93 protein-coding genes and 3 pseudogenes (2 of these 96 only partly in view) are annotated in these 115,343 nt (G+C 40.6%); 55 read left to right on the top strand and 41 right to left on the bottom strand.

What is annotated here, in order from left to right; all coding sequences use genetic code 11:
* A protein-coding gene (locus NSTC731_RS18160) for a zinc-dependent alcohol dehydrogenase (RefSeq protein ID WP_445632118.1) crosses the window boundary here: on the top strand, positions 1–268 show its final stretch. It extends 755 nt beyond the left edge of the window; only the last 268 of its 1,023 coding nucleotides appear in the window; its start codon lies beyond the left edge, outside the window; it ends in the stop codon at positions 266–268.
* A 70-nt stretch (positions 269–338) separates the two neighbouring features.
* Complete coding sequence (locus NSTC731_RS18155) at positions 339–1,103, top strand: ABC transporter ATP-binding protein (protein ID WP_445626169.1); 765 nt, start codon at positions 339–341, stop codon at positions 1,101–1,103.
* A 65-nt stretch (positions 1,104–1,168) separates the two neighbouring features.
* Here NSTC731_RS18155 and NSTC731_RS18150 read toward each other — a convergent pair whose 3' ends face one another.
* Complete coding sequence (locus NSTC731_RS18150; protein WP_445626168.1) at positions 1,169–1,699, bottom strand: orange carotenoid protein N-terminal domain-containing protein; 531 nt, start codon at positions 1,697–1,699, stop codon at positions 1,169–1,171.
* Positions 1,700–1,919: 220 nt separating this feature from the next.
* Here NSTC731_RS18150 and NSTC731_RS18145 point away from each other — a divergent pair, with 220 nt between their 5' ends.
* The gene (locus tag NSTC731_RS18145) at positions 1,920–2,297 is read left to right on the top strand and encodes a hypothetical protein (protein WP_445626167.1); all 378 of its coding nucleotides are present in this window, start codon (positions 1,920–1,922) and stop codon (positions 2,295–2,297) included.
* A gap of 141 nt (positions 2,298–2,438) precedes the next feature.
* On the opposite strand, the gene NSTC731_RS18140 is transcribed toward NSTC731_RS18145, so the two are convergent.
* Entirely contained in the window at positions 2,439–3,074 is a 636-nt protein-coding gene (locus NSTC731_RS18140; RefSeq protein ID WP_445626166.1) for an HAD-IA family hydrolase, read from the bottom strand.
* A complete protein-coding gene (gene queG / locus NSTC731_RS18135) occupies positions 3,049–4,023 on the bottom strand; it encodes a tRNA epoxyqueuosine(34) reductase QueG (RefSeq protein WP_445626165.1) in 975 nt (324 codons plus the stop codon). Before queG ends, NSTC731_RS18140 begins: the two co-directional genes overlap by 26 nt.
* A gap of 239 nt (positions 4,024–4,262) precedes the next feature.
* Here queG and NSTC731_RS18130 point away from each other — a divergent pair, with 239 nt between their 5' ends.
* A complete protein-coding gene (locus NSTC731_RS18130; protein WP_445626164.1) occupies positions 4,263–4,694 on the top strand; it encodes a ketosteroid isomerase family protein in 432 nt (143 codons plus the stop codon).
* Between the two features lie 342 nt (positions 4,695–5,036).
* Here NSTC731_RS18130 and NSTC731_RS18125 read toward each other — a convergent pair whose 3' ends face one another.
* The 3 genes from NSTC731_RS18125 to NSTC731_RS18115 all read right to left on the bottom strand — a co-directional run bounded on the left by NSTC731_RS18125 (position 5,037) and on the right by NSTC731_RS18115 (position 8,022).
* Complete coding sequence (locus NSTC731_RS18125; RefSeq protein ID WP_334912929.1) at positions 5,037–5,462, bottom strand: ATP-binding protein; 426 nt, start codon at positions 5,460–5,462, stop codon at positions 5,037–5,039.
* A gap of 3 nt (positions 5,463–5,465) precedes the next feature.
* Positions 5,466–7,139, bottom strand: a complete 1,674-nt coding sequence (locus NSTC731_RS18120) for a SpoIIE family protein phosphatase (protein ID WP_445626163.1) — start codon at positions 7,137–7,139, stop codon at positions 5,466–5,468.
* 163 nt (positions 7,140–7,302) lie between these two features.
* Positions 7,303–8,022, bottom strand: a complete 720-nt coding sequence (locus NSTC731_RS18115; RefSeq protein WP_445632008.1) for a response regulator — start codon at positions 8,020–8,022, stop codon at positions 7,303–7,305.
* A gap of 417 nt (positions 8,023–8,439) precedes the next feature.
* On the opposite strand from NSTC731_RS18115, the gene NSTC731_RS18110 reads away from it, so the two are divergent.
* The gene (locus NSTC731_RS18110) at positions 8,440–9,195 is read left to right on the top strand and encodes a WecB/TagA/CpsF family glycosyltransferase (protein WP_445632007.1); all 756 of its coding nucleotides are present in this window, start codon (positions 8,440–8,442) and stop codon (positions 9,193–9,195) included.
* Positions 9,196–9,421: 226 nt separating this feature from the next.
* Positions 9,422–10,165 carry a cell division ATP-binding protein FtsE gene (gene ftsE, locus NSTC731_RS18105; protein WP_445632006.1) on the top strand — a complete coding sequence of 248 codons (744 nt, stop codon included), beginning with the start codon at positions 9,422–9,424 and terminating at the stop codon, positions 10,163–10,165.
* 122 nt (positions 10,166–10,287) lie between these two features.
* Here ftsE and NSTC731_RS18100 read toward each other — a convergent pair whose 3' ends face one another.
* Positions 10,288–11,058 carry an armadillo-type fold-containing protein gene (locus tag NSTC731_RS18100; protein ID WP_445632005.1) on the bottom strand — a complete coding sequence of 257 codons (771 nt, stop codon included), beginning with the start codon at positions 11,056–11,058 and terminating at the stop codon, positions 10,288–10,290.
* Between the two features lie 186 nt (positions 11,059–11,244).
* On the bottom strand, positions 11,245–11,829 hold the full coding sequence (locus NSTC731_RS18095) for a hypothetical protein (RefSeq protein WP_445632004.1): 585 nt from the start codon (positions 11,827–11,829) through the stop codon (positions 11,245–11,247).
* Positions 11,830–12,440: 611 nt separating this feature from the next.
* Here NSTC731_RS18095 and NSTC731_RS18090 point away from each other — a divergent pair.
* The gene (locus tag NSTC731_RS18090) at positions 12,441–13,337 is read left to right on the top strand and encodes an alpha/beta fold hydrolase (RefSeq protein WP_445632003.1); all 897 of its coding nucleotides are present in this window, start codon (positions 12,441–12,443) and stop codon (positions 13,335–13,337) included.
* A 167-nt stretch (positions 13,338–13,504) separates the two neighbouring features.
* On the opposite strand, the gene NSTC731_RS18085 is transcribed toward NSTC731_RS18090, so the two are convergent.
* The gene (locus NSTC731_RS18085) at positions 13,505–14,038 is read right to left on the bottom strand and encodes a DUF4330 domain-containing protein (RefSeq protein WP_445632002.1); all 534 of its coding nucleotides are present in this window, start codon (positions 14,036–14,038) and stop codon (positions 13,505–13,507) included.
* Between the two features lie 486 nt (positions 14,039–14,524).
* Between NSTC731_RS18085 and NSTC731_RS18080 the strand changes: the two genes are divergently transcribed.
* On the top strand, positions 14,525–15,388 hold the full coding sequence (locus NSTC731_RS18080; RefSeq protein ID WP_445632001.1) for a M48 family metallopeptidase: 864 nt from the start codon (positions 14,525–14,527) through the stop codon (positions 15,386–15,388).
* 183 nt (positions 15,389–15,571) lie between these two features.
* On the opposite strand, the gene NSTC731_RS18075 is transcribed toward NSTC731_RS18080, so the two are convergent.
* Complete coding sequence (locus NSTC731_RS18075; protein ID WP_445632000.1) at positions 15,572–16,327, bottom strand: metallophosphoesterase family protein; 756 nt, start codon at positions 16,325–16,327, stop codon at positions 15,572–15,574.
* A gap of 270 nt (positions 16,328–16,597) precedes the next feature.
* Between NSTC731_RS18075 and NSTC731_RS18070 the strand changes: the two genes are divergently transcribed.
* The gene (locus NSTC731_RS18070; RefSeq protein WP_445631999.1) at positions 16,598–16,882 is read left to right on the top strand and encodes a DUF2470 domain-containing protein; all 285 of its coding nucleotides are present in this window, start codon (positions 16,598–16,600) and stop codon (positions 16,880–16,882) included.
* Between the two features lie 419 nt (positions 16,883–17,301).
* Here NSTC731_RS18070 and NSTC731_RS18065 read toward each other — a convergent pair whose 3' ends face one another.
* Positions 17,302–19,743, bottom strand: a complete 2,442-nt coding sequence (locus NSTC731_RS18065; RefSeq protein ID WP_445631998.1) for a hypothetical protein — start codon at positions 19,741–19,743, stop codon at positions 17,302–17,304.
* Positions 19,744–19,914: 171 nt separating this feature from the next.
* Here NSTC731_RS18065 and NSTC731_RS18060 point away from each other — a divergent pair, with 171 nt between their 5' ends.
* The 4 genes from NSTC731_RS18060 (at position 19,915) to NSTC731_RS18045 (ending at position 25,754) form a co-directional block, all read left to right on the top strand.
* Entirely contained in the window at positions 19,915–21,264 is a 1,350-nt protein-coding gene (locus NSTC731_RS18060; RefSeq protein WP_445631997.1) for a glutamine synthetase family protein, read from the top strand.
* Positions 21,201–22,430 carry an amidohydrolase family protein gene (locus tag NSTC731_RS18055; RefSeq protein WP_445631996.1) on the top strand — a complete coding sequence of 410 codons (1,230 nt, stop codon included), beginning with the start codon at positions 21,201–21,203 and terminating at the stop codon, positions 22,428–22,430. Before NSTC731_RS18060 ends, NSTC731_RS18055 begins: the two co-directional genes overlap by 64 nt.
* Positions 22,431–23,381: 951 nt before the next feature.
* Positions 23,382–24,551: a glycosyltransferase family 4 protein gene (locus tag NSTC731_RS18050; RefSeq protein WP_445631995.1), complete on the top strand. Its 1,170-nt coding sequence runs from the start codon at positions 23,382–23,384 to the stop codon at positions 24,549–24,551.
* A gap of 63 nt (positions 24,552–24,614) precedes the next feature.
* A complete protein-coding gene (locus tag NSTC731_RS18045) occupies positions 24,615–25,754 on the top strand; it encodes a glycosyltransferase (RefSeq protein WP_445631994.1) in 1,140 nt (379 codons plus the stop codon).
* A gap of 74 nt (positions 25,755–25,828) precedes the next feature.
* Here NSTC731_RS18045 and NSTC731_RS18040 read toward each other — a convergent pair whose 3' ends face one another.
* A complete protein-coding gene (locus NSTC731_RS18040; RefSeq protein ID WP_104909380.1) occupies positions 25,829–26,200 on the bottom strand; it encodes a hypothetical protein in 372 nt (123 codons plus the stop codon).
* Between the two features lie 520 nt (positions 26,201–26,720).
* Here NSTC731_RS18040 and NSTC731_RS18035 point away from each other — a divergent pair.
* Positions 26,721–27,791: pseudogene (locus NSTC731_RS18035) on the top strand (transposase); the annotation flags it as partial.
* 294 nt (positions 27,792–28,085) lie between these two features.
* Here NSTC731_RS18035 and NSTC731_RS18030 read toward each other — a convergent pair.
* A complete protein-coding gene (locus NSTC731_RS18030; RefSeq protein WP_069069307.1) occupies positions 28,086–28,355 on the bottom strand; it encodes a hypothetical protein in 270 nt (89 codons plus the stop codon).
* Positions 28,356–28,799: 444 nt separating this feature from the next.
* Positions 28,800–29,883 (bottom strand): annotated as a pseudogene (locus NSTC731_RS18025) (IS630 family transposase).
* A gap of 297 nt (positions 29,884–30,180) precedes the next feature.
* Here NSTC731_RS18025 and NSTC731_RS18020 point away from each other — a divergent pair.
* The gene (locus NSTC731_RS18020; protein ID WP_445631993.1) at positions 30,181–31,479 is read left to right on the top strand and encodes a cation:proton antiporter; all 1,299 of its coding nucleotides are present in this window, start codon (positions 30,181–30,183) and stop codon (positions 31,477–31,479) included.
* A gap of 47 nt (positions 31,480–31,526) precedes the next feature.
* Here NSTC731_RS18020 and NSTC731_RS18015 read toward each other — a convergent pair whose 3' ends face one another.
* The 4 genes from NSTC731_RS18015 to NSTC731_RS18000 all read right to left on the bottom strand — a co-directional run bounded on the left by NSTC731_RS18015 (position 31,527) and on the right by NSTC731_RS18000 (position 37,551).
* The gene (locus NSTC731_RS18015; protein ID WP_445631992.1) at positions 31,527–31,916 is read right to left on the bottom strand and encodes a hypothetical protein; all 390 of its coding nucleotides are present in this window, start codon (positions 31,914–31,916) and stop codon (positions 31,527–31,529) included.
* Positions 31,917–32,298: 382 nt separating this feature from the next.
* Positions 32,299–33,405, bottom strand: coding sequence for a saccharopine dehydrogenase family protein (locus tag NSTC731_RS18010; protein WP_445631991.1), 1,107 nt, complete (start codon positions 33,403–33,405; stop codon positions 32,299–32,301).
* A 123-nt stretch (positions 33,406–33,528) separates the two neighbouring features.
* Positions 33,529–35,034, bottom strand: a complete 1,506-nt coding sequence (crtD, locus tag NSTC731_RS18005; protein ID WP_445631990.1) for a C-3',4' desaturase CrtD — start codon at positions 35,032–35,034, stop codon at positions 33,529–33,531.
* Positions 35,035–35,451: 417 nt separating this feature from the next.
* The gene (locus NSTC731_RS18000; protein WP_445631989.1) at positions 35,452–37,551 is read right to left on the bottom strand and encodes a pentapeptide repeat-containing protein; all 2,100 of its coding nucleotides are present in this window, start codon (positions 37,549–37,551) and stop codon (positions 35,452–35,454) included.
* A 595-nt stretch (positions 37,552–38,146) separates the two neighbouring features.
* Here NSTC731_RS18000 and NSTC731_RS17995 point away from each other — a divergent pair.
* A pseudogene (locus tag NSTC731_RS17995) lies at positions 38,147–38,655 on the top strand (sensor histidine kinase); the annotation flags it as partial.
* A 201-nt stretch (positions 38,656–38,856) separates the two neighbouring features.
* Positions 38,857–40,899 carry a M12 family metallo-peptidase gene (locus tag NSTC731_RS17990; protein ID WP_445631988.1) on the top strand — a complete coding sequence of 681 codons (2,043 nt, stop codon included), beginning with the start codon at positions 38,857–38,859 and terminating at the stop codon, positions 40,897–40,899.
* Between the two features lie 381 nt (positions 40,900–41,280).
* Here the strand turns inward: NSTC731_RS17990 and pirA are convergent, their stop codons facing one another.
* Positions 41,281–41,436, bottom strand: coding sequence for an arginine synthesis PII-interacting regulator PirA (gene pirA, locus NSTC731_RS17985; protein WP_292738868.1), 156 nt, complete (start codon positions 41,434–41,436; stop codon positions 41,281–41,283).
* A 109-nt stretch (positions 41,437–41,545) separates the two neighbouring features.
* Here pirA and NSTC731_RS17980 point away from each other — a divergent pair, with 109 nt between their 5' ends.
* From NSTC731_RS17980 to NSTC731_RS17970, 3 genes are all read left to right on the top strand, one after another.
* A complete protein-coding gene (locus NSTC731_RS17980; RefSeq protein ID WP_445631987.1) occupies positions 41,546–42,349 on the top strand; it encodes an SAM hydrolase/SAM-dependent halogenase family protein in 804 nt (267 codons plus the stop codon).
* Between the two features lie 331 nt (positions 42,350–42,680).
* Positions 42,681–43,337, top strand: coding sequence for a DUF2301 domain-containing membrane protein (locus tag NSTC731_RS17975; protein ID WP_445631986.1), 657 nt, complete (start codon positions 42,681–42,683; stop codon positions 43,335–43,337).
* The gene (locus tag NSTC731_RS17970) at positions 43,337–44,026 is read left to right on the top strand and encodes a YdcF family protein (protein WP_445631985.1); all 690 of its coding nucleotides are present in this window, start codon (positions 43,337–43,339) and stop codon (positions 44,024–44,026) included. The genes NSTC731_RS17975 and NSTC731_RS17970 overlap by 1 nt, the downstream gene beginning before the upstream one ends.
* 99 nt (positions 44,027–44,125) lie before the next feature.
* On the opposite strand, the gene NSTC731_RS17965 is transcribed toward NSTC731_RS17970, so the two are convergent.
* Complete coding sequence (locus NSTC731_RS17965; protein WP_445631984.1) at positions 44,126–45,205, bottom strand: alpha/beta hydrolase; 1,080 nt, start codon at positions 45,203–45,205, stop codon at positions 44,126–44,128.
* Between the two features lie 258 nt (positions 45,206–45,463).
* On the opposite strand from NSTC731_RS17965, the gene dprA reads away from it, so the two are divergent.
* Complete coding sequence (dprA, locus tag NSTC731_RS17960; protein ID WP_445631983.1) at positions 45,464–46,603, top strand: DNA-processing protein DprA; 1,140 nt, start codon at positions 45,464–45,466, stop codon at positions 46,601–46,603.
* A 386-nt stretch (positions 46,604–46,989) separates the two neighbouring features.
* On the opposite strand, the gene NSTC731_RS17955 is transcribed toward dprA, so the two are convergent.
* The 5 genes from NSTC731_RS17955 to NSTC731_RS17935 all read right to left on the bottom strand — a co-directional run bounded on the left by NSTC731_RS17955 (position 46,990) and on the right by NSTC731_RS17935 (position 54,507).
* Positions 46,990–48,003: a DnaJ C-terminal domain-containing protein gene (locus NSTC731_RS17955; protein ID WP_445631982.1), complete on the bottom strand. Its 1,014-nt coding sequence runs from the start codon at positions 48,001–48,003 to the stop codon at positions 46,990–46,992.
* Positions 48,004–48,124: 121 nt separating this feature from the next.
* Positions 48,125–48,634: an AAA family ATPase gene (locus NSTC731_RS17950; RefSeq protein ID WP_445631981.1), complete on the bottom strand. Its 510-nt coding sequence runs from the start codon at positions 48,632–48,634 to the stop codon at positions 48,125–48,127.
* 132 nt (positions 48,635–48,766) lie between these two features.
* Positions 48,767–50,056, bottom strand: coding sequence for a glucose-1-phosphate adenylyltransferase (locus NSTC731_RS17945; RefSeq protein WP_445631980.1), 1,290 nt, complete (start codon positions 50,054–50,056; stop codon positions 48,767–48,769).
* Between the two features lie 455 nt (positions 50,057–50,511).
* Positions 50,512–50,883 carry a hypothetical protein gene (locus tag NSTC731_RS17940; RefSeq protein ID WP_445631979.1) on the bottom strand — a complete coding sequence of 124 codons (372 nt, stop codon included), beginning with the start codon at positions 50,881–50,883 and terminating at the stop codon, positions 50,512–50,514.
* A gap of 102 nt (positions 50,884–50,985) precedes the next feature.
* Positions 50,986–54,507 carry an nSTAND1 domain-containing NTPase gene (locus NSTC731_RS17935; protein WP_445631978.1) on the bottom strand — a complete coding sequence of 1,174 codons (3,522 nt, stop codon included), beginning with the start codon at positions 54,505–54,507 and terminating at the stop codon, positions 50,986–50,988.
* A 146-nt stretch (positions 54,508–54,653) separates the two neighbouring features.
* On the opposite strand from NSTC731_RS17935, the gene NSTC731_RS17930 reads away from it, so the two are divergent.
* Positions 54,654–55,025, top strand: a complete 372-nt coding sequence (locus NSTC731_RS17930) for a CU044_2847 family protein (RefSeq protein WP_445631977.1) — start codon at positions 54,654–54,656, stop codon at positions 55,023–55,025.
* Between the two features lie 39 nt (positions 55,026–55,064).
* Here the strand turns inward: NSTC731_RS17930 and NSTC731_RS17925 are convergent, their stop codons facing one another.
* Both NSTC731_RS17925 and NSTC731_RS17920 read right to left on the bottom strand, forming a co-directional pair.
* Positions 55,065–55,364, bottom strand: a complete 300-nt coding sequence (locus NSTC731_RS17925; RefSeq protein ID WP_445631976.1) for a hypothetical protein — start codon at positions 55,362–55,364, stop codon at positions 55,065–55,067.
* 114 nt (positions 55,365–55,478) lie between these two features.
* Positions 55,479–57,206 (bottom strand): S8 family peptidase, encoded by a 1,728-nt coding sequence (locus NSTC731_RS17920; RefSeq protein ID WP_445631975.1) that lies wholly within the window; start codon positions 57,204–57,206, stop codon positions 55,479–55,481.
* Between the two features lie 919 nt (positions 57,207–58,125).
* Here NSTC731_RS17920 and NSTC731_RS17915 point away from each other — a divergent pair.
* Entirely contained in the window at positions 58,126–59,595 is a 1,470-nt protein-coding gene (locus NSTC731_RS17915) for a glycoside hydrolase family 13 protein (protein ID WP_445631974.1), read from the top strand.
* A gap of 138 nt (positions 59,596–59,733) precedes the next feature.
* Here the strand turns inward: NSTC731_RS17915 and NSTC731_RS17910 are convergent, their stop codons facing one another.
* Complete coding sequence (locus NSTC731_RS17910; RefSeq protein ID WP_445631973.1) at positions 59,734–60,153, bottom strand: fasciclin domain-containing protein; 420 nt, start codon at positions 60,151–60,153, stop codon at positions 59,734–59,736.
* Positions 60,154–60,304: 151 nt separating this feature from the next.
* On the opposite strand from NSTC731_RS17910, the gene NSTC731_RS17905 reads away from it, so the two are divergent.
* Together NSTC731_RS17905 and NSTC731_RS17900 are read left to right on the top strand one after the other, a co-directional pair.
* Positions 60,305–60,541: a DNA-directed RNA polymerase subunit omega gene (locus NSTC731_RS17905; RefSeq protein WP_094351515.1), complete on the top strand. Its 237-nt coding sequence runs from the start codon at positions 60,305–60,307 to the stop codon at positions 60,539–60,541.
* Positions 60,542–60,623: 82 nt separating this feature from the next.
* The gene (locus tag NSTC731_RS17900; RefSeq protein ID WP_445631972.1) at positions 60,624–61,271 is read left to right on the top strand and encodes a hypothetical protein; all 648 of its coding nucleotides are present in this window, start codon (positions 60,624–60,626) and stop codon (positions 61,269–61,271) included.
* Positions 61,272–61,848: 577 nt separating this feature from the next.
* On the opposite strand, the gene NSTC731_RS17895 is transcribed toward NSTC731_RS17900, so the two are convergent.
* A complete protein-coding gene (locus tag NSTC731_RS17895) occupies positions 61,849–62,169 on the bottom strand; it encodes a TMEM14 family protein (RefSeq protein WP_445631971.1) in 321 nt (106 codons plus the stop codon).
* A gap of 87 nt (positions 62,170–62,256) precedes the next feature.
* Between NSTC731_RS17895 and NSTC731_RS17890 the strand changes: the two genes are divergently transcribed.
* The 3 genes from NSTC731_RS17890 (at position 62,257) to NSTC731_RS17880 (ending at position 66,581) form a co-directional block, all read left to right on the top strand.
* Positions 62,257–63,606 (top strand): ATP-binding protein, encoded by a 1,350-nt coding sequence (locus NSTC731_RS17890; RefSeq protein ID WP_445631970.1) that lies wholly within the window; start codon positions 62,257–62,259, stop codon positions 63,604–63,606.
* A gap of 215 nt (positions 63,607–63,821) precedes the next feature.
* Entirely contained in the window at positions 63,822–65,159 is a 1,338-nt protein-coding gene (locus NSTC731_RS17885; RefSeq protein WP_445631969.1) for a tellurite resistance TerB C-terminal domain-containing protein, read from the top strand.
* 93 nt (positions 65,160–65,252) lie between these two features.
* Positions 65,253–66,581 carry an ATP-binding protein gene (locus tag NSTC731_RS17880; protein WP_445631968.1) on the top strand — a complete coding sequence of 443 codons (1,329 nt, stop codon included), beginning with the start codon at positions 65,253–65,255 and terminating at the stop codon, positions 66,579–66,581.
* Positions 66,582–66,632: 51 nt separating this feature from the next.
* Here NSTC731_RS17880 and NSTC731_RS17875 read toward each other — a convergent pair whose 3' ends face one another.
* The 3 genes from NSTC731_RS17875 to NSTC731_RS17865 form a co-directional block, all read right to left on the bottom strand.
* A complete protein-coding gene (locus NSTC731_RS17875; RefSeq protein WP_445631967.1) occupies positions 66,633–68,021 on the bottom strand; it encodes a serine/threonine protein kinase in 1,389 nt (462 codons plus the stop codon).
* Positions 68,022–68,520: 499 nt separating this feature from the next.
* A complete protein-coding gene (locus NSTC731_RS17870) occupies positions 68,521–69,108 on the bottom strand; it encodes a Uma2 family endonuclease (RefSeq protein WP_445632117.1) in 588 nt (195 codons plus the stop codon).
* Positions 69,109–69,209: 101 nt separating this feature from the next.
* The gene (locus NSTC731_RS17865) at positions 69,210–70,391 is read right to left on the bottom strand and encodes an AGE family epimerase/isomerase (protein WP_445631966.1); all 1,182 of its coding nucleotides are present in this window, start codon (positions 70,389–70,391) and stop codon (positions 69,210–69,212) included.
* Between the two features lie 293 nt (positions 70,392–70,684).
* On the opposite strand from NSTC731_RS17865, the gene NSTC731_RS17860 reads away from it, so the two are divergent.
* The gene (locus NSTC731_RS17860) at positions 70,685–71,584 is read left to right on the top strand and encodes an aspartoacylase (RefSeq protein ID WP_445631965.1); all 900 of its coding nucleotides are present in this window, start codon (positions 70,685–70,687) and stop codon (positions 71,582–71,584) included.
* Positions 71,585–71,825: 241 nt separating this feature from the next.
* Here NSTC731_RS17860 and NSTC731_RS17855 read toward each other — a convergent pair whose 3' ends face one another.
* The 7 genes from NSTC731_RS17855 to NSTC731_RS17825 all read right to left on the bottom strand — a co-directional run bounded on the left by NSTC731_RS17855 (position 71,826) and on the right by NSTC731_RS17825 (position 77,962).
* Positions 71,826–72,134 (bottom strand): transposase, encoded by a 309-nt coding sequence (locus NSTC731_RS17855; RefSeq protein WP_445627957.1) that lies wholly within the window; start codon positions 72,132–72,134, stop codon positions 71,826–71,828.
* Between the two features lie 5 nt (positions 72,135–72,139).
* Positions 72,140–72,379: a hypothetical protein gene (locus NSTC731_RS17850; RefSeq protein WP_445627956.1), complete on the bottom strand. Its 240-nt coding sequence runs from the start codon at positions 72,377–72,379 to the stop codon at positions 72,140–72,142.
* An 11-nt stretch (positions 72,380–72,390) separates the two neighbouring features.
* A complete protein-coding gene (locus NSTC731_RS17845; protein ID WP_445629973.1) occupies positions 72,391–72,885 on the bottom strand; it encodes a helix-turn-helix domain-containing protein in 495 nt (164 codons plus the stop codon).
* Between the two features lie 90 nt (positions 72,886–72,975).
* Entirely contained in the window at positions 72,976–73,770 is a 795-nt protein-coding gene (locus NSTC731_RS17840) for a Tab2/Atab2 family RNA-binding protein (RefSeq protein WP_445631964.1), read from the bottom strand.
* Between the two features lie 422 nt (positions 73,771–74,192).
* Positions 74,193–74,462 carry a YciI family protein gene (locus tag NSTC731_RS17835; protein WP_289799149.1) on the bottom strand — a complete coding sequence of 90 codons (270 nt, stop codon included), beginning with the start codon at positions 74,460–74,462 and terminating at the stop codon, positions 74,193–74,195.
* Between the two features lie 288 nt (positions 74,463–74,750).
* Positions 74,751–77,201 (bottom strand): phenylalanine--tRNA ligase subunit beta, encoded by a 2,451-nt coding sequence (gene pheT / locus NSTC731_RS17830; RefSeq protein ID WP_445631963.1) that lies wholly within the window; start codon positions 77,199–77,201, stop codon positions 74,751–74,753.
* A gap of 263 nt (positions 77,202–77,464) precedes the next feature.
* Positions 77,465–77,962 carry a hypothetical protein gene (locus NSTC731_RS17825; protein WP_445631962.1) on the bottom strand — a complete coding sequence of 166 codons (498 nt, stop codon included), beginning with the start codon at positions 77,960–77,962 and terminating at the stop codon, positions 77,465–77,467.
* Positions 77,963–78,513: 551 nt separating this feature from the next.
* On the opposite strand from NSTC731_RS17825, the gene NSTC731_RS17820 reads away from it, so the two are divergent.
* Together NSTC731_RS17820 and NSTC731_RS17815 are read left to right on the top strand one after the other, a co-directional pair.
* Positions 78,514–78,666, top strand: coding sequence for a hypothetical protein (locus tag NSTC731_RS17820; RefSeq protein ID WP_445631961.1), 153 nt, complete (start codon positions 78,514–78,516; stop codon positions 78,664–78,666).
* A gap of 540 nt (positions 78,667–79,206) precedes the next feature.
* On the top strand, positions 79,207–80,328 hold the full coding sequence (locus NSTC731_RS17815) for a hypothetical protein (RefSeq protein ID WP_445631960.1): 1,122 nt from the start codon (positions 79,207–79,209) through the stop codon (positions 80,326–80,328).
* A gap of 336 nt (positions 80,329–80,664) precedes the next feature.
* Here the strand turns inward: NSTC731_RS17815 and NSTC731_RS17810 are convergent, their stop codons facing one another.
* Complete coding sequence (locus NSTC731_RS17810) at positions 80,665–82,050, bottom strand: response regulator (RefSeq protein WP_445631959.1); 1,386 nt, start codon at positions 82,048–82,050, stop codon at positions 80,665–80,667.
* 747 nt (positions 82,051–82,797) lie between these two features.
* Here NSTC731_RS17810 and NSTC731_RS17805 point away from each other — a divergent pair.
* The 24 genes from NSTC731_RS17805 to NSTC731_RS17690 all read left to right on the top strand — a co-directional run bounded on the left by NSTC731_RS17805 (position 82,798) and on the right by NSTC731_RS17690 (position 114,265).
* Positions 82,798–83,472 (top strand): vWA domain-containing protein, encoded by a 675-nt coding sequence (locus NSTC731_RS17805; protein ID WP_445631958.1) that lies wholly within the window; start codon positions 82,798–82,800, stop codon positions 83,470–83,472.
* 50 nt (positions 83,473–83,522) lie between these two features.
* The gene (locus NSTC731_RS17800; protein ID WP_445631957.1) at positions 83,523–84,305 is read left to right on the top strand and encodes a PP2C family serine/threonine-protein phosphatase; all 783 of its coding nucleotides are present in this window, start codon (positions 83,523–83,525) and stop codon (positions 84,303–84,305) included.
* A gap of 58 nt (positions 84,306–84,363) precedes the next feature.
* Complete coding sequence (locus NSTC731_RS17795) at positions 84,364–86,532, top strand: tetratricopeptide repeat protein (protein ID WP_445631956.1); 2,169 nt, start codon at positions 84,364–84,366, stop codon at positions 86,530–86,532.
* A gap of 327 nt (positions 86,533–86,859) precedes the next feature.
* The gene (gene rfbF, locus NSTC731_RS17790) at positions 86,860–87,633 is read left to right on the top strand and encodes a glucose-1-phosphate cytidylyltransferase (RefSeq protein ID WP_445631955.1); all 774 of its coding nucleotides are present in this window, start codon (positions 86,860–86,862) and stop codon (positions 87,631–87,633) included.
* A 161-nt stretch (positions 87,634–87,794) separates the two neighbouring features.
* Positions 87,795–89,009 (top strand): L-2-hydroxyglutarate oxidase, encoded by a 1,215-nt coding sequence (lhgO, locus tag NSTC731_RS17785; protein WP_445631954.1) that lies wholly within the window; start codon positions 87,795–87,797, stop codon positions 89,007–89,009.
* 444 nt (positions 89,010–89,453) lie between these two features.
* On the top strand, positions 89,454–90,485 hold the full coding sequence (locus NSTC731_RS17780) for an NAD-dependent epimerase/dehydratase family protein (protein ID WP_445631953.1): 1,032 nt from the start codon (positions 89,454–89,456) through the stop codon (positions 90,483–90,485).
* Positions 90,486–90,702: 217 nt separating this feature from the next.
* Positions 90,703–91,656 carry a glycosyltransferase family 2 protein gene (locus NSTC731_RS17775; protein WP_445631952.1) on the top strand — a complete coding sequence of 318 codons (954 nt, stop codon included), beginning with the start codon at positions 90,703–90,705 and terminating at the stop codon, positions 91,654–91,656.
* A gap of 38 nt (positions 91,657–91,694) precedes the next feature.
* Positions 91,695–92,702 carry a glycosyltransferase family 2 protein gene (locus NSTC731_RS17770; RefSeq protein WP_445631951.1) on the top strand — a complete coding sequence of 336 codons (1,008 nt, stop codon included), beginning with the start codon at positions 91,695–91,697 and terminating at the stop codon, positions 92,700–92,702.
* A 50-nt stretch (positions 92,703–92,752) separates the two neighbouring features.
* Positions 92,753–93,616, top strand: coding sequence for a phytanoyl-CoA dioxygenase (locus NSTC731_RS17765; protein WP_445631950.1), 864 nt, complete (start codon positions 92,753–92,755; stop codon positions 93,614–93,616).
* Positions 93,617–93,637: 21 nt separating this feature from the next.
* The gene (locus NSTC731_RS17760) at positions 93,638–94,483 is read left to right on the top strand and encodes a phytanoyl-CoA dioxygenase family protein (RefSeq protein WP_445631949.1); all 846 of its coding nucleotides are present in this window, start codon (positions 93,638–93,640) and stop codon (positions 94,481–94,483) included.
* 91 nt (positions 94,484–94,574) lie between these two features.
* Positions 94,575–95,132: a dTDP-4-dehydrorhamnose 3,5-epimerase gene (gene rfbC / locus NSTC731_RS17755; protein ID WP_322697143.1), complete on the top strand. Its 558-nt coding sequence runs from the start codon at positions 94,575–94,577 to the stop codon at positions 95,130–95,132.
* Positions 95,133–95,360: 228 nt separating this feature from the next.
* On the top strand, positions 95,361–96,674 hold the full coding sequence (locus NSTC731_RS17750; RefSeq protein WP_445631948.1) for an NAD(P)H-dependent oxidoreductase: 1,314 nt from the start codon (positions 95,361–95,363) through the stop codon (positions 96,672–96,674).
* Positions 96,675–97,058: 384 nt separating this feature from the next.
* Positions 97,059–98,159: a glycosyltransferase gene (locus tag NSTC731_RS17745; RefSeq protein WP_445631947.1), complete on the top strand. Its 1,101-nt coding sequence runs from the start codon at positions 97,059–97,061 to the stop codon at positions 98,157–98,159.
* Positions 98,160–98,281: 122 nt separating this feature from the next.
* Positions 98,282–100,510, top strand: a complete 2,229-nt coding sequence (locus NSTC731_RS17740) for a GumC family protein (RefSeq protein WP_445631946.1) — start codon at positions 98,282–98,284, stop codon at positions 100,508–100,510.
* A gap of 624 nt (positions 100,511–101,134) precedes the next feature.
* Complete coding sequence (hepC, locus tag NSTC731_RS17735; protein ID WP_445631945.1) at positions 101,135–101,854, top strand: heterocyst development glycosyltransferase HepC; 720 nt, start codon at positions 101,135–101,137, stop codon at positions 101,852–101,854.
* 194 nt (positions 101,855–102,048) lie between these two features.
* A complete protein-coding gene (hepA, locus tag NSTC731_RS17730) occupies positions 102,049–103,899 on the top strand; it encodes a heterocyst formation ABC transporter subunit HepA (RefSeq protein ID WP_445631944.1) in 1,851 nt (616 codons plus the stop codon).
* A gap of 182 nt (positions 103,900–104,081) precedes the next feature.
* On the top strand, positions 104,082–105,242 hold the full coding sequence (locus NSTC731_RS17725; protein ID WP_445631943.1) for a glycosyltransferase family 4 protein: 1,161 nt from the start codon (positions 104,082–104,084) through the stop codon (positions 105,240–105,242).
* Positions 105,243–105,307: 65 nt separating this feature from the next.
* On the top strand, positions 105,308–106,300 hold the full coding sequence (locus NSTC731_RS17720; protein ID WP_445631942.1) for a glycosyltransferase family 2 protein: 993 nt from the start codon (positions 105,308–105,310) through the stop codon (positions 106,298–106,300).
* A gap of 182 nt (positions 106,301–106,482) precedes the next feature.
* Positions 106,483–107,685, top strand: a complete 1,203-nt coding sequence (locus tag NSTC731_RS17715; protein WP_445631941.1) for a glycosyltransferase family 4 protein — start codon at positions 106,483–106,485, stop codon at positions 107,683–107,685.
* On the top strand, positions 107,603–108,559 hold the full coding sequence (locus NSTC731_RS17710; RefSeq protein WP_445631940.1) for a glycosyltransferase family 2 protein: 957 nt from the start codon (positions 107,603–107,605) through the stop codon (positions 108,557–108,559). Before NSTC731_RS17715 ends, NSTC731_RS17710 begins: the two co-directional genes overlap by 83 nt.
* Positions 108,560–108,622: 63 nt before the next feature.
* Positions 108,623–110,092: an O-antigen ligase domain-containing protein gene (locus tag NSTC731_RS17705; RefSeq protein WP_445631939.1), complete on the top strand. Its 1,470-nt coding sequence runs from the start codon at positions 108,623–108,625 to the stop codon at positions 110,090–110,092.
* 32 nt (positions 110,093–110,124) lie between these two features.
* A complete protein-coding gene (locus NSTC731_RS17700) occupies positions 110,125–111,258 on the top strand; it encodes a glycosyltransferase family 4 protein (RefSeq protein WP_445631938.1) in 1,134 nt (377 codons plus the stop codon).
* 134 nt (positions 111,259–111,392) lie between these two features.
* Positions 111,393–113,042 (top strand): GMC oxidoreductase, encoded by a 1,650-nt coding sequence (locus NSTC731_RS17695; RefSeq protein WP_445631937.1) that lies wholly within the window; start codon positions 111,393–111,395, stop codon positions 113,040–113,042.
* Positions 113,043–113,275: 233 nt separating this feature from the next.
* Positions 113,276–114,265 carry an adenosine kinase gene (locus NSTC731_RS17690; protein WP_445631936.1) on the top strand — a complete coding sequence of 330 codons (990 nt, stop codon included), beginning with the start codon at positions 113,276–113,278 and terminating at the stop codon, positions 114,263–114,265.
* A 619-nt stretch (positions 114,266–114,884) separates the two neighbouring features.
* Here NSTC731_RS17690 and NSTC731_RS17685 read toward each other — a convergent pair.
* A protein-coding gene (locus NSTC731_RS17685; protein ID WP_445631935.1) for an MFS transporter crosses the window boundary here: on the bottom strand, positions 114,885–115,343 show its 3' end. The gene runs 735 nt beyond the window's last position; 459 of the gene's 1,194 nt are visible here — the last part of the coding sequence; its start codon lies beyond the right edge, outside the window; it ends in the stop codon at positions 114,885–114,887.

The following is a 115,343-nucleotide window of genomic DNA, read 5'->3' as shown; positions in this document are numbered from 1 at the left end:
TCCTGGTGCAACAGTCAACTTATTCGGTGGATGTCCACGAAATACCAGCATTACTGTGAATACAGAACAGCTACACTATAGCGAACTTACTATCAAAGGCGTGTTTCATAATACACCAGAGTATGTGCGATCGGCCCTTGCACTCATAGCTAGTCGCAAAATTCCCTTTGAGTTACTTATTAGCGAACAACGACCATTAAAAGATTTAGAACAGGTGTTTTGTGAAATGAAAGCGCGTAAAGTAATTAAGGTAGCAATGATTCCTTAGTTAACCCGTCTTATGGATTAATCAAATTTTTATAATAATTGCATCTCTACCACCTAATAACTAAATCCTTATGGCAAACACTATTTCAATTACCGATTCTTTAGTTCCTAATCCCGTTCCTAAATCAACAATTATTCGTTTAGAGAATATCTTTAAAATATATGGCAGTGGCGAAACTGAAGTTAAAGCACTTAGCGATGTGAATTTAACTATCCACGAGGGCGAATATTGTTCAATTATGGGACCATCTGGTTCAGGTAAATCTACAGCCATGAATATTATCGGCTGTCTAGATCGACCCACAGGCGGACATTATTATTTAGATAATATTGATGTGGCGCAAATGGATGATAAATCCTTGGCACACATCCGTAATAAAAAGCTGGGTTTTGTCTTTCAACAATTCCATTTATTACCTCAACTCACAGCATTAGAAAATGTGATGCTACCAATGGTTTATGCTAGTGTGAATCCGAAAGAAAGAAGCGATCGCGCTACAGTTGCCTTGACGCGAGTAGGTTTAGCAAATCGCCTCAACAACAAACCCACTCAACTATCTGGCGGACAACAACAAAGAGTAGCGATCGCCCGTGCGATCGTCAATCGTCCCCTGGTACTCCTCGCCGATGAACCTACAGGGGCACTTGATTCGCGCACAACCCAAGAAGTCCTAGATATTTTTGGCGAACTCAATGCCAGTGGAATCACAGTTGTCATGGTGACACATGAACCAGAAGTCGCCCGTCAAACCCAGCGCATCGTTTGGTTCCGTGATGGTCAAGTAGTACACTCCAACCTCACCCCAGCCGACTTGAGTCAGTTGGCTATCTCGTAAGTTCTTAAAGTCCGCAGAGGCGGACTTTAGTTTGTGTTGCAGCGGCTCTAGTCGCCAAGTGAAGATTATAAACTTGATGTTTTCCCAGTTTCTGCTTGCGTTGCGATCGGCTTAACATCGGTGTAACCTACTTCACCAGCTATTGTCCGAAACACTGACATTTGCTCTTCAAAATCTAGTCCTTCAATTTGGGAAAGCAGATCGTTAACTGCCTTACTTGGCTGGTAGCTAGCTGGTATTCCAACCACTGTATCTCCCATAGCTACCGCCCAAGCATACCAAACTAGCAACTGGTTATTTTCTTTTATCGCCCCATAAGCACGAGAATATTCTGTGTCTTTGCGGTTAACAATATCCCGCATAATTTCTAGTTGCTCATCGTCGGATAATTTAAAATAATCTCCTAGTAGAAGTGGTGCTAACTCTGGTTCGGCCGCAGCAGGGGCAGCTGGTGTGATAGAATCACCCATTTTTTTATAAACAAAATAGAACCAGGCTAATTTGGCATCGGTATCTAAGGCGTTAAACGCATCCACCAATTTTTGAGTTTCATTGCTCTGAGCTTGAGAAATAGTTTTATCGTAACTTGCAGTCATTATTGTTTGTCTCCAAAATAATTTAATAGGCCAAACTAAGTGGTATCAAAGTTTGATCGTCAGATTCTACTACCGATAGAAATAGTTAAATTAATTGGAAATTCTAGCTTTAATCTACCTTTTAATAGAGGTAAAAGTCTCCCCCAGGAAGCAAGAAAGCAGCACATTACTTGGCTATAATCGCTCTGAAGCAATAAAAAATTTACCTAAGGTTTTAATTATGCCTGATGAAGAAGTGAAGCCCAATTTAAATGAAGCTTCCACCCAGGATGCACAATTAGCTGCCGATAACATAGCTAGTGGTGAAGAAGAAGCGCCAACGGTGGATTTTGATGCTGATTATACAGCTGCACAAAAATTCAGCGTAAGTGAAGTCGATCGCACAGGTAAAGGTGCAGCAGCAGCCGAAGCAGCTACTGCACCTGAACAGAAAATCTCTCAGCCACAAAAGACAACAACTCAAACTCAGTCAACTGGCAATCCTGATGATTTCAAAGAGTCAGCAAAAGAAGTTGGAAATTCTCAGACTGAGGTTGTAACCGATGTTAGTGATGATTTAGTAGAAGAAGCTTTGGAAAAGGGCGAACGGAAAAATTAATTTTCTCTGATATTTTGCCATTTTGTCAGATGGGCAATGTCACCAATATGAAAATTGAAGTTCCCAGTATTGTTAGACATTGCCCACTCTAGTGTTTGGATCGATTGTTCATCCGCTTTTGACTATTTAACTATTTATTAATTAACGACTGTTCATCACTTCTAGTAGTTCGCTAGGTTGTTGAATTAAATAATCTGGATTTTGCTTGGCTAGTACTTCCGGTGAGTTAAAGCCCCAAGTGACTGCAATCACTTGGATATTTGCTTTTTTTGATGCTTCTATATCTCTGGTTTCATCTCCGACATAAATAACTTCTTGAGGTTTGAGTTGCTTTTGCCTCAAGACATTATTTATAATAGTTGTCTTGCCAAAAATTGTAATTCCTGAGTAAATAAAATCAAATAGGTGATTCAAATCATTGATTGTGAGGAATTGCGTAACATTTTCTTTAGAATTAGAAGTGATAATACCCAGTTTATATCCTTGATTTTGGAGTTCTGTTAATGCTTCTTTAATTCCAGGAATTGCCTTTAATTCTGGTATTTTGTTTTTTAATTCCCCTTTAACTTGTTTAACTAGAAAAGGGATTTTAAATAGAGAAACTCCTGAGTACTTAATGATTTCCCTAGATGTTAAGTTTTTGAGAAAGGCTAATTGTTCTGGGCTTATTTGTTTATAACCAAAGTCTATAGCTAAACGATTAGCAATACTTACAAGGGCATCTACTGTATCAGCAATTGTGCCATCAAAATCAAAAATAATTACTTTCTGGGTCATTCTTCTGCTTGGATGCGTCAAGATTAGCTAGGGCGTTGCGTCGTAACATTTCTGGCTTAATCCGCCGCAAGGCAGATGCTGGAAATCGTTTATCCCACTCCCGATCTGAGATTTGGGCTAATTCTAGCAGGTGGGGAGCAATATTCACTGGATTTGGCTGAAACTCTTCAATATCAGTTGTTTGGGCAAAACGTTGATTCCAAGGACAAACATCTTGGCAAATATCGCAACCAGCAACCCAGCCTTGCAAATGAGGTGCGATCGCCTCTGGCAATTCCTTGTCACGATTTTCAATGGTATGATAAGCAATGCAGCGATTAGCATCGACAACAAAAGGCTGAGTAATTGCACCAGTAGGACAAGCCTGAAGACAACGAGTACAGCTACCGCAGTGTTCTGTGTGTGGGCGATCGCTCTCTAATTCTAAATTGGTCAACACTTCTCCCAAAAATACCCAAGAGCCATATTCTGGTGTAATCACATTACCATTCTTGGCAATCCAACCAATTCCGGCAAGTTGTGCCAACACTTTATCTTGCACGGGGCCAGTATCTGCATAATAAAGAGCTAATACGCCTGGATCGAGTGATTTTAGCCATATAGATAGCTGCTTGAGTTTTCTATGCATCACCTTGTGATAATCCCTTCCCCAACCATAACGGGAAATTTTGGCGTATTCCTCACTTTCAGGACGTTGATGTGGTGTGTAGTAATTCAGCGCTACACACACTAGCGATCGCACCTCTGGCATCACTAAACGGATATCCTGACGCTTTGGATTAGCCATCCATTTCATATCAGCGTGATAACCTAGTTCAATCCATGCTTGCAACCTCTGCGCTTCTGTGGCATTTACCCGATCTACAGCAGTAATTCCAACTTTGTGAAAGCCCAACTCGCTGGCTTTTTCTTTCACTAGACTGCTGCTCGTTACAGAATACTGATTCATTTTTTTTATCTGGATTTTGCCTAAATAAAGGCGTTTTAATTATATATGATGTAGCCAATACCTTTAATTAAGATTTTTTAACTGCCCGATATATAGCCTGTCTTAAACTGCACAGTAGTTCAAAACTTCTATCGTTAGGAAGATTTATTAAGATGTAGCAATCTATTTCAATAGCAGCTTTTTTTTTACTTATTTTTGTATTGAAATTAATATTCAGATAGGATAATACAGGTAATTTTATGACCTCTGCTGAATTTATATCGCCAGCGCAGTTTCAAGCAGAATTCCAGATTGAGGGAATTACAGAATCAAGCGTACTGCGTTATTTTGAAACCTTAAATGCAGGAGAATTTGAGGCAACTGCTGCCTTATTTGCGATAGATGGTGTGATGCGTCCGCCATTTGAATCCGATCTTGTCGGGACAGATGCGATCGCAGCCTACTTAAAACAAGAAGGTCAAAACATCAAAGCTTACCCGAACACAGGAATAGCCGAGACTTTAGAAAATGGAGATATCCAAGTCCAGGTAACAGGCAAAGCACAAACTTCGTGGTGTAGTGTCAATGTCTTGTGGTTATTTATTCTCAACCAACAACGGCAAATTTCTTATATTAGAATCAAACTTTTAGCTTCCCCCCAAGAGTTACTTAATTTACGTCGTGAAAAGTAAATAGCAAATAACTACAAAGGGCAAAGTTTTAAACCAATATTTATCACCCAGTTACATAGGATTCATGGCTTTATTCTGATTCCTGAGTTCTGAATTCTTCCTCATAAATGCATAACTTGAAAAATAGTAATACCAATTTGAAAAAAGAATGCGACAGATACATACGGACATACCTTTGTTCTGTCTGGCTTTCTTAATGCATGAATTTTGTTAGAATCGGCGGCAAGCGAGTCCGCGTACCCCTACGGGCAAGCAAGCTACGCTTTTAGCGTCTGTCTGCGACAGGCTCTTCGCGTTCGTAGAGAGCGTCATTTTGAATGCGTGAATTGGTATAACTTTTGTCTATTGGACTAATTCAGGTAAAGTAGCTTCTAACTTCAGACAGTTAGCACCATTAACCTGCAACTTGTAATCTACTTTATCCATGAGACGATTCATAATCAGCCAACCATAACCACCTTCTTGCTTTTCCATCGGGTTTGGAGCGTAGTAGTTAGACATATCAAAGCCTTCGCCGTAGTCCCAAATTTCTAAGGCAAAATCCCGGTCTTTCACTTCTAAACGCAGCAATATGGGTAAATTTGGTTGCTCCTTGTGGGCATGACGGACTGCATTAGAGTAGGCTTCCACTAAAGCCAGTCTCAAACGACTTGATTGTCGCGACCAATCCACAGATTCCCCTAGCTGAATTTTCAAACATCCCAACAACCAGTTTTCAACAATATTTAGAAAATTCAAGTCGCTTGGTACATGAAGCTCACTTTTCATGACTTACAAAATCTCCAGTGAAAGTATAGTTTGATCGTCTTCTTGAACGTTATTATCTGCCTGGATGCGAGCTAGTAAATGGTTAAGAGAAAGTGGTTGTTGCTCTTGTTGTAAGAGTTGCCAAAGACCATCTTGATTCAGCATCGAACGGTTTACTGACTCAACCCCAACCTCAGTTTTTACTGTTGAATCAGGATTATTTGATACCATTGCTTCTGTAATTCCATCGCTGGCTAGTAACAATGTGTCTCCAGCAGCGAGAACCAAGCGACCAGACTGTGCCTGCCACTTAGGCAAAATCCCCAAAGGAACGCTGCGAACTTTCAGGTAATTGGGATTTTCGACTAAAGCACCTTGGCGTGACCATAATATTGGGTAAATATGACCAGCATTAGTGTAGACCAGTTCTTTTGTGCTAGGGGTATAACAAGCTAACACAAGAGTGACAAAATAATTGTTGCTAATTAAATCTTCACTGAGAGCGTGGTTGAGGTTCTGCATGACCACATTCGGCTCTGCTGGTGTCTCTTGAGATAATTCTCGGCGCAAAACTGAAATAATACTAGCCATAAATAAAGCTGCTGGGACGCCCTTGCCAGAAACGTCACCCACCGCCAACCACAAATCGCCTTTGGGATGGACAAAAACTTCAAAAAAATCGCCTCCTACTTCTCGCGCTGGATAACAACAAGCTTGTACCTTCACACCTTTAATGTCAGGCAAACTTTGGCGTAGCAGATTGTATTGAATTTGGCGAGCCACCTCTAACTCAGTGTGAATCTGCTGTTGCTTTTCTTGGAGGCGTTGGTAGAATTTTGCTTGGGAGAGAGCTAAGGCTGCTTGTTCGGCAACACCTGCAATTAGTTGGATGTCTTCGTCTTCCCAAGGGCGATCGCGTCCCCATTGGTGGAGGGTTAGCACAGCCAACAGATGCTGATGGTAGCTAAGTGGCACAACTAGGTGATGACCAGGATTACCGTCATATATATCTTGAGCAAGTTGATAATGACGGGTTTCCAGCACCTTTTCTGTTAAAACACTGGAGTCGAAGGAGGAATCTAATAGATCGGATTTCGGATCGCGGTAGAAAAACTCGTCTTGTGTGAGGCGATCGCCCTCTACTGGTTTGAGCAAGCAACTGGTAGCTTCAAATGTTTCTCCAATAGTTGCGACAATTTTTTGCAGCATACTATCGTAGTCTAAAGATTCCCGAATCGCTGTTGTTACTGCATTAAACAAAGATTCTCGCCGTAGGGCCCGACGCAACTCTTGGGTGCGCTTCTTAACTAGGCGATATGTATCACTAGCTTGCTCAACTAAGCTTCTGAGCCGTTCTGGATTCCAGGGTTTGGTAATGTACTTGAATACCTGACCGGAGTTAATCGCATCTACCAAATCTTCAACATCAGTAAAACCAGTTAACAAAATCCGAATCGTGTCTGGAAACCGCTCTACGGTGCGACTAAAAAATTCAGTTCCATTCATTTCTGGCATTCTTTGGTCAGAAATAATTACCGCCATTTCGCCAAATTGATTCAAGATTTCCAAAGCACCAAAGGCATGATTGGCTTTATATACTTGAAAATCTCGCCTAAAAGTGCGGTAGAGTAAATCTAGGTTATCTGGCTCATCATCTACCACCATGAGCTTAGGTTTGTCCGTAACAATCTCAGCCATATTTGACTTTTGTTTTCATATATTTGAATGGCGAGATAGTATGATGTTTATCTCACCTAATAAATAAGAGAAAATCAGAGAAGTCATTTACTTTGAAAATATAACTTTTCAAAGCTGTGAGTTTCCCTTGATTATCCTCAATCGATCCACACCAAAATTAAATTTATCCAACTAACCCAGAACGCAAGGCGCGGACTGCTGCCTGGGTACGGTCATCGGCACATAGCTTATTCAAAATATTGCGAACGTGAGTTTTAACAGTGCCAACTGTGATGTAAAGTCTTTCCGCAATTACTGCATTACTACAACCTTCGACAATCAACTGTAACACTTCCAATTCCCTTTCTGTCAGGGTGTAAGGTTGAATTTCTTCCAAATTCTCAAAAGAATCTGGGTTAGGAACAATAATCTTGGAATCGACCAAAGCCGATTCCAACTTTTGAGGATTTTGTTGCGCTTGTTGTAATACAATCCGAGCGATCGCTGGATCGATCCAGGCGTTGCCATTGTAAGTTACTCGTACTGCTTCCAGCAAATTATCAAATTTGATATCTTTCATACAGTAAGAGTCTGCACCAGCGGCAAAAGCTGCCAACACCGCTTCTTTGTTATCCCGCAGCGTCAAAATTAACACTTTTGTAAATAGCTGCTGGCCATTAGTAGTAGATTTTACCTCCCGTGTTAACTCAATGCCATCTTTATCTGGTAACCCAATATCGACAATGGCAATATCTGGTTGTAGCATTTTTAACATTTTTAGACCATCAGCAGCATTAGCAGCTTCACCTACAACTTCAATTTCATCCTTTTGCTGTAGTGCTGTACGAATACCCACACGAGTTAGGTCATGATCTTCAATCAGAGCGATACGAATTTTACTCATAGCCAACTTCAGCCCGTTACACTATAACCATAAAGTCGAGTTTCGTGACATACTCCCACACTAGCTGCAAGCAGTATAGTGGGGGTTTCTATTCCCGGAACCAGAGTTGCGAGTTGAGCGTTTTATACTGAGTGAATATTACACTTTAACAATAAAAGCTGGACTGGTTCAGCCCAAGTACAAGCGCCCAAGATTAATAGACAGAAGAGTGAAATTAATTATGTGTTATCTAAAACCCTTATATATACGTAGCAGGACTGCGTATATATATTCTTCTTCACTCTTATGTCTTTTAATTATGCTTATTCTCGTTGCAGGGCAAAGGGGAATCTCTTTTGCCTAAGTTCTAATATAAAAAAATTTGATAAACTTAACATTCATGCAAAATCTGGTGTGAGTATTACTTAAGAATAGGCTATGTCTAACGGCAATCAAGCATTTTCAGTGTTGGGAATACCAGTTCATGTGATGGCTGACTATCCAGGCTGGTTGTTAGAATGCCTGCACACAGGCAGAGGAACTCATGTCGTAACGCTCAATGCAGAAATGACTATGCAGGCAGAGCGAAATCAATTATTAGCTCAGGTGATTAAAAATGCTGAACTCGTGATTCCAGATGGAGCCGGGGTTGTTCTGTATTTACGGTGGCTGTTATGGCAAAAAGTGCAGCGGTTTCCAGGGATTGAATTAGCAGAAAAACTTTTGCAAGCCCTTGGACAACAAAAGACAGGGACAAAGATATTTTTCTATGGAGGAGCGCCCGGAGTGGCGGCAAATGCGGCAGATTTTTGGCAGCAGCAAATTCCAGATTTGAATATAGTCGGCACTCACTCAGGCTACCATTCTCTAGAAGAAGAAGCACTATTGCGACAAACTCTGGCTCAATTGCAGCCACAAGTGATTTTTGTTGGTTTGGGAGTGCCGCGTCAAGAGTTATGGATTGCCGAAAACCGCCATTTGTGTCCCCAAGCAATTTGGATTGGCGTTGGTGGTAGTTTTGATATTTGGTCGGGAACTAAAACTCGCGCTCCCGCCTGGTTAGGAAATAATAATTTGGAATGGTTGTATCGCCTTTATCAAGAACCTTGGCGCTGGCGGCGGATGTTGGCTTTGCCAGCGTTTGCTGTGAAAGCGTTTGTTTATCGTTTGACAGCAAGAGGTGCAATTAGTTAAGAGTGCTGAGTTATAAGTTCTGAGTTCTGTTAGCGGAAAGCTAAGGTTTAGCCCGTGCTGAGTTCTGGGTGTTCTTACTTAGTTAGTATTAAAGTCTTGAAAAACTTTTAAATTTTCTTTGTTGAAATTTAAATTCCCAGGCGAAACCTGGGAATCCTTATTTTGGGGAGAATGTTACATCTAAGCAGGCAAACTGTTTAGTTGTGGGTATGAGGAAAGTTTAACAATGCCAGTATTAACAACTCAAGTTAAGAAAGACTTTTCCGTTCACGGAGAAGACAGTGAAACTCAACAGCACGGTAGCAATACTACAAAGGTACAATTGCAATCTGTAACCAAGACTTATGCTAATGGCACTCACGCCTTATTGAATGCAAACCTTGAGGTAAAAAAGGGAGAATTTCTGTTTATCACGGGGCCAAGTGGTTCTGGTAAATCAACGCTCTTGAAACTACTATATGGCCAGGAGTTTCCTACACAGGGAGAAGTAATTGTTGATGAATGTAATGTAGCGGATTTGCGGGGCGATCGCTTGTCATTATTGCGGCGACGAATTGGTATTGTGTTTCAAGACTACAAACTCATTACCCAACGAACAGTAGCAGAAAATGTCACTTTTGTGCTGCAAGCTCAAGGGTATACCCGTAAAGAAATTCAACGACGTTTAGAACCAACCTTAAAGTTGGTAGGTTTGCTGAGTAAAGCTGACTACTTTCCAGATCAACTGTCTGGAGGAGAGCAACAGCGGGTGAGTATTGCCCGTGCGATCGTTAGTACACCACCCCTACTGTTGGCCGATGAACCTACTGGAAATCTCGATCCAGATAATTCTTGGCAAGTAATCCAGATTCTCCAGAAGTTAAATTCCTTTGGGGCTACGGTAATTGTTACCACCCACGATGAACAATTGGTACGCAGGTGCAATCATCCGGTAGTGCAAGTTCGTAATGGAACATTGTCTCGAAAATAGTTATTTGTCATTGGTCATTGGTCATTGGTCACTTGTACTGAGCGTAGTCGTTGGCGCAGCCTCTCGTAGAGAAGTATTGGTCATTGGTCATTTGCAAAGGACAAAGGACAAAGGACAAAGGACTAATAAACGTGGTGTTTGACTTTTGATGATACGGGTACGAAAGGTACTGCTGTTTTGGGGGGTGGGACTTGTAGGCGATCGCAGGCTTGTAAACTCTTAAAAGCTGCCTCTCGCACTACAACTTCTTCCTCTCGACTGAGTAGGAGTTGCAAGCATTGCACAATATCTTGCTGCACTGAAGAGTCAACTCGCTTACGGCTGATGAATTTACTTAGTTGACCTAGAGCAATCAACCGCTTCAATGGATCTTTTTCTGTTAAATTCATCAACAAGCGATCGAGGTGGTCTTCTCGATTTTCAGAGAAGTTGACAATTTGCCATACCAATAAAATTAAAGTTAACAAGGTTCCCACACCTTGAGCGATCGCACCAGCAGCAATCCAGTGACTGTGAGAGTCGGCCCATATTGCCGCTGCCATGTAAGTGCTGACAGTAGCAATACCACCACTGATGACTGCTAAAACTAACCGACGATTTGAACTATTTAAGAACTTACGTATTTTAGACCAGCGCAATTGCCAGTCCCACTCCTGCATTGAGTAAACCAATACCATTACTCCAATGCCGATCAAAAGAGCCAGTAGCAGTTTCCAGTTCCACAACAACATGGCAATGATAATTGTCAGGAACCCAAGAAAGCCCCCAGGGCCAGAGAAACGTTTAAATGTTTGCTGCTTTATGGCTCCCTTTGTCTTGAATTTTGGAAGCGACCAGTTCCAGTTGGGGATTTGGTTGATCAATTGCTGCCAAGAAGACGAAGCCTGTGCCACAGTGTTTACCTACTTGATTATGAAATTACCTATTGTATAAGTTTTACTATGGATGAAGAAAGAATGAAGGCTGAAATCACAAAATGCCCGATTTAATAGACGGATAGTAGACTAATACAGCACAGCGCCAATTAACATACCATTTTCAATCGCTCAGAGCAAGGGCATCTTGTACGTAAGTCTTAATTAAAGACAAAAACGAAAGTTATCAAGGGTGAATTGCCCATCAAAAGTACAAAAGGTAACGCTGTAAATGTTATTCACATTTATAGATAATAAGGTATTGGGGGAAATTGGCGAGTCGGAATTGGCAAGATTAGAGCCTGGTAGTGCAGTTTGAGCGAGTAGTTGCCGATCGCGATCGTAGGCGGAAAGCACTAGCCGTTGCGAACTAGTGACAAAGGCGCTAACCGAGTTCACTGGACGCAAGAAGGTAGCTTCTAAAAATCCACTTTTGGGCGCTCCCATCAAGACTATTAGCCCTGAATAGGTTGGAAATGCTGGATTTGATGGCTGTATTGCTAGACAATTGTGAAAAATAACTCCCCAACGTTCATATTGGCGCTCTACTGCTTCAAAACACTTCAAGTCTTCTAAGTCTAGACAAATACAAGTAGGTACAGTAAGTCTGGTAGCATCAATAGCTGGTTCAACCTCACCCCGCCTAGCTGAAGCTTTAATTCCGTTTTGTATATTCAAGTTGTCAAGCGCAAATTTAGGGTCTTCAATCGTTGGTAGTTTATTTGATTGAAGAGTAGCCTGCTTTACCATGACATCCCGCCTTACTATTACTTAGATAAAATCAGATTATTTATACATTAAAAACTGTAGTTTCTACATATATAAGTAGAATTAACAGGTTATTAAAATAAGCGTTTTAACTATTTTTGACGTGTTGACGCTCAAAATTATTTATCGGTTTTTTGATAGACTACCATAAAAACTTATGCTGGATTCACGCTGGAGCGATCCTCGTTACCATGAAAAACCCTTATAAAACAGTAATTTCAACGTTCCGTTACTTTATTTTTATGAAAAAAAGCACCAAATCTTTACAAGTAATCCAGTAATTTTATATCTACTTAATCTGACGCTAGCGAGAAGTCTGAGAGTGATTGGTTCGCTGATAATAACAATGAGTGGGGAGTTTGAACTAGACACATGAAGAATGCTGAGTTAGAAGACTGCCTACAAAGGACGTTGCTCTTACTAAGTACACAAATATTAAGTGCTTTTTAATTTACTCAGCACTGAGGGCGGTCAACATCTAGGGTGACTAAAGGGGAGGCGGAGAAATTATCGAATCTTCTCTTCGTGCGCCTGCGCCTCAGGTATCGTGTCTTACTTGTGCCAACGAATCACTACAGTCAACAAAAAAACTTATGTTTCAACCACTAGGATTTGAACAACGCTCTATAAATACCTCACTAGGTAGAATGGTATATTATACTGCTGCTGGAGCGCCTTGGGAGGATGATGTGACTGCCAAAGACGATCGGGAAACTTTGGTATTCCTGCACGGCTTTGGTGGTGGGTCTTCTGCTTATGAGTGGTCGAAAGTTTATCCAGCTTTTGCGGCTGAATATCGGGTCATTGCGCCAGATTTGCTCGGTTGGGGTAGGTCTGAACATCCAGCACGGAGTTACAAGATTGAGGATTATTTGACCACGATTCGGGAGTTTTTCGAGCAGACTTGTACTGGGCCAGTAACAGCGATCGCTTCTTCTTTGACCGCAGCATTTACAATTCGGGTAGCAGCAAATCATCCTGATTTATTTAAGTCTTTAATTCTTACTACCCCCGCCGGACTTTCTGACTTTGGCGAAGACTACTCTAGGAGTTTTTTTGCTCAGTTAGTTAGCGTTCCCATTGTCGATCGTTTACTTTACAGCACTGGAATTGCTACTAGTGGTGGTATTCGCAGCTTTTTAGAACAACGGCAATTTGCTCAATCCAATCGAGTTTACGAAGAAATTGTAGATGCTTATCTAGAATCTGCCCAACAGCCTAATGCTGAGTATGCAGCACTGTCCTTTGTACGTGGCGATTTGTGCTTTGATTTATCCCTTTACATTCAACAATTAGTCACTCCCACTGCGATTATTTGGGGACAAAAGTCGCAATTTACAGGCCCCTCAATTGGTCGCCGCCTTGCTGAAATCAATCCCTTAGCAATCCGATTTTTTCAACAGTTGGAAGATGTCGGATTGACACCACAGTTAGAATTGCCCGCAGTGACAATTGGGTTAATTCGCAAATTTTTGCCTTTGCTTAATTAATTTAAGAACTCAGAATTCAGGAGCCAGAATTCATAAGTAAGCTTGGATTATAAAACCAAAATTGCTATCAGTTATTGATTTTTTCAGCTGATTCAGCTTGGTATCAAATCATTCTGAATTATGAATTCTGACCGGAGGCGGAGTGTCTCCGGCTCCGCTCCTGAATTCTATTTATCTTGCAATCTGATATCAATGACAGTTGCATTGAAGTTGTAGTTAAAGCCTTCTAACTCAAATGGCATCCCAATTTTCACTTTACTGTTACCCAAAACTGGCCCACTTTCAGTAACTTGGGCTTTGCCATCTAAAGTCAAAAGAAAATCTGCACTATAATTGTTTTTCTTTGGATCTGGCAATTCTTTAACAGTGCCATCAGGTTGGGAAACATTGACTGTTCTAGGTAGCTGTTGAATGGATTTAATTTCAATCTGTCCGTAAGGCTGATTGCGGATAATCACATTGGTTTTACCACCTTTTTTTAAACCATTGTCGATTAATTTTTCTGGGTCGCGTACATTCAAACCACGAACTACTAAGTCTACTTCTATGGGTACTGTTTTCGCGCCAACTTGGGCAACAGAACCAGAAGTGCCAGGAAAAATAAAGATGCCAAAGATAACTAGCAAAATTACCAGTAAAGCACCTAAATCTAGGAGATTGATTTTGCCAAATAAGCGACCTTTTGAATCTAAAATAGCCATAAAAAGTTTTCCGAGGTAATAGCGAAGTAAAGGATTGTAGCTAGAAAGTTTTCGATGGGAACAGTAATTTTCCCTATTTGGTAATCACTCAAAGTATTCAAGGGTTGAAGTTATGCGACAGTCGATCGCGAGTTTGTAATTTCCAAGGAGGCAGTAGCTAACCCTAAAAATTTTAACTGTTATAGCAGATTTCAAGGAACGTGAGGTACACAAGCTCGCGTCTGTTACCCATATATCAAGCGTGTTTGACTCTTGAATTGTGAATTCTGCTGTAATCCTCACGCGCCTAGAAAGTAAAATCTAGTGTTTAGGGCTATCTCTAGAGAGAATCTCTAGCCTCCCGCAGTTCGGTAGATTTGAGTCAAGATGATCTGTATAACAACTCCTTTGATATTGAGTTAAGAATGCAACTTAGAATACTTTAAATCCGTCTCATAATTTGTCCCCTCATTTTATGTTCTTCCGAAATAATCTTCAAAGCGTATTATGTTCAACTGGAAAGGTTTTGCTGCAAATTACCGTGTATGGCGGCGTCGCTGGTTTTATCCCCTAATTTCAGTGGTAGTCGCCCTGAGTCTGTGCCTGAGTACACCCTTGCCTGGAAGAACTTTAGATTTCTTACCTCTTTTACTCCAAGGAGTTCAGGCATTTCAGCTTTCTAATATATCCCCTAATCAAGAAGTTGATCTTGGTAAGCAGATTAATCAGGAATTGGTCGGCAGTCAAGTCCGACTTTACCGCAATTCCGAAGTGAATCGTTATGTAGAACAAGTTGGTCGGCGTTTAGCAGCGAATAGCGATCGCCCCGATCTCCCCTATACTTTTCAGATAGTTGAAGATGAGTCTATTAACGCCTTTGCGACCTTGGGCGGCTATGTATATGTCCACACGGGTTTGCTGAAAACCGCAGACAATGAAGCGGAACTAGCAAGTGTACTCGCCCATGAAATTGGTCACATTGGCGGGAAACACGTAGTCAAGCAGATGCAGCAAAAAGCCCTCGAAAGCGGTCTATTAACGGCGGCTGGCTTAGATCGAAATGCCGCAGTGCAAATTGGTGTACAGGTAGCACGGGACTTACCACGCAGTCGTAAAAACGAATTTGAAGCCGATCAAAGAGGACTACGAACTTTGACACGTACTGGTTATGCCCAATCAGCAATGGTCTCTTTTATGCAAAAGCTGCTGAAAAAGGGCGGTTCCACTCCGACATTTTTGAGTACACACCCCGGAACTAGCGATCGCATTGAAGCCCTCAGACGTGCAATTAATGCTCAACCTAGTAATGGAAAATCTGGCTTGGATAATGCTAGTTATAAAGCAAATATTCGACCATTAGTAAGGTCTTGAGGAAATTGGGCATTGGGCATTGGGCATTGGGCATTGGGCATTGGGCATTGGGCATTGGGCATTGGGCATTGGGCATTGGGCATTGGGCATTGGGCATTGGGCATGGTTATTCTCCTTGTCCCCTTGTCCCCTTGTCCCCCTCATCTCCCTCATTTCCTCACTCCCCCTCATTTCAAATATTCCTCAATTCCGATTGCGGCGATCGACTTTAATTTTGGCTGGATCGACTGTACTTACAACCTCTTCTAAAGGCAGGGTACGGATATAGTTTTTAAAGATATTAACTTGATAAACCAACTGATTTGTGACATCTAGTCCAGTCAACCAGCCACTCCGGGGATGATAAGCGCCAGTATCTATGTCTAGCCATCCCTTTCCTTGGGCCAGTTTACCAGGAGAAACACCCGGCAGGGTAAAAGTAATGGTGTGACCGATGATAATTTGTTTATCTGGAAAGTAGGGTTTTTCAATGCTGTGAAAATCCTCTCGTATCCAGCACAATTCATCGGCAGTTTGTTCTGTGACTGACTTGGAAGGGTCAACACCAGCGTGAGTTAACCAAATATCCCCCAAGTCAAGGTATGTAGGCAAAGCTTTTAACCAATCCAGATGGTCATCAGGAATGGGAGCCTCGTGGTAACTGGCCACGGTAGCTTGCCCTCCACCAAACAGCCATGCCTGCATCGTCGAGGAGGAAGTCCTTTCATTGGTCAGAATGTTTAATAACATCTGCTCATGATTTCCCAACAAACATGGGTAGTTATTTTGTTTGACAAAATTAACTACTTGTGCACTATGAGGGCCGCGATCGATTAAGTCTCCCAGAAAATAGACTCGATCTTCTGACGTGGGGGCGATCGCCTCCAACAGTGTCATTAAACCTTCATAGTGTCCATGCACATCCCCAATTACAATTCGTCTGGGGCTAGTTTCGCTCATTGTCTCTTAGCTGCAATAGTTTTGGCTAATACTTCTGCTACAGTTTACGCTGTCTGCTTTCCGCAATGAAAGGTAAAAATACTGGATAATGCTTATTTTAATTTAATTTTTGTACGAGTAATAAACTTAACTTATCAAATATATACAACAGCAATTGTTTTTCAGATATAACTTATAATAACGATGGCGTAAGACTAGCTTTTTCTGCTAATTTAAACTACTTAGCCGAGAATTTAAGCTCTTGCCATATTCATCACTTTTAAGTTCACAATGTCTAATGGTTTTTCTGCTGAAATTAGTTCGCGCATCTGCAAGCACATGAATGACGATCATGCTGATGCTGTAGTTATTTATGCTAAAGCTTTTGGTGGTGTCACAGATGCGAACGCAGCCAAAATGCTGTCAATTGATGCACAGGGTATGGATTTAACAGCGCAAGTAAATGGGGAAGCTGTCCCAGTTCGCATTCAATTCGATCGTGTTTTAATAGATGCGGAAGACGCTCATCAAACTTTGATTGCAATGGTGAAGCAGGCGCGGGTTCAGGCTAAATAAGAAATGACAAAATAATTGACACTAAATATGCGATTAAATGTATCGCATATTTTTGTACATATAGCAATACTAGACTGGGGAAAGGTTAAAGGTTAAAGGGGAAAGGAAAATTTCATAGCTTTACCCCTTCTCCTTTTCCCTTTTTCCCAAACCAAATTCCAGTTTAAAATTCTCATCCGAGCAGTATTGAAAGCTGTGTTGTGTCGTAATTACTGTAAATACTTATACCAAGCGTGAAAAATGATTGCGACAGATGGAAAACTGAAACATTTATCCAATGGATGTTTCACAATCCAAAATCGTTCGACTGAGCTTGTCCTGAGTTTCGACTGCGCTCAACTACCGCGTAGCCGTTCGCGTAGCGTCTCCGACAGGAGAAGGGCGCAGCCGAAGTCTAAAATCTAAAATCCAAAATGGTATTACCCTGCCAGCCGATACATAATCACTTTTCCTTTCCAATTTTCTTCTACAAATACTAGATGCTCACCATTGGAACGCCGAAAAGCGCGAATACCGTAGGGTATATCAATCCAGCCACTTTCGCCGCCAACTTCTGGGCCTGGTTTTAAGTGTTGTACTTGCGCTCCCGTCTTGGCATTGTAGACATATACCTCTGCGGTTTTGACTGTCACGGCAAATACATAGTCTCCCGCCACACTGATGGCTGCTGTAGACACTTCACGCTTACCGATGCTGTCGTGGGGAATTACAATCCGCCATTTGGGAGTACGATTTCCTTTACTCCAATTGTCAAAACGGGCAATCTCAGATCCAGCAACTCCAGCATCGTCACTAAATGCAGGGCGATCTACCGTAAAGCCTGACAAATACATACTATCTGTTTCAGGGAAATATTCGATCCGGCGCAAGTCGTTAAATATTTTGGGAGTAGTTTGCTTTTCCATCGAACTATAGCTGTAGATGGGGTTGCCTTTGGGATCTATTCCCTGTAAAGAATAGTGTCGAATACCATCTTCTGTTCGCAAAGCTTTCCAAACATCTCCTTTGCTGTCTACCCACCAGCCGCCGAGATAAGGATAATCTTTGCTGCGATCGTATTCGTTCTTTTCAAATTTGCCATTACCGTTGCGATCGCGCCAGATCCATTCCCCTTTTTCTGGTTGATGTGGCGGCCAATTTCCGGTAATAAATGGTTTATCTGCGCTGTTAGTACCAACAAACATACCGGCGGGGATGGCGACTTTACCATCTGTGGCGGGATTAAAACGATAGATTTGCAGAAAGCTGTTATACATATCTGTGAGGAACAAAAACGGCTTCCCTTGAATGCGGCGAACAAAGGTTCCATCTGGCGATGTATGCAGACGTGGATCTTGAGGATATTTGAAAGGATTTAAGGTGTAGGCTTTGTAATTCCATTGCTTACCAGCAGGCTTACTATAATCCATCAGATAGTGTTCTTGTTTGGTGAATAAATCTACACCATCAGTTTTCGGATCGGCATCTGCATTATCGACGAATATCAATCCCAGCGATCGCCACATTAGTTTTCCCGATGGCGAAAATTTCCGCAAATCTGTTCCTGATTTGTTGAAACCATTACTATTTATATAGATATTGCCGGAAGCATCTGTACCGACTCCGGTAAGTCCGTAAAGTTTTAAATCTCGAACTTCACCAGCAACTCCTGCATAGATACCGCCTTTAGTGCCAAAACTACTCACCTGCACTGGCCGATCTTTGATCTCATAAGTCAACATTTGCTGACGCGGGCCATTTTCTGCTATTAACAGCTTACCTTGATGATTAATAGCGATCGCAGTTGGTTCGACGATATCTGCAATCTGTTGCGGCAATTGCTTTCCACTTTGGGAATAATGTAAAATTTTTGCAGGCTTACTACCATTTTTACTTTGAATAATCCACAGATTTTTTTGTGGATCGATAGTTATTGCTCCTGGATTAGCAACGGTAAAGCTGCGGAGTTCCTTCATCGTCTCAGTATCATAAACACGAATGCGGTTAGCAGCAAAATCACTCACATACAACTCACTTCCCACAGTTGCTAATCCAGTAACTTCACTTTTAGTACTGGTAATCACCATACTTTTATCCCAACCACGTCCATTCGGAAACGGCGCAGGTTTTCCTGATAAGTCATAGCGTCTAACGCTATACCAAGTTGTTCCTTCTGGTGGGTAATCTTCTTTTGTATCGCCCCTCGAACCTTGAGTCATCGCAATGTAAACATATTTACTATTTGCGGTTACAGCTTTGCCACCGCCACGACTCCAGCCGTGAGTATCCCCAAGGGCAGCAATAACCTTACCATCTTTATATATTCCTGCCTCCATTGCCGCCTCATCCCAATGGCTGTTAGTATAAACTGTGCCATCAGGAGCAACATACATGGCCTCAATATTGTTTTGTACCCGCAGATTTCCACTGCCAATAGTATTACCTATCCATGATGTTTTGTAGTTAAGCGCGGGTGTTTCAGTGTTGTTTTGTACCCGCAGCTTTTCGCTGGCAATAGTATTACTTTTTTGTGATATTTTGTGTATAACCGTGGGTATTTCAGTATTGTTTTTCACCCACAGATGTTCGCTGGCAATAGTATTATTTATTGATGATATTTTACCTTTAAGTGTGGGTATCTCAGTATTATTTTGTACCCGCAGATTTTCGCTGCCAATAGTATTATGTGTAAGCATGCGCGTTCCAGTTGTCGCCCAGTCTGTTGTAATTCCAAGGGTAGTAACAATAACTCCAATAGTCAGACTGAGTAAAAATTTGAACGTTTTATTTCTTTGTAAATATCTAGTATTAGATAATTTTTTGGTGTGCTGATTGAGCTTATAACGTAGTTTTTTTAACTGCGTCAGTAATTTATTTATCATATAATTTTCAGGTTTTAATTATTTATATACAATCATTGTTGATGAAATCCGTAAAAAAATATAACTATTTTGAAGTGGCTAAGATACAGTCTATGTATGGACACGGCATCTGATATCACTCTGCTAGAACTTTCATGAGAAAATAATCGAGTAAAGATAAAATAACTAGCAATGGCTGAAAAAAATAACTTAAAAAAAATACGAAAATATCTTGAAGAAGCTGATGTTAAATTTGTACGAGTTCTTTGGTGCGATAATGCTAATATTATCCGTGGCAAAGCTGTGCATCTGGGAATGTTAGCTCACTACTTTGAACATGGAGTAGGCATTTCTGTAGGGCAGCAGGGAATTCCGATAATGTATGATGCAGTTGTGCCAGAAACAAATTTAGGGCCAGTAGGTGAAATTCGCTTAGTCCCAGATTGGTCTAGCCTCAAGTTTTTACCTTATAGTCCTGGTCATGCTCGTGTCATGGGCAATATGATATTAGATGGTGCTGCTTGGGGGTTATGCCCGCGAAACTTCTTGAAGCGGATGATTGCGGCAGCTAAATCAACTGGTTGGGAAGTACGAGCAGCCTTTGAAAATGAGTTTTATTTATTACGGCAAACACCTGATGGCATCATTCCGGCTGACTCCACAGTTTTTGCTTCAACTCAGGCAATGGATCTCCACCGTGAAGTAATTGATGAAATCGCTGATGCACTTATTGCCCAAGGTATACCTGTCGAACAGTATTATCCTGAATCAGGCCCAGGTCAGCAGGAAATTTCCATGCGCTATACCGATGCTTTACAAGCAGCTGATTGGCAAATTGCTTTTCGAGAAACTGTCAGAGCGATCGCCCACCGCCACAACCTCATCGCTTCATTTTTACCCAAAATTTTCCCCGATGCAGCTGGTAGTGGTTGTCATATCCATCTGAGCCTTTGGCATCGGGAGAAAAATCTATTACCCGATCCTCAGAGTATCTATGGTCTTTCTGAGGTGGCATTACAATTCATCGCTGGTATCCTACACCATCTGCCGGCACTGATGGCACTAACTACCCCAAGTACTAATTCTTACCGCCGCATTCTTCCTCATAGTTGGAGTGGTGCTTTTTGTTGTTGGGGATTAGATAATCGGGAGGCAGCCGTTAGAGTCCCTAGTAACCCTGCTTTGGGCTGTCCCAGCCACTTTGAATTGAAAACTGTAGATGCCTCAGCTAATCCTTACTTAGCAATGGGAGCAGCGATCGCAGCCGGACTTGATGGCGTGCAGCGCAGTCTCACACCACCAAACCCAGTAAATCAAGACCCTGGATATTTATCAATTGAAGAACGCAGTGCTAAGAAAATAGACTTATTACCAAATAATTTGGGGCAAGCGATCGCTCACCTCCAGCAAGACGATATCCTATTAACAGCTTTAAATCCCCAGTTAGCCAAAGCGTTCTTAGCAGTGCGTCAAGCAGAGTGGCAAGCAATGAAAGATTGGGAATTAACGGCAGAAGTGAAAATATTATTAGAAAAATACTAGCACCCCACTCCTACTCCCTACTACAGATGAATCTGGCTGATATTCCTTTAATTGACCAACACGCCCACAACATATTAAAACCAGAAGTAGCTGGCCAGTCTCCTTATGCGGCTGCCTTTACTGAAGGCTACGAACCTGAAATCATCAACTACCATGCCCGTCATACCTTCTTTTATCGGCGTAGCTTGCGCGAGATTGCTGCTTTATTGAACTGCGAAGCTGAAGAAACAGCAATATTGGCACGGCGAGAAAGTCTAGGATTAGAAGAACTAACGCAGATTTATTTTCGGGCTGCTAACCTAGAGGCAATTTACTTAGATGATGGTTTGCAGCCAGAAACTATCCTACCTCTGTCGTGGCATGAAAGGTTTATTCCTGTGCGAAGGATTCTGAGATTAGAACTATTAGCAGAACAGCTAATTCTGCAATCTCCTGATTTTGCTACTTTCCTAGCCAGATTCAACAGTGAACTCGATCCCCCACCGCTGGGAGTAGTAGCTTTTAAAAGTATTGCCTGTTATCGGAGTGGTTTGGATATTCAATCGGTAACTGACGAGGTGGCGGCGGCTCGCTTTGACAACCTCAAGCAACAACTGCACAATCAACCTCTGCGACTGACAGATAAACCGCTGATTGATTTTCTGTTACAACAGGCATTATTAGTAGCAGCAAAATACCGCTTACCAGTCCAATTTCATACTGGCTACGGCGATCCCAGCTTGGATTTACGATTGGCTAATCCTCTAAATCTGCGATATTTACTAGAGTTACCCCAGTACAGTCATGTACCAATAGTATTGCTACACGCTTCATATCCTTATATGCAGCAGGCTGGTTATCTAGCTTCTGTATATCCCCAAGTTTATCTAGATTTCGGTTTAGCAATACCCTTTTTAAGCGTATCTGGGATGCGGGAAGCAATCAGGCAGATGTTAGAATTAACTCCCACTACTAAATTAATGTATTCTTCTGATGCCCATTCAATTCCAGAATTGTATTACTTAGGTGCAAAATGGGGTCGCCAGGTTTTAGGGGAAGTGCTAGAGCAAGCAATTACAGATTCTGATATTACTGTAGCTGAAGCTGAGGCTATTTCTGTAGCAATTTTACGTGAAAACGCCTTAGTTCTCTATCAATCAGTGCACGAAACAAGTACTAAGCTTTAGCATTATTTATTACCCCAATTACTTTTGCTTTCAAATTTGGCTGAGATTTTTCGTTGAACAGAGTGATTGCAGAGCGATATATAAAGCTCATCTATGTTGAAACCTAGAGTTTTTTAAAAATTATTAAAAGATATATTTATGTAGGTTGGGTGGAGTTAAACGCAATCCAACATTACCACCTGATTTATGTTGGGTTACGCTATCGCTGCACCCAACCTACAAAACTACGGTTCTCAAGGTAGACGAGGTTTAACTAGCAAATTATTTTTTATTTTATATAAGCCAGGACTTACGCATGAGTCACGAAAAGACGAACTAAAGAGACACAGAGTAATGAGGGTTTGAGAGTTTTTTACGTAAGTCCCATAAGCTTTATGTAGCTACCCTTATTCTTGAAATTTTCAGTTAATATCTTTAAAACATTATTTAAGCTCGACTTTATCCAAAATTAAGAAGTTGGTTTTCTTTATCCGGTAAAAATTCTAAATTTTTGGTAAATACTTTTTCCACATCACAGATATCGATGAAGCTAAAAAAAGCAAACCTCCTTTCCCACAAAGGTTTCAGCTTAGGCGATCGCGTCACGACGAAAATGGATATAGTCGAGTTAAGGTATTAATATTTACTTATTTTTAAATCAAAATGGTCAGCATTAATACAAAAATATTCTAAATTTATTACTTTACAGCAGCTTTTATCTCTCTATATATAGCATTCACATTTTTGAATTGATAGGTATCATATATAGCTATCTCGGTACACTCTAGTTAATAAGAACACCGATTTTATTCCTTATTGACGTTGATATATAAATAGTTTATAAATTGGTCTTATATACAAAAATTATTATTGGTAATGTGTATTCATAAATTCTATTGATTCAGGTTTGTATACAGATGTAAAAGCGCACAGATGTGCGCCTATTTTAGTATATTTATAGGAGATACATTAGTGGAAAATAAACTAAAAAATTTTACTTCATCATCTGCATCTATTCTCACTCTGGGATTAGGTTGGTTTCCCAAAAGTCCTGGAGGACTAGAAAGGTATATTTACGAACTAACTCATAAATTAGCAGCAAATCAAGACCAGATTGAATTATGCGGAGTTGGTCTACCAGAGGCTGAAATAAATTCGCCGATTAAGCTGACTAACTTGGCGAGTCCCGATAGTGCTATTTGGAAAAGATTATGGTCAATTCGCACGAACTTCCAGAAAACAAGAAGCAGCAAACCAGATGCTATTAATTTGCACTTTGCATTATACAGCTTTCCGATTTTAGATATTTTGCCAAAGGGAGTACCAGTTACTTTTAACTTTCATGGCCCTTGGGCTTCGGAAAGCCAGCAAGAGGTAGTTAATAAAAACCTTAGTCTTTTAATCAAGCATTGGCTAATCGAACAAAACACTTATAATCGTTGCGATCGCTTCATTGTTTTGAGTAAAGCATTTGGTCAAATTTTGCACGATAAATATCAAGTGCCGTGGAGCAAAATTCATGTTATTCCCGGTGGAGTTGATATTAATTGGTTTCAACCAAATTTATCACCCCAAGAGGCTTGTGCAAAGCTAGGCTGGCCTACTAATCGCCGGGTTATATTTACATCACGCCGCTTAGTGCATCGAACAGGAGTTGACAAATTATTGCAAGCTCTGGCTATAATTAAGCCCAAAATACCAGATGTTTGGCTAGCGATCGCAGGTCGCGGTCACATTCAAGCTGCACTACAACAACAGGCTACAGAATTAGGACTAGAAGACAACGTTAAATTTTTAGGTTTTCTTCCTGATGAACAATTACCTATAGCTTACCAAGCTGCTGAATTAACCATTATGCCTAGTCAATCTTTTGAAGGATTTGGATTAGTAATAGTTGAGTCTCTAGCCTGTGGTACTCCTGTTTTATGTACTCCAGTTGGGGGAATGCCAGAAATTTTATCAGATTTTTCACCTGATTTAATTACGACTTCAACAGAAGCATTAGACATTGCTGAAAAGTTAGAGCAAGTGCTTTTGGGAAATATCCCCATACCTTCACGATTGACCTGTCGCCACTATGCCACCACACATTACGACTGGAATCAAATTGCCCAGCAAGTACGGAATGTTTTATTAGCTTAGACAAGTAAGTTTAATAAATTCTAGCGGCACTACATGAGTCAAATTAAATAAAATAGAGGTTTAATGAGAATTCTTTTTTTAGATCAAAGCGGTAAACCAGGCGGTGCCGAATTATGTTTAATAGATATTGCTAAACCTTATGGCGATCGCGCTTTAGTAGGTTTATTTGCAGAGGGATCGTTTAAAGATTTACTACAACAAAATCATATTCCAGTAGAAGTCTTTGGAACTCAAGCGATCCAAGTTCGCAAAGAAAGCAGTTGGTTACAAGGATTCAAGAGTTTGGGACAACTTGCACCTTTGATTACTAAGATAGTTAAAAAAGCGCGTAAATACGATTTAATCTATGCCAACACCCAAAAAGCATTAGTTGTCGGAGCGTTAGCAAGTTTTTTCAGTCGTCGCCCTCTGGTTTATCATTTACATGATATTCTTTCCAAAGAACATTTTAGCCAAACTAATCTTCGCATTGCTGTTAACTTAGCTAATCGTTTTGCATCATTAGTAATTGCTAATTCTCAAGCAAGTAAAACAGCCTTTGTACAAGCAGGAGGACGCCCAGATATCATCGAAGTTGTTTATAATGGCTTTAATCCCAAAATTTATCAAACTGATGAGTCTGATATTAAACAATTACAGCAACAGTTAGGATTAGAAGGAAAATTTGTCGTTGGACACTTTAGCCGTCTTGCACCTTGGAAAGGGCAGCATATTTTAATTGATGCCCTTACTAAATGTCCGCATAATGTGATAGCAATTTTAGTGGGCGATGCACTATTTGGCGAACAAAATTATGTCCAAAAGTTACACCAACAAGTTAGCGGACTGGGATTAGAAAACCGCGTCAAATTCTTAGGGTTTCGTTCTGATATTCCCCAGTTAATGGCAGCTTGTGACTTGGTGGCACATACCTCTACTTCGCCAGAACCCTTTGGTAGAGTGATTGTAGAGGCAATGCTATCTGGAAAACCTGTAGTTGCAGCCAAAGCTGGGGGTGCAATAGAGTTAGTAGAACATGGACTTAATGGTTTTTTAGTGACACCAGGAGAACTCCAGGAACTTGCACAAGTAATTAGCACTTGTTTACAAGAGACGGAAATAACTGCAACTATAGCCAATAATGCCAGGGCTACTGCTAGTAAGCGTTTTGATATTTCAACTATTAATCAGCAAATTTTCCAACTGCTGTCCCACAGATTATAATTACTTCCCTAATCTGACAATCACCGATTTTGTTTGGATAACCCCAGATTCACATCTGGGGTTTATGGTTGTAATTACAAACCAACTAATTCACGAGACTCAAAATCAGAGAGTTGTTGAGCGATCGCCAATCTTGCTTCCAACTTAGCTACACTAAACTGGTTACGCAGATATTCCAAATGGGCGATGGCATTTGCTTTATCAACAGTTAATCGAATCTGGGTATCTATTGCTTTTTGATATTCCTGATTCACAAGCAACACCTCAAAGCGACGAGCCTTGCGTTGAGCATCATTTTTCAAATCCATCTCAAAGGCGGCGGTGCGGTCTGCATTGCCTTCAAATCGGTTAACTTGGTGCTGCACTGCCATCAACTGAGAATCTATTTCATTAGCCCGTTGGGCAGCTTGTGCGATCGCAGCTGGATAATGACTCAGTTGCATCATTTAATAATTTTCCTCTCAGGTCAATAATGTAGTGTTTAAGTATAAGACCAACCCTTGAATCCATTTACCAAAAGGCTATCACAGAGCAGTTTTACACTTAACTCAGCTTGGTGGAAGCTATATATATATTATAGCCAAAATGTATTGAATTAGGGGAGAAAAAGCGATGTCTGAAGTGCAGGTATGCCAATCATTTTCCTAAATTTTCGCTAAAATAAAGTTAAAATAAACTCTCAAAAATTTTTAAAGTTAAACTTCATTCATCTTTCTCCTCACATCTTGCATCAACCGTAGTCACCCGTACAGTTCAAATAACCTAGTGCAAAACTATACAACAAGTAAATATCATCAATCAGGGAGATTAAGTGCTAAATATAACTTAAATAGTGCAATTAATACAGAGAGAAATAGATGCTGGAATGCAGAGACTTTTTGACCTGAGATAGAGAGATGATTGCATCTGAATCTCGAAATATGAGAGAAAAGGCGTGAAATATCGAAATGTTTTAAAGCAAGAAAAATGCTTGCCCACGCCCAAGAATTAGTTTACAACCTCAAAAAGTTGATGCCGACGCAGTACCAAAAAGATAACCTAGAAGCTATGCTGGGGTTATTCTTAGAGGCACAAGGACACCCATTACCTGAACATAGTCAGGCAAAATCCCCCAGCGCAATCAGCCGATTTTTAAATATCAATCCTTGGTCAACAAGGGAAATGATTCGCATAGTTCGCCACCAAGTATTACAAACAGTGGTCAAGTCATTATCGTCATCTGGCAGAGGGCGCAGACCATTTTTACAAGTAATCATTGACCTGACGACTTTAGAAAAACGTGGCAAATTTAAAGATTTTAGTGAGTTAATCAAAGTCTATAACGGTAAGCGTGGTCTCCATTTGGTAGTAGTTTATTTGGTAATCGGAAAATGGCGTATTCCCTGGAATTTCCGTGTTTGGAGAGGTAAGGGTACTCCATCACCAGCTAAACTTGGACTATCTCTAGTGAAACGTTTACCTCAATCTTTAACTCAACACTTTGAAACAATTATTTTAGCGGATACAGCTTTTGGTAGTGTCGAATTCTTGCAGGGTATACGTCAGCTTAAATATCATGCTGTTACAGGTGTAGCGATTAGCCGTAAATTGACCGATGGTAGAGTTTTACGACATTTGCACAAACAGGGTCAACAGGTTCGTTTAGTAGGTTTAAAGTTTCCTGTTACAGTATCTTGGTATTACTTAAAGCGGGATAATGGCAAGTTAGAAAAGCGTTTTGTTCTGTCTACCCGCCCAATTAAAGCTTCTACTCTACGGTGGTGGGGTAAGCGTCGTTGGCAGATTGAAGGTTGGTTTAAAACTGCCAAACATCGCTTTGGTTTACATCGTTTTGGTCAAGGTACTCTTAAGGGTATGTATCGCTGGCTGATTCTTTCTCTGACTGCTTATCTCATCGCTCATTGGAGTTATCTGCATACTCAGCCAGCTTCTTCACCTGATTGGGGACAAGCTGCACAAACTGCTTTAGAATCTATTTTTCCTCAAATAGTTGTGTATTTTCTTTTACTTAATATTAAACGGCTAACTCCTCTTACACGTAGTTGTGGTTTTGACATTCATATTTCTCGGTGCAAGATGTGAGTCTCTGTACTCTGTCTGAGCTAAATTTTTAAGTTTTTGAAATTAGCTTTAGACAAAGGAGTAAAAATGAATGTCGATCGTCATTCATTTCTGAAGATGTCTTTTGAATAACACTATTTATTTTGCCTTTTAAGATTAAGTCCGCCCATACACCTATGACTTATTTAGCCGTCAGACTGAAGTCTGCGGCTAATAAAGTAAGCCTGCATAAGCAGGCTAATTATTTTCTGCTAAATTCTACACTTTAGCTCAAGCTGCTTCCCGCAGTTGTGGTTGTGACGGCACACTCACCTCTGGAAATGAAAGCGAGAGTTGTTCGGCTTGAGGTACTGCCGCTTGCTGCAAAACTTGAACTTCAATATTCACGCTGACCAAATAACTACCTGTATCAGCACCAACTGCTTCGGCAATGAGTTTAGCAATGTCTGGGCGTTTGGCAGTCAGCGGGTCACGTAAAATACACCGATCCCATTCATGCTTGGCAGTCGGATTGAGGTTGAGAATATAATGCTTCATCATCGAACTAACCCTTGAATCCATCTTCCAGAAGGTTTTCACAGAGCCATTATGCATTTGGCTAGGCTTTGTGGACGCTATACTATTATAGTATATTTGTACTAAATTGGCCGATGTCCAAGTCAGAAAGTAGGAAATAGATCATTTCCGTCTAATTAGCTATGCAGAAAGCTCAAAAGTCCCTCCCCTTTCCGGTCTTAATCATAAGTCTTTAACCGGACACAATTAAGCCGTTCCACATTTAAAGAACTTGCAAAAAATAAATTATCCCTAATTGTTTCTATATCTGTAGTAGGGGCGCAAGACCTTGCGGCCCTATGTACCCCGCGGGACGCTTACGCAAACGCAAAGCGTCCCGCAGGGATGGGATATTTTTTGAACTGGAAGTCTTTAACTTGCATAATTAGCGTAGGCTTTTCGGCTTATGCCACAAGAGTTATAGGACTCCTATTTGAGTTTTGAAAAAACTCCGTACATCTGGAGAGTAGCGAAATCAAAGGTAGTGTGTCGGATAAACCACTCAAACATCCACTTTAAATGAGAGAACGAAGGAATCAAAGCACAAAAACGTCGAACCCATGTTTTAGCCTGCAACCAAATATCCTCAATAGGATTTTGTACTGGGCAATTGGGAGCAAAGCGAACACAATGTATTTTCCATTGTTCAGATGACAACCCAAAATTTACCTCGTCCAAAAAACCTCGGACTTCTTTAGAACGGTGGTAACTAGCTCCATCCCAAAAAATTAGTAATTGCTGGTCGGGAGAGTTAGCTAGCAGGTATTGTAGGTAATCAATAGTGTTTTTTGAATTTCCTGCTTTATAAGCTTTGAGAACTAATTTTCCTTGCAGATAGTCAATTGCCTCATAGTATGTCTGCTTGTCTCGTTCGTTTACAACTGGGACTGCTATTTCTTGGTCACTTTTTCCCCATACGTAACCATCTTATTTCTCCCCACATTAAATGGCACTCATCAATTAGCAGTACTTTAAGCTTTCCTGTTTCGATTGACTCCCGGTGCTTTGCCAGCAATGTCTCAATCTCTTTTTTTTTGCTGCAACAGCATTCTCATCAGCTTTAGGATTCAACTTTGTGGTTTTCTTCCAATTAATGTCAGCAGCATCAAACAAGTCGTAGTAACTTTGTTTTGAATAATAAACTACATCATACTCAAAAGCTAGTTTATACTCCAGTTCACCCAGTTCCCAGCAGTTCTTGGTAGAGAGCCAACTCAACACTTCTTCTCGCTGTTCAACACGAAGGCGCGCTCTTTCTTCCTTTGTAGTTCAAGCACAGTCCATTTATTCCATACTGCTCATAGGCTTGTTTCCAACCTGTTATCGAGCCTAAAGACACATCTAAAATAGCTTGGATTTCTTCGTACAAGTAATCTTGGTAAACCAATTTGACTGCTAAAGCTTTTCTTGCTTCGCGGGCATCACGACAACCTGCGATAAAATCTTGTAATTCAGCGATCGCACTTGCCACTCCTCCAGGTAGTGTTACCGTTTGTAGATGCTGATTGACCATTGTCTGCTCTTACACTTGTACACTCATCAGTATTATCTCGTAATCTTTTTCAAAAATCAAATAGGATTCCTATATATAAATTTTAAATTAGATATGGTTTAGCTTATAAACCATTCGTAAAAGCGCAATGTCTACGATGGGCAAAGCCAACGCCAAATTTATCTATTCTTTTCTTCTCCAATTTGGTGATGTCTCTAAATTCTTAATCCCACAAAATCTGCCTATAGATAAATTCTAATACAAAGGTATTGCAACTAAGCTTACAAAGCAGCACCTTATATTTATGTAAATCGCTATATGTTAGATATCTATATTATTGACCTATTTGTAATTGGTCTACTTTTACTGATGGTAACTTTAGGGTCGGGTTGGATTACTCGCTTACCCCTTTCTTTTGCTATCATCTACCTAGTGGTTGGTATTTTTTTAGGCCCTTATGGCTTAGGGCTGATTCAATTACGTCGAGATGACGTTTTTAACACCGAACTGCTGGAGAGAATAACAGAACTTGTCGTAATTATTTCTGTGTTTAGCTGCGGCTTAAGAATTGTTCGGCCTCTAAAGTTGGGGGTTTGGGATATTACAGTGCGATTGATTGTATTTCTGATGCCAATTTCAATTTTTGCTCTGGCTGTTGTGGGTAAATTGTTTTTAGGAATGAATTGGGGAGAAGCAATTTTATTAGGAGCAATTCTCGCACCTACAGATCCAGTATTAGCATCAGAAGTACAATTGACCAGTATAAATGACCAAGATGAGTTGAGATTTGGTTTAACCTCTGAAGGTGGGTTAAATGATGCTTTAGCTTTTCCCTTCGTTTATTTTGGCATTCATGCCTTAGAAGATGACAACTGGGGTAACTGGTTTCAACAGTGGATTACAGTTGATTTAATATGGGCGATCGCATCTGGCATTATTATGGGGATTATTGTTGCCAAATCTATAGTTTGGATTGAAAAAAAAGTTCAAAAACGCCGTGCTACCGATGAGTTAATGGAAGATTTTATTGCTATCAGCACAATTCTATTAACTTATTCATTAACAGAAATGGTTAATGGTTATGGATTTCTAGCAGTATTTATTGCTGGGTTAGTTGTCCAACGCAGTTACAGAAATCCTGAAAAACCGATAGAACAATTAGAATTTGTTGAGCAAATCGAAAAACTACTGGAAGTTGGGACAATTTTACTATTGGGTTCAATATTATTATTGAAACCAATACTTAATTATGCTATGCAATCTGTGTTAGTAATAGTTTTGTTATTCTTGATCGTCAGACCTTTAGGAGTTTGGATTAGCACAATAGGCAAACGTCCTTTAGATTCACGCCGCCGAACCTTCCACCCAGGAACTCGGTTGTTATTTGGATGGTTTGGGATTCGCGGAGTTGGTTCTTTATATTATCTAGCCTATGCCTTTAGTCATGGTTTGAAAGGTGAGGCAGCCGAACAAATTGCTTGGATAACTTACACTACTATTGTAGCCTCGGTCGTTGTGCATGGAATTAGTGCAACTCCATTAATGAAGTGGTATGAGCGCCATTTTGCTAACAAGAGAAAGACTACTCCTCCCACCACAATAGATGAATTTGAGTAAAAAGATTTCTTGGATGTAGCGACTTTCAAGACAGTCGCTACAGTTCCCTATTTACCTGTCACTTTTTCAATAACTTCTTTCGCTTTTTCCCCAAAACTTTCTGGGGGATTTTGTTTTTGTTCAGCCTTTAAATTTCTTTCATAAGTCTTCTCTATAGTATTAAGGTTTTTTGAATCTTTTTTTGCTTGCTCATAAGCTTGTTGTCTGTCTTCTTCTTGAATGCCAACACCTGGATCGTATTCGTTAGCACGATTAATTTTTTCTTCAGAATTTGGTTTATACTCTGGAGGTATTAGTTTTAATTCTTCAAGAGTAGTTGCATGACTAGTTTGCTGAACCAAAATGAAAGAACCTGACAAGCCGATGAAAACCATCAAGCTAATAACCAAAAAGCTTGAACGTAATACTTGTTTTAAACTTAATAGAATTTTTTGCATGAAAAAAATCTCCTAATCTTTTTGTTATGAGCCTTTTGAGGTAGAAGATAGATTAAATATCTGAGGCTCAAAGGCATCCTAAGTGTTTAGGTACAGTTCTTTCTTCTACCTCAAGGTATATTAATTTTTAGTTTTTATAGTAATCTGATTTACAAGACTAAAATCCTCGACTTCTTAGAAAAGTCGAGGATCTCGTGGTTCACAAATGATTTAGTAGTAACACAAAATTGTGTAATCTTACCCGTGTATCTGTTTAAAATGAGAATTGCTATAGTCCCAAATTATCGTGCTTAGTAACATCCCGTCCAGACATCAAATTCTGGAATAATAGCTCAAGTCTGCTCAAGTAGACTGATATTTTACTTTCTGATCGGATAAACACTTATGACCAACTGTGATTAATTTTTATGCCTCGGCTTTGCATTACTTCTTCAAATAAATTTGTTGGTAATGCTTCTTCTACAGGAAAAACTCCAGGTTTTTTGAGTTTACCTTCTAGCAATAATTGGGCAATAGTACCTGTGCCACAACCAGAAGCCACAGCTGTATTTTCATGCACTACAGTTGAGCAATAAACGGCTGTTTCACCATTTTTCTGCCCTGTAACCTCAGAACGAACTGCTACTCCAATTCCACTAAAATTATTAGTGACATCTGTCATTGAATGGCTGACATGAGACAGAAATTCAATCATGTAACGACGCTGCATTAACCACTTGGGGAAAACGTGTGCCGCAATCCAAGTTAGATGATTATAAAAATCTGGAACGGAACCAAACTTAGTAATTACAGTTTTCACTGATGGGAATGCATGGGGCAGTGTAAAGGTTTCTGGCATATCAAACCAGTAAACTCCGGTGCGTCCATATGGAGGTGGAAACTCAACTACTTCTCTTTCACTATAAGGCTTGACTATTTCCCATTTTCCATCTATCCAAGTCTCAAAAGGATACTGCAACCCAAGAAAAGTTGTCCGCATCACTGTAATGCCAGCACCACCAGAACCAGAAACTAAATAACTTAAATGAATCTTTTCTGGTTTATCAAATTGTTCAACACCTTGACGTACCATGCTGTTAGAAATACCAGGAAAAATGCCAGTATTAATAATTGCTGTCACGCCAGCAGCAGCAGCTTTTTCATGATAATTCAAAGCTTTGCTGGTATAAGACCGATGGTCGCTAACATCTAGATAATTAACGCCTTCAGCAATACAGGTTTCGAGAACATTAGTATCTCGATAGTGAAATGGCCCGGCACAATGGATGACTAAATTAGAGTTTGCGATCGCATCTCGCAACTTGTCAACTTCTGCCAAGTCCAATACCAAAAACTGCACTTGTCCTCCTGAAGACAAGCTAACAGCCTTCCCAAACTCCGCAGAACGTCCAGTAATCGTAATTTGAGCCTGCGTATGAGTAGCGAGATCCTGAGCAACACTGCTACCAATCCGCCCTCGTCCACCAAGAATTAAAACGCTGTCTGTCATTACTCCAGCATTCGCAACACTAACTTAATTTGACCAGTTTTGTGTGCTGTTTGCCATCGGTTATAAGTATGACTTACCTTTTAATCAAGGCAGAGTTTTCAATTATAGTTAAATCTGCCTTCTTCACGCCTCAATTTGCCTAACTACTGTTAGCGCTGAATAACTCACCCCAGCAGTACCTTCGCCGGGATGGGTGGAATCACCAACTAACCACAAATTTTGGATGGGTGTCCGATTGGCGAACCCGAAGGGGCCAAAGGTGGGAATTCTTTGACCAATACCGCCAACTATACCGCGATCGCGGGCTGTGAAATGGGCAAAAGTACGCGGTGTTGCCGCTTCTTGATGAATAATAGTTTCTGGTTTGAGATAAAAGTATTGGGCAAGACGAGCGATCGCTTCTTGGGTAAACTTTTGTTTTAGTCCTTCATAATCATCAGTCTGCCACCACTGTGCGGGATCGACAAAGGAAGAAGCGATAATTGTCGCTTTCCCCTCCGGTGCGCGACCATCTCCAGGATGACTGACGGAAACAAACAGGGAATTATTCTCGCCAATGGGGCCATTGACATCATACAGAAATTGCAGGTGGGGAGGACATCCAAGCGGAATCGCGCTGGCATCTACACCCAAATACACCACAAAAGCACCCGATGCTTGGGGCAGTTTTTCTACCCGATTTTTATAACCAGATGGCACTTGTCCCAATAATTGCACCAAGTTTTGCACGGTGACATTGCTAACTATGTGGTCGGCTGCTTCTGTCCAAACTTCGCCAGTTTTTTGATTTCTAATAACTACAGCAGTAGCTTTGCCGTTTTCTACTTTGATTTCTTCAACAGTGTGGCGCATCAATAGTTTGCCGCCGTCTGTTTCTAAGGATTGTACCAAGCGATCGCTTAATACTTGCATACTTCCCTGGAGGTGAAACAATCCTTGGGGCAGTTGGGATACACTCAACGCTGTGGCTGCATAAAGTAATGCTGTTTCTTCTGCATCCACCTGGGAGTATAGCTTCAGTTGCAAATCCAAAAAAGTTCTCAGCCGTCGGTCATTTCCTAATCCACATAACCGTAAAGCATCTCCTACCGTAAATAAGGTGAAGGGTACGGTAATTAATGTACTCGGACGCACCGCCTGAGTTAGCTGCCACAAATCCCATAAATTACGCGGTGGTAGTACCGGGTCGCGTCCTTGAAATTCCCAACTAGCAGCAAATAAAGTTGCCATCAACTGCCAAAACGGTTCGCTCCCAGGAAACTGTTTTTGCCGTTCCTCTTGCCATTTCTCTTGGTCGCGCCAAACGTTGATAGGCGTAGTTTCCCCTGGTAAATACACCGCACAAGCAGGGTCGCAAGGCGTTGCTTGTGGCAAATCTATTGACAATTCTGAGAAAATCCGGTGGTGAATTCCCCCTGGTTCCAATCCCGCCACCTGAGTTGCTCCCACATCAAAGGTAAATCCCTGGCGTTTAAAGGTCGAAGCACAGCCTCCTGGTACGAGGGCTTGATCCAAAATTAAGACGCTGTAACCTCTATGAGCTAATAATGCCCCAGCTGTCAGTCCACCTATGCCCGCACCAATAACGACGATATGAGAGTTACTTTTGTCAAGAGAAATGCTGGACATTGATTATTTTCTTTAAAATTCTTAATACTTTTATTTATAATTTTACCTTAATCTCTGACTTCAATAGGGTTGAAGGGTGCGATTTATTCAGTTGAGTTCAATAGAGACCTAACCCCCAACCCCTTCCCTATAAGGGAAGGGGAGTAAGATTTAAAGCCTCTCTCCTTTTAGGCTACGGTGTACATACAAGTCTGAAATAGTTGATTAACCAAGGTTTTACCCCACCCTAACCCTCCCCTTATAAAGGGGAGGGAACTAGATTTCCGGTTTCCCCCCTTTACAAGGGGGGATTAAGGGGGGTAATTCGACTTGTGTACAGCGTAGCTCCTAAAAGGAGAGAGGTTTGGAGAGAGGTCAAAGTCTATTGCATACAAACGAGAAGCGCTATATTATTCCACGATTTGAATCACCGGCGGATCAACCTAAACCCAAAAAATTTGAAATCAACGGCAATAGATTGCTGCACTGTTCAACCAACTTTGTGGCACTGGGTAAACTAGAAATTGTCCCTTTTAAAATCTTTATCGCCGTTTTCGCCGCCTTTTGCATCGTCCCCTCTTGAGGATTTTTCCCGGCTTCTGCTAAGGCTTTTACTTGTTCTAACGCCTCAGCTTTATCTTCTTGCGGTAAATTTGTATCAGCCTCAATTGCTGCTTGCAATTGCGTCAACAATTCCTTAATTCCCGGTTTATCAGGTTCGGGAGATGCTGGTAACTCGTTGATGGTATTTGTTACCGTACCGCTAATATCACCTAAATTTAAAGCTTGTCCACTGGCATTAAAATCTCTGCCAACACTGCCAATTTCAATTTTGCGGCTGGCATCATTGCTGTTAGTCATATTTTTATTCTCTACTTTATTGTCAACTTGAACATTAATCGGTTTATTCGCCAACAAGCTCACAATCTCTTTTATCTCTGCACTTTTTTGGCGATAGAGAACTATTTCATTATCTTTAGCTTGTAATTGTGCTTTATATTTTTCTTCTACAGCTTGCAATGCCAGTTGATAACTTTGTGTAAAATCACTATGAATCTTTTCTTTATCAGCACCATCAGGCACGCCAACCTTAACGACTACTACCCCATCACCTTTATTTTCAATACTCTGTAGAGCTAATTCTGTGTCTTCATTTTGATTTTTTACTGTTTGGAAAGCGTTAACAAAAGCTTTCCAGTCAATGCCATTGCGGAAAATTAAATCAACAGTATTTAAAACCTCTTCAAATAGCTTGGTAAATTCTCTTGGTTGAAACTCGCCACTACTAGGACGGCGTTCGCGGTCGTCTGTTTCAGGCTTGGGATGTTCTAAAAGATAGATAAAGCGACAATCTATATTATCTAATTTGGTTGTACTTTTAATATTCCACGCTTCGACACAAGCACCTGTCATTTGGGCGCTGGTGAAGTTAGTACCTATAGCTTGAGCTAGAGTTAGGTTTGCCCGCTCTAAACAAGCGCCTTGGAAGGTGGCTTCTGTAATATCAACATCTTTTAGATTCGCTTCTTTTAAATCTGCACCTATCAGGTTAGCGCCTTTCAGGTTTGCACCAGCATAAGATTTTCCTCGACCATTACCAGTGACGAGTAATTTTAGAATAGCTAATTTAGTTAATATGGTGTCGTCAACTCTGGCAAAGTCAAGTTTTTTTGCTTCATAAAAACGGGTGCGTGTTAGGTTTGCTTTTCTAAAATCTGTGTTTTTCAGGATTGCACTAGTAAAATCAGCATCGGTTAAATCGGCATTGCGGAAGCTAGTTCCACCTGTCGCAGCAAAGGCGAGAGCAAATGAGCGAATCCAAGGATCTTTTTCATCTCCCGTTAAACTACGCCAGCCAATGTAAGCGCTAAATAATGTAAAGGGGGCTGCGGCAAAGGCGAAGGAGAAGGGTAAGGCGAAGGGGAAGGCCAAGACTCCGGCGAAGGTTAAGGCGGAGGTGAAGGGGATGGTGAAGGCGGAGGTGAAGGCGGAGGTGAAGGCTCTGGCGAAGGCGAAGGCGAAGGCGAAGGTGAAGGCGGAGGCTACGGCTAAGGCTACGGCTAAGGCTACGGCTACGGCGAAGGCAAAGGCTCCGGCTCCGGCGAAGGCTCCGGCGAAGGCGAAGGCGAAGGCTACGGCTAAGGCTACGGCGAAGGCGAAGGCGAAGGCGAAGGCTACTAAACCTGCTGTTAGACTCTTACGAATGGTAATAATAAAAAAAACCAGTATCACAATTAGGGAAACTATCCCGATAATGACGTTTTGAGTGCTTTTAATATCAAAAATAGATGCAACCAATCCACCAACTAAGATTGAAAAAAATCCTGATATTCCCGATAGCAGCCATGAGGCTATAAGCAACCCAATAGCCCAACGTCGCTGTAGTCCAGCCTTACCACCTGTGAAGTCAGCATCTTTAAGAATTGCGTTGGTAAAGTTTGCCCCTCTAATATCTGCCTTGCTAAAGTTTGCCCCAGTCAGGTTTTGACCTTTAAAAGAGCGACCTTGAAGATTTTGACCGGAGTAGTCTGGCGGCATAATCGCTAATTCGTAATTTGTAATTCGTAATTCGTAATTTAGAAAGTCAGATTAAATCTGGGTTTGGGGGTTTGAATTTGGTGACGGATTTTAGAGAATTGGTATCACTGAGATTTTATACAAGTTTGCTGTGCAATATTTCGGATTTTGGCAAAATAAGGAAAATACAAAAATTTTGGATGCAACACGCAGTATAAGAGCATAACTGTGCGCCCTTATCTTTGAATGCTTAGAGTATCATCAGCAATATTGAAGTTGGTGTCACTATACTTAAGCTGTAGTTATCAATATTGCAACTGTAGCGGCTCCCAAACTTATGGGAGCCGCTCCCGAACTTATGGGAGTAGCTCCCGAACTTATGGGAGTAGCTCCCGAACTTATGGCAGTAGCTCCCAAACTTATAGGAGTAACTCCTGAACTTATGGGAGTAGCTTCCGAACTTATGGGAGTGGTTCCCAAACTTATGGGAGTAGCTCCCGAACTTACGGGAGTAGCTCCCGAACTTATGGGAGCAGTTCCCAAACTTATGGGAGTAGCTTCCGAACTTATGGGAGCGGTCTACTTTGCAACACTACTCACTAATTGCGGTATTTCAGTACCTTTTAATATCCATAAAGGCATTGATAGCACAATTTTAATTCTCAAACACCGCCTGAAAGCAAATGAACAACGTCCAGCCATTGAAGTGATGACTGAGTATGGTAAATTACCTGAATTAGGTGTTTCTCTGGGCAATTAAATCAGGTATTTATGAATATTCTGGCGAATGCTATTGACGCATTAGAAGAAGCAAATTCTGGGCGGAGTTTTCAAGAAATTAAAGATAATCCCAACCAGATTAGAATTACAACCTCAGTGGTAAATGATAACGTAAAAATATCAATTGCTGATAATGCTAACGGCATAAATGAAGAACTAAAAGAAAAAATATTTAGCCATTTCTTTACTACAAAAGGAGTTGGTAAAGGTACGGGTTTAGGACTGGCGATCGCTCACTCTATTGTGGTAGAAAAGCATCACGGTTCACTGGTTGTGAATTCTACACTTGGTGAGGGAACTGAATTTGTCATTACCTTACCAATTCTGACTCAAACTCAAAATTAATTTGGTCGAGACTCTGAAATTCTTTGGTCATTATCTCTTCTTGTCAGTTAGTTGATACCATCCTGCGAGATGAAATGCAAATATTTCCAGTATCGGTGAGAGCAAATTATAACTTTTTGTAAAGATTGCATTGCAAAGTACGTAAAGTTATCTGCTTGATACAGAGAAACTAATAGAGGTTTCCTTTAAGGATGAAATTATATGTCAGTATCAGCTTCTTTAGACCTGTCTAAAACTTTCTTCCTCAACAGTTTATCAGGAGCTAATCAGACAATTTATTTAGATTTCGACGGCAATATCACCTCTGGTACTTCCTGGAACACAAGTAAACGTCCGGCTAACATTATCACCCCTGCCTTCGACTTCGACGGCGATACAGCATCCTTTAGCTCGGCTGAACTTGAAACAATTCAGTATATCTGGCAGCGCGTCGCTGAGGATTTCAGCCCATTTAATGTTAATGTCACAACGCAGGCTCCAGCAGATATTAACGATCTGATTAAGAGCGGCAGTAATGATACTCGCTGGGGGGTGCGTGTTGCGATCGGCGGTAGCAGTTACGATTGGTATGGTAAAAGAGTCGGAGGAACCGCCAAACTTGGTTCTTTCAACTGGAATAGTGATACTCCTGCCTTTGTTTTTGCTGAAAATACGTTCGGTGATGAGAAGTATACGGCTGATGCTATCTCTCATGAAGTAGGTCATACGCTGGGACTCGAGCATGATGGACAAATAACCTCCGCTGAAGACTACTACGAAGGACATGGTAGTGGAGAGACTGGCTGGGCACCGATCATGGGATCAGCGTATTACCAAAACCTAACCCAGTGGAGTAAAGGCGAGTATGCTTCTGCTAACAATACTGAGGATGATTTGCAAATTATTACGACCCAAAATGGTTTCACCTACCGAGCCGATGATTGTGGCGATACAATTGCGACAGCAAAGCCACTAACCATTTCTAGTACGTCTGTCAGTGGTAGTGGCATCATTGAGCGCAATACAGATTTAGATTTCTATAGTTTTGTCACAGGTACTGGTTTGATTAGCTTGACAGTGAATCCTTTTAGTCCAGGGCCAAACTTAGACATTTTGGCAGAGCTATACAATTCTGCTGGTACCTTAATTGCATCGTCCAATCCAACAGATTTACTATCTGCAAGTATTACAACAAATGTCGTTGCTGGAAATTATTACCTCAAAATTGATGGTATAGGAAAAGAAGATCCTCTTTCAACTGGCTACACGGATTACGGCAGTTTGGGGCAGTACTTTATCAGTGGTACTCTAAACTTTCCTAATATCCAGCGCTGGGCAACAGGCCAAGGCGGGTTTGGGGATACTCAAAAATGGCTAGTCGGCGATTTTAACGCAGATGGGAAAGATGATTTAGTCAACGTCTTTAATGATGGGGGTCTAGCTAGTATCGATACTCACTTATCTAATGGTGAGAGTTTTGATAGCCAGCGCTGGGCAACAGGCCAAGGCGGGTTTGAGGATACTCAAAAATGGCTAGTCGGCGATTTTAACGCAGATGGGAAAGATGATTTAGTCAACGTCTTCAATGATGGGGGTCTAGCTAGTATCGATACTCACTTATCTAATGGTGAGAGTTTTGATAGCCAGCGCTGGGTAACTGCCCAAGGCGGGTTTGGGGATACTCAAAAATGGCTAGTCGGCGATTTTAACGCAGATGGGAAAGATGATTTAGTCAACGTCTTTAATGATGGGGGTCTAGCTAGTATCGATACTCACTTATCTAATGATGGGAGTTTTGATAGCCAGCGCTGGGCAACTGGACAAGGCGGGTTTGGGGATACTCAAAAATGGCTAGTCGGCGATTTTAACGCAGATGGGAAAGATGATTTAGTCAACGTCTTTAATGATGGGGGTCTAGCTAGTATCGATACTCACTTATCTAATGGTGAGAGTTTTGATAGCCAGCGCTGGGCAACTGGACAAGGCGGGTTTTGGGATACTCAAAAATGGCTAGTCGGCGATTTTAACGCAGACGGTAAAGATGATTTAGTCAACGTCTTTAATGATGGGGGTCTAGCCAGTATCGATACTCACTTATCTAATGGTGAGAGTTTTGATAGCCAGCGATGGGCAACTGGACAAGGCGGGTTTGGGGATACTCAAAAATGGCTAGTCGGCAATTTTAACGCAGATGGGAGAGATGATTTAGTCAACGTCTTCAATGATGAGGGTCTAGCTAGTATCGATACTTATATTTGGTATTGAGCCAAGACAGGCGTAAAAATCTGTAATCTAATCTAAACATGGGAAGTTTTGTGGTCAAAGTTTTACACTAATTGCGGTGTTTCAAGTTCTGCTAATTATTCGGTCATAATACAGGAGCGTAGGTGCAGCCCGCACTTCTCTAGGAGACGCAGGCGGGACGGCATGGTTCGACTTTGCTTACCAGCCGCTTAGTGACCATCGTAAACATCGCTTCACCAATACCTTTGAGAAATTGTTGAACGAACTTTCGCTTAGTGGAATCAATCTCGTCGCTTGAGTAAGGATGATGAGCTTTTACCAGAATTGCCAGGAAACCCTCTAAAAAGAAAAAACCCGCCGTAGCAGGTTACACAACAAAACTATGAACAATGAAAACTTGATTTAGCTGGAATACCTCATTTCAGCTTCCAGTTGACGAATTAACTGTTCGTCGCCTTTTGCTCTAGCTATTTCCAAGCGATGCTCTAGGCTTCTTTGAATATTCGCTCTGTGAGTTTCTCGTGATTTGCTCAAACTTTGTAGTCTATTTTGACTCATAGTGATTACCTGCTTTAGTTTTTCCATTTATGTCTTGTATTCTTAACATAGCACACATTTTGTAGCTGTTGCTACAGAAAATATATTTTTTATATATTTTTACCAGAATATGTCTAATAACCAGATAGATCGACAGCCCCTTGTGACTTTACTGAGCGATTTTGGCGATCGCGATGTTTATGTAGGCATAATCAAGGGAGTCATAGCCCAAATCAACCCCAGACTGACGGTGGTAGACTTAACGCACCAAATTCCGCCGCAAGACATCAAAGCAGCCAGGTTTAGCCTGATGAATGCTTATACCCATTTTCCAGTTGGGACAGTGCATCTGGCAGTAGTCGATCCAGGTGTGGGAAGCAAGCGACGAGCGATCGCAGTAGAATTTGCTCAAGGGTTTTTGGTCGGCCCAGATAATGGTATATTCAGCGGGGTACTCAGTCAAAGTCTGGCGATCGCAGCCGTCGAACTTACAAATCTTAATTATTGGCGCACTCCTAAACCAAGCAAGACTTTTCACGGTAGGGATATTTTTGCACCAGTAGCAGCTAATCTTGCTAGTGGTGTCCCCCTCAAACAGCTAGGGCAAGAAATCGATTTAGTAAGTTTGGTAAACCTGGATATAGGCAACTGCAAGCAGACAACCACTGGTGTAGTGGGTTGCATTCAATATATTGACCACTTTGGCAACTTAGTGAGTAACATTCCAGCCAGTTACGTGCAAGGTAAAAGTTGGTATGTGCAAGTTGCAGGATTGAGTGTACCAGGCTGTGAAACTTACAGTGAGGTGAAAGTGGGAGAGATAATAGCTTTAGTCGGCAGTCACGGTTGGGTAGAAATTGCCATTAATTGCGGACATGCTCACTCACAATTACAGATTAATTTACAAGATCCGCTAGAAGTCTTGTTTTTTTAAGAAAATCAGACCAGTGAATATTGTTAAAGTTAAGACAGTGAAAAATTCCCAGGCTGCAAAGTGCCTGTTGGTAATTTGTGGGAAAGTCAAAAAAAGAGGAAAATTCTAGATATAAAAAGGAGCATAGCCAACTACACATCACTTAAAAATAAGCATTTTCATTCACCGTAGGCAGTGCCGATTCGACAAAAATTTCCAGAAAGCAACTGCTAAAATATGTAAGTTTAAAAATGGTGACATGAAGTTCGCCTTATTGCTCATAATAATAAAAGTAACCCTTGAGCAATTTCCTGTTGTACTCTCCTAGAGAATCATAATTATATTCTTAGCTATGACTACACAAACACTCTCTGCACCAGAAGTTTATCAAGGTCAGTTTGGGGAATTTACAATTACTCAGAGCGATCGCACTGGCGTAATTATCTACCGTGCTGGGTTAATGGTAGCAGCACTGAGCTTTGCCATCGGCAGCGCCTTGATTTTACTCAACAATAACCCAACTGTTGTAAATTTACTGACACCTCTATATGCTTGTTTTAGTCTCGCTCTTGGTGTAAGTTTATTTACCATCCATATTTACATGGCATCACTGCACCGAGCATTGCAAGTTTTTTGGGCGATTGGTAGTATCGCATCAGTGATTCTGGCGATCGCTAGTAGTGAACCTTTAGCTCTTGCGATTTACAATCAGCCAATTACCTTATTTGGAGTTGGTTTTATCTTCGTAGCTTTAACAGGTATTTATTTTAAAGAGGCTTTTTGCTTCAATCGCCTGGAAACCAAAGTATTAACCCCAATTGTACCGCTACTGTTGTTAGGACATTTGGTAGGAATTTTACCAACCCAGGTAGAAAGTATTTTATTAGGAACTTGGGCAATATTATTTTTAGTGTTTGCCCTGCGCAAGACAGTTCAAGCAATTCCTGCTGATATTGGAGATAAGTCTGTATTTACCTACTTGAAAGAACAACGTTTAGCTAAGGTTTAATGCGGATAAAAAATCGTCGGTGTCAAAAATTTCCCAAAATCAAACTAATCAAACGCCAAGAAATGTGGACACTTACGGCTCAAGGGTGGGCGATTGCGATCGCTTTGATTGTTTATTTAATATTTTTCATTTTTACTCATGTACACTCATTTCTCGCCGTAACTTCCCCGATCCAATCAGCAGAAGTATTAGTTGTTGAAGGATGGCTACCAGATTACGCTATAGAAGAAGCTTTGACTGAATTTCAAAACGGTTCTTATCATCAAATAATTACTACCGGAGGTACATTAGGAAAAGGAAGTTATCTTACCGGATACAAGAACTTTGCAGACGTATCGGCTGACACCTTCATAAAACTCGGTTTAGAAGCAGAAAAAGTAGTAGCCGTTCCGACACCTTTTGTGGTTAAAGATCGTAGTTATGCATCTGCTGCTGAATTTGAACGTTGGCTATCCAATTCAAATTTAAAGATAGAATCGATTAATCTTTTTTCCTTGGACGTTCATGCCCGTAGGAGTTGGTTTCTTTTTAAAAAAATACTTAACCCTCAAATTAATGTTGGTGTGATTGCTGCGACAACACAAGATTATAATCCAAACAAATGGTGGAGTTCTAGCGAAGGCGTGCGGATGGTTCTTGATGAAGGTATAGCTTATCTTTATGCACGGTTTTTGAATTGGAAAGCCTAATAGTAATACAGCAGAAATATTGGCTGCGACAGCCATTGAATTTTGAATTTTAGATTTTAGATTTTTCAGTCAATCCAAAATCCAAAATCCAAAATGGTATTACTTACCCAGGATTTGTAATAATGCTTGTCGATAAATTTTCAAACCCTCTGCATTCAGATGGTCGCCATCACTGGTGAAATTTTCTTTCAGAACATTATTTTCATATAATGGTGCTAGTCCGGCTGCGGCAACTGGCACTTTTTCTGTTTCAGCCACTTGATTAATCAGAACATTAATTTGTTCAACTCTCTTCAGTGGGGCTGCTACAGTTGGATCTGAGCTTGCTGCTACTGTCGAATAAAAAGCCGGAATTAGAAAAATCTCTTTAGTTCCCATTGTGCGCAGAAGTGCGATCGCCTCTTGGAGATTTTTGCTAAATAATTCATCACTAATTTTATACAAAGCATCATTTCCACCTACAGCAATAATGGCTTTTTCGCATTTCACCTTGGTAGGAATTAAACTTTTCAGTTGTTCTAGTAATGAGATTGTACTCAGACCATTTAACCCAAAATTAAAAGTACCACTGCCTAGGGTATTGCCAAGTCCAGCCGAAATAGAATCGCCAAATAAGCAACCTGAGAACTGTTTATCCTGGGCAGCGAGTGTTTGATATTGTAGGGCAATTTTCCCTAAAGGTGAAGAACTGACATCATCTTTCGGCGGCGCATCAGCAGAACTAGCAGAAGAATTTGCCATACCGACCAGCTTCTTAATTTTTGACACCTCAATAACTAGTCGATCGCTGGGATAGGCTTCTAGAAAGCTGGTTATTCCTAGACCTTCTGGCGATCTTGCTCCGACGATCAGGGCAGATCGTAGTGCTTGTATACTAGCCTGATCGCGACGAGCGATCGCTTGGGAAGCAAAAGATAAAATTTGCTTGCCCATTCCTGTGTTTACCAGCTTATCTAAAGCCACAATATCAAGCGACATTTTCACCTGAAGGGCTTCTTGAAATTTCTGTTTCTCTTCAGCGCTAAGGTAATCTAGAAAAGATTTCAGATCGCTAGAAACCTTTTGTGTCTTGTCATAGTTGCGTATATCTGCCACCGGAATCGATTGCTCAAACAATCCGTACCTGACGGTAACTTTTTCGGCTGCCAAACTAGGTAATAAACCAAGGCCACTATGCACCAGTAAAAATATTAAGCACCCAGATAGGCTTATTAGAAGACGATAGAAATATTTCATCACACAGGATAAGAAGATAGATAGTCAATAGTTAATAGTCAAGAGTCAAGAGTCAAAAGTCAAGGGGAATTGGGAAAGAGGTCTTTGTCTTGACGGCGATTCATCGCGTCTCTTGCCTTAACCGCACAGTATCGCCCCTACTCCATCAACAGCCAACCTTAATTTGGGAATACTCAATCCAGTAGGCGTGAGGATGAAACCGTGGTAGAAGAAGGCGCATATTGGCTAGCTTGGGCACAAATTTCTGGAATTGGGCCAGTATTACTGCGACGGCTACAACAGCATTTTGGTACGCTGGCAACAGCTTGGAACGCTACTAAGGTACAGTTAGGAGAAGTAGAGGGTTTTGGTTTTCAGACACTAGAAAAAGTAGTACAACAGCGATCGCGTTTGCACCCAGAACAACTATTCACCAAGCACCAGCAGGAAAATTCTCATTTCTGGACGCCAGCAGATGCAGATTATCCCCGTTTACTGCTAGAAACTCCGAGTCCACCGCCAATTTTGTACTATCGCGGTGAAGTCGAACTCCAAGAAAATCTCGGACAAAAACCAATGGTTGGGATTGTCGGAACCCGCCAACCCTCAGAATATGGTATCCGTTGGACTCGCCAAATTAGTACAGCTTTGGCTAAAAATGGCTTTACAGTCGTTTCTGGTATGGCAGAGGGAATTGACACTGAAAGCCACATCGCTGCTATGAAAGCAGGTGGACGCACGATCGCAGTTTTGGGAACTGGTGTAGATGTCATCTATCCCCATAAAAATCGAGATTTGTACAAGCAAATTTTGACGGCTGGATTAGTCGTCAGTGAGTACCCCACAAAAACCCCACCCGATCGGACTCACTTTCCCCGTCGCAACCGCATTATCGCAGGCTTAAGCCGCGCCATCCTAGTAATGGAAGCGCCTTTAAAATCTGGTGCCTTAATTACTGCTACCTACGCAAATGAATTTGGTAGAGATGTCTATGCATTACCTGGAAGATTAGACGATTATCCATCCCAAGGATGCTTAAAGTTACTGAATCAGGGAGCAACTTTCATTCTTAAAGAACTAGACGAACTTTTAACAATGCTAGGAGCAATACCACAAATTGATGCGATTGAAGCTTCTACAGCACCAGAACAGTTAATGCCAACTTTATCGCCAGAATTGCAAACAGTAATGAATGCGATCGCCGCAGGCGTGCCGGAGGCACTCGCAAGTGATGCTTTACCCTTCGATTTTATTGTCCAACAAACCGGTATGGCTGCTGGCTCAGTTTCCAGTGCTTTGTTACAGTTGGAACTTATGGGTTTTATTTCGCAACTACCAGGTATGCGGTATCAGAAAAGTTAATAATTAAAAGATAACAACATTATTTAGCTTTGTTTTTAGCAATTTAATCATCAGATTTCTGCCAATATAAGAATACAATTTTTATATAAAAACAAACTACTTAAAATAAACAATCAGCCGGCTTTTGAATACCAAGTAGAACTATTGTGCCTCGAAATACAACTCCAAGGCTAATAGTTCAAATTCTCTTAACTGGACTAAACAACAATTTATCTCAAGTTCGGTTAAAACTCGCCCGAAAATGATTCAAGTCCACTTAAGTGAACAGTAGCTCAAAGCCGCAGAACTTAAGTTATAGACAGGATGTGGTTTAGCATAATACTTTGACTGTTAGCAAAATGTGGGTAATGACGAGATTTCAATTATGGGGATTCTCTTTTTGCTGATTAAAGCCTAAATTGGTTCAAATGACTACGGGGATTATAAGTACGTATAGCCCGGATTTTCTCATAATATTCCCGCTCTTGTTGGCTGAGGTCTTTTGGTGGAACGATCGCCACTTTCACTAACTGATCGCCGCGTCCACCTTTGGGGAGGGGCCAACCTTTGCCACGTAAACGTAGAGATTGACCAGAACGCACTCCTGCTGGTAGTTTGACATTAACTGAACCGTCGGGAGTGGGTACATCAATAGAGGCTCCCAGAGTCGCTTCATCTGGTGTGATTGGCACTTCGCATACCAAGTTATCGCCTTCCATTTGGAAGAACGTGTGCGGCTGAAGTTCAACTTTTAAGTATAAATCTCCCCGTTGTTGAGTCATGGGGTTAATTTGACCTTTGCCCCGCACCCGTAGGCGAGTACCAGTTTTAGCTCCAGATGGGATGTTGACATCTATGGTTTCATTACCTAAACTGAAGCGCTTTTTCACACCATTAAATGCTTCAGCAAAAGTTAGAGCGATCGCAGCTTCACTATCCTGGCCAGTACCCACACCTCCATCTTGAAACCCAAAATCGTTAAAGCTGCTGCTAAAATGAGTTGAGGTACCTGGAGAAGTGCGGTAAGAGTGACTTCGTGCCTGACTTTGGCGCGCCCCACCACGAGGGGGAGAACCACCAAAGCGTCCTAGCAATTCATTAATGAACTCATCAAAATTGCCGTATTGACTAAAGTCAAAGTTACCCATATCGGGAGCAGCACCACCAGATGGGAAACCTTCACCAGCTTGTTTCCAATATTGACCGAATTGGTCGTACTTTTTGCGTTTATCTGGATCTGATATAACTTCGTAGGCTTCGCTAACTTCTTTGAAGCGTGCTTCTGCCTGTTTGTTGTTTGGGTTAACATCAGGATGGTATTTGCGGGCTAGTTTACGAAAGGCTTGTTTAATTTCCTCTGAACTGGCAGTCTTACTGACTCCCAAAATAGCGTAATAGTCCTTGAAGTCGGTTGCAGCCATCTACCAGCCTCCTATAGAAATTCCCGTTATGTTTTTTTTGAAGATGAAAGATATTTAATTTGCCTGGTTATAGTGCCAAACAAAAAGAATCTGATTTCAAATTAACAAAAAATATAGAAAATCAAGTGTGGTTCTTGCTCACCAAGGAATCGCAATTCCCGTACTCCGATTTTTCTGATAAGCGGCTCAGGCTGTCTAGTCCTTCTTCGCGGCTTGGGGGAGCATCCCGGAGTTGACGGTGCATCCGCAAAATAATTTCTTCTGGAACTTGGCGCAATCGCTTTTTATTCCGTGCTAAACATAGCCAAACTGGTGTATCTACCCAAATTCCTCTAATGTGGGTAAAGCCCAAGTTACGGGCGAAAGTAATCACTTCACGACGATGACGGCGCTGGGCATTAGTGGCATCAAAAATAGCTGTATTAGTTGTGGAAATAGCTTGCTGAAATTGCCGCTCAATTTCGCGCCAAATCAGTAGCCACGGCCCTTGAACAGCTTGGGAACCGAACAATTGCCCCCGAATGGCATCGGTAGAAATTAGCGCCATTTGGGGGCATTCTGCCAATAATTGTTTTGCCAAAGTTGACTTACCGCTACCTGGAAGACCAATCAGTAAAAAAAGTTTAGTCATTAGTCCTTTGTCCTTTGTCTTTTGTCATTTGTCATTTGTCCTTTGTCTTTTGTCTTTTGTTGCTTGTAACTATTAACCAATGACTAATGACTAATGACTAATGACTAATGACTAATGACTAATGACTAATGACTAAATGATAGTTCCATCAGGAATTACGGCATTTTTCAGTACGACAACGATGCCACTACGGATGTAGAAACCTTGATTTTCTCGGTCAGCTTCTTGCACGTTATCTTTATTGATGATTTTGACATTGTGACCGATACTGGCATTTTTATCAATGATAGCACCGCGAATAATTGAGTCAGTACCAATACCTACAGGAATAACACCTTGTTCTACATTAGTTTGGCGCTCTACAGAAGCTTGGTAAAAGTCTGCACCCATGAGTAGGGACTCTTCGATGACACAACCAGATTCAATTCGCGATCGCACTCCCAACACTGAATGTTGAATGCGGCAATTTTTCAAAATACAACCTTCGCCGATTATTGATTCTGTGATCTGGCAATCTAAAAGTTTACTTGGAGGTAAGTAGCGAGCGCGGGTATAAATTGGTGCGTGTTCATCGTAGAAACTAAAGGGTGGCTGGGGCTGCTGAGTTAGGGCTAAATTGGCATGATAAAATGCTTCGATTGTTCCAATATCTTCCCAGTAGTCATCAAAAAGATAAGCTTGAACGTTGTAATCTTTAGAGGCATCAGGAATAATTTCTTTGCCGAAATCAGTCCTTTCTATACCTTCTCTCAACAATTTGAACAAAACATCTTTTTTAAAGACATAAATCCCCATTGAGGCGATATAAGGCTGTTGCTGGGCTTGTTCTTTTGATAATCCCAGTACACTTGTATCAACTTGCATTTGGCGTAACGCTTCACCTTTGGGTTTTTCGCTAAAATCGATTACCCTACCAGAATCATCAATTTTCATCAAGCCAAAATCTGAGGCGCGGCGCTCATCGATGGGGATGACTGAGAGAGTAATATCAGCCCCCGTTTCCTTATGGCGCTGGATAAACTGGCGATAATCCATACGGTAGAGGTGATCGCCAGAGAGAATTAGATATTCTTCTACATCCCATTCTTCCATTAACCACAGGTACTGACGTACAGCATCGGCTGTACCTTGGAACCAGTTAGGGTTTTCTGGTGTTTGTTGTGCCGCGAGAACTTCCACAAACCCTTCATTGAAGCCTGTAAAGTTATAGGTACGGGCGATGTGACGATTCAGGGAAGCCGAGTTGAATTGTGTCAGGACGTAAATTTTGAATATTTCGGAATTTATGCAGTTACTAACAGGGATATCGATTAGGCGATACTTCCCCGCTACTGGTACTGCCGGTTTAGCGCGTAGTTTGGTTAGCGGGTAAAGCCGAGTACCCGCGCCACCACCAAGAATGATTGATAATACTTTTTTCACAAAATTTCTCCAGACTGCCTTTCAACTCTCATCTTCAGTTTAGGACTGTCTGCCACCACAGGTAAGGGGGATCGTCTGATTCTTTGGGATGAATTTTATAATTACGATTTTCGGATATTAGTACTCAATTAAAAAACATCTAATTTGTTTGCATAAGTGAATTAAACATAAGTCTTGTGGGGTGGGCAAAATGCCCAGTTTAGATGTGCAAATTAAATGCGCTCCAGTTTGTCACTAACTCTGATGACACGCAATTGCAAATGCATCAATTATTACTAAGTAATACCAGTTCTCTATTCCTCTTAGTTCTTGTGTCTAATCTACTGAAGACATCTTTTGCACCTACAGGAAATGAATGATTCGTTTAAGGTGCAAAAGCACCGTGTATATCATCCGCCTTTTCGATCAAAATTATTGTTTAATTCTGATTATTGACGATAAAAGAAATTTTATTTTCATTCAGAAATGTTGAAAAATTCGGAGGCATTACCCATTTGTTTACAAATTTCATTGTATTCATTTAACAAAATATCAATTTTTTCTTTGATGTCAATTGGTGTTGATAGATTATTAGATATGCTGATAATTGAAAAGTTAATAAGCATATCTCTAAGTTTTTCATGTCTTGCAAGACACTCTTTATAGTCAGGTTTATTAGGATCGCACTCTTTCTTTTTTAAAATCAATTCTGAATTCAAAATTTTTTCCTGTATTTCTTTTATATAACTAAGGTATGTTTTTATTCTTTCTTCTGAATTAGAATTTTCTACAGAAGAACCATCTAAACCAAATTTTAAAATTTTTAGCGCTGCTTCATTTATATTCATTTGCACTCCTAACAATGATTATTAGCTTTTATTAATTTGTGTTTGACAATCAAAATTTAACTACTGTCCGATGTGCGCTCGCTGACTAATTATTACAACGTATTATTTTAGCTTTGTTTCATTTTTACAAAAATTACTAATCTTTTGTAACTCCTCATCATTTTCTTTATATATTTTAATATAATTACTTCCTATTTCACAACTATATATAATAAGATTATCAAGTTTCAGTATTTCTTTAATTTTTGTTTTGTCTGAAATAATTTCCCAAATCCTAACTTTTGCATCGGCATTTCCAGAAATAAATTCATTATTTATCTGGGGATTAAAACTAATAGACTGAATTTCATTTTCATAACCTTTGATAATTTCTATCAATTTAAGTCCTGAATAATTATCTTTTACTTTCCATAATTCTATTCTTCCATCTTCACCTCCCGATGCTATAAATTTACCATCTTTGCTAAAGGCAATAGTATTTAATAAACCTTGATGCTTTGTCTTTGTAGTTGATATTAAATTAGTTTTTATATCTGCTAACTTTAGCGTACCTTTATAATTACTGGATGCAATGATTTCTCCTGTCGGATTAAATTTAATAGAGCTAATACTACCATCATGATTAGTAATAAGTTTAGTATTATTGTTTTTTGTGTTCCAGTTCCATGTTTTCACACTCCATTTTTTACTAGTCTCATTTTCAGGAACTCCAAAAGCAATTAATTCCTCTTTTGGAGAAAAGTCCATATTTGTAATACCCGATTTTTCTTTATGCGAAGCAATAGGTTTTTCAGATTTTAGATCCCACAATAGAATAGTACCATCTAGACTACAAGAAGCTAAATAATGTCCATTCCGAGGGTCAAACTTAATATCGTAAACTGCTTGTTTATGTCCATTTTTTAAAATATTAGGTTGTCTAGGATTTCCATTGATATTCCACAATTTGATAGTACCGTCATCGCTGGCTGTAGCTATTTTAGTACCATCAGGACTAAATTCTACGCTATATAGAGTTTCTGCATTATCAGAAAAAAATGTTTCTAATAATTTTCCTTCTCTAGTCCATAATTTTACAGTTCCATCATCACTGGCAGAAGCTATAAATTTACCTGTTTTATCAAAAGTTACACTCCAAATACGTTTATCATGACCTTGTAATCGATTTCTTTCATTGATTTTAAGTATTATTGATTGAAGTTCCTGTAAAAACGCACTGTCTTGGCTAGCTATATCTTCGTCTTTAACTTCTTCTAGGGCTTGTAAGCTTGTTATGAGTGCATCAAGCTGATTACCAGTTTCAACAAGCTGTTTGGCTTTTGATACTATGGCTATAGTAGCAAGTGTTTCACGCTGTTTTACCTTTGCTGTCTGTTGCTGTGCTAATAAACACAATCCTAAACTAAATGCTGTCAGCATCCCAGCTAATATTGATAACTTTGTTTTTTGTGTCTCTACATTAGCTTTTGCTTCTGCCTCTTTAACTTTCTCTTCTTCAGCTTTTATTTTACCTTCTGCGGCTTCTCGTAATTGTCTCTCTCTTGTTAATTCTATTTCTTTCTCTCTATTTTTTTTCTTTAAACTTTCACACAAAAATTCTGCTTCCAATGGCGTAAGTTTTCGCTGAGTCTTATTTACCCATTCAGAAATTACAGCCAACTTTGCGCCCGTCAAGACTGCATCATCCGATTTATTAAACCTTTTGTGCCATTCCTGACAATCTTCCTCTAAAGAACGACTAAGACGAATATTCTCCAGGTTTTCACCAATCCAAGTATTTAATAATTTCCATTCAGATAAAAGTGCTTCATGAGCAACTTCTACAGTATTTTGATCGGTGATAATTAAACGTTGTTGAGAACCTGCTAGTAATCCGACAACTCTTTGCAATTGTTGGGGAGAATCTGCAACTACTTCTAATCTATCCCAGCTAGCACGCCGCCGTGTAACTTTTCCAGCTTCACCTAACTGCACTAATTCCATAAACAAGCAACGTGCAAAGGCTTGATCTACAACTGTTAAACTTTCATATAAAATTGTCGCTCGTTTGTCTAAAGCTCCTTTAACTCCATCAATTTCTTCATAGCCTTTATGAGTTAAAAGTGGTTTTGGCGATTCCGGTTCTTCAATGCAAACTCGCCACAATTCTTTAAGCGCATATTGCAGTATGGGTAATGCACCCGGACGATTGACTACATCAGCGAAAATTTGCGAAACTAAACCATCCTCAAATGTTACACCATGCAATTTTGCTGGTTTTTCAATTGCTTCTTCTAACTCAGCAAAAGACATTATTGGCACGATGAATGATGTCGGAGGAAAACTATTAATGAGAGTAATAATTTCTACATAGTCAGCGCATTTGTTTAAAAAATCACCGCGAATCGTCAAAATTATGCGTGTTTGTCTCTCAGCCGTCTTAACTTCCTGTACTATTAAGCGAATAAAAGCTTTGCGTTCCTCATCGTCTTGGCAAAGGGTGAATATTTCTTCAAATTGATCGATAAATAATAATTGGGGTTGATTTTGCTGCTGTTGTCGAGCTAGAATATCAACCAATTTACCTAAAGGGTGTTCTCCTGGTGTAAAAGATGCGATCGCCCATTGACTGCTTCCAGGGAGGCGATCGCCTTTCAGTTGCGGTAACAAACCAGCTTTTACTAAAGAAGATTTACCACTACCCGAATAGCCAATTACAGCTAAAAATCGACTCTCTGCTAACCGCAAAATTAATGTACGAACTGCTTCATCTCGTCCACAAAAATATTGCGCTTGTTCTGATTCAAAGGCATAAAGTCCCCGGTATGGATTTTCTTGATTGAAAGTAAATTTTTCGGCTGTAGGAATATCTAATTGGGGATAAGTAACCAGAGTAATCGAACGTCCCCAACCCATGCGAATCGGCTCCTGTACGGAACCTTTCAATTCGTTGCTGACAAAATCAAACAAGCGATCCCCACTTATTCGCCTACTATTACTACTTGCATTTTCTATTGCCAATCCCTTAACAACTGCACCTGTGAAAATACTATATTCTTCACTCTTAATTACTCCAGCGCGTTCAAAGCCCCGACACGCTGTAATTAAGTAATAATCCTTTTGCGAACTGAAAGCATTAAGAGTTCTTTCTATTAACTGCCTTTCTAAGAAATAGCCGCTATGACAGCAATCGAGTAGCATTACCAAACTACTTAATTGCGACTCTTGAATTAAATCGTTGAGGCTATCCAGAGGAATGCCATATTTTTGTTCAACATTTTCGTTTTCTTTAATTTCAATCTGACAATCGGAACTTGCCAAATATCCCTTTTGTTGTCCCAAATTGTCGGAAATAGTAAAACCGTGTCCGCTAAAATAAATCAACGCTTCATTATTAGCAGCTTGCTCTAGTAAAAAAGTTCTCAAATCTTGGCCAAGTTGAGCGCCAGTAACTTTTGACGTTGCCATTTCATAGCCATTTTTATCTTTATTCCAGCGCTGTGGTAGTCTTTGCACAGACTGGAAATCACCATACTGCTCTAAGAGTTGCGCTACAGCTTCAGCATCATTTGTAGTCTTCGACAAACGCGTTAATGATGGGCTGATATACTCGGCGATGCCAATAACAAGCGCGTATCGTGCCATTTAACACACTCTAGTCAGGTAAATGCGGGATAATCATGACAGATAGAATGATGGCTGTGTTGCTAGAAACAACACCATCTATTATTGTTCTGCAAGCAAGCTGAAATTTATTCAGATACGTTACAAAACTTTAACCGAGGTAGGTTATGTCAGAAGTACAGCAACTCTTTTTCCAAGCAGATGGGGAGATTGAGCAGATTGAGATTAACGTCACAGCCATCGAAACAAGTTCGGAAATTGAGGAGGATGATGATGGCATAGAATACAAGGATGTGCGAACAGATGCGATCGCTCGGATGCAACAAGCTCGGCAAATGATTCGCTCTTATACTATCTATGCTCTGAGTGCTTTTAAAGACTTTAATACTGCGGAGATTGAGGAGGTAAAACTTACATTTGGCATTAAGTTGGGTGGGAAAGCTGGTATTCCTTACATTACCGAAGGTTCAGCCGAAAGTAATTTGCAAATTGAGGTGAAGTGTAAGTTTGCAGAAAAACCAAAACCTGATTCACAGTAACAGCAAAAAATTATCTGTACAAAAGGTAGGCAATACACATTAAACGCCCAACTTGCCTATATTTATTTTCTTATTAACCAAACCTAATTGCTGCGATCGCTTCAAATACTTCACCCAAGGTTGCTCTGATAACTGTGAAATGGCATTTGGTGAAAGTGTTGCTGTGAAAATATCTTTGCCACTGCTAACACCACTAACGCCTAAACTTTTTAAAATAGCAGTTGCAGCAGGGTTTAAAATTGGTTCAGTATGGATAAAAACTGCCAAACTACTTTCTTCGGAATCTTTAACATCATTTAGCGCTGTCGCAAGAGCGGCATCTAGTTTCTGATAATTCACCAGCAACTCCTTGGTAAACAGGGTAGGCAATAATTGTCTACCCTAAGTTATCAAATTTATAGGTTGTTGTTACCTACCCTTGTACAGAAATAATATCCATCATTCTCAGTCTAATTACAGATTCAAAGCGTTAATTACTCCATAACCCCATTTATCATCAAATGTGCCTGCGGGTTTGCCGGGAATCGCACTATTTTTACGTAGTAAGTCTTTCACAGCAACCGGATCGAGTTTAGGATCTCGCTGCAACAGCAGTGCTACTAACCCACTTACAAACGGTGTCGCCATACTCGTACCAGCCTGAACCACAAACTTGGAATTAATCATTGATGAGCGGTCAAAATTAGCATCGGCAGAAAGGGTGGAAACAATCATCGCGCCTGGTGCTGCTACATCGGGCTTCTGTCCATCATTGCGTAGAGGCCCTTCACTACTAAATTCCGAAATAGTATCCAATTCTAAGCCCATTTCTCGCACTTGGCCATCAATATCTGTGTACTTGGTTTTAGTAGTATAGGCGGCAACTGTAATTGCACTGCTGGCGGCTCCCGGCGAACCAATTTTTAAGGCATCTTTCACGCTTTTACCTGTGAAAAATACTGACGAAGTATCATCTAGTGTCCACACATTTAAACATGTGTCAGTTGAAGAAGTGTTGCGGACTCGCAACTGCCAAATACCTCCCATGACTGGCGAGGGGTCAATACCGCGTATTTGCACAAAGAAATTATGGTCGCCGTTGGCTTTATCTGGTGCTGGTGTCGCTAATTGCACCCGTGCATCTGGTAATTGGTAATCTTGGGCGGCATTACCTTCAGTAATAATTTTTTGGAAGGGAGTAACAAAACCGTTAGGACTCCGCACAGATACTTCTAATTCGCTGTCTTTGGCATACCAAGCGTTTAACCAAACGATGCCTACTTGATTCAAAGGGACATTGAAGCGCATACCACGAGTGCGTCCACTGGGTATTGTCGCTTGTCCATGAATGTTATCGTTTCCTTCGTTACCGGCTGCACAGCAAACAATTCTTCCAGGGCCAGTTTCGGCATCGATAACTTTGGATAAGGAATCGCTACCATCATGAGCATCAGCGTGTCCGCCCAAGCTGAGATTGACCACTGCTGGGCGTCCCAACTCTCTAGCAACTCGAAAAATGTAACGCACACCATCTGCAATGTGGGCATCTTGTAAATCTGACCTGACGACAACTAATTCCGCTTCTGGTGCGACACCACCATAACTAGCATCGGCACCAGCGGCAATGCCAGCGACGTGAGTACCATGACCGCCAGTATCCTGAGAAACTGTCAGTTGCGCTCCGGTAAATTCAGCCCCATAGCCGCCCTCTGTGACTCCTGGCCCTGGTAGTGTTTGATCCCAAATGTGTAAAATTCGTCCAGCAAAGGCGGGGTGTTTCGGATCGATGCCACTGTCTATAATACCGATGATTACTCCTTTACCTGTCAATCCGGTTTGATGCTTAAATTCCGGCAGTTTGACTGTTCCCATTGCAGTGTCCATCCTCAAATGAAGTTTGCGTGATGGCTTAATCCGCACAATCACATCTTCTTCAGATAAGACATCTAAACTCTCTATGGGTAAGAAAGCTGTTCGCACACTCCCGGAGTTTTGATTGACTTCAATATTATATTGTGATAGATAACTTAAGTCTGCATCAGGATCGCAGTAGATAAAAACGACGCTTTTAGTGGGCTTAACCGGGCTTTTATGGGCAATGATGCCAAGCGATCGCTTGTGTGTAACTAAAGCTCGATCTCCTTCATTTTGATAATCTTGATATGCTAAAAGTAGTCCAGGAGAAAGTTTTTCGTGTCTCATTTTTACCTTAAATTGAATTGAGTTGCCGTCAACAAAGTAGTGGTTATAGCAGGATAAGTCGCTCTAGGATTAACACAGTCTATGTAATTTTTTCGCTTCGATTATTTGATGCGACTATAGTTATCTATTTATTTTATAGATAACATCAAATAAGTTTAGGAGGTAAGAGTTATTCTTAAGACAATTGCTAATTCTTAACTCATATTCTGGAATTGCGTATCCCTCATAGTGATTTTCTGTGGTTACTGAGACATTTTCGCTCGGTTGCATCTAAGAATTACCGAAATCTAAGGTAACAGTAATTTTTCTGAAACTATAGTAGTCCTAAATTATTTGTGAAATATTTTTGGAGTCGGCTGTCATTAGTCATTTGTCCTTTCTAATCACAAATTACTCTTGACAAATCGCCAAGGACAACCATAACAAAAATTTTCACAATCTCATTTAAGATTGCTATACGCGATGTGCAACTTAATATTCTGACCTCACTTCCATTCCTCTCTCCTAAAAAGAGAGAGGCTTTGATTTTTGCTCCCCAACGCTAGTAGGGAAGGGGTTAGGTTTGAGAGAAAGTCGCACATGGCGTTATATTAAACTAATCCATCATCTGCCTAAATCATTACGGACAAAGTGAAGAAAATAAAATTAAGAAGAATTAAGTAATAAATAAATTTATTAAAGAAGATTTAAGACTCAGAATGCAATCAGTGACGAGTCTGTGTATATGAACTGTTAAAAACTAAAATAAATTGTAGTCAAAATAGTTAAGACTGATAACATTTGCGTATAAAACAGCATCAAAAAGGCTAAATCACTAATGAATACTGAGAAATCACAGATTCTCTATCATAAGTAAGAGCCATAAAGAAGCTAATATTTGCAACGATCGCTTCTGAACATACAAAAAATTATTCATTTCATGCAAATTCAAACACCAGACTGGGTGAAGCACGCTGTTTTCTACCAAATCTTCCCAGATCGTTTTGCCAGAAGCAAACAGCCACGCAAACGGTTATTGCAAGAGGCCCGTTGGGAAGATTGGGATTCTATGCCAACCCTTCAGGGCTATAAAGGCGGCGATTTATGGGGCATTATGGAGGGTTTAGATTACATCCAGAATTTGGGGATTAACGCGATTTATTTCACACCCATTTTTCAATCCGCCAGCAATCACCGCTATCATACCCACGATTATTATCGAGTTGACCCGATGTTAGGGGGCAACGAGGCTTTTAAAGAATTACTTGATGCAGCCCATCAACGGAATATCAAAGTTGTTCTGGATGGGGTATTTAACCATTCCAGCCGGGGCTTTTTCTTTTTCCACGACGTTTTAGAAAATGGCCCCCATTCACCTTGGGTAAATTGGTTCAAAATAGAAGGCTGGCCCCTTTCGGCTTACAATGGCGAATTCCCTGCCAATTACGTAGGTTGGGCGGGAAATCGCGCCTTGCCAGAATTTAACCACGACAATCCAGAAGTACGAGAATACATTATGGAAATTGCCGAATATTGGATTAAATTCGGCATTGATGGTTGGCGATTGGATGTACCATTTGAAATAAAAACTCCTGGTTTTTGGCAGGAATTTCGCGATCGCGTCAAAGCCATCAATCCCGAAGCTTATATTGTGGGCGAAGTCTGGGGAGATTCCCGCGAGTGGTTGGATGGAACGCAATTTGACGGCGTGATGAATTATCTATTTGCTGGGCCGACAATTGCCTTTGCAGCAGGCGATCGCGTAGTCTTAGAACAAGTCCAAAGCCGCGACTATCAACCCTACCCACCCTTATTTGCTGCCGAGTACGCCACCAAAATCCAAGAAGTACTGCAACTTTACCCTTGGGAAATTCAGCTAACTCAACTCAATTTGCTTGCGAGTCACGATACAGCCCGATTGATGACCATTGCAGGCGGCGATATCGCCAGTATAGAATTGTCAACTTTACTGTTACTCACCTTTCCCGGCGCCCCCAGCATCTACTATGGTGATGAAGTTGGTTTACCTGGTGCAATAGACCCAGACTCACGCCGTGGTTTTCCTTTAGAGACTAACTGGAATCAAGAAATTTTCAATACTCACCGCCAGTTAGTTGCCCTCCGCCACACTTACCCAGCCTTGCGTACAGGTGATTACCAAGTTCTCTTTGCTCAAGCAGAACTTTATATCTTTGCGCGAACTTTGGGGACAGAGGAATTAATAATTGCCATCAACGCTGGCACAAGTTCGGCAACAGCGAATGCAGATGTCGCTACTTTGCGTACTCAACCCAACAAGCTTTTATATGGCACTGCTGAAGTTGAGTGGAATAGTAAAGGAGATCGGCAGTTGTCATTAACTGTTCCTGCACGCAGTGGCTGTATTCTGGGAGTGGGGAGTGGAGAGTAGGGAGTAGGGGAGCAGGGGAGCAGCACTTCTCTACGAGACGCTGCGCGAACGGCTACGCTCAGTGACCGAGGAGAAGTCAGTTGCAGTAAGTCTTTCCCCTCAGCCCCCCAGCGCCTCTGCACCTCTGCACCTCTGCCCTTACTTCCCCGCCACCATTGCAGGCACCAACACCGCATCAATAATATGTATGACGCCATTGTCTGCCAGAATATCTGTTTTGAGGACATTGGCGTTATTCACCTTAAATTTACCGTCGGCAGATTCAATGGCGACAATTGACCCTTCAAGCGTCTCTGCCTCGTTAATTTGTACCAAATCATCAGACCTGACATCCCCACTAGCGATATGATACGCCACAATTTTCTGGAGCTTGGGGATATCTTGTAGTAGCGAGTCTAAAGTTCCCTCTGGCAGATTAGCAAAAGCTTCGTCAGTTGGTGCAAAGAGCGTGAAAGAACCAGGGCTTTTCAAAGTTTCGATGAAATTTACAGCTTTAGCAGCTTTTATTAAGGTATTGAAATTACCTGCTGCGATCGCAGTTTCCACAAGGTCAGCCATGAGGGTGCGTTATTTAATACTACAAGTTACTTATAAAGTGAGTAAAATACTTTTAGCTTCTATCAATAGAGAGGTTGCTGGCGATTTAACAGACAGCAGTAGACTGATTTCGTACTGTTACACTGGAGAATGACCCCAAGAATCACTGATTATGCTAAAGCGTTCTAAGTTCGAGACAACTCAATCTCAGATTATGCACCGTGCTGAGGATCTGATTAGTGCAGCCTCAAATCGATACCGCATTACGGTTCAGGTAGCAAATCGTGCTAAACGTCGGCGTTACGAAGACTTTGAAAGTAACGAAGATGCGATGATGAAGCCGGTGCTAAGGGCAATTATCGAAATGTCCGATGAGTTGACTCAACCAGAAATTATCGGCGAACTATAAGATTTAGTGCTGATTGCTGAGTGCTGAGTGCCGAATCAGGCAAATTCATCTTTTCACTCAGCAACGCCCAAAATATTGTTTTATGAAAAAGAAAAAATTTCTATTTAAATTAATTTTCTCAAAACTCACAACTCAGTACAAGCGAAACGCCCCGCTCCCGCTAACACCACTACTGCTTACCTTAATACTAGTGAGTGTAATTGTTTTAGGTTCAGGAGCGGATAAATCAATACATAGAAATTTATTTAGTATCCAACCTGCTTCTGCCCAGAGAGTCACGCCTAGCGATGTTTGGCAGCTAGTGTATCAACAATTGCCAGATTTTCCACGAGAAAATAAGTATATCAGTAAAGAAAATGGGAAAGTTGCCGAAAACAACACTTTAGCAAATCGCCTCATTAGATATCACATTTATACCAAAGGGCGGGCCCCCATTTATCGCTTGGATTGGAAGCTGACTTTAGCTGATTACCTGGGTGTGAACGAAATTATGTATGATACTACCTATCCAGGGAATGACTCACTACGGGAAAATCCGATAGAAGGCGATCGCAAAGCTATCAAAAGTCTCACCCGCAGCCAACGAGATGCCCTAGTACAAGTCTTAGTCAATATATTTAATCCTGCTTCCCAAAATACCCCATCTCCTAATTCCAATACCGCACCCAGTCCGACTACATCAACTAGCCCACAGCCACCACAACGAGGAGGTGCCGAACTACTAAAGTAGACTTCTTGGCATTTGTCGGGAAAAGGGGAAAGTGGGGTTCCAAGAAGGGGAAAAGGGGAAAGTGGGGTCCCAAGAAGGGGATAAGGGGCGAGGGGAAGGGGAAAAGGTTCTGTATTGTCCCTTTCTGTGGGGTGGGCCGAAAAGCCCGCCCTAAATCTGGGACGGGTGGGGACACCCATCCCACAAGAAAATTTGGGATGTTTTTTTATTTGGAAGTCCCTAAAGTCCTCTCTGCGAGACACTACGCGAACACTACGAATTGAAAATAATATGCCAGTTGCGTAAGTCCTGTTTTGAAACAACTGGGTTTTGACTCAGCACAAGCTAAACGCCTCGCTGACGCTAACAACACTCAGCTATATTTGCCAACAATTTGACTCACCTTGATAAAGGTACTGTGCGCCTCCACTCGTTTACCTTATTTAGACAGAATCGCTATAACTCATTGAGAATGCTAGAAGTTATTAGGCAAAGGTAACAAGTCACAGTAATATACATGTACTAATATAATTCAAAGCAGGGAAAGTCATGCCATACCAAAAAAAACAGGAGGGTGGTTATTGCTGAGAGACTAATGCTACCTTAAAGCCACAAATTGATTCACCATCACCGCCAATGCCAGCATACCCAAAATTGTCATTAATCCCGCAGGCATAAAGTTGCGTGTTTTTACTACTCTTAATGCAAAGAAAACTACTAGAACAGCAGTAACTAACACTGCTAAAATCGCACCCCAAGTTTGTCCTTGGAGTTGAAAGTAAGCGGCAAGTATTAGTAATAAACCGCTAATGCTACCACTTAAGAGTGAAACTTTACTTGTAGCTTGAATGTAGCCAATAACCCCACCAACAATCGCTAAAATACCGTAGGCAAAAGCAGCAATTATACTTAAATTCATTGTTAAAACCTATGTAGACTTTGACTTTACTGCCAGGGTCAGCAGACAATTTACCATAGCTATTTAGCTATACCACACAGTTAATTGATGGATAATCAAGCGATGCCAATGGCAAATACTTCTTCATATACAAAAATTCAATATCTCCAGCGCCAAGCAGCCTCACTTTTACTGTACCAATCTGTTCTGCAAGGCGAAGTCGGGATGGCATTTCTGGAACTGTTGCAAGCTATACGTTACACTGACACCGATGCACGGGGTTGTCTCCAAGCTTACGGCAATTACTTTTACGCTTTGGCTGCTAGAAATCAAAACTGGGAAGACTATTTAATTACTCAAATTCTCTTCTCTGAGAATCCCTTTACAAAGCTAGCGGGAGTGCAAGAATTTGAAGATTTGCCCCCAGCTTTAGTAACAGCAGTTCAGCATGATTTACAAGTATTGCAAAGTCTCTATGAGTGTAGCAGCGCTTCTTTGAGCGAGTGGGTACAAAGCGTAGCTCACATGCCGATTTCACCAGTAGTGTGGTATAAAGAGCAAGAATTGCTAGGAGTAGAGACAAAATTCATTACATATCTACAAGAGTTAGATAATTGGGGTGATGCTGTAGAAGAATTAGCAGCTTATTATCGGCAATGTGGCTCTGGTTTATTTGCAGAATATCGCGCTTTACGCTGGCAATCTGGGCAGTTTATCGGTATTAGGTATTCTGACCCGGTTAAACTGAGTTCGCTTGTCGGTTACGAATCTCAAAAAGATGCTTTGCTGAAAAATACTGAGTTTTTATTATCAGGAGAGATGGCACTGCATGTATTACTTTACGGTAGTCGCGGTTCTGGCAAATCTTCTTTAGTGAAATCTTTGTTGAATGAATATAGCAATCGCAGCCTCCGCTTATTGGAAGTAGCAAAATCTGATTTAAAAGACCTACCAGAAATCGTGGAACATTTACGGGGTGTGTCACAAAAATTTATTATCTTTGTCGATGACCTTTCATTTGAAGAAGATGATGATGCCTTTAAAGCCCTCAAGGTAGTTTTAGAAGGTAATTTAACGGCGCGACCGCAAAATGTAGTTGTGTATGCTACTTCCAATCGCCGCCACTTGATTCGGGAGTTTTTTGTGGATAGACCTGCACCAAAGGATAACGAGGAAATCCATGCCTGGGATACGATGCAGGAGAAACTTTCGTTTAGCGATCGCTTTGGTTTAACCTTAACTTTTGAACCAGCCAATCAGAAAACTTACTTAAAAATTGTACAACATCTAGTGGCACAAGCTGAAATTAATATTACCCAAGAAGATTTAGAATTTCAGGCATTACAATGGGCAACTCGTCATAATGGTCGTTCTGGACGTACAGCACGGCAGTTTGTTGATTTTTTAAAAGCAGATTTAACAATTTTTCATGCAAATAAAAATATATCCAACGCTTAACATTAAAATTATTTCATTAATGATTGCGCTTTTTTGTAACTTACAGAACAATGTTATGCAATATTAACTAAAATTAGAGATTTCATAACAGTTCTGATACCAAAATTGAGAAAAATATCTTGATTTCCCAGATAAACCACTTGGATTAAGTATTTTATGTGTATGTGTTTTTTAATTACAAATTACGAATTACGAATTAGGAATTACAAATTACTATGAGAGCTACTTATTCAGATAATTTAACTACGCTAAAAACCAGCAATATGCAATCAGTAACGATCGGCAATAGATTTATACTAGTGATAGTTGCCTTTAGTGTGAGTTTTGGTCTTAGCCTTGTCCCAAGCTGGGATTTTAATAAAGCCTTTCTCACAGGTGTAATTACTGCCGTTACTATCCATACAACAGCATTATTCATAGATAAGCGGCGCAGAAATTATGAAATGTTTGTTTTAGGTTCTCTGCGTAAGCGAATTAAAGAGATGGAGGGATTAAAGGCTCGTGTTGTTAGAGAAATCAATCAAATTGAAGAACATCATAATTTACTATATGCTGAATCACAACAGCTGCAAAATCAAGTTATAGAAAGCCGCAGCCAAAGAGATAGTCTACATCGAGAATTAAGAACATTTGCCGGACAAAAGAAGCAATTAGAAACAGAAGTTAGTAGCCTGCAAACTGAAATTAATAATTTGCAGAACAATCAAACTGAATTGAACAATGCTTTTTCTATCCTCACCGCAGAGAAGCGCCGTTTAGAGTCAAATTGTAATGTATCTCGCGCTGAAATCACCCAATTGCAAAGTCAAATTTCTGAGCTACAACACGAGAAACAAGAAATTGAAAGTAATTTAACTCTTTTAGGCAGACTCAAACCCCAATTAGAAGAAAAATTATACGAACTGCGAATTGCAATTCAAGAGCTAGAAGTTGAGACAACCCAAAATAATCAATTGCTAGTAGCAACCAAAACTGAAAGAGAAAATATCCAAGCTATTCTTAATTATTCACAAACCCAACTAGCAGAACACAAGGCCGAATTACAGCAATTACAAGGCCAAGTTTCATTATTGCAAGAAGAACGAGACTCATTACAAAATCAAGTATGGGAATTACTACAACAAGTAGAAACGTTTAATTCAGAGCCTTTGTCTGATAATTCTCAAGAAGATGATATTGAATTGTTTCCATTTTCCGAGATAATTGAATCTTCTGATATCAGTGAAAATTCGGAAGTTGAGACATCGAAAAATATCTCCGAAGAATGGACTAATTTTCTCGAAAATCTCCCTGGACATGAGTTACAAGTTTTAAAAGCTATAGTTGAACAAGATAATCCTAATAGTGCTATTAAAATCATTGCCGAAGCAAACATCACTATGCCAAATTTATTAATTGATTCTATAAATGAACGCGCAAATGATACGATTGGGGAATTAATAATCAATTCTGATTCGGAAAGTCCAAAAGTTTATCAAGAGCATATAACAGATGTAAAAAAAATGATTGCGATGTATGAAGACCTCATGACCAGACATACTTCATCAAATTAAATTGTTATTGCCGTCGTAAAATTTAGTAGTAAGATATATCTTTTACCTACTTACCGCGTGCTTCTGCGTTTAGAATCAAGTGAAGTGTAATACATGGCAAAGCTCAAAATCTCGAAGAAAATCTCCACTGCTTTAATTAATTCTCTTGGTGCGGGTGTAGTACCACGAGTAGGAGTTGAATATATCGCAGTAGGTCGAGAAAAAGAACTAAAAAGCCTATTACAAAATCTCGATGATATTGCAGAAGGTGTCGCAGCATTTCGCTTCATAATTGGTAACTACGGTTCTGGGAAAAGTTTTTTACTGCAACTAATTCGCAACCGTGCTATGGAGCAAGGTTTTGTAGTAGCTGATGCTGATTTATCTTCTGAACGGCGATTAGCTGGAAGTAACAATGAAGGTGTCGCTACCTATCGAGAATTAATGAGCCACCTAGCTACAAAAACTCGTCCTGATGGTGGTGCTTTAGTCTCAATTTTAGAAGGATGGATTAATAAAATTCAACAAGAAGTGGTTAAAGAAACTGGAATGCGTCCGAATGACGATGGTTTTGATGACCAAGTTGAAGCGAAAATTAGAGAAGTAGTTCAGTACATTGAAGATTTAGTTCACGGTTTTGATTTTGGTAGCGTGATTATCGCTTATTGGCGTGGCTACCGAATGGATGATGATAGTTTAAAAAATGCAGCAATGCGTTGGTTGCGTGGAGAATTTACGACTAAAGTTGAGGCGAAAGCAGCTTTAGGAGTACGGGTAATTATTGATGATGATAGTTGGTATGACTATATAAAACTATTTGCGAAATTTGTCGCTGAAATTGGCTATAAAGGACTGTTAATCTTAGTTGATGAAGCCGTACATTTATATCAAATATCTACTACGGTAACGCGCGAAAAGAATTATAATCGACTCCTCGCAATGTTTAACGATACCATGCAGTGCAAAGCAGAACATCTTGGCATTGTCGTTGGTGGAACAACTAAATTTTTAGAAGACCCCAAACGGGGACTTTTTGCAGACCAAGCTTGGCAAAGACGCACAAAAGAAAGTCGTTTTGTTGCACAAGCTAATATTCAGGAACATTTAGGGCCAGTGATTCGGTTAAATCCGTTGAGTGAAGCAGAAATATTGATGCTTTTGCAACGTTTAGCTGAGATTCACGCACTCAATTTTGGGTATGAACAGACTTTGACAAATCGCGAGTTGAAGGAGTTTGTACAAGAAATTATTAATCGCTTGGGTGCAGAAGCATTACTTACACCAGGGGAAATTGTGCTAGATTTTATGAGTGTGTTGAATATTCTTCACCAAAATCCAGGAATTGCGTTTGGTGAATTAATTCATGGCTCTAAATTTAAACCTACTGCGATGGGTAAAGATGCAGATGTGGATGAGGATGGCGCAGCAGAATTTAGTTTGTAATTAATAATGAAGAGACTGAACAATAAAAATAAGCACATTACTCTACAAAGTTTACTTTTTTGTAATTGGTAAGCCTAGCCAATCGCTAAGTTCATGAGCTAGCCAGTCTAGTTCCAAAAGAGTTACAGTAAAAATATCGAGTTCATTACTAGAAATTACATATTTTTTTATACCTGCCCATATTGTTAAATAATATTTATTGAAATCACTTTTGTTTATATCCAAACGTAAAATCTCTTGTCTAGAACTTGGAAAGGGATTGTGATGCTCAAGCTGAAATATTTTATAAATCAAATAAATCTGCTGGCGATTTATGTAAAGTCGCTTTCGCCCAAATACACATATACAAATCAGAAAAAAAGCTACAGGAGAAATGACTAAAATACCTCTAAATAAACTACTCCCATCACCACCTAAAAGCGGAATACTCATCATAAAAAGTATAAAAAAGTAGAGAATTATAAATGTAAGTGTTTGAATAGATAATAATCCTGCCCCTGGAATGATGATATCTATAAAATTAGCATTCTTATTCAACAAAATTTTACTACCATGAGGTTTTTTAGGAATTGAATTAATTGCCCTACTCTCAAACTGACTCTGATTATTTTCTCCTCCTTTCTCCAAGGTTCGCACAGCATCTTCAGTAGAAGCCAAGCGTTTACTCATAATCGGTTCTGTCATCCGCCTTAACCAACTGCTAAAACCAAGACTAATATTAGCAGCCTTTTCAAATTCAATTCGTAGGTCTGTTTGGGGTAAATCGCCTGGATGTTGACCTGTTACTAAGTAAATTAAAGTTGCGCCCAAACTGTAAAGGTCAGAAGCACGAGTAGCTCTCCCATTAAATTGTTCTGGTGGCATATAGCCGTAACTTCCCACAACAGTCATAGTGCTACTTGTTCTGGCGATGGTTTGCACTGAACCAAAATCTACTAAGTAGACTTCACCCACACTATTACTAGAGCGATTTGTTAATAGAATATTGCTTGGCTTGATGTCACGATGAATCACGGGCGGTTGACGGCCATGCAAATATTTGAGAATTTCTAGAATGGCTTTTGCTAGTTCCTTAACTTCTTCTTCACTGAAACTACGCCCAGCTTTGAGTTGTGCTTCTAGAGATTGGGCTGGGATATAACTTTGTACGAGTGCAAATCCTTTGCTGTTGGGTGAATCTAGCTCAAAGTAGTCAAGGTAGCGGGGAATGGCTGGGTGGGAAAGTGCTTTGAGAGTTTCAGCTTCCCGCTCAAATAGTTTGAGGTCATTCCATTCAAATTCATTACCAAAGGACAGTATTTTAACCACTACTAATTCTTGAGTTTGTAAGTCACGAGTTAGCAGCGATCGCCGTCCGGCTTTTTTGCCTAATTCCTGTTGCACTTGATACCTTTCTAACAGAATTTCTTGATTAGAATCTGGCAATTCTCGACTTGTCATTTGCTCGTGACCCCAAAGCTTTGTTGCTTTTATAGCTTTGCTGTTTGTTACTACCCCACTGTAAGATTACTTAAGTTAGCAACAAGCATTAGAGAAAGTATTTTTCTACAATTCGACTTACTATCTACTCAATACTGCTTAGATTTTGCTTAAAAATAAAAATGTATAGGAATAAAACTCAATCAAACCTGCAATTATCATCGAATTCATTTATTTTCAGTATTGGTTAAAATAGCTTTTGGTTGATTAGCATTAAATAGAGAAGCGTTTAGTTTGTCTAATAAGCATAAGTAGCTTAGAGGTTGTTTGAAAAGTCGTGATTGGTGTATCAAATATTTTTTACCCCACCCTAACCCTCCCCTTAAAAAGGGGAGGGAACCGGATTTTTCTTGTTTCCCCCCTTTATAAGGGGGGACTAAGGGGGGTAACAACGCAATGAAAATCACAATCAAACACTTTTCAAACATCCTCTTAACTCACTTTAGAAAATGAGCGAAAATCATTCATTAGCACCCTCTGGAAACAACCGATTCAAGTCTAATAATGTATCTTCAAATCCAGGAATTGCCACTGACTGATTCGATAAAGAAATCTGCTTGCTGAGATAGCTAAACTTATTTTGAGCATTTTGATATGGCTGGCTATGACGCTCAAGTTGACTATCTGGTAAATTCACAATCCAGTAATCAGAAATTCCGGCTTCTGCATACAAAGACAGCTTGGTTGTTTGGTCGTAATCTAGGGTTTTATCTGAAATTTCAATCACTAATAAAATATCTTCGGGATAGGGATGATGAGCTAGGTAATCTTCATCTCTCCCTCGTGCAATGACAACATCCGGCTCAGGCTCACTTTGATTAGGAAGGGTGATGGGATCTTGTCCGCGGATGACTGCTTGATCGCCTAGAAGCCGATCCAGTTGACGGCATAGGATAGAACTACAAACTGTATGAGGCGTTCCCTTTGCTGTCATTTGAATCAGTTCTCCGCGAATCAATTCAATACGATCGCCCTCTGTGAAAAATCCGAGTTCAATCAATTGATGGTATTCTGCGATCGTAAATCGTTTAGGTGTCACAACATTCATGAGACATCTTTCCAATAGTACTTGTACAGTAGCTTCGTAATTCGTAATTCGTAATTCGTAATTCGTAATTAAGTTTTGCATTGTTAAATTGACTGCGTTGTTTACCGTCGCAGCGATCGCAATGCCTCAAATTGCTGCCAACAAAGATATAATGCACGCGGTACGTGAAAACATCCTTTCCATTTGCCGCCTTTGAGGTTCAATAAAACTTCTCCACGGCGATTGAGATAACCGAACCACTCACCGTATTCTGAATCAGCAAAGTGTGACCAGGCGTAATCGTGCATCTTTTGATACCATTCCCAACACACTTCACGCCCGGTCAGGCGATAACCCATCGCTAATGCAACCAATGACTCTAAATGAACCCACCACAGTTTTTGATCCCATTCCAGTTGTTGTGGGGGATGACCATCTGCATCCATAAAGTAATACAATCCGCCGTACTCCTTATCCCAAGCAAAATTCAGAATATTTAGTACTACATCAACAGCTTGGTTAATAGTTTTGGTGTCGTTTTTTCGACGCGCGATGTCCATGATAAACCACATCGCTTCGATACCGTGACCTGGATTAATCAGCCTTCCCTCAAAACTATCGATGTGGGAACCGTCAGGGGCAACGTTTTCGTACATTAGTCCCCGTTCTTGGTCGAGAAAATCGGTCATCACTTCGCGGACTGTCTCAGCTAGGACATTCTCTAGTGTTTCCTTTGGCAGCAACCATTCCATTTCTAGAGTCAAGTTGGCTAAAATCATCGGTACAGCCAATGATTTCATCGGGCGTGTGCCGGGATAGGTTTTATTATATTTGCCCTTGGGGTTATCTTTGCGGCGTAATACGTTGTTATAAGCTTGCATCGCTACATCCTTTGCCCATTCTTCGCCGCCAGCGAGTGCATATTGACTAAATGCCATCGCTGCAAAGCAATCAGAAAAGATGTTGTAAGGGTGAACTAATGGTTTTCCTTCACGGGTGAGGGCAAAGTACCAGTTACCATCGCTATCTCTGCCATGTTGGGCGAGAAAATTAGCGCCATTGCTGGCAATTTTTAGCCAGTTTTCGCGCTTTTCTAACTGGTTGTAAAGCATCGAAAAAGTCCACATTTGGCGGTTTTGCAGCCAGATGAATTTGTCTGTATCATAAATTTTGCCTTGGCGATCGAGGCAGGTGAAATAGCCGCCTTGCTGCCAATCGAGAGAATATTTTTCCCAAAAGGGGAGTACGTCGTTGAGGAGGGCGTTTTTGTAAAGTTCAGCGATCGCTTGAAAGTCCTGCTCCATAAATTTCCTCCCTTTTTGTACTAAATCTAACAGCTTAACAGTTATCATATTTTGGCTCTAATATGGAGCGACGCCGATAGCGTACTCCTTCGGAGAAGCAAGCTACGCGCAGCGTCTCGTAGAGAAGCGTTAGCGAGTCTTGCCTACGGCACGCTGCGCGACCGAGCGTCATAGCCCTTCGTAGACATCGCGTCAGGCTTTTACAAGATTTAGTCAACAGAAGTTATACTTCTATCTTGGATCTTGCACCATTCTCAATAACCGTAGGGTAGTTTTTTAGAGATGAGGTTGTTATGAGTCAGATTGAACGAGTTGCGATCGTTGGAGGAAATCACGGTAATGAGCTAACAGGAGTACATTTAGTCAAAAAGTTTCAGCAATATCCTAATTTAATTAACAGGGCAAGTTTTGAAACTCTGGCATTACTTGGCAATCTCAAAGCTATTGAAGAAGGCAAACGATACATTGAAAAAGATTTAAATCGTTGTTTCACTAATCAAGGTCTACAAAATCCCCAACTCTTAAGTTATGAAGATATGCGGGCAAAAGCAATTCAACAGATATTGCAACCGCAAAATCAGCCCTTTGTAGATGTAATTGTTGATTTGCATAGCACAACTGCCAATATGGGGTTAAGTCTGATTTTTTGTGATATGCATCCTTTCTTGCTCCGGTTAGGCGCTTATTTAAGTTCTATCAATCCTTTGGTGAAAGTCTTTATTAATCAGGAATCCAAAGAAAATGGTTTTCTCCGTTCTTTGTGCGAATTGGGTTTTGTTATAGAAGTTGGTGCTGTAGCTCAAAATGTTTTAAACGCCAAATTATTTCAGGAGACAGAACAGCTTATTTATGCAGTTTTAGATTATTTTGAAAGGTGCAATCAGGGTAATATTCCGCAGACAAGCAACTACCTTACACTTTATAAATATATTAAGACTATCGATTATCCGAGAAGCGATACCTACGGTGGGCTGCCCCTACGCGGGGAAATTCAAGCCATGATTCACCCCCAGCTTCAGTTTAGGGATTATGAACCTTTGCATCCAGGCGATCCAATGTTTCTGACTTTTGAAGGAAAAGATATTTTCTATGAGGGAGCGTCTATTGTTTATCCTATTTTTATTAATGAAGCAGCTTACTACGAGAAAGGAATTGCGATGTATTTCAGTCAAAAGCAGGAAGAAATAGTTTAATTTGTTCATCGCCTTTGCCTCACTTTTATCTCTATTTTTATTCTTTAACACCTCTAAACCACAAATCCCAGAACTACATTTAAAGCTGTATGAATAAGTTCCCAGTAGTCGTACTAAAATTTGCTAGATTTATACACCTGTCGTATATTGGCAAATTACAGTAAAGCGTAGACCCATATTCCCTTGCGGTCAGACATCGCTTTAGTCGATTTATTTAGCGATCGCAATTAATACCAATTCTTTATGAAGCTGCGCTAAATAAGGCTTCAAGGATAAAATTGTAAGAAGTAAGAGAGGCAATCATGGAAGGTGTAATTTCTTTGAGGGCATCAGTTAACTTTTGCTGTAGTTGTGAGAGTGTTTTACAGTTTTCCCATTGGAGTTGAGATTTGAGAAATTCCCAAAACCGCTCAATCGGGTTGAGTTCAGGAGAGTGAGGAGGCTGAAAGAGCGGGATAATGTTATCTGGAAAATCGAGAGTTTTCGCTTTGTGAAAAGAACCTCGGTCGAACTGAATTACGGCACTATCATCACCAAGATCAGCAGACAACAACTCTAAGAAGTTTTGAAAACTGCTTCCCCATTAAGGTAAGGGAATTCGTAGAAAAAGCTGTATCCGCTTAGAGGTTCTACAACTCCATATAAATAAAAATTTTCGCGTTGCCATTGACTTAAACCTACAGGTTTAACTCCCTTAGCTGTAATTAAACGTCCGGTAATTGTCTTTAATCCTAAACGTGTTTCATCCTGACATAAATACCTCAATCTTTTCCCTTCGCCAAATTCCTCCTGCAAGAATTTGAGTGCTAGAGGCAGTTTTTTTTAAAGTGAGATAGACTGTCTGGATGTTGTTTGGTGCTTTGAGGACGCGGAACTTTCAGCTTGGCACCAAGTTGATATCTCACTAATTGGTATACCGTTTTATAAGCAACATTTAGTCCTAATTCCGCCATTAACCATTGTTGAATCTGACTGTAACTTTGAAATCCTTGTGGTTCGGATAATCTTTTTTTTAAACGTTCTAAATTCTCGCCACTGACAATTGGCTGTTTTCCTGGTGCCTGTTTCACCTCTAGTAAGCCTTTGTATCCTAATTCCTTGTATTTTTTTAGCCAACGAGTTACTGTTGCCTCATCTCTCCCTAACAACGCTGCCAGCGATCGCCTACTTGTAACCTGTCCTGTTTTTAGCCAGTTGAGCATTTGTAATCTCTCTTTGCTACTAGCTTCTAGCGCATATTTCACTGCTTTTTGTAATTCTTCTTGGCTCTCTTTAATTTCAATTATCAATCTCCGACCCATTACACTTTTACCAAATACACCCTTTTCCACAATTTAGCGCAGCTTCATACAGAATTGGTATAAGCAGACAAATATTTTTGGCAATTAATATTAATTTTCTGCCTGCAATAACCAAAAGCCACTATAAGTCATACCAGAATCATCGGGTTGAACTAACAAAAAATGCAATCCTCGGCAATGCTTTTTGCGTTGTTCAAATGCTTGGGCTGCTGTTGTAACTTCTGGATCTTCAAATGTGGCAACAATCCACCTATCCACCAAGCTAGCTTCTAATATTAAGCCATCCGGTGCGCCAGAAATGTAGTTCAAGCTTACAGGACGGGCTTGCTGCAACCACCGTGCTAGGCGCATTGATTGCCGTCCCCCATAAATGACGACACCAGGAACGGGAACTGTTGATGCCAAACCTAAATTGATGGGTTTGAAATGTTCTGGGATGTGCAAAATGGGAATGGGGCGATCGCTAAATCTCGTTTCTACATCACTAGCAGCTAAACTTGCAAAACGCCATTGTTCTCCCCAAAGGTTTTCTGGTAATGGTGCTGGAGGTGGTTTATCCAGCGTTGCGGGATATTGCTTTTCTTGTAACCACTGCTTTAACGCCAAGGTGTGGCGGGTAGGTTCGACATTAATACTTAAGTTACGTCCAGCCGCTTCAATTAAGCTTAGAGACTGAGGACGAAACACCTGAATTACATCTGGCAATTCTTCACCAGCAGCTAACTCAAGTTGAGTCGCAACCCAATTAGAATTTGCTGCTGACTGGAGACAGGTGGCTTCATATTGAAAGCTGCGAGTTGCGTCACAAATCAACAAATCCCATAAAATTTGTCCAGATGCATCTTGTGAGGGACGACGATAAAAATCAACCTGCCAAATTTTCATACGCTGGGGAGAGGTAGGGGGAGCAGAGGAAGCAGAAGAGTGGAGTTCAAAGACTCATTCACGAGTATCAAAGACTCGTCAGCGAGTATCAAAGACTCGTCAGCGAGTATCAAAGACTCGTCAGCGAGTATTAAAGACTCGTCAGCGAGTATTAAAGACTCATCGGCGAGTATTAAAGACTCGTCAGCGAGTATTAAAGACTCATCGGCGAGTATTAAAGACTCATCGGCGAGTATTAAAGACTCATCGGCGAGTATAAAAGACTCGTCGGCGAGTATAAAAGACTCGTCAGCGAGTATTAAAGACTCGTCGGCGAGTATTAAAGACTCGTCAGCGAGTATAAAAGACTCATTCACGAGTATAAAAGACTCGTCAGCGAGTATTAAAGACTCATCCCCTATTCCCCATGCCCAATGCCCAATTTATAAAGCCTGAATCCATTCTTTGACAGAATATTCAGTCCAGATGCCATTTTTCCAGTAGGGGTCATTTTCAATCAACTGGCGCACAGTGGCTTCATCTTCGGCTTCGTAAATGCCAAAAACTTTTGTAACATCTTTAGTGGGGCCGATGGTAATCAGCACACCGGATTCTTTCTGTTTTGCCAATCCGTCTAAATGAGCTTGACGATAGGGGGCGCGTTTTTCGATAACGTCTTCGCAGTAAGTTCCCCAGAGTACATATTTAGGCATAACTTTACCAATTTTGGATTTTAGATTTTAGACTTCGGCTGCGCTCAGTCGAACGATTTTGGATTTTAGATTTTGCAGCCAGTGCATCGGGGAGTAAGAAATGATTAATTTCTCACTCCTAGCAAACGACAAATGACAAATACTTCGACTTACCTCGGCTCCACTACCTCGACTTCGCTCGGCACAAGTCGGTACGAGTCGCTCAGTACAAGTGACAAATGACAAATACTTCTCTACGAGAGGCTGCGCCAACGACTACGCTCAGTACAAGTGACAAATGACAAATGACTAACTTCTCAAGTTGACACCGAATTTTTCCACCAAGGCTTCGCGGACTTTATTATGTACTGGTTCGACTTCAGCCTCAGTCAAAGTGCGATCGCTTGCCCGATAAATTAAGCGGAATGCTAAACTCCGCTGTCCTTCGGGGACGTTTTCACCCCGATATTCATCAAATAATTCCACCGATTCGAGCAAATCTTTACCAGCTTTAGTAATTACTTTTTCAATTTCGACAACTGAGATTTTCACGGGTGCGAAAAAGGCGATGTCGCGATCGCTAGCTGGATATGTAGAATAAGGCCGGAATGTGGGGACGAGAACTTCATCTTCTCCCAGAGAATCTAAAAGCACATCTAGATCCAACTGAAAAACATAAACGGAATCTGGTAAACCTTTTTCTCGTCGCAGTTGGGGATGGAGTTGCCCAAAAATCCCCAGTCTGTTACCCCGAATCCACAGGGAAGCGGTGCGTCCTGGATGTAAGCGATCGTCGCGGCGATCGGGTTGAAATTCGATTTGCAAGCTAAGTTGCCGAAATACACTTTCTAAAATGCCTTTGGCTTCAAACCAGGCGATCGGTTCTTCGCGTCCACTTTTTGACCATTTGCCAACGGAAATATCCCCTCCCATAATTCCCGCCAAGGTTTCTGTTTCTTGCAAACCGTCTTCTTCTTGCCAGAAAATCTGCCCGATTTCAAAACCGTTCAGCGCACCATTACCCTGCTCTAAATTGTATTGAAAAGCATCAATTAACCCAGAGATCAAATCGGTTCGCAGTGCTGAATATTCGACAAATAACGGATTTGACAGTACTATATTTCTGTCTTCTCCTGGTTTGACTAAAGAATAGTGGATTAATTCTGTCAATCCTTCAGCCCGGAGGAAAGCTCGTAATTTGCGAATCACTTCCTCATCTAAAGGCAGATAGCCTGCTTCTGCTTTTTCTGGTAAGGTATCGCAGAATTTGTTGTAACCATAAAGACGGGCGATTTCTTCAATTAAATCAATTTCTCGCTCTAAGTCGCGGTAACGATAGGGTGGGACGGAAACTGACCATGTAGGGTGATGGCTGCTATCTTCTCCTGAAGAAGTTAACTGACACCCCAATGCAGTCAGGATGCGCTCAACATCTTGTTTTTGCAGTTCGCCTGTGTCTTCTTCTAAATCGATGGGCCCCAATATCTGATTAACTCGCTCTAAACGCAGGGCGATAGAACGACTCCAGGTAGACGGATCGGGGCGGGTGTCGGCAATTTCTTGCTGGACTATAATTCCACTCGCTAATTCGCTAATTAAGGATAAAGCGCGGCGATTAGCTATTTCCAACTCAGCCCGGTTAACTCCCCGTTCATATCTGCCAGAAGCCTCACTTCTTAACCCTACACTCCGGGAAGAACGGCGAATTGCCACGGAATCAAATAAAGCTGCTTCTAAAACTAGGCTTTGAGTACCTGCATGGACTTCTGTTTCTTCTCCACCCATGACTCCCGCCAATGCAACGGGTTTTTCGTTAGCCGTGATTAACAAATTTTGGGTTGATAGAGTGCGAGTTTGTCCATCCAGGGTTTTGAGGGATTCTCCATTATTGACAAAGCGAACGCCGATGGTTAAATTTTCGCTACCTGCAACAGATTTTAGGCGATCGCCATCAAAGGCATGCAGTGGTTGTCCCCATTCCAACAAAACGTAGTTAGTAATATCTACCACATTACTGATGGGACGTACCCCAGCCGCCCGCAAACGCTGTTGCAACCATTCGGGAGATGGAGCAATTTTCACCTGTTCAATTACCGTACCGATGTATGCAGGACAAGCTTGGGTATCGGCAATTTTTAAAGCTAAATTTCCGGCATTTTTGGGAATAGATACTTCAGCAGGTTCAGGAATGCTCAACTTTCCACCCGTTAAAGCTGCTACTTCTCTAGCTACACCTACCATACTCAGAGCATCAGCGCGATTTGCAGTTGCCGTCAGGTCTAAAATTACATCATCTAAACCCAACAACGGCCGGACATCACTACCCAATGGTAAATTTTCCTGGGTAAAAATATGGATTCCATCGACATCGGTGGGCAAACCGAGTTCCTTTAAAGAACAAATCATGCCCTGAGAAGCAACACCACGCAGTTTTGCAGGTTTAATTTTTAAATCTATTTTGGGTAAGTAAGTACCCGTAGTTGCCACTGGGACATAGATATCTGCCTTCACATTGGCAGCACCACAGACAATATTTAAAGTTTCACCTGTACCGATATCCACTTGGCAAACACTCAATTTATCGGCGTTGGGATGGGGTTGACGCTCAAGCACTTTGCCGATGACCACGCCATTTGCCCAAGTGCGGCGGTCTTCAATCTCTTCAACCTCAAACCCCGCCATTGTCAGGGTTTCAGCTAATTCTTCTGGACTAAGTTTTATCTCTACTAGTTCGCGCAGCCAATTTAGAGAAATACGCATGGAGTGTGCTTGTTTTAGGAATCGTCTTTTGCTCTTATTTTAGGGTGCAAGAAGCGCTCGATGGCTACTCGCCCTGCAAGGTGTACCCTTTCACTTGAACAATCCTACTACGTTAGACAGCCAATGTAAAAATAAGTAAATACTGAGAATGTATCTACGCAGGGAAGTAATACCGATTTTCCAAAATCAGGCTACAGATGTAAAGCTGAAAACCCAGATTAAATCTAACTTTTTTAATTACGAATTACGAATTATTTGGCCATCTAATTTTTACTAACAACAATTTTAGCAATGTAGTCTTTGAGTGCGATCGCCTTTTTGCTATTTGGGTACGGGGAAACCTCTATTAATTTTACCGAATACTTATCTAAAAATTGAATTGGTAAAGCATCACGACCTGGTATCAAGGTTAGCGTTAATGTTGAAACTTGCTGACCATTTTTTATGATGTCTAATCCAATAATAACTTGCCCTTGCCAAATACAAGTTACATCAGAAGGACACCGAGAATCCTGGATAACTTTTGAAAATTTGATTTCAATATTTTCAGTGGGGAGGTAAGCTGTCCTTCCATATCTCAGATAAAATGGAGTATTTAAAGTAGTTCCAACTCTAGCCATCAATTGTTGATGACTACCTTGAGCAATTGATTTAACTTCTATGCTTGAAGGCTTGATATTTGATGATATTCCATAGCTAGGAAGACAATTTGCTCCACCAATCAATGTTAATATAACTGCTGCGCTTACTACACTTTTCATTTTTTATACTCCATAGTCAGGAATTTTTATTATTAGTTTAACTAGAAAGCAGACTGATAAATTATTTTGTTTTCTGCTAGAGTGAAGCTTCAAAACACAAAACGCAATTAGTTAACCTTTGTGCGTTGGTGCAACCCGTCGTAGATATCGCTTCTTACATAACCATTACGAGTGAGAGCCGTTTGCTTTCTCACGCTTAAGTTAAAATACCATAAAACCAGCAATCTAAATACACAAGTTTTTTTCTGATTTCAAAAACTTCAACAGTGCTTTGCAAGGAATTTTTTGCTGAATTTCAGTAGAACGATACAAATAAAGCTAACTAGCAATAATCGTCATTTGTAATTTGTCATTGGTCATTTGTAAGGGTTTAAAATATGTTTATGTTTATTAATATAGTTCGGTTTATTCTCCCCGACTTACTTATCTTGAAGATTCACCTAGTTTTACTTTCTAGCATTATTAGTCCATATTTTAGCAATTATTACATTATGTAAAAGGGACATTATTTTTTCTCTATTCTCAACAAGCCCAGTTTTTTGAGATGAGCAATGACCACAATTTCACGAGGCGTAGCCCTTCTCCTATCGGAGACGCTCTTGCTAGCTTGCTTCCACGAACGCGAACAGCGTGCCGTAGGCAAGTGGTACGGCTGCGCTCAGGAACCACCCATCGGAGATATGGCTTTGAGACTTGAAAAATAAATCAAATGAGAAATGCTGATTTTTTCGTTGGTTCTTAACATTGGTTGCGATCGCGAGTAATTTAGATGTGTTTGCTCTAGCGATCGCATAACTTGAATCTTTAAAACTCGATCAAACCTCACAAGTAATATTTTATAACTCAAGAGACTACAAAAATTACACTTACTCTTTTTTGTAGTGGAATTATATTGCATTGTGTTGTATAACACCAAAGAAATAAATTTGCCCTGTTTGTGCCGAAAAATCACTGTATAAACTGCCTCTAAAGCTTTCAAAATCAGGATTATCGGACATTTTTCTGAAATCTACCTCAACAAGATCGAAAGAATAGACAATCCAATCTAAAAAATCGGCAATCCAATCGAAATTTTGTTCATTTTAAATATAAATTTGATTTTGTACACTTTTACTAAATGCGGTGATTGCTGTTTTTATTAGTATTTTTTAGTGAAAATAAAAGTAAAAAAATGCTTTCATTCATGTCGTCGATCTTCCTCTTGATAGAGGGATTTCAGTTTGAGTAATAGGAGTTTAATTCTAATGGCAACTTCTAACAATAGCAATCAAACTGTTGGCTCACAAAGTACTAGCAACAGTTCAACTGGTAATGGCAATTTTTCTTTCAGTGATGGCAAATGGCAGTCTACCGATGGCAGTAGTTTAGATAGTGGCAGTAGTTTTGGTGGCGCTGCTAGCGGTAGTAATCCTTTCGCTTCCTTTATCGGTGGTGGTAACTCATCCACAACCAGTGAAGATGGAAAGTACAAATATAATTACGAGCGACCACTTGACGAGCGGGCTTTAACTGATACCAATAATCCGTTCAATCAACTCATCGGCGTCGTTGGCGGTGATATTAGTGCCTTAGGTGGCGGTAGCAACCCCTTTGCTGGCGCATCTAGCGGTAACGCATCTGGTGGCGGTAGCAACCCCTTTGCTGGTGGTGGCGCATCTAGTGGTAACGCATCTGGTAGTAGCGCCAACCTCCCTGGTAACTTACCATTTGGCAGCACTCCGCCCTCCAAGGAAAGTGGTAGCAACCTACCTGAAACTGGCAACGGTCAACCTGTACCTTATAAGAGCGACAACTGGATATCTGATATTCAAAAATTAGATGGTGCAGATGCTACCGATAACAGTGGCCAAGGTAACGGTAACTGGCTATATGGTAGTAACAACACAACCGACGGTAATGGTAACTGGAATTTTGGTAGCGGTAACACAACCAACGGTAACGGTAACTGGAACTACGGTGATGGCGGTAAAACCGAAGGTAATGGCAACTGGGGCTTTGGTAACGAGAATACAACCAACGGTAACGGTAACTGGAACTTAGGCAATAATAACGACATCCTTGGTAATGCCAATACACTACCTGGTAGTAAAAACGATATCCTTGGTAGTGGCAACACTGCCAATGTAACTAACAGCAATCTCCTGGGAAACCGGATTGAAGCTAGTGGTGATGACAAAACACTCATTGGTAATGAAGGCTGGAATTTCTCTGTTAGTGGCGAACTGATATCGTTAGGTAGTACTAAACCTAGCCAAAATATAGGAACTGATGTCAGCAGTTTACTCAGCAGTTCTGACCTTGTAACATCCGCCATATCAAATCCAGGCTACAACAACCCAAATTATGATTTCTCTACCATAGCCTAAAAGTTTGTAGCAGAAAGGAACCTGTTTTGCATCGGTAAGCCTGTCTATTGTGGCAATGGCCCTTTTTACCAACTTGAGTTGATTACATTTTGAATACAATACTTCTGGGTTAAGCTTTGCAGTTGACATTGCTCTCATTGAGCAGCGCCAGAATCAATCTTCTAGTACTTCAAGAATTTCAATCTGTTAGGACTTACGCAAACTCTACGATTCTTGACGTTATTGGCGTTCTTGGCAGTTCGATAAATTCAGCTTTTTAGCACTTTTTGCGTAAGTCTAATCTGTAATTAACCCAGAAGTATTACTCTTTGAAATGTAATGGGTAAGGTAGTTAATTTAAGTCAAATGCATAAAAACTATTTTCAGTAATTCGGCGCGAGTAAACGGTTTAGTCAGATATCCAGAAGCCCCAACTAATTTCGCCTTTACTTTGTCTACGATTCCTTTATTCCCAGTAACAAAGATAATAGGAGTATTTTGAAATAGTGAATTATTTCGTATAATTCGGCACAACTCATAGCCATCAATTCCTAGCATATTTAAATCCAACAAAATTAAATCCGGTTTGTGCCTTATAATTGACAAAACTGCTTTCACTGGATCGTTAATAGTTACTACAGAAAAGTTTTCATTTTCTAAGAAATAACTGATTTCTTTAAGAATTGTAGGGCTATCATCTACAGAAACGATTTTGTGGACTTTTTTTACTGTTACAGTAGCAGCCGTTACTCTTGGGGAAGCAGAATTTATGTTATTTGATATTGTTGGTTCCTGAAAGTTTTCTTTGGAAGGAGTAGAAATCTGTGGTAATCGCTGAACAGGCACTATTTTCTCTTCAGGAATATTTTGGTAAGAATTGACAGTGTTACTTAGTTCTTGTTTCGTGTCAATTAACCCTGAAATCAATTTTGAGAAAAGCGATTGCTCCTCAAAAATCCTTGGTAACTTATCATAAGGTGGATCGGGTTCATGAAGGATAATCGCACCCTTCAGAATGTAAGGGTATAAATTGCGAGCTAGTTGAATTTCATCTTGATTTAAAATTACAGCCAGATGACACAAGCTAAAACCCTTCATCCAGTTAATTAAATCTGGCTGTAGATTTGGTAAATCTTGGTCATCAAACTTGCTATTAATCAATAGATATGGACGTTGATATGCAGAAGAAATTTTAGGTATAAAAGCCTGCCAATTTTGTAATCTTAATTGGCAATACTCTAGAATTTTTTCGACACCTAGCCGACAAATTTTTGGCATCCTATCAAGTGATTCTGTTAATTCATAAGTACCTTCTTTGATGAGCAAAAATGATTCAATTACCTCTTTAACTAATTCTTGAACCAGTACTGCTGCTTGTGTAGAATGTAGATGTTGTTGACTAACAAGCCAGGATATAGCCTGATACTCAGGAGGGTGGCTTCTCGAATTAGTGTCATCTTTGATTAACTGACTGTGTGAGTCAGGTTCAAACATCAGCCGTACTTGATGGCGAACCTCATTAGTCAGGAGTGGAATTTGCTGGCTGAGGCGTCGCAAATGGCGTTCTAGTCGATCGAAGGGTTCCACGGAATGGGTAGCGTAAGTTATTTTGCCCTGTTCTAAGTAAATCGACCAAGAAACTGAGTTACTCAATACTTGTAAACAAGTACTGTCGGAACAATTGGATAATTGTCTTAACAAACTTAGAGGACGTAGTTTGGTGAATGTACCTGAGTTATTCATATTTTTCAAGTTTTTTGCGGAATCAACAAGCGAACATTTGTAGATTGAAAATATGAGCTATAAAGTATTCTCTTTTTTGTAATATTTTTCTAACCACAAATTATTTATTTGAAAATATGTACATATATTAAAAATTGTAAGGCTTATAAGTACTTTGTTACATTTAGCACATTTTACTTAACCTATCTCAAAAAGTAAGTAGGTATGAATAAAGGTAAGCATCTATCATAACGAGATTATCAGTGGATGTTGGTTAATTCTGGATTTTACTAATTACTGACAACTCTTGAGTGAAGACCTTAATAATGACGTTTCTTTATGCCCACTCACTTCCAGAAGCAAATTTAATTCCGAGTTCGCGTAGTTACACTGGTATCCTTCTAGAGTTAACGAGCTTAATTATGGTTAATTACTTTTCCTTCAAGAAACGATTCTTCTACATAAAATCTTTAAAAAATTATCTAAACAAGTTTACGTATTTATTGTACTGTAGGGTTAATGGATATAACTTTTTGGTAGATACATTACAACAGGTAATGCTGGGTTTTGATAAACTCTTTTTTGCTAAACTAAGCTGTACTCAAGTTCATCTTAAATATATAGAGAACTTCATGAAAATAATTTGTTTAATAAAGATTAGAGCATCTACCAATAGATACTATATTCTGTAGTCGCCTCGGCGATTGGAACTATATACTCTGAGCAAAGGGAAATAAAGCTTTGAACTTTAACATAACACAAAAAGTTATGCATGATACATTAAGACTTGATGAAGTAGTAGAATTTGCTGAGAACCCAGAACCCCGTTGTCCTTGTGTACTTTTATTAGACACATCTGGGTCGATGCAAGGAGAGCCGATTGAGGCTTTAAATCAAGGTTTACTAAGCTTAAAGGATGAACTAGTCAAAAATTCCTTAGCTGCGAGACGGGTGGAAGTGGCGATCGTCACTTTTGATAGTAATATCAATGTAGTACAAGACTTTGTGACTGCCGATCAATTCAATCCACCGATTTTGACAGCCCAAGGCTTGACAACAATGGGTGCGGGAATTCATAAAGCTTTGGACATAATTCAAGAGCGGAAATCTCAGTATCGTGCCAACGGGATTGCTTACTATCGTCCTTGGGTATTTATGATTACCGATGGAGAACCCCAAGGTGAGTTAGAGCAAGTGGTAGAGCAAGCATCTGTGCGCCTACAGGGAGACGAGGCGAACAAGCGGGTAGCATTCTTTACAGTTGGAGTAGAAAATGCAAATATGACGCGTTTAAATCAAATAACTGTACGTACTCCCTTAAAGCTTAAAGGATTAAATTTTATCGAGATGTTTGTCTGGCTGTCAACTAGTATGTCGGCTGTTTCTCATTCCCAAGTAGACGAACAGGTAGCACTACCGCCGATTGGTTGGGGGACTGTTTAATGAAAAAGCGCAGCTTGATGTTTACCCAGCTAGCTGCTTGAAAAAAATTTATGAACATATCAAAACAGATTGCTCAATGGCGGATTGTGGCTGCATCTGTATGTGGTACAAGTCACTTAAAAAACAATCAATTATGTCAGGATGCTCATCACTGGCAGATATTGTCAGATAATGTTTTAGTGGCGGCCGCAGCAGATGGCGCGGGTTCTGCTAGCCTTGGGAAAGTGGGAGCGATGGTTGCTGTAGAGACAGCAATAGAAAACATTTCTACCATTGGGCTGACCCGAAAAAGTTTGACTGATGATACATTAGTGCGATCGCTCTTAAATGATGCCATATTCGCCGCTAAAAAAGCTGTGGAGGATGAGGCGGCTACTTGTGACAAACAGCCTCAAGATTTAGCAACTACCTTAATTATGCTGGTTGCCACACCAGAAGTTGTAGCTGTAGTTCAGATAGGTGATGGTTTGGCAGTGGCAAAAGATCGTTTGGGCAATCTGCTGGCACTAACTATGCCTGACAGTGGTGAATACATTAACGAAACTACTTTTTTAACTTCGCCTAATGCTTTAGATACAGCACAAATGAGACTATGGCGCACAGACATAGTAAACGTTGGTATCATCACCGACGGATTACAAATGCTGGCTTTGAATATGGTTGTTGGCGAACCTCACAAACCATTCTTTTTTCCGCTGTTTGAATTTGTCGCCAATACCGAGGATAAGACAGAAGCAAAGGAGCAATTGGTAAAATTTTTACGCTCAGAGCGGATTACGCAACGCACTGATGATGATTTGACACTCATTATAGCTGCATTCAACGACTCATGAGCAACAAATCTACAGGTTTCTACATCTTACAATAACTTCCGTTAGCGGTAATTTCATTATGCAGGTACTACGTTGTTCCCCCAGAAAAGAAATCCTCAGTCTCAATGTCAGTTTGGGACGTGGCGGTGAAGCTTGTGTTTATGCAGTGCCATCCGATAACGACTTCGTGGCAAAGATTTACCACAAGCCAACCACTGCTCATGCAGAAAAACTCCAGGCGATGCTTGCCAACCCGCCAGAAAACCCGACGGCGAGTTTGGGGCATATCTCTATCGCTTGGCCAGAGGATTTATTACGGGCGGCAGATGGCAAAAATAGCATCCTGGGCTTTTTGATGCCACGTATTCAGGGGATGCGTCCAATCATCGACTTTTACAACCCCAGAACCCGTCGGCAACATTGCCCCCTATTCAACTATCAGTACCTGCTCCGCACGGCTCGTAACTTGGCGGCGGCTTTTGCCGCTTTGCACGCTAGTGGATATTGCATTGGTGATGTGAACGAGTCCAATATCCTCGTCAGTGATACAGCACTGGTGACCTTGATAGACACAGACTCTTTCCAAGTAACCGACCCAAACAGCAATGTTGTTTATCGTTGCCCAGTAGGTAAACCAGAGTTTACTCCGCCAGAATTACAGAATAAAACTTTTGCCCAGCACGATCGCGAAATTTCTCACGATTTATTTGGGTTAGGGGTGTTAGTATTTCAACTCTTAATGGAAGGCACCCACCCATTTTCGGGGATTTTTCAAGGTGCGATTGAGCCACCACCCTACGAAGCACGCATTGCGTCGGGTCATTTCACTTACAGCCAAAAGCGTTACGTACCCTACCTGCCGACACCCATTGCCCCCCCTTGGGAAATTCTCCATCCCAGCTTACAGGAATTATTTGTCCGTTGTTTTGAAGAGGGTCATAACAATCCCCAACTGCGCCCCAGTGCCCAGACTTGGCTCTCAGCCATCGCTGAAGCCGAAGAGTCCCTAATTACCTGCACAACAAATCCCCAGCATCGCTACAACAACCATATGCGTAGCTGTCCGTGGTGCGAACGCACCGTGCGATTAGGCGGACGCGACCCCTTCCCATCACATCGGGCTATAGAAGCTAGAGAACATCTCCAACCGCGAGTCAAAGCGAGAAAACGCTACAATCAGACACCGCATTTTCCCCAGCGAGCCATGTCACCGCAGCAGCTAGCTAATTACTGGCAGCCAATAATGACTCCCAGCGGTTCATACAAACCTTCCAAAAAGTCAAAGTTGTACCCGATTATTTGTTGTTTGCTGGGCTTTGGTTTATTGGGATATGCAGACGTGATGATTAAATTTACTCAGCCGTTGGTTTCCCAAAATGCTTACACCCAACAAACAATCAAGTCTTCCCAGCCAAATAATAAACTTAGCTTCGCTGATTCTTATCAGCAAGGTTATATTGCTTATAAAGAGCGAGACTATGACAAAGCAATTGTCAACTTTAGCCAAGCAATTGAACAAGAACCGACACATGCTAGAGCAATTGTAAATCGTGGTAATGCCCGCTATAACCTGAAAGACTACGAAGGAGCAGTTACAGATTATAGCCAAGCTCTGAAAATCAATCCCAATCAAACCAAAGCTCTGGTAAATCGGGGCAATGCCCGCTATATGCTCGCTGAATATAGCAACGATCCCGATCGAGAATATAATCTAGCGATCGCAGACTATAATCGAGCCATTGGTCTGGATAATAATGAAATTGAAGCTTATATCAGACGAGGAATTGTCCGCGCCCAAATGGCTAAATACAGCGGTGAATCTCAACAAGCTTACACAAAAGCGATCGCAGATTTTACTCAGGCAATAAAACGTAATATCTCCAAAGCCGAAGCTTACTTCCAGCGGGGTGTTGTTTATTATCAAATTGCGCAATATAGCAGCAATTATCAGCAAGAATATAATCAAGCGATCGCTGACTTTAACCAAGCATTAACTCTCAGCCCCAAACTAGCAAAAGCATATCTCAAACGAGGTATGGTTCGCTATGAACTGGCACAATATGGCGGTAGTGAAGCTAACAAAAACCAGACAAAAGCTGTCGAAGATATACAGGCATCTGCCAAAATATTTCTTGAGCAAGATGACATGGATAATTATCAACAAGCACTCAGTAATATGTGTGTAGTCATCGAAAACAAATGTGACCCTTTATTCCAAGGCTCAAGTAATGTGGAAAAAACTAACTAGAAACCAGTAAGTTTTGTTACTAGCATCTTGTTGATTTTGATTGAAAAAATCAAGCATGACTAGGGTTAGCGCCAGCTAATCCTAGTTATTTTATAGGTGATATTTTTATTTCATTGAGTAATTTATTTCTGTATTTATAGATATTCATAGAGCTTTTATATAGAAAAGATTTTAATTTATCTTACCTTTATAATTTCATCGGAAATTACAGTTAGATTATTGACGGAGAAACAGAAATCAGAAATACATTTCTCTCCCTTGAAGTGCATCCTCTTCATCTCGCAAAAGTCGAATAATCATATCCCTACAAATCTCCGAGGTAATTGCATGAAAGCGGTGATTTTGGCTGGAGGTCTTGGTACACGCCTCAGTGAAGAAACCAGTGTTAGACCCAAGCCGATGGTTGAGATTGGTGGTAAGCCAATTCTTTGGCACATAATGAAAACTTACTCTGCCCACGGCATTAATGACTTTATTATTTGTTGTGGTTATAAAGGTTACATCATTAAGGAGTATTTTGCTAACTACTTCTTACACATGTCAGATGTTACCTTTGACATGCGCTTTAACCAGATGAACGTGCATTCTGGTTATGCAGAACCCTGGCGTGTCACCTTAGTAAATACAGGTGATAATACAATGACAGGCGGACGCTTAAAGCGAATCAGCGAACATCTTGGTAATGAAACTTTTTGCTTTACTTATGGCGATGGTGTTAGTAATATTAATATCACCGAGCTAGTTAAATTTCACAGAGAACAAAATAGCTTAGGAACACTTACAGCCGTTCAGCCAGCTGGACGTTTTGGTGCTATTTCTTTAGGATATGAGCAAACTAAAATCACTAGCTTTCGGGAAAAACCGGAAGGTGATGGAGCTTGGATTAATGGCGGTTATTTTGTGTTAGAACCAGAAGTAATCAACTTAATTGCTGATGACTCTACGGTATGGGAACAAGAGCCATTAGAAAAGCTAGCTGATATGGAGCAGCTATCTGCTTTCAAACATGATGGGTTTTGGCAACCAATGGATACTTTACGCGATAAAAACTATCTCGAAGGGCTGTGGAAAAACAATCAGGCTCCTTGGAAGGTATGGTAAGAGAAGAGTTAGGAGTAGAGACGCGATTAATCGCGTCTCTACAAAAGTTAAGAGTAGAGACGCGATTAATCGCGTCTGTACAAAAGTTAAGAGTCAGGAGTTAAATGACAAATGACAAATGACTTAATAGATTTACTGTAATTTGAAGTGCGATAATACTAATGTATGATTTTGCGATTATCGGTGGGGGAATAGTTGGACTCTCGACAGCGTTAGCTTTAGGAAAACGCTATCCCAATGCCCGCATTTTAGTACTAGAAAAAGAGAGTCAATGGGCATTTCACCAAACTGGCAATAATAGCGGGGTAATTCATTCTGGTATTTACTACAAGCCAGGGAGTTTCAAAGCTAAATTTTGTCGTGATGGTTCTCGTTCAATGGTAGAATTCTGCCAAGAGCATGGAATTGACCATGAAGTTTGTGGTAAGGTCATTGTTGCAACTGAAGAACAAGAGCTACCACGCTTAGAAAATCTCTACCAACGCGGCTTAGAGAATGGCATAGAAGTCCAGAGAATTAGTCCTGAAGAAGTCAGGGAAATTGAACCTCACGTAAGATGTGTAGGTGGCATTCGGGTATTTTCAACTGGTATTGTTAATTACAAGCAAGTTTGTTTGAAATATGCCCAGCTAATTCAACAGCAGGGTGGAGATTTACACCTGAATACAAAAGTCCTGAAAATCTCTCCAAGTGGTAAAAATCAGGTACTGCAAACAAACAAGGGTAGCTTTGAAACCCGCTTTGTAATTAATTGTACTGGATTGCATAGCGATCGCACCGCTAAACTAGGGCAAGTTGAACCCCAAGCCAAAATTGTGCCATTTCGGGGAGAATACTACGAACTCACCCCAGAAAAACGCTATCTAGTCAAGACACTAATCTACCCAGTTCCCAATCCAGATTTCCCCTTCTTGGGTGTCCACTTTACCCGGATGATTGATGGTAGCGTCCATGCAGGGCCAAACGCAGTTCTATCCCTCAAACGCGAAGGTTACAAAAAAACCGACTTTGACTTACGGGATTTTATGGAAGTCATCACCTATCCCGGCTTCTGGAAGTTAGCAGCTAAACACGCTGATGAAGGCATCCAAGAAATCATTCGTTCTTTTAGCAAAGCAGCCTTCACCAGAAGTTTACAAAAACTAATTCCCGAAGTGCAAGCAGAAGACTTAGTTCCCACCCATGCAGGAGTTCGCGCTCAAGCCTTAATGAACGATGGCAAGCTTGTAGACGACTTTTTGATTGTTTCCGGTCAAAACTCTATTCATGTTTGCAATGCTCCTTCTCCTGCTGCGACATCCTCTCTAGAAATCGGCAAAGCACTTGTAGCAGAAATTCCCCAACTTTCGCATCTAGAGAGTGTAGTCACTGCATAGATATCATAGTTGTTATTTCCGGGACTGCTGAATTAAGGGATGAATCTTGTATAGTGGGCATCTTTTCTTTACCTGCCTGAAAATACAAGAAACAGGTAATACCAATTGCAAAAAAAAATGCGACAAATACACCATTTGTAGAGACGCGATTCATCGCGTCTTGATCCAAGGATGTGTTGCAATCATTAATTGAATTGGTATAAGACAATACGCTTGGGTTAAGAAGAATAGTAGGTTGGGTTGAGCAACAGCGAAACCCAACAAAGCCTTGACAATGTTGGGTTTCGTTCCTCAACCCAACCTACACCAGTTTTAGTTTTTAGCCTACAAACTAAAAATATAGCGGTTCCCTTCTAGATGCAACAACACTCTAGGACATACATCTGTGCGTCCAGCTAAACGAAGAATTTAACTCATCAATACAATACAAAGGAATTAACCACAATGAAAATATTAGTAACTGGCACAGAAGGCTATCTAGGTTCGTTATTACCCCCTTTGTTAATCGAACGAGGACATGAAGTTATTGGTCTAGATACCGGCTTCTATAAAGTTGGTTGGCTGTACAACCCTAGTGGAGTCACACCCAAAACCCTTAACAAAGATATCCGCAACATCACCCCTGATGATTTGGAAGGTATTGAAGCCATAGTTCACATGGCAGAACTCTCCAACGACCCAGCCGGACAATTAGCACCCAATATTACCTACGAAATTAATCATGTAGGTTCAGTTCGTCTAGCTAGTCTAGCTAAGGCTATGGGTGTGCGTCGCTTCGTATATATGTCTTCGTGCAGTGTCTACGGTGTTGCTACCGCAGGTGATGTCACAGAAAAATCCGCAGTTAATCCTCAAACAGCCTACGCAGAATGCAAAACTCTTGTAGAAAGAGATGTCGCACCACTCGCTGACGATGACTTTTCTCCCACCTTTATGCGGAATGCAACAGCTTTTGGTGCTTCTCCCAGAATGCGCTTCGATATTGTTTTAAACAACTTAGCAGGGTTGGCATGGACTAGCAAAGAAATCAAAATGATTAGTGATGGCACACCTTGGCGGCCATTAGTCCATGCATTGGATATTTGCAAAGCAATAGTTTGCACCTTAGAAGCACCACGAGACATTGTACATAACCAAATCTTCAACGTGGGAGATACAGCGAATAACTATCGCGTTAAAGAAATCGCAGAAATTATTGCTGATGTTTTTCCAGATTGCAAATTGTCCTTTGGTGACAACGGCGCAGATAACCGCAGCTATCGCGTATCCTTCGAGAAAATCAACACAATCCTACCTGGATTTAAATGTGATTGGAATGCCCGACTTGGTGCCCAGCAGCTATTTGATTTATTCAGTCAAATACACATGGCTGAAGATACTTTCTTGTTTAGAGGATTTACTCGTTTAAAACAGCTAGAGTATCTAATTCGGACAGAGCAAATTGACAAAGATTTCTTCTGGAATAAAAAATACTAAAGCTGCCTAGCTGCAACAGAAAAAGAATCTAAGCTTCCGAATCAAATAGTATTGATTCGGGCTTATTCTATTCCTCAAGTTATTTGCAATCAGCGAGTTAAAATTTATGGCGTTCATCTCAGCATTAGTAAACGAGTTAGCCATCTGAAAACTAAAGAGATTGTCGCTGGACTGCATCGCTACATTTTGAGAAAAAGCCAAATAAACAAAGTCGAAGATGAATAAATTGCTGACTATCGCAATCCCTACATTCAATCGTGCCCAGATTTTAGATAAACAACTTACTTGGTTAGCTAAATCTATTAAAGGGTTTGAGTCTGACTGTGAAATCTTTATTTCTGATAATTGTTCTACAGATAATACTCAAGAAGTTATTAAAAAGTGGCAGATAATTCTTAGTAATGTCACATTTAGATCAAATAAGAATAGTGAAAATGTTGGGGTAATGAGTAATATTGCTTGTTGCTTAAAAGCTCCAAATAGTAAATATGTTTGGACAATTGGTGATGACGACCCAATTCAAGAGAGAACCCTAGATTATGTGCTAACAACACTAAAAAAACATTCAGATTTAGCACTAATGTTTTTAAACTTCTCTGGTCGTCAAAAACAAACAGGTCAACTGGTTGTCGAACGCTGGTTGAATAGCGATAACGACGAACTAAAAGTTGATGGTAAAACTGTATTTCAAAGTTATCTGAATGAAAATTTTGGCGGTGTACTTTTTATATCAGCAGCAATTTATCGCACAAATCTAGTGCAACGCGCTTTACAAAAATGGCCGTCTGCTACTAATAATTGGGCATCTCAAGCATATTGGACTGCATTTTGTGCTGCTCATGGGAGTGTCATCGTCACTAAAGACACTTATTTAGAATGTACTATGGGCGCTAGTCTTTTGGATCTCGATCCGACATGGAACTTTAAAATGCGATATGCATACATACCTGAAGTTTATATAAAACTACTAAAAGTAGGATATCCTCATAAATTTTGTCAGGAAATGATTTGGCAGAATTTCCATCAAAAAACTGACTTGAAAATCCTATTAGGCGCTTTAAAACGTTGGCCTTTATTGACAATCAAGATATTTCTTCCTTACCTACGTTTGTTAAGTATATCAGCTTGGGCAATTCTTTTTCCACCCAAACAGCTAGAAAGTAATCTGTAACTATTCATATATCAATTTATTAACTACTATTTCTTACCATGCAGAAATTACTAACCATTGCTATACCAACTTATAATCGTGCTGAATTACTGGATAAACAGTTAGCATGGTTAGCTCAAGCTATCAAAGGTTTTGAAGATGATTGTGAAATTTTGGTTTCTGATAATTGTTCAACAGACAATACTCAGGATACGATTAAAAAATGGCAAATAATCCTTAGTAGTATCCCATTTAAATCAAATAAAAATCCTCAAAATTTAGGCGTTGTCAAAAATATTATGTATTGCCTAAATTCTACTACAACAAAATATGTTTGGACGATTGGTGATGATGACCCAATTCAAGATAGAGGCATTGCTTATGTGATTAGCAAACTTAAGCAATATGAAGATTTATCATTATTGTTTCTCAACTTTTCTGGCCGGAACCAAATTACTGGTGAACCAGTTCATCCACCAACAATTGTTGGTAATCGTTGGTTTGATATAGATAGTGAAGATGGTGATGGTGATGGTAAAGCTATATTTGAGCATTGTTTCTCAAAAAGTGTCGGTGCAGTCATTTTTCTGACTGCGACAATCTACCGCACCGATTTAGTGAAACGCGCTCTACAAAATTGGCAAGATGCTGAGAATAATTGGATATCTTTAGCATATTTAGCCGGGTATTGTGCCTCTAATGGTCGTGTAATTGTCACGAAAGAGACTTATTTGGAATGTGTTGTGGGTGTGAGTTATTGGCAGAAAGAACCAAAATCTGCACTTTTAATGCAATACAAACACATACCCGAAGTAATTTTGAAATTGGAGCAGAGTGGATATTCTAAGCAGTTTTGTCGGCGGATGCTTTTGCAAAACGGTAAAGAAGTCAACTTGAAAGTTTTCTTAGGTGCTTTAAGAAGATGGCCTATGTCTGCCATTAAGACAGTAGTCCCATTTTTAGCTTTAGTCGGTTTATGTGCTTTTGACGTGATGATTTCTAAAGAATTTAGTTTAGCCGAATCAAATGAAATACCTGCTCAAGAAGTACGAAGCTATAAGCCATAAGCTACTAAATTACTGAGAAATCGACATTAAAATTAGAAAGAGTTTACCAGATGTTTAATCTAATTAAACGCAAATTATCTACACTATCTGCTGACTTGGAATATTATCTAGCTCGTTGGAAGCATAGCAGAAATTTGCCAGCATTGGAAGGGCGCGATGTCTGCGACGGGCTACGCCTACGCAATATCCTCAAAGCTCTCAAAAAAGACGGTGTTTGTGTCACAACACTGGCAGATTTAGGCTTAAACTCTAGCTCCGAACTGCTCAAAGCTGCTTATCAGCAATTGTCTCAGATGGAAAATCCCAACAACGACCATCTAGATGAAAAGTTGCCACAAATTTACACAGTTACAGGTTTACCAGAATTTTATGCCTGGGCAATGGAGAAAAGACTTCTCAATCTGATCGAGAATTATATTGGTCTGCCTATTGCTTTTCACGGTGTACATTTACGTAAAGATTTCCCTAGCAAACATCAGTTTGGCACGCTACTATGGCATAGCGATGCTGAAGATCGTCGCATTATCAAAATCTTTATTTACTTGAATGATGTCGAAGAAAAAACTGGGCCTTTTGAATACATTCCCCGCTCTTTAACTTCCTTGTTTAGTTGGAATTATATTCAGCTTTACTACAAACTTTGGAAGTCAGGTTATATGGGCATTGATGATGAAGAAGTGAAACCAGTCATCCCCAAATCAGCTTGGAAATCCTGCCCAGGCCCAGCAGGTACTGTGATTATTGTAGATACGAAAAATGCTTTGCATCACGGCACAGTCCGCACAGAAGAACGCTCAACACTATTCTTTTGTTATACCGCCAACCCTCCTGAAAGACCAGAACTTTGTACCCAATACTGGGATGATACTTATCCCAGAGCAGAGTTAAGACAACAAGTAGAAAATAGCCGATAGTCTATTAAAGGTAGTCATGCCATGCTGCTCAAGATTAAACGCAAAATATCTTCACTGGGATCTGAGTTAGTTTACAGATTAGCACTTTGGAAACACGCTGCTAATTTGCCTGTACTAGAAGCAAGCGATCGCAAAATTCTTGATGACCTTAAATGTGATGGTATTCATGTTACCACACTTGCTGAATTGGGATTCGATTCAACAGCAGAATTGCTCAAGGCAGCTTATGGTTATTCGTCCCAAATGGAATCTGGCAATCATGATGATTCACATGAAAAATTTCCCCAAGTTTACACAGTTACATATTTACCTGAATTTGCTACTTGGGGAAGCGAAAAAAGGCTCCTAAACATCATTGAAAACTACATTGGTCTGCCAATCATTTTTCATGGTGTACATCTCCGCAAAGATTTCCCTAATAAAAATCAGTTTGGTACACAACTATGGCATAAAGATGCAGAAGACCGCCGCATGATCAAAATCATTATTTACTTAAATGATGTTGAAGAAAAGCACGGACCCTTTGAATATATTCCCGCCTCTTTAACCTCTTTATTTAGATTAAACTATTACCGTACTTACTACAAGCTTTGGCAATCTGGTCATTTAGGCATCACAGATGAAGAACTAAATGAAATTATCCCGAAAGAAGCTTGGAAATCTTGTACAGGAGCGGCAGGAACTGTGATTCTTGTCGATCCCAAAAAAGCCATACATCACGGTACATCACGCACTGAAGATAGGTTAACTTTATTCTCGTGCTACACTTCTACTTCTCCCGAACGTCCAGAAGTTTGTACTCAGTATCGAGACGATACTTTTCCCCAACCAAAGTTAGCACCATATAGTTCAGTCCAAGCAAGCTAATTGTTAATCTAAAAACCCACTCAAAACTATTTTTGATGAGGTTTGTAACAAGTTTTGTTGTCCTCAATATTCTTCTCAAGGTTATTCATTCATGATCTTCACTTCAACTGCACTCAAAGACGCATTCATCATTGATTTAGAAGAAAAGCCAGACCACCGTGGTTTTTTCGCTCGGTCTTTCTGCGCTCAAGAATTTGCAGCACACGGATTAAAGCCAACAGTTGCCCAATGTAACCTGTCTTTTAATTACAAAAAAGGTACTATCCGCGGAATGCACTATCAAATTCTGCCAGCAGCAGAAACCAAATTAATTCGCTGTACGAAAGGCGCAATCTACGACGTAATTATTGATATGCGTCCTGAATCTCCTAGCTTTTTATCACACATTGGTGTAGAGCTAACCCCAGAAAATCGCCGCGCTTTGTATGTTCCAGAAATGTTTGCTCATGGCTATCAAGCGTTAACCGATGAGACTGAAGTTGTATATCAAGTGGGTGAATTTTACACCCCAGGATATGAAAGAGGTTTACGCTATGACGACCCATTTTTTAACATTGATTGGCCTTTAGATGTAACTGAAATCTCCGAGAAAGATTTAAATTGGCCCTTGTTGAGAATGATGACTGTTGGCGGTACAGCTTCCAGATAACATCAACTATTTCTCTGTGCCAGGTGTTTTCCACACAACACACTGGCTCCTCTGTATGAGGTAAGGTAGTTCCAAAAAATATGGCATCTAGCAAGCAACCAGTTAGTAGCTATCATTAATGATGATTTCTATGAAAATGTACTTAATGTTGAGTTGTAAAAAATTATTAAGTGCAAAATTATCGAGAATTTGTAACACAACAAACAGTTCCAAAAAGGAGTTTAGTTCATGATTATTATCGATCGCGCCTTACAAGCCCGTGCAGCAGCAGGAAATCCTATCAAGGTGGGAATGATCGGTGCTGGTTTTATGGGTCGAGGAATTGCCAACCAAATTGTCAATTCAGTGCCAGGAATGGAGTTAGTTGCTATCTCCAATCGTCAGATTGGTGCAGCTAAACAAGCTTATTCGGAAGCAGGAATTGAAGATATTCAAGTTGTTGCAACTATCAGCGAATTAGAAGATGCGATCGCTAACGGTAAGTATGCAGTCACAGAAGACGCTAAGTTACTGTGTCAGGCTGAAGGCATCGATGCATTAATCGAAGTCACAGGTGCAGTGGAATTTGGCGCTCAGATCGTTATGGAAGCGATCGCCCATTGCAAACATGTGATTATGATGAATGCCGAACTCGATGGCACCATTGGCCCCATCCTGAAAGTGTATGCCGACAAAGCAGGTGTGATTCTCAGCGCTTGTGATGGCGATCAGCCAGGGGTACAAATGAACCTTTATCGCTTTGTAAAAAGCATTGGTTTAACTCCCTTATTGTGCGGTAACATTAAAGGACTCCAAGACCCCTATCGCAATCCCACCACCCAGGAAGGATTTGCTAAACGTTGGGGTCAAAAGCCCCACATGGTGACTAGCTTCGCCGACGGAAGCAAAATTTCCTTCGAGCAAGCGATCGTTGCCAATGCCACAGGCATGAAAGTCGCCAAACGGGGAATGTTGGGATATGACTTCAACGGTCATGTCGATGAAATGACCCACTTATATGATGTTGAACAACTCAAAGAACTGGGCGGCATCGTCGATTATGTAGTTGGAGCAAAACCAGGCCCAGGCGTATATGTATTTGCCACTCACGACGACCCCAAGCAACGCCACTATCTCAACTTATATAAATTAGGTGAAGGCCCACTTTACAGCTTCTATACTCCTTATCACCTCTGTCATTTTGAAGTTCCCTTGTCCGTAGCGCGTGCTGTTTTATTTGGTGATGCTGTGATGTCTCCACTAGCAGGCCCGTTAGTAGATGTTGTCACCACCGCCAAAATCGACCTGAAAGCAGGAGAAACCTTAGATGGCATCGGCTACTACATGACCTACGGACAATGTGAAAATTCCGATATCGTCCAACAGCAAAATCTTCTACCAATGGGTTTAGCTGAAGGGTGCCGCCTCAAACGAGATATTTCTAAAGATCGAGTCCTCACTTATGAGGATGTAGAATTACCTGAAGGCAGACTTTGCGACCAACTTCGAGCCGAGCAAAACGCCTATTTCGCTCCAGAAAAAATCTTAGTAGCAGTTGGATAATATCGGTTCTAAAAATATTCGCCACAAATGAATTAGCTGTAGGGGCGTACAGCTGTATGCCCCTAATACGTTTCGGATCAGATCCCCCCGCCTGCGGCGACCCCCTTAAAAAAGGGGTAAAGAGGAGAAAAAGCCCCCCTGCTTTTTAAGGGGGGTTGGGGGGATCTCCGAAGCCCCTATATATTTGTCGCCAGAATTTCATCAAGAGGATAGAAACTATACTGCGGGACACTAAAGTTGTTGATAGTAATACCAATTTTAAAAAAGAATGCGACAGATAAACACTTCCAAACCTTCGTTTTGTCTGGCTTTCTTAATTTTGAATTGGTACAACTTGCTGGGGAGCGTTTCAACAAACCCGATCGAAACTTTAGGTCAAATTTCATGAAAATTGCTCTCGTCCATGATTATTTAACCCAGCGAGGTGGGGCAGAGCGTGTGTTTGAACTGCTTTGTAAGCGCTATCCTGAAGCAGACATTTTCACATCTTTGTACGATCCCCAAAAAACTATCGATCTAGGCGATCGCATAGTTAATACAACCTTCTTACAAAAGATTCCTGGTGCAGCAAAATATTTTAGGTCGATGGCTCCTCTATATTTTCCTGCCTTTCGTGCCTTGGATCTGCAAGACTACGATTTAATTATTAGTAGTAGCACCAGCTTCGCCAAAGCAGTGCGAAAAAACCCCAATGCCCACCACATTTGTTTTTGCCATAACGTCACCCGTTTCTTATGGGATACAGCAACTTATTTAAGAGAGTACGGAGACTATAGATATTTTGCTCCTTTAATCGAACAAATATTTCAAGTAATGAGAAAGGTAGATTTGAAATATGCACAGGAGCCTGACCTTTACATAGCTAATTCCAGCGTTGTTGCCCGCCGAATTGAAAAGATTTATGGCAAAAAGGCAATGATGGTGAACTATCCAATTGATACTAGTAAATTTGTTTTTTCCGATATAAAAGATGAATATTATCTGGCCTCCGCCCGGATGATCGGTTATAAGCGACTTGATATAATAGTCGAAGCTTTTAATTGGTTGGGGTGGCGGCTATTAATATCTGGTGACGGACCAGAATTAGCACGGTTAAAATCCAAAGCATTACAAAATATTGTGTTCTTGGGACACGTAAGTGATAGAACCCGTAAAGACTTGTTTTCCAAAGCCAAGTCTATTATTGTCGCAGCCTTAGAAGATTATGGGTTAGTGCCAGTAGAGGCTAACGCTAGCGGTACACCAGTCATCGCTTATGGAGCAGGTGGAGTATTAGATACTCAAATTCCAGGTGAAACAGGAGTCTTTTTCAAAAGACAAACACCCGAATCTCTACAAATTGCATTACAAGAAGCCAACGGCATTTCTTGGGATTACGATCGCATCCGCAATCATGCTGTAGCAAATTTTTCAGAGAATGCATTCTTTGGCAAGGTTGAGCAAATTATTAACCAAGCTTGTGGCGTGCAGCAATTATTCATTTGATTTCTGAATTTTCCACTATCAGATTACCTATTTATTTGCTCTCTTGTGATTGGCAGTTCGTAAAAAAATAGGTATTTTTCGGAGAATCTCTTAGCGTAAGTCTTGAAGACAAGGATATAAAAGTGGTTCAAAATAGTCTAAATCCTCATCTAGCTCTAGCTTCTGAAAGTGAACCAAGTTACGGGCAAATGTTTGCCGTATTTGTGCGGAGATTTCCTTGGTTCTTAGCAGTATTAATTAGTTCTATTGCTATTGCCAGCATAGTAACTGTAAAAACAAAGCCTACTTATAAAAGTTCTATGCAACTGCTAGTAGAACCTAACTATCAAGGTAAAACGGAAGGTGGTGCGGGAGTAGACAATCAGTTTACTGACTCTAATGTGGTCATAGATACTGCCACCCAGCTTAACTTGATGCAAAGTTCGGGACTCATTCAAAAAGCAGTTGATAAACTTCAGTCTAATTATCCAGATATAACTTCGGCGGAAATTAAAGCTTCTTTGGTCTTAACTCAAATTAGGAGCAAAGAAGATAATGTCGCTACTAAAATCTTTCAAGTTGAATATACCGCTGGAGATCCTGAAAAAACCCAAAAAGTTCTGGATGCAATTCGACAAGTTTATCTGGAATATAACAAACAACAACAGAGTTCGCGTTTACAAAAAGGTCTGCAAATCATCAGGGAACAGTTAAGTAAAGCCAGTGAAGAAGTAAACGCATCTGAGACAAATTTACAAAGGTTTCGCAGAAATCAGAACTTAATCGATCCAGAGTCACAGGCGAAAGCGATTGAAACAGCTTTGAACAATCTTTCCCAAGAAAGACAGACAACTCGCGCTCAGTATGGGGAAGCTTTAGCACGCCAAAAATCTTTAGAAGAACAACTTAACCGTTCTCCCCAAAATGCTCTAGTTGCTTCTCGTTTGAGTCAGTCTACTCGCTATCAAGGCTTACTAAACGAAATCCAAAAAAGCGAATTGGCACTAGCACAAGAACGCTTACGGTTTACAGATCAAACTCCGAGCGTGCAAAAGCTCAAAGAACAGCTTCAAGGCCAAAAGGAATTATTGCAACAAGAGGTAGGAAGAACTTTAGGCGAAAAGTCTGCTGGTGCGTTCACTTCTGGAGATTCTCTTCTCGAAAAAGGGCAGTTGGGTCAAATCGATCTCAGCCTTGCTGGTCAGTTAGTAGAAACGCAGACAACTATAGTTGCTTTAACTGCTCGCGATCAAAGTTTGGCTCAGAAAGAAAACGAGTTGCGTTTGGAAATCAAACGCTTCCCGCCTTTGTTGGCTTATTACAATCGAATGCTACCACAGTTGCAATTTAGTCGTGAAAGATTAGAGCAGCTTTTAAGAGCAGAACAACAATTACGGCAAGAACTTTCCAAGGGTGGATTTAATTGGGAAGTGGTAGAAGATCCTCAAAAAGGTGCAAAATTAGGCCCCAATCTTCAACAGAATTTGCTGTTAGGTGCTGTGGTTGGGTTAATGTTAGGAGGTATTGCTGCCTTTATTCGCGAATCGGCTGATGATGCAGTTCACACCACTGCTGAATTAGAGAAGCAAATGGCTATGCCTTTGTTGGGAACAACTCCCAAGTTACCGCCAGCCAAACCTAGAGAATCAATGATTAAGTTGCCTTTTGGCAAGCCAGAAGTTCTCGCTCCTTGGACGATTCAGGTATTGCAATCTCCACCGCGTTGGGAATCGCTGGATCTGATTTACAAAAACATTGAACTTTTAAATACTGTTACTAATTTAAAATCTTTGATGATTACCTCGGCTTTAGCCGATGAAGGTAAATCAGCTTTGGCGTTGGGTTTGGCAATGAGTGCTGCTCGTTTACACAAAAGAGTACTGCTGATTGATGCCAACTTACGCGATCCCAGTTTGCACCACCAACTGAATCTTCCCAATGAGCAGGGGCTTTCAACTTTATTGGCGAGTGATACAACTCTACCCAACCAAATTAGTCTTCAATACTCAGGTTCCGCCTACATCGATATTTTGACCGCTGGCCCCAAACCTGCCGACCCAGCTAATCTGTTGAGTTCCCCTCGGATGATCCAATTAATGACAGCATTTGAGGAAAATTATGATTTGGTTCTGATAGATGCGCCCCCAGTTCTCGGTTTAGTAGATGCCATGCTTACCGCATCATCTTGTCGTAGTGTGATTATGGTGGCAAGTATTGGTATTGTGACGCGAAGTCAGCTTAATCAAGCGACAGCGATGCTGAGTAAGTTAAATCTGATTGGGGTTGTAGCTAATGGGGTATCTAATAGTAGTAATTACGTACCCAATATCAAACAACAACAATTGGCTCTACGTCAAGCTGTAGAAAAGTAGCTAGTACGGCTAGATGATAAATCCCCGACTTCTTTAAGAAGTCGGGGATTTTGCGTTTCGTATTTATAATCAAAATTTGCTTTTGTTGCGATCGGGAAGAATTCAGTATATTTATGCTATCTTTATGAGTTTTCAGAGAAATCACTGACTCTTTAAAGAATAAATAAAGAAGTTATTTGAGCGATCGCTATTTCTACAGAGTCTTATATTCTAGAGATTAAAGCACCTTCATAAAGGCTAGAAGACAAGAGCAGACGGGTTTTTCAAATCTATCAAGATAATGGACACCTCAGCGTAATTCAACGTAAATATAGATTCATGGGTAATTTCTCTCTACACTTCTCTACTGTCAGTAGTTTCCGGAAAATCAAGATTTGCCCATGAATGTTAATAGTAGCGGTGATTGCTACCTATGTAATTAGTATCTGTCTAATTTGTAAATCTCTACACCAGCAGAATTCTACGCAATACGTGCTTGGTCGAGTGGCAAATACTATAACATATTTTTGCTCTCAATTATCTCCAACTTTTTGGACTTACAACAAGATTCGGATTTGGGTCTTTGGCATTAATAGCCTTTGATAACGCCTCAGTAATTCACTCCTGTATAAACCCAAAGACATTATGACAACTTCAATAATTCCAACTCTAGAGAATTTATATGATGTAACCCAGTCACACCAAGATAATCGTGGGTACTGCACACTCCAGTGGCGACGGGGTAAGCTGTTGGTGAAGCCGCTTGGAGGAGTGAAACAACCATATCTGGCTTCATTAGATAATAAGCGATCGCTAGTAGAATGCTTACAACATTCTCCAGTAAGTTTGGTCAGCATAGATCCAAAATTGGGCGAGGCTTTGCTCAAATTTTGGGCAGATGCATGTGAAGCAGCTCAAAAACCAATATTCCTAAGCATACCCGCTAGCAAAAAACTCCCTAACCAACCCTTCAGACAATTGCAGCGAGTAATTGATTGGATTGCTGCTTTTATATTGCTGCTATTAGTAAGTCCAGTCATGTTGGGATTGATTGTATTAATGCAGGTTTACTCGCCAGGGCCTCTTTTTTGTCATGAATGGCGTGTTGGGGAACGGGGTAAACTCTTTCAAGCGATGAGTTTTTGCACCGACAATACCACACCACTAGGGCGTTGGATGGGTAAATACAATCTCGACAATCTGCCACAGTTATTTAACGTGCTACGGGGTGACATGAGTTTAACCGGATCTCGTTGTTGGACTTTGGAAGATGCAGTACAGCTAAATAAATTACCAGAAATTACAGCTTCCTGGGAAGTAGAGGCACAGTCTCATCTGTTACATCTCGATAGCCAAACCCTGTAATTTATCGGTGCGGTAATTGATGATTTCATTTATCGCACTGAGACTCAAAAAAATTATTTATGTAGTATCAGATTCTAGATAATTAGTTTTTCAAACGCGATAAATAGCATCTTTACGTCAGGGTTTTGAGCTTATCTGAACTGTATCGATCTATAGATGTCTATGTACCTTGCTAAAATATTATGAGAAAATTAATGAATTTACAGCTTCCTCAACCAGTCAGTAATCTGCTCAAAGCTAGCAGCTTTTGGCAGGACAACTATTTGATATTGCGAGAATTTAAACACTTTCGCAAAATTGCAATTTCAGCTCTGGTTTTCTCAATTTTGGCGGCAACCTTTGAAGGTGTAAGTATTGGTTTCTTACTTTCATTCTTGCAAAGCTTAACTAGCCCCAATGCTCAACCCGTACAAACAGGAATAGAATGGTTCGATCTTTGGATTTTAGGAGCCAAGACATCAGCAATTAATCGTTTATATCGCGTATCTTTGCTGATTTTATTGAGTACTTGGTTACGTGCCACCTTCAATTATTTTTCTCAAGTCTATACTGAATTATCTCAACTACATCTTGCCGATCGCTTACGCAAGCAAATTTTTGAACAGTTACAATCCTTATCACTAAGTTACTTTAGTAAAACTCGTTCTGGCGAACTAATTAACACAATTACTACAGAGATTGAAAGGATCAGACAAGGTTTTAGTGGCGGAGCTTTTTTAGTAACTAGAGGACTCACAACCTTTGTCTACTTAATATCAATGTTTTTGATCTCATGGCAATTGACGATAATCTCAGCATTGCTATTTACACTGTTAGGTGTGGGGTTGTCAAATCTGAATGCTAGAGTCAGAGAATCAAGTTTTGGCATGACAACTGCTAATGCTAATTTCACATCAACAGCCATAGAATTTATTAATGGCATTCGCACTGTTCATTCTTGTGGTACTCAAGAATTTGAGCGTCAGCGTTACTATAAAGCTAGCGATAAAGTAATAAGTAGCACAACAAAGGTTGTATTTACCTGGACACTTGTGAAGCCAATTGCCGAAGCGGTAGCGACTACGGTATTGATCGGAATGATTATTTTGGCATTCACTAGTCTTGTGACTAATGGAACACTACAAGTTGCTTCTTTACTAACCTTTTTCTTTGTACTATTTCGCTTTATTCCATTTGTTCAAGATATTAATGGTACGAGAGCATATCTTAGCACTTTACATGGTTCAGCAGACAATATTAAAAATCTGTTGAAAAGTGATGAAAAATATTACTTTCAAAATGGCAGAGTTCAGTTTAAGGGATTAAACAGGTCAATAGATTTAGTATCTGTGGATTTTGGCTATGATGATGAAAATCTAGTGTTGCATAATATTACCCTGACGATTGAAAAGGGAAAGATGACAGCATTAGTCGGCTCGTCTGGCGCTGGTAAAACAACTCTTGCTGATTTGATTCCCCGATTTTATAATGCTACAGATGGATATATTTATATTGATGAAATCGAGATCCAACAGTTTGAAATTAATTCTCTCCGTCGCAAAATAGCTGTCGTCAGTCAGGATACTTTTATTTTCAATACTAATGTTTGGCAGAATATTGCTTACGGAACTCCAGAGGCAACGAATGAGGAAATTCAAGAAGCCGCTAAACTAGCGAATGCACTAGAATTTATTTTGGAAATGCCTGAAGGTTTTGATACCCAATTAGGAGATCGGGGTGTTAGATTATCTGGAGGACAAAGACAGCGAATTGCTATTGCACGCGCTCTACTGCGGAACCCAGAAATTTTGATTTTGGATGAAGCAACTAGTGCCTTAGACTCGCTATCTGAGCGTTTAATTCAAGATTCATTAGAAAAGCTATCTGTTGGTAAAACAGTAATTGCGATCGCTCACCGTCTTTCTACTATTTCTAAAGCAGATAAAGTTGTAGTTTTAGAACAGGGACGAATAGTAGAGCAAGGTAAGTATCAAGAACTATTGGAACTAAAAGGCAAGCTTTGGAAATATCATCAAATGCAATATGAAGTAAGGCAGCCAGATTAAAACAACATCCAATTAGCAAATTAATTACAACATATTAATCGGCTGTACATGTCTACAGCCGTAAACCCCTAAATATGTATCAGTAATTTTGCAAAATAGTAAAACAAAAAATTTTAACCACTTATTCTATCTATAAATAAGTTATTAAAATTAATTCTATATACTTAAATTTCATAGAAAATATGTCCCAGGAAATCTTTGACAAAGACCTAATTTATCAATGCTCAAGTTTTGGTGTCGGTGGGAGCGGAGGTGTTGAAACTTATTTAGCTTCTCTGTTTGAACATCGACCAACTGATGTTAGCGATCGCGTGATCAAATCACTGAAAAATATCGATCAAAGACAGTTCAAACTGCTGCACATCCACAGTCCAGATTTGCTATTGCAGCTTACAGGCGAATGTCCTGCTATCTTCAGCGTTCATAATCACTCATTTTACTGTCCTAGTGGCACAAAGTATTTAGCAGATCAACGGACAATCTGCGATCGCAACTTCTCTTACTTAGGGTGTACCTGGGGTAAATTAGCAGATAAATGTGGTAGCCGTAGACCTTTAAGAACTCTTAGAGAACTTCAAACCACTCATCAGTTTTTAGATGTCTTAAAAAGGCTAAAAATTACTTTCATTGCGAATAGCGAATATGTGCGGCAAGAGTTAATTCAAAACGGTGTATCCCCTGAACAAGTTATAACCCTACACTGTGGAATCTCTATACCAGAAACAGCAAGTTCACCCCTAAGTTTGGAAGTACATCAAAATCATCGAATTTTGTTTGCTGGACGAATTGTTTCTGATAAAGGTCTGGAATGGTTACTGAAAACCTTAATACATACAGACCCAAAAATTCAACTTGATATTGCAGGTGATGGTTGGGAACGACCACGATTAGAAAAGTTAGCAAGTACACTCGGATTGAATAAGCGAATCACTTGGCATGGTTGGTGCGATTCGGATAAATTAGATAAACTTTATCAACAGTGTTTTGCAGTCATCTTTCCCAGTGTTTGGCCTGAACCTGCTGGTCTTGTAACTCTAGAAGCTTACTCTCGTTGTCGTCCTGTAATTGGTAGTGCAGTCGGAGGAATTCCAGAACATTTACAAGATGGAGAAACGGGTATTCTTGTTCCAGGCAATAATATCCAAAAGCTGGCTGATGCTATTAATGAATTGTCTAGAGATTATCAAAAAAGCCGATACATGGGTGAGCAAGGTCATACTTTATTGATGAAAGAATTTACAATGGCTGCTCATGTAAATAATCTCCGAACAATTTATGCAAAAACAATAGCTGAATTTCCTTCCCAAGCGAACAAAGTATATAGTATCTCTCCAGCTAAATAAGCTGAATTTACTAAAAACATCAAATATTGCAATCTTTTACTTAGAAAATATTAAGGGAGAAAAATATGTCATTGCATCAAGAATGTCAACAACCTTTAGTCAGTATTGTTATCCCCACCTATAATCGACCAGACTATCTCAAGCAAGCGATCGCAAGTGCAATAAAACAAACTTATCAAAATATTGAAATTATTATTTCTGATAATTGTAGTTCCGAAAATCCCCAAGCAATTGTCGCATCTTTTGGTGATTCACGCATCAAATTTTGGCAGCATCCGCAAAATGTGGGAATGTTAGCTAATCAGCAGTATGGCTTTAGCATGGCGCAAGGTAAATATGTTGCTAGTTTACATGATGATGATATTTGGCATGAAGACTTTTTAGCAAAGCTTGTACCACCATTAGAAGCAAATTCTGATTTAATTCTCGCTTTTTCTGACCAATATATTATAGATGCTAATGGCATAATTAATCATGCTGGTACTGAAGAAAATACACGCGCTTACAAGCGAGACAAACTAGCCAAAGGAATTTATAAGCCTTTTTCCAAAATTGGATTGGTAGATAAAAGTATACCTACTGCTGCATCTTGCGTGATTCGGAATAATTTGGTGGATTGGTATAGTATTCCCTCAGAAGTTGGTGGGATGTGGGATTTATATTTAACCTATCTATTCTGTATATCTGGTTATGGTGCTTACTATTGTCCAGAAAGATTGACGCGATATCGTGCCCATGAGCAAACTGATACTATGCTCAGTGGTAGTCGAGATGTACAAGCAAAAATTCGCAAAGCGAAAAGCGAAATGTTTTGCTATCAAGTATTTATGGAAGATCCTCGGTTACAGGAATTTAGAACTCATTTTCAGGAGAAATGGTTAGAAGCTAATACTACTTTGGGAATTGGTTTGCTACGAAGCGAACAGATAGCCGCAGCACGCCCTTATTTTTGGCAAGCGCTGAATCAACAAAAATTTAATGTGCGAACTATGGCAGCACTTAGTCTTAGTTTTACGCCGCGATTTTTAACAAGTAAGTTAATCGGAATATCGAAATAATATCTCAATATCTCTGAGTTGAGGAATTTCTTTCTTAAAGATATCTCTTGCATAAGTCGAATAGACCCCCCTTAATCCCCCTTTATAAAGGGGGGAAACTTGAAATATTGCCCCCTACCCAATACATACGGGGAGGGTTGGGGAGGGGTGATTCAAGGATTTTATCCTTAAGGAAATAGTGTATGAAACTTTGTATTGTTACTCATAAAATCAAAAAAGGTGATGGTCAGGGGCGGGTAAACTATGAGGTTGCTAAGGAAGCAATTCGTCGCGGTCATCATTTGACATTATTAGCTAGTGAAGTCGCACCAGAACTAGAAGAAAATAGCCAAGTTAATTGGATTCAAATTTCAGTCAAAGGCTATCCTACAGAATTTGTGCGTAATTTCATCTTTGCTCAAAAAAGTGCAGATTGGTTGCGCAAACATCGCTCTGAAATTGATTTAGTTAAAGTCAATGGAGCAATTAATCTGGCTGCGGCTGATGTGAATGCTGTGCATTTTGTCCACAGTTCATGGTTGCGATCGCCTGTTCATATTTCCCGCAACCGCCGCGATTTATATGGTTTTTACCAGTGGCTATTTACGGCTTTTAATGCCCGTTGGGAAAAACAGGCTTTCCAAAAAGCGCAGGTTGTGGTGGCTGTATCGGAAAAGGTAGCCCAAGAATTAGTCAACATTGGTGTACCGCGTTCTCGAATTCGGGTAATTGTCAATGGCGTTGACTTAGAAGAGTTTACTCCTGGTGAAAGCAATCGCCAAAAATTAGGTTTACCGGAGAATGTCACCTTAGCCTTGTTTGCTGGAGACATTCGCACACCCAGAAAGAATTTAGATACAGTCCTACACGCTTTGGTGAAAGTACCCAATTTACATTTAGCGGTAGTAGGTCATATCGAAGGTAGTCCCTTCCCACAACTAGCAGTATCCTTGGGGTTAAGCGATCGCGTCCATTTTGTCGGATTTCGCCGTGATATCCCCGAAATTATGCGGTCAGTAGATTTATTTATTTTTCCTTCCCGATATGAAGCTTGTAGCCTCGTATTGTTAGAAGCACTTTCTTCAGGACTACCAGTAATTACTGCCACAGCTACCGGGGGTGCAGAGTTGGTGACACCAGAATGTGGCATCGTCTTAACCGACTCAAATGATATCGATGCTTTGGCTGTGGCGATGATGTCCTTGGTAAGTGGAGATATGCTCATACAGCAAATGAGTCAAGCTGCTCGTTCTGTGGCAGAACAACACAGCTGGACTACTATGGCACAAACTTATGTGGATTTATTCGAGGAGTTAAGCAAGAATGCGGAACACCGTTCTGATACCGACTTATCGCCGTCCACAAGACCTCTCACGCTGCCTTTTGGCGCTACAGAAGCAAACTAAACCAGTCGATCAGGTAATAGTGGTTGTCCGCGATACGGATGCAGAAACTTGGCAATTTCTTGCCCAATACACAGCGCACAATTTGCCACTGCATCCCGTGAAAGTGACACAACCGGGGGTAGTAGCAGCTCTCAACGCCGGATTAGCAGCAGTGGAGGGCGATATTGTTTCCATTACTGATGATGATGCCGCACCCCACCCCGATTGGTTAGAGCGGATTGCGGCTTACTTTACCTGCGATCGTCACCTCGGCGGTCTGGGAGGGCGTGATTGGATATACCACGGCAGCAAATTAGAAGACGAATCCCGCCCAGTAGTGGGACAGTTGCAGTGGTTTGGGCGAGTCATTGGCAACCATCACCTGGGAGTGGGAGAACCGCGCGAAGTCGATATTCTTAAGGGCGTGAACATGAGTTTTCGTACCCAAGCTATCGGACAACTACGCTTTGACGAGCGGATGCGCGGTACTGGAGCGCAAGTACACTTTGAAATGGCATTCACCCTGGCATTAAAGCGGGCGGGTTGGAAGATAATTTACGATCCTAGCGTTGCTGTAGATCATTATCCAGCCCAACGTTTTGACGAAGATCAGCGAAATAACTTTAATGAAATTGCCTTTATTAATTTAGTCCATAATGAAACCTTAGTTTTACTAGAGCATTTACCATTTATCCGCCGGATTGCATTTTTATTTTGGGCAGTATTTGTGGGTACATGCGATAGTTTGGGCTTAGTACAATGGCTGAGATTTTTACCTAGCCAAGGGCAGTTGGCAGGGAAAAAGTTATTAGCATCTTGGCGTGGACGTTGGCAGGGATATAAACATTTCAAAATTCAGAATTCGCAATTCAGAATGAGGCAGAGCCTCGAATGACTTCATTCCCAGGCTCTAGCCTGGGAACGAGTTGAACTTATTTATATGTACATCTAAAATTGAATGAATTCTAAGCAGATACTTTTCAATAGTTTTTTACAAGAAAACTATTCTCCTGAAGAGCGATCGCTACAGGGTTGGATGGCGATCGCAGGCTTTATATTACTAACTGTAGTTTGCTATTTTGGTGGTGTTACTGCCGGATTGCGCCTAATTTACCCGGCGACAGCTTTAGTAGTAGCCGTATTTTTATACTTGCGGCATCCCATTCTCTACATTGGCTTTACCTGGTGGATTTGGTTTCTCACACCCTTAGCGACTCGCTTAGTTGATTATCGGGTAGGCTGGGATGCTAGCCGTCAAATGCTCATAGCACCCTACTTGGTGGTGTTTATTACTATAGCAACATTTTTGCGACACTTTCCCCGCGCTTCTCGCCAAGGGGGTTTGCCGTTTGTTTTGGCTTTTATTGGAGTTTTTTATGGCTTTCTCATCGGTCTAATTTACAACCCACCTATCCCTGTAGCACGCGGATTAATGGATTGGCTCAGTCCGGTGATTTTCGCTTTTCACTTATTTATCAACTGGCGAGATTATCCCAGCTATCGCCAAAATATTCAACGAACATTTCTCTGGAGTGTGTTGATTTTAGGAACTTATGGCGTATATCAATTTGTAGTAGCTCCTGAGTGGGATAGGTACTGGCTCATCCAATCAAAATTATTCATGAGTTCTGGAAACCCTGTACCTTTCGGGATGCGCGTCTGGAGTACATTACACTCAGTCGGCCCCTTTGGTTCGGTTATGCAGGCTGGATTACTTTTGTTGTTGACCGGTTCGGGAAGCTTAATTTTTCCGGCTTCAGCTGTTGGTTATTTATCTTTTCTATTAACACAAGCACGTACTAATTGGGGAGGCTGGTTATTTGGAATAATTATGATTATGGGTTCAGTCAAAGCCAAAATTCAAATGCGCTTAATTACCATAATTGCGGTCATGGCTATTTGTGTTGTGCCATTGACAACTATCGAACCAATTGCTGGGGTGGTAGCAGCACGTTTTGAAACTTTTTCTAATATTCAAGAAGATGGCAGCTTTAAAGATAGATCGGGAACTTACGACAGAAATCTTGGTTTAGCCCTTTCTAATGGTCTAGGTAACGGCTTAGGAAATATTTGGAAGGTCAACGAAAAAACTGGTCAAATTGAAGTAGTGGTCATTGATAGTGGCATTTTAGATATGTTTTTCACCCTTGGTTGGTTTGGAGGCATATTTTATATGGGTGGATTAATCTTTTTGATTATTACTGTTAGCAGCTATGGTGAAGGTCGTTTCGATAGTTTTGTCAGTGCTGCTCGTGCCATTGGCATCAGTTCTGCTTCACAGTTAGTTATCGGTAGCGGGATGTTGAGCGTCTCAGGGATGATTCTTTGGGGATTTTTAGCTATGGCTATGGCAGGACATAAGTACTATAGCAATCCTCAGATGTTCTCCAATATTTCTAACTTCTCTAATAAGTCGAGAATCTCATAAATCTTATAACTTAAATAGGACTGATATAGATTATGAAAGTAATTATTGTTATGCCACTAGCCGAGCAACGAGGCGGTGGTGAAATGATGCTTTGGGATTTGGTGCAGCAGGGACGTAATGCTGGTGTTGAGTGGCTGGTGATATTTTTAGAATCCGGCCCGATGGTGGAACAAGTAAAGTCTCTCGGTATTGATGCGCGAGTTGTAGAAAGTGGACGTTTACGCCAAATCCACCGTTTTATTGGCGCTGTTTTGCGGATAGCTGCGATCGCACGCCGCGAACGTGCAGATATAATTGTCAATTGGATGTGGATTACGCATATATCTGGAGGTTTGGCGGCAATGTTGGCGGGCTTGCCTGCTGTGTGGTATCAACTAGAAGTACCTAGCGATAAAACTTGGTTGGTACGAATCGCTACTTTAATCCCAGCGCGGGCAATTATCACTCTTTCGCAAGATGGCAAGCAAGCACAGGCAGAGATTTGGCCGCACAGACCAACGCCTTTGGTTTATCCTGGTGTTGCATTAGACCGATTTGAGCCGAATGCTTTACCAACTCCAGAAGAAGCACGGCGAAAATTAGGCTTACCTTTACACGGGCCGTTGATTGGAATTGTGGGACGATTGCAACGATGGAAGGGAATGCACGTATTGGTGCAAGCGATGCCCAAAATTTTACAGAAGTATCCCGATGCCCATTGTCTGGTAGTTGGCGGTAAGCACGATTTGGAACCGGATTATGAGGACTTCTTAAAAGCCGAAATCACCGCTTTGGGCTTGAAAGACCAAGTAATTATGGCTGGACTACAGCGCAATATCCCGGAATGGGTGCAGGCGATGGATGTATTTGTTCATGCGTCGGATAAAGAGCCGTTTGGGATTGTGATTATTGAGGCGATGGCGCTGGGTAAACCTGTAATTGCTGGTAGTGCAGGCGGGCCGACAGAGATTATTACCGATGGAATGAATGGATTATTAACACCTTACGGCGATGCGGATAAATTAGCGATCGCAATTCTCCGCTATCTTGACGAGCAAGAATTTGCCCGAAGTGCGGGAATAGCTGCTAGACAACGCGCCCTCGATTTTTCAACGCAGAATTATGCCCAAAATTTTATTAATGCAATCCGCTCTGTAATGCCTAGCCCTTTATCACAAAAGTTTTGATCGATTTGTAGTAAGCACTTTAGTGCTTAAAAATTCAGGACTAAAGTCTTTACTACAAACGCATTTACACTTCGTAATTAATATCTTCTATACATCTGTGCAATATAAATATTTATGCAAAAGGAATTAAATCAATGTTGATTGATAGCCGTAAATTGCCAATAGATGAAATTATCAATACGGAAGTTTGTATAGTTGGTGCTGGCCCAGCCGGAATTACACTCGCACGAGAATTAATTGGGCAAGACTTTCGAGTGTGCTTACTAGAAAGTGGTGATTTGGAATTTAATCGAGAAACTGCATCTCTTGGTGAAGGCGAAACGGCTGGAGATCCTTTTCCGCCACTGCAAGATATGCGTCATCGTCAATTTGGTGGAATGGCTAATGTCTGGAATATTGAAATTAATAAAAATCAACTTGGTCTGAGGCACGTACCGTTAGACGCAATAGATTTTGAAAAACGAGATTGGGTTCCATATAGTGGCTGGCCTTTTAGTAAATCTCACCTCAATCCATTTTATGAGCGCGCTCAAGCAGTCTGTAAACTCGGTTCTTTTGCTTACGAAGCTGAGGCTTGGGAAAATCCTCAATCTCCTCGGACACATTTCACAAGTGACCGAGTTACTACTAGTATGTTTCAGTTTGGCCCGCGCGATATTTTCACCAATGAATATCGACATCAAATTAATCAATCTCCTAATATCACTACATTTCTCAACGCCAATGTGGTAGAAATTGAGGCAGACGAAACAGCCCAAACAGTGAAACGCGTGCAAGTTGCTTGTTTATCTGGTAATAAATTTTGGGTTTTTGCAAAAGTATTTGTTTTAGCCGCAGGTGGAATTGAAAACGCGCGTTTATTATTACTATCAAACCGAATTCAAAAGAATGGATTAGGCAATCAACATGATTTAGTGGGTAGATTCTTCATGGATCATCCTTTTATCCGTTGTGGTATGCTTGTTCCGCAAAATCGCAAAATCTTTAATTCGATGTCTTTGTATGATTTACGCCGCGTGAACAATGTCACAGTCATGGGAAAATTTGCTCTAACGGAACAAGTGATGCGCCGCGAGAAATTACTAAATATGACTGCGTTGTTATATCCCAGAGATGAAAGGTATAGATCGGTTGCAAAGGCTTCTGCAAAAATTTTGTTCTCTTCAGTTCAACAAAGACAGTTACCTAAAAATATTTTTCAGCATTTGCAAAATGTCATAACTAATATTGATGATTTAGTAGCTGATTGGTATAAATATAATTTTAAAAAAGAATATTTATTCCCTGATTTGAGTCATGGAGGATGGTCTGAGCATGAAGGTAATGAACAGAAATATACTAAGTTTGAAGTTCTCAGCCAAACTGAACAAACCCCAAATCCAGATAATCGAGTGACACTCAGCAATCAACTAGATAAGCTGGGTTGTCCGCAAGCAAAATTAATTAATTATTGGAGCGAAATAGATATTTGCAGTGTGAAGCGATCGCAGTTAGTATTTGCACAAGAGTTTGCTAGCGCCGGACTGGGTGAGTTGCAGATTGAATCAGAAGAAGATCGTCCAGTTGCTTCTCTTAGTACCCATCATAATATGGGAACAACGCGTATGCATCACGACCCAAAACAAGGAGTAGTCGATGCAAATTGTCAAGTTCACGGCATCTCTAATTTATTTATGGCAGGTAGCTCTGTTTTCCCTACAGGAGGCTATGCTAATCCGACGCTGACCATTATCGCGTTGGCAATTCGATTAGCTGACCATCTGAAAGCACAATTGTCTCACTAAGTATAACTTCGTGTAAAATCGTCACGTTTTCGATGTAGCGATCGCCTGAGTTTTTCTTCGCGCCATTCTGAGGATTTGTACTTGTAGTGTCACAGTAGTAGTAGTTATATTTGCTTGCTCGTCTTTTTGAAAGCATTTCATCAACAAGTAAGCTTTTTCTACCTACGGGAGTTGTCTATCTGTTATTATCAGTTCTGTTCAAGTCAGATAGAAATTATTCTCGGAGATCGACAATGGGCAAGAAATATGATGTTTATGGTGTAGGTAATGCTTTAGTAGATATAGAATACGAAGTTTCTCCAGAGTTACTACAAAAGCTAAAGATTGATAAAGGTGTAATGACACTTCTAGATGAAGACAGTCAAAATCATATTTTGGAAAATCTCAAAAATCTTGATTGCCATAAGAGTTGTGGAGGTTCAGCCGCCAACACAATAGTGGCAATTAGTCAACTAGGAGGAAAAACTTTTTATTCCTGCAAAGTAGCTAATGATGAATTTGGAGACTTTTACATCGAAGATTTAGTCAACTCTCAGGTAGATACCAACTTAAAAAATGGCGATCGCCAATCAGGAATAACAGGTAAATGTTTGGTGTTAGTAACTCCCGATGCAGATCGCACCATGAATACATTTTTGGGAATTACGGGAGAATTTTCTACACAAGAATTAGTATCATCAGCGATCGCTGATTCAGAATATATATATATAGAAGGATATTTAGTGGCTTCTCCCACAGGAAAAGAAGCAGCTATCAAGGCTAGAGAAATAGCTGAAAAAGCGGGAGTAAAAACTACCATGTCTCTATCTGATTACAACATGGTGAAATTTTTTAAAGATGGTTTATTAGAGATCATTGGGCCTGGTTTAGACTTGATTTTTGCTAATGAAAGTGAAGCATTAGAACTAGCAGATACAGAAGATTTTCAAGTAGCTGTAGACAAACTAAAAACCCTGAGTAAGAAATTTGCTATCACTCGCGGTTCCAAGGGGTCAGTAGTATTTGACGGTGAGAAATTAATCGAAATCGCTGCACCTCAAGTAAAAGCTGTAGATACAGTAGGAGCAGGAGATATGTATGCAGGAGCTTTCCTCTATGGAATTACCCACGGTATGAGCTATGAACAAGCCGGAAAATTAGCATCGGCCGCAGCTTCTAAAATTGTTACATGCTATGGGCCAAGATTAAAAACTGAGGAGTTAAAGGCATTAGTTATTGCTTAGAGAATGTTTAAAAAGTGTCCTATAGCATATTAAATTTTGACATTACCCCCCCAACTCCCCGATGTATTGGGAGGCTTTAAGAAACTATTTCCCCTCCCCTTGACAAGCTACGGTGTACACACATCTCTAAAAATCCTACCCATCCAATATTTCTGTTCAAGTGAAAGTCGCACACTGAGCAAATATCCCGCTCAGAACGCCCAGAACTAAAGTTCCGGGCTGATAGCTAACAGTCCTCTAAAAGAGGACTAAACTAAATTTCTTGTTTAGTCCTCTTTTAGAGCAATACAGTTCAGTTAGCGCCAAAAAACTTAAGTTGTGTAGGTTGGGGAGCCACTGCGTTGGGCGGCTATGCCGACTTGTAGCACGTGGCGTTTGAGGAACGAAACCCAACATTTTCATAGCTTTGTTGGGTTGCGCTTTGCTTCACCCAACCTACAATTTTTCTTAACTGAACTGTATTGTCTTTTAGAGGACTTTGGTTATGAGACTCGGAATAAATTCCGAGGCGGGATAGATACACCGCACCAACACTTGTGTATACACCGTAACCTTGAAAAGGGGGTTAGGGGGGGTATTAGATACTTTGGGTAACAAATATAGGTAAGTTTTTTGAGACTTAACGAGAAAAGTCAGTTACCGAATGTTGTACCAGCCAGCAATGTAAGCCCACCATTAACAGCGCCAATGGCAGCATCAACATTGGGATGATTTCTAAAGTTGTCCAACTTGCAACCCAACCGGCTCCAGTGGGTACGATCGCAGCCCCCAAACTGGCGGCACTAGTGGCAATGCTAACAGCCGCAGGAACATGGGGATCTGGTAATCGTTGAGGAATTAACCAAATGGTTGCAGGAAAGATGGCTGCCAACCCAAAGCCAATCAACGGTAAGCTAATCCATTGATCGGGCAATTGCCACCAAGCAAGCAATCCAATGATTACAAGACTGAGCGACATACTGATTGTGCGCACCGCCCCAAGGGATTGCAAGAAATAACCTAAGATGAAACGTCCTAATGTTAATCCCACCCAGTAAGCACTAACGCTGTAACCAGCAATCAGCGTGGGAGTGTGACG

The sequence above is a fragment of the Nostoc sp. DSM 114167 genome (assembly GCF_052692655.1).
This window is presented reverse-complemented; position numbering and strand designations above follow the sequence as displayed.

Coding starts and splice junctions, on each gene's coding strand:
- hepC (WP_445631945.1), top strand. CDS start 101,135: ATGACAACTTCAATAATTCCAACTCTAGAGAATTTATATGATGTAACC.
- NSTC731_RS17895 (WP_445631971.1), bottom strand. CDS start 62,169: ATGAATTTAAGTATAATTGCTGCTTTTGCCTACGGTATTTTAGCGATT.
- NSTC731_RS17970 (WP_445631985.1), top strand. CDS start 43,337: ATGCGGATAAAAAATCGTCGGTGTCAAAAATTTCCCAAAATCAAACTA.
- NSTC731_RS18040 (WP_104909380.1), bottom strand. CDS start 26,200: ATGATGCAACTGAGTCATTATCCAGCTGCGATCGCACAAGCTGCCCAA.
- NSTC731_RS17905 (WP_094351515.1), top strand. CDS start 60,305: ATGCTAAAGCGTTCTAAGTTCGAGACAACTCAATCTCAGATTATGCAC.
- NSTC731_RS17920 (WP_445631975.1), bottom strand. CDS start 57,206: ATGAGACACGAAAAACTTTCTCCTGGACTACTTTTAGCATATCAAGAT.
- NSTC731_RS18065 (WP_445631998.1), bottom strand. CDS start 19,743: ATGATAAATAAATTACTGACGCAGTTAAAAAAACTACGTTATAAGCTC.
- pirA (WP_292738868.1), bottom strand. CDS start 41,436: ATGAGTCAAAATAGACTACAAAGTTTGAGCAAATCACGAGAAACTCAC.
- NSTC731_RS17880 (WP_445631968.1), top strand. CDS start 65,253: ATGGCAAAGCTCAAAATCTCGAAGAAAATCTCCACTGCTTTAATTAAT.
- NSTC731_RS17815 (WP_445631960.1), top strand. CDS start 79,207: ATGGCAACTTCTAACAATAGCAATCAAACTGTTGGCTCACAAAGTACT.
- NSTC731_RS17710 (WP_445631940.1), top strand. CDS start 107,603: ATGCGGAACACCGTTCTGATACCGACTTATCGCCGTCCACAAGACCTC.
- NSTC731_RS17765 (WP_445631950.1), top strand. CDS start 92,753: ATGTTTAATCTAATTAAACGCAAATTATCTACACTATCTGCTGACTTG.
- NSTC731_RS18080 (WP_445632001.1), top strand. CDS start 14,525: ATGTTCAACTGGAAAGGTTTTGCTGCAAATTACCGTGTATGGCGGCGT.
- pheT (WP_445631963.1), bottom strand. CDS start 77,201: ATGCGTATTTCTCTAAATTGGCTGCGCGAACTAGTAGAGATAAAACTT.
- NSTC731_RS18115 (WP_445632008.1), bottom strand. CDS start 8,022: ATGAGTAAAATTCGTATCGCTCTGATTGAAGATCATGACCTAACTCGT.
- NSTC731_RS18020 (WP_445631993.1), top strand. CDS start 30,181: ATGTTAGATATCTATATTATTGACCTATTTGTAATTGGTCTACTTTTA.
- NSTC731_RS17900 (WP_445631972.1), top strand. CDS start 60,624: ATGAAAAAGAAAAAATTTCTATTTAAATTAATTTTCTCAAAACTCACA.
- NSTC731_RS17825 (WP_445631962.1), bottom strand. CDS start 77,962: ATGAAAAGTGTAGTAAGCGCAGCAGTTATATTAACATTGATTGGTGGA.
- NSTC731_RS18140 (WP_445626166.1), bottom strand. CDS start 3,074: ATGACCCAGAAAGTAATTATTTTTGATTTTGATGGCACAATTGCTGAT.
- NSTC731_RS17745 (WP_445631947.1), top strand. CDS start 97,059: ATGAAAATTGCTCTCGTCCATGATTATTTAACCCAGCGAGGTGGGGCA.
- NSTC731_RS17820 (WP_445631961.1), top strand. CDS start 78,514: ATGACCACAATTTCACGAGGCGTAGCCCTTCTCCTATCGGAGACGCTC.
- NSTC731_RS17860 (WP_445631965.1), top strand. CDS start 70,685: ATGAGTCAGATTGAACGAGTTGCGATCGTTGGAGGAAATCACGGTAAT.
- NSTC731_RS17975 (WP_445631986.1), top strand. CDS start 42,681: ATGACTACACAAACACTCTCTGCACCAGAAGTTTATCAAGGTCAGTTT.
- NSTC731_RS17800 (WP_445631957.1), top strand. CDS start 83,523: ATGAACATATCAAAACAGATTGCTCAATGGCGGATTGTGGCTGCATCT.
- NSTC731_RS17930 (WP_445631977.1), top strand. CDS start 54,654: ATGTCAGAAGTACAGCAACTCTTTTTCCAAGCAGATGGGGAGATTGAG.
- NSTC731_RS17910 (WP_445631973.1), bottom strand. CDS start 60,153: ATGGCTGACCTTGTGGAAACTGCGATCGCAGCAGGTAATTTCAATACC.
- NSTC731_RS17795 (WP_445631956.1), top strand. CDS start 84,364: ATGCAGGTACTACGTTGTTCCCCCAGAAAAGAAATCCTCAGTCTCAAT.
- NSTC731_RS18155 (WP_445626169.1), top strand. CDS start 339: ATGGCAAACACTATTTCAATTACCGATTCTTTAGTTCCTAATCCCGTT.
- lhgO (WP_445631954.1), top strand. CDS start 87,795: ATGTATGATTTTGCGATTATCGGTGGGGGAATAGTTGGACTCTCGACA.
- NSTC731_RS17935 (WP_445631978.1), bottom strand. CDS start 54,507: ATGGCACGATACGCGCTTGTTATTGGCATCGCCGAGTATATCAGCCCA.
- NSTC731_RS17705 (WP_445631939.1), top strand. CDS start 108,623: ATGAATTCTAAGCAGATACTTTTCAATAGTTTTTTACAAGAAAACTAT.
- NSTC731_RS18030 (WP_069069307.1), bottom strand. CDS start 28,355: ATGATGAAGCATTATATTCTCAACCTCAATCCGACTGCCAAGCATGAA.
- hepA (WP_445631944.1), top strand. CDS start 102,049: ATGAATTTACAGCTTCCTCAACCAGTCAGTAATCTGCTCAAAGCTAGC.
- NSTC731_RS17760 (WP_445631949.1), top strand. CDS start 93,638: ATGCTGCTCAAGATTAAACGCAAAATATCTTCACTGGGATCTGAGTTA.
- NSTC731_RS17890 (WP_445631970.1), top strand. CDS start 62,257: ATGGATAATCAAGCGATGCCAATGGCAAATACTTCTTCATATACAAAA.
- NSTC731_RS17840 (WP_445631964.1), bottom strand. CDS start 73,770: ATGAAAATTTGGCAGGTTGATTTTTATCGTCGTCCCTCACAAGATGCA.
- NSTC731_RS18015 (WP_445631992.1), bottom strand. CDS start 31,916: ATGCAAAAAATTCTATTAAGTTTAAAACAAGTATTACGTTCAAGCTTT.
- NSTC731_RS18110 (WP_445632007.1), top strand. CDS start 8,440: ATGTCTAACGGCAATCAAGCATTTTCAGTGTTGGGAATACCAGTTCAT.
- NSTC731_RS17865 (WP_445631966.1), bottom strand. CDS start 70,391: ATGGAGCAGGACTTTCAAGCGATCGCTGAACTTTACAAAAACGCCCTC.
- NSTC731_RS17720 (WP_445631942.1), top strand. CDS start 105,308: ATGTCATTGCATCAAGAATGTCAACAACCTTTAGTCAGTATTGTTATC.
- NSTC731_RS17725 (WP_445631943.1), top strand. CDS start 104,082: ATGTCCCAGGAAATCTTTGACAAAGACCTAATTTATCAATGCTCAAGT.
- NSTC731_RS18120 (WP_445626163.1), bottom strand. CDS start 7,139: ATGGCTGAGATTGTTACGGACAAACCTAAGCTCATGGTGGTAGATGAT.
- NSTC731_RS18070 (WP_445631999.1), top strand. CDS start 16,598: ATGTCTAATGGTTTTTCTGCTGAAATTAGTTCGCGCATCTGCAAGCAC.
- rfbF (WP_445631955.1), top strand. CDS start 86,860: ATGAAAGCGGTGATTTTGGCTGGAGGTCTTGGTACACGCCTCAGTGAA.
- NSTC731_RS18060 (WP_445631997.1), top strand. CDS start 19,915: ATGGCTGAAAAAAATAACTTAAAAAAAATACGAAAATATCTTGAAGAA.
- NSTC731_RS17870 (WP_445632117.1), bottom strand. CDS start 69,108: ATGAATGTTGTGACACCTAAACGATTTACGATCGCAGAATACCATCAA.
- NSTC731_RS17875 (WP_445631967.1), bottom strand. CDS start 68,021: ATGACAAGTCGAGAATTGCCAGATTCTAATCAAGAAATTCTGTTAGAA.
- NSTC731_RS18045 (WP_445631994.1), top strand. CDS start 24,615: ATGAGAATTCTTTTTTTAGATCAAAGCGGTAAACCAGGCGGTGCCGAA.
- NSTC731_RS17770 (WP_445631951.1), top strand. CDS start 91,695: ATGCAGAAATTACTAACCATTGCTATACCAACTTATAATCGTGCTGAA.
- NSTC731_RS17690 (WP_445631936.1), top strand. CDS start 113,276: ATGGGCAAGAAATATGATGTTTATGGTGTAGGTAATGCTTTAGTAGAT.
- NSTC731_RS17700 (WP_445631938.1), top strand. CDS start 110,125: ATGAAAGTAATTATTGTTATGCCACTAGCCGAGCAACGAGGCGGTGGT.
- queG (WP_445626165.1), bottom strand. CDS start 4,023: ATGAATCAGTATTCTGTAACGAGCAGCAGTCTAGTGAAAGAAAAAGCC.
- NSTC731_RS18090 (WP_445632003.1), top strand. CDS start 12,441: ATGTTTCAACCACTAGGATTTGAACAACGCTCTATAAATACCTCACTA.
- NSTC731_RS17780 (WP_445631953.1), top strand. CDS start 89,454: ATGAAAATATTAGTAACTGGCACAGAAGGCTATCTAGGTTCGTTATTA.
- NSTC731_RS17950 (WP_445631981.1), bottom strand. CDS start 48,634: ATGACTAAACTTTTTTTACTGATTGGTCTTCCAGGTAGCGGTAAGTCA.
- NSTC731_RS17715 (WP_445631941.1), top strand. CDS start 106,483: ATGAAACTTTGTATTGTTACTCATAAAATCAAAAAAGGTGATGGTCAG.
- NSTC731_RS17845 (WP_445629973.1), bottom strand. CDS start 72,885: ATGGGTCGGAGATTGATAATTGAAATTAAAGAGAGCCAAGAAGAATTA.
- NSTC731_RS17990 (WP_445631988.1), top strand. CDS start 38,857: ATGTCAGTATCAGCTTCTTTAGACCTGTCTAAAACTTTCTTCCTCAAC.
- NSTC731_RS17775 (WP_445631952.1), top strand. CDS start 90,703: ATGAATAAATTGCTGACTATCGCAATCCCTACATTCAATCGTGCCCAG.
- rfbC (WP_322697143.1), top strand. CDS start 94,575: ATGATCTTCACTTCAACTGCACTCAAAGACGCATTCATCATTGATTTA.
- NSTC731_RS17980 (WP_445631987.1), top strand. CDS start 41,546: ATGTCTAATAACCAGATAGATCGACAGCCCCTTGTGACTTTACTGAGC.
- NSTC731_RS17940 (WP_445631979.1), bottom strand. CDS start 50,883: ATGAATATAAATGAAGCAGCGCTAAAAATTTTAAAATTTGGTTTAGAT.
- NSTC731_RS17835 (WP_289799149.1), bottom strand. CDS start 74,462: ATGCCTAAATATGTACTCTGGGGAACTTACTGCGAAGACGTTATCGAA.
- NSTC731_RS17810 (WP_445631959.1), bottom strand. CDS start 82,050: ATGAATAACTCAGGTACATTCACCAAACTACGTCCTCTAAGTTTGTTA.
- NSTC731_RS18075 (WP_445632000.1), bottom strand. CDS start 16,327: ATGAGCGAAACTAGCCCCAGACGAATTGTAATTGGGGATGTGCATGGA.
- NSTC731_RS18150 (WP_445626168.1), bottom strand. CDS start 1,699: ATGACTGCAAGTTACGATAAAACTATTTCTCAAGCTCAGAGCAATGAA.
- NSTC731_RS17955 (WP_445631982.1), bottom strand. CDS start 48,003: ATGGCTGCAACCGACTTCAAGGACTATTACGCTATTTTGGGAGTCAGT.
- NSTC731_RS18095 (WP_445632004.1), bottom strand. CDS start 11,829: ATGGTAAAGCAGGCTACTCTTCAATCAAATAAACTACCAACGATTGAA.
- crtD (WP_445631990.1), bottom strand. CDS start 35,034: ATGTCCAGCATTTCTCTTGACAAAAGTAACTCTCATATCGTCGTTATT.
- NSTC731_RS18145 (WP_445626167.1), top strand. CDS start 1,920: ATGCCTGATGAAGAAGTGAAGCCCAATTTAAATGAAGCTTCCACCCAG.
- NSTC731_RS17695 (WP_445631937.1), top strand. CDS start 111,393: ATGTTGATTGATAGCCGTAAATTGCCAATAGATGAAATTATCAATACG.
- NSTC731_RS18130 (WP_445626164.1), top strand. CDS start 4,263: ATGACCTCTGCTGAATTTATATCGCCAGCGCAGTTTCAAGCAGAATTC.
- NSTC731_RS18085 (WP_445632002.1), bottom strand. CDS start 14,038: ATGGCTATTTTAGATTCAAAAGGTCGCTTATTTGGCAAAATCAATCTC.
- NSTC731_RS17805 (WP_445631958.1), top strand. CDS start 82,798: ATGCATGATACATTAAGACTTGATGAAGTAGTAGAATTTGCTGAGAAC.
- NSTC731_RS17915 (WP_445631974.1), top strand. CDS start 58,126: ATGCAAATTCAAACACCAGACTGGGTGAAGCACGCTGTTTTCTACCAA.
- NSTC731_RS18125 (WP_334912929.1), bottom strand. CDS start 5,462: ATGAAAAGTGAGCTTCATGTACCAAGCGACTTGAATTTTCTAAATATT.
- NSTC731_RS17885 (WP_445631969.1), top strand. CDS start 63,822: ATGAGAGCTACTTATTCAGATAATTTAACTACGCTAAAAACCAGCAAT.
- ftsE (WP_445632006.1), top strand. CDS start 9,422: ATGCCAGTATTAACAACTCAAGTTAAGAAAGACTTTTCCGTTCACGGA.
- NSTC731_RS18010 (WP_445631991.1), bottom strand. CDS start 33,405: ATGACAGACAGCGTTTTAATTCTTGGTGGACGAGGGCGGATTGGTAGC.
- NSTC731_RS18000 (WP_445631989.1), bottom strand. CDS start 37,551: ATGCCGCCAGACTACTCCGGTCAAAATCTTCAAGGTCGCTCTTTTAAA.
- NSTC731_RS17750 (WP_445631948.1), top strand. CDS start 95,361: ATGATTATTATCGATCGCGCCTTACAAGCCCGTGCAGCAGCAGGAAAT.